Source organism: Nocardia sp. FDAARGOS_372, assembly GCF_002554515.1.
In the GTDB taxonomy this organism is placed as follows: domain Bacteria; phylum Actinomycetota; class Actinomycetes; order Mycobacteriales; family Mycobacteriaceae; genus Nocardia; species Nocardia farcinica.
Window position 1 is genome coordinate 4352026 of the sequence record NZ_PDDW01000001.1, and the last position, 114277, is coordinate 4466302.

General features: G+C 71.0%; 100 protein-coding genes, 1 tRNA gene and 1 riboswitch (2 of these 102 running past the window's edge). Of the genes, 40 read left to right on the forward strand and 61 right to left on the reverse strand.

The window, feature by feature from the left end:
* The 3 genes in view from CRM89_RS20540 to thiO are tightly spaced (each overlapping or abutting the next) and all read right to left on the reverse strand, a layout consistent with a single transcriptional unit that may run on beyond the window.
* Positions 1–184 carry the 5' portion of a thiazole synthase gene (locus CRM89_RS20540; RefSeq protein ID WP_011211871.1) on the reverse strand. 587 nt of this gene lie to the left of the window's left edge, so only the first 184 of its 771 coding nucleotides appear in the window; it begins with the start codon at positions 182–184; the stop codon falls past the left edge of the window.
* Positions 177–395, reverse strand: coding sequence for a sulfur carrier protein ThiS (thiS, locus tag CRM89_RS20545; protein WP_011211872.1), 219 nt, complete (start codon positions 393–395; stop codon positions 177–179). Before thiS ends, CRM89_RS20540 begins: the two co-directional genes overlap by 8 nt.
* Entirely contained in the window at positions 392–1486 is a 1095-nt protein-coding gene (thiO, locus tag CRM89_RS20550; protein ID WP_098085669.1) for a glycine oxidase ThiO, read from the reverse strand. The genes thiS and thiO overlap by 4 nt, the downstream gene beginning before the upstream one ends.
* Before the next feature lie 76 nt (positions 1487–1562).
* On the opposite strand from thiO, the gene thiE reads away from it, so the two are divergent.
* Positions 1563–2261 (forward strand): thiamine phosphate synthase, encoded by a 699-nt coding sequence (thiE, locus tag CRM89_RS20555; RefSeq protein ID WP_011211874.1) that lies wholly within the window; start codon positions 1563–1565, stop codon positions 2259–2261.
* A gap of 35 nt (positions 2262–2296) precedes the next feature.
* Here thiE and CRM89_RS20560 read toward each other — a convergent pair whose 3' ends face one another.
* The gene (locus tag CRM89_RS20560) at positions 2297–3013 is read right to left on the reverse strand and encodes an NUDIX hydrolase (RefSeq protein WP_086844105.1); all 717 of its coding nucleotides are present in this window, start codon (positions 3011–3013) and stop codon (positions 2297–2299) included.
* Positions 3014–3153: 140 nt separating this feature from the next.
* Between CRM89_RS20560 and CRM89_RS20565 the strand changes: the two genes are divergently transcribed.
* From CRM89_RS20565 to CRM89_RS20575, 3 genes are read left to right on the forward strand one after another with little or no spacing between them, the layout of a single operon-like run.
* Positions 3154–4533, forward strand: a complete 1380-nt coding sequence (locus CRM89_RS20565; RefSeq protein WP_062954223.1) for a hypothetical protein — start codon at positions 3154–3156, stop codon at positions 4531–4533.
* Entirely contained in the window at positions 4530–5501 is a 972-nt protein-coding gene (locus CRM89_RS20570) for a glutamate ABC transporter substrate-binding protein (RefSeq protein ID WP_098085671.1), read from the forward strand. The genes CRM89_RS20565 and CRM89_RS20570 overlap by 4 nt, the downstream gene beginning before the upstream one ends.
* A 6-nt stretch (positions 5502–5507) precedes the next feature.
* Complete coding sequence (locus tag CRM89_RS20575) at positions 5508–8150, forward strand: serine/threonine-protein kinase (protein WP_228821799.1); 2643 nt, start codon at positions 5508–5510, stop codon at positions 8148–8150.
* A 19-nt stretch (positions 8151–8169) separates the two neighbouring features.
* On the opposite strand, the gene CRM89_RS20580 is transcribed toward CRM89_RS20575, so the two are convergent.
* Positions 8170–9378, reverse strand: a complete 1209-nt coding sequence (locus CRM89_RS20580; RefSeq protein ID WP_098085673.1) for an acetate kinase — start codon at positions 9376–9378, stop codon at positions 8170–8172.
* Positions 9378–11465: a phosphate acetyltransferase gene (pta, locus tag CRM89_RS20585; protein ID WP_060594092.1), complete on the reverse strand. Its 2088-nt coding sequence runs from the start codon at positions 11463–11465 to the stop codon at positions 9378–9380. The genes CRM89_RS20580 and pta overlap by 1 nt, the downstream gene beginning before the upstream one ends.
* Positions 11466–11556: 91 nt before the next feature.
* Between pta and CRM89_RS20590 the strand changes: the two genes are divergently transcribed.
* A complete protein-coding gene (locus CRM89_RS20590; protein WP_011211881.1) occupies positions 11557–12183 on the forward strand; it encodes a type 1 glutamine amidotransferase family protein in 627 nt (208 codons plus the stop codon).
* Positions 12180–12632 (forward strand): MarR family winged helix-turn-helix transcriptional regulator, encoded by a 453-nt coding sequence (locus tag CRM89_RS20595; protein WP_011211882.1) that lies wholly within the window; start codon positions 12180–12182, stop codon positions 12630–12632. Before CRM89_RS20590 ends, CRM89_RS20595 begins: the two co-directional genes overlap by 4 nt.
* A gap of 80 nt (positions 12633–12712) precedes the next feature.
* Here CRM89_RS20595 and CRM89_RS20600 read toward each other — a convergent pair whose 3' ends face one another.
* Positions 12713–13468 (reverse strand): HAD-IIA family hydrolase, encoded by a 756-nt coding sequence (locus CRM89_RS20600; RefSeq protein WP_371392069.1) that lies wholly within the window; start codon positions 13466–13468, stop codon positions 12713–12715.
* A gap of 63 nt (positions 13469–13531) precedes the next feature.
* Here CRM89_RS20600 and CRM89_RS20605 point away from each other — a divergent pair, with 63 nt between their 5' ends.
* Complete coding sequence (locus CRM89_RS20605; protein WP_098087067.1) at positions 13532–14302, forward strand: helix-turn-helix domain-containing protein; 771 nt, start codon at positions 13532–13534, stop codon at positions 14300–14302.
* Here CRM89_RS20605 and CRM89_RS20610 read toward each other — a convergent pair.
* From CRM89_RS20610 to CRM89_RS20625, 4 genes are all read right to left on the reverse strand, one after another.
* A complete protein-coding gene (locus tag CRM89_RS20610) occupies positions 14234–14809 on the reverse strand; it encodes a dihydrofolate reductase family protein (protein ID WP_098087068.1) in 576 nt (191 codons plus the stop codon). The two genes, CRM89_RS20605 and CRM89_RS20610, sit on opposite strands and share 69 nt — an antisense overlap.
* A gap of 141 nt (positions 14810–14950) precedes the next feature.
* The gene (locus tag CRM89_RS20615) at positions 14951–15565 is read right to left on the reverse strand and encodes an ABC transporter permease (protein WP_098085676.1); all 615 of its coding nucleotides are present in this window, start codon (positions 15563–15565) and stop codon (positions 14951–14953) included.
* Between the two features lie 72 nt (positions 15566–15637).
* Entirely contained in the window at positions 15638–16669 is a 1032-nt protein-coding gene (locus CRM89_RS20620; RefSeq protein WP_098085678.1) for a medium chain dehydrogenase/reductase family protein, read from the reverse strand.
* Between the two features lie 78 nt (positions 16670–16747).
* On the reverse strand, positions 16748–17311 hold the full coding sequence (locus tag CRM89_RS20625) for a TetR/AcrR family transcriptional regulator (RefSeq protein WP_011211888.1): 564 nt from the start codon (positions 17309–17311) through the stop codon (positions 16748–16750).
* A gap of 152 nt (positions 17312–17463) precedes the next feature.
* On the opposite strand from CRM89_RS20625, the gene fgd reads away from it, so the two are divergent.
* The 4 genes from fgd to CRM89_RS20645 are packed head-to-tail and all read left to right on the forward strand — an operon-like array spanning position 17464 to position 20450.
* Positions 17464–18474 (forward strand): glucose-6-phosphate dehydrogenase (coenzyme-F420), encoded by a 1011-nt coding sequence (fgd, locus tag CRM89_RS20630; RefSeq protein ID WP_098085680.1) that lies wholly within the window; start codon positions 17464–17466, stop codon positions 18472–18474.
* Positions 18474–19202: an AraC family transcriptional regulator gene (locus CRM89_RS20635; protein WP_098085683.1), complete on the forward strand. Its 729-nt coding sequence runs from the start codon at positions 18474–18476 to the stop codon at positions 19200–19202. The genes fgd and CRM89_RS20635 overlap by 1 nt, the downstream gene beginning before the upstream one ends.
* A gap of 43 nt (positions 19203–19245) precedes the next feature.
* Entirely contained in the window at positions 19246–20103 is an 858-nt protein-coding gene (locus tag CRM89_RS20640) for a sterol desaturase family protein (RefSeq protein WP_060594086.1), read from the forward strand.
* Positions 20103–20450, forward strand: coding sequence for a DUF3703 domain-containing protein (locus CRM89_RS20645; protein WP_060594085.1), 348 nt, complete (start codon positions 20103–20105; stop codon positions 20448–20450). The genes CRM89_RS20640 and CRM89_RS20645 overlap by 1 nt, the downstream gene beginning before the upstream one ends.
* A 5-nt stretch (positions 20451–20455) precedes the next feature.
* Here the strand turns inward: CRM89_RS20645 and CRM89_RS20650 are convergent, their stop codons facing one another.
* From CRM89_RS20650 to CRM89_RS20660, 3 genes are all read right to left on the reverse strand, one after another.
* Positions 20456–21670: an O-succinylhomoserine sulfhydrylase gene (locus CRM89_RS20650; RefSeq protein ID WP_086841359.1), complete on the reverse strand. Its 1215-nt coding sequence runs from the start codon at positions 21668–21670 to the stop codon at positions 20456–20458.
* Entirely contained in the window at positions 21667–22083 is a 417-nt protein-coding gene (locus CRM89_RS20655; protein WP_011211894.1) for a rhodanese-like domain-containing protein, read from the reverse strand. The genes CRM89_RS20650 and CRM89_RS20655 overlap by 4 nt, the downstream gene beginning before the upstream one ends.
* Positions 22084–22097: 14 nt before the next feature.
* Positions 22098–22210, reverse strand: a riboswitch (SAM riboswitch).
* Between the two features lie 46 nt (positions 22211–22256).
* A complete protein-coding gene (locus CRM89_RS20660) occupies positions 22257–22706 on the reverse strand; it encodes a hypothetical protein (protein ID WP_041561446.1) in 450 nt (149 codons plus the stop codon).
* Positions 22707–23061: 355 nt separating this feature from the next.
* Here CRM89_RS20660 and CRM89_RS20665 point away from each other — a divergent pair, with 355 nt between their 5' ends.
* Positions 23062–24465, forward strand: coding sequence for an FAD-dependent oxidoreductase (locus CRM89_RS20665; RefSeq protein WP_060594082.1), 1404 nt, complete (start codon positions 23062–23064; stop codon positions 24463–24465).
* 111 nt (positions 24466–24576) lie between these two features.
* A complete protein-coding gene (locus CRM89_RS20670) occupies positions 24577–25437 on the forward strand; it encodes an amidohydrolase (RefSeq protein ID WP_060594081.1) in 861 nt (286 codons plus the stop codon).
* 36 nt (positions 25438–25473) lie between these two features.
* Here the strand turns inward: CRM89_RS20670 and CRM89_RS20675 are convergent, their stop codons facing one another.
* Entirely contained in the window at positions 25474–25956 is a 483-nt protein-coding gene (locus tag CRM89_RS20675; RefSeq protein ID WP_060594080.1) for a DUF456 domain-containing protein, read from the reverse strand.
* A 191-nt stretch (positions 25957–26147) separates the two neighbouring features.
* Between CRM89_RS20675 and CRM89_RS20680 the strand changes: the two genes are divergently transcribed.
* Entirely contained in the window at positions 26148–27248 is a 1101-nt protein-coding gene (locus tag CRM89_RS20680) for a CaiB/BaiF CoA-transferase family protein (RefSeq protein WP_060594079.1), read from the forward strand.
* 61 nt (positions 27249–27309) lie between these two features.
* Here the strand turns inward: CRM89_RS20680 and CRM89_RS20685 are convergent, their stop codons facing one another.
* The gene (locus CRM89_RS20685; RefSeq protein WP_098085688.1) at positions 27310–28809 is read right to left on the reverse strand and encodes a PLP-dependent aminotransferase family protein; all 1500 of its coding nucleotides are present in this window, start codon (positions 28807–28809) and stop codon (positions 27310–27312) included.
* A gap of 62 nt (positions 28810–28871) precedes the next feature.
* Between CRM89_RS20685 and CRM89_RS20690 the strand changes: the two genes are divergently transcribed.
* From CRM89_RS20690 to CRM89_RS20700, 3 genes are all read left to right on the forward strand, one after another.
* Positions 28872–29084, forward strand: a complete 213-nt coding sequence (locus CRM89_RS20690) for a hypothetical protein (protein ID WP_011211901.1) — start codon at positions 28872–28874, stop codon at positions 29082–29084.
* Positions 29085–29220: 136 nt separating this feature from the next.
* Positions 29221–29766, forward strand: a complete 546-nt coding sequence (locus CRM89_RS20695; protein ID WP_011211902.1) for a methylated-DNA--[protein]-cysteine S-methyltransferase — start codon at positions 29221–29223, stop codon at positions 29764–29766.
* Between the two features lie 87 nt (positions 29767–29853).
* Positions 29854–30681, forward strand: coding sequence for an alpha/beta hydrolase (locus CRM89_RS20700; protein ID WP_098085691.1), 828 nt, complete (start codon positions 29854–29856; stop codon positions 30679–30681).
* 2 nt (positions 30682–30683) lie between these two features.
* On the opposite strand, the gene CRM89_RS20705 is transcribed toward CRM89_RS20700, so the two are convergent.
* From CRM89_RS20705 to CRM89_RS20720, 4 genes are all read right to left on the reverse strand, one after another.
* Positions 30684–31502: a MerR family transcriptional regulator gene (locus CRM89_RS20705; protein ID WP_098085693.1), complete on the reverse strand. Its 819-nt coding sequence runs from the start codon at positions 31500–31502 to the stop codon at positions 30684–30686.
* Positions 31503–31547: 45 nt separating this feature from the next.
* Positions 31548–31820: a hypothetical protein gene (locus CRM89_RS20710; RefSeq protein WP_011211905.1), complete on the reverse strand. Its 273-nt coding sequence runs from the start codon at positions 31818–31820 to the stop codon at positions 31548–31550.
* 66 nt (positions 31821–31886) lie between these two features.
* Positions 31887–34490 carry a LuxR family transcriptional regulator gene (locus CRM89_RS20715; RefSeq protein WP_098085695.1) on the reverse strand — a complete coding sequence of 868 codons (2604 nt, stop codon included), beginning with the start codon at positions 34488–34490 and terminating at the stop codon, positions 31887–31889.
* 71 nt (positions 34491–34561) lie between these two features.
* On the reverse strand, positions 34562–35851 hold the full coding sequence (locus CRM89_RS20720; RefSeq protein ID WP_011211907.1) for an adenylosuccinate synthase: 1290 nt from the start codon (positions 35849–35851) through the stop codon (positions 34562–34564).
* A gap of 264 nt (positions 35852–36115) precedes the next feature.
* On the opposite strand from CRM89_RS20720, the gene CRM89_RS20725 reads away from it, so the two are divergent.
* Both CRM89_RS20725 and CRM89_RS20730 read left to right on the forward strand, forming a co-directional pair.
* Complete coding sequence (locus CRM89_RS20725) at positions 36116–36778, forward strand: hypothetical protein (RefSeq protein WP_041561448.1); 663 nt, start codon at positions 36116–36118, stop codon at positions 36776–36778.
* On the forward strand, positions 36775–37563 hold the full coding sequence (locus tag CRM89_RS20730) for a site-2 protease family protein (protein ID WP_098085697.1): 789 nt from the start codon (positions 36775–36777) through the stop codon (positions 37561–37563). The genes CRM89_RS20725 and CRM89_RS20730 overlap by 4 nt, the downstream gene beginning before the upstream one ends.
* 71 nt (positions 37564–37634) lie before the next feature.
* On the opposite strand, the gene CRM89_RS20735 is transcribed toward CRM89_RS20730, so the two are convergent.
* Positions 37635–38783 (reverse strand): aromatic acid exporter family protein, encoded by a 1149-nt coding sequence (locus CRM89_RS20735; RefSeq protein ID WP_170916148.1) that lies wholly within the window; start codon positions 38781–38783, stop codon positions 37635–37637.
* A 7-nt stretch (positions 38784–38790) separates the two neighbouring features.
* Positions 38791–39246 carry a DUF3151 domain-containing protein gene (locus CRM89_RS20740; RefSeq protein ID WP_041561450.1) on the reverse strand — a complete coding sequence of 152 codons (456 nt, stop codon included), beginning with the start codon at positions 39244–39246 and terminating at the stop codon, positions 38791–38793.
* Between the two features lie 2690 nt (positions 39247–41936).
* On the opposite strand from CRM89_RS20740, the gene CRM89_RS20745 reads away from it, so the two are divergent.
* Together CRM89_RS20745 and CRM89_RS20750 are read left to right on the forward strand one after the other, a co-directional pair.
* Entirely contained in the window at positions 41937–42743 is an 807-nt protein-coding gene (locus tag CRM89_RS20745) for a hypothetical protein (RefSeq protein WP_060595090.1), read from the forward strand.
* 69 nt (positions 42744–42812) lie between these two features.
* Positions 42813–43874, forward strand: a complete 1062-nt coding sequence (locus tag CRM89_RS20750) for a fused (3R)-hydroxyacyl-ACP dehydratase subunits HadA/HadB (protein ID WP_098085700.1) — start codon at positions 42813–42815, stop codon at positions 43872–43874.
* Positions 43875–43880: 6 nt separating this feature from the next.
* On the opposite strand, the gene CRM89_RS20755 is transcribed toward CRM89_RS20750, so the two are convergent.
* The 3 genes from CRM89_RS20755 to fbaA all read right to left on the reverse strand — a co-directional run bounded on the left by CRM89_RS20755 (position 43881) and on the right by fbaA (position 47652).
* Entirely contained in the window at positions 43881–45338 is a 1458-nt protein-coding gene (locus CRM89_RS20755; protein ID WP_098087069.1) for a DUF4185 domain-containing protein, read from the reverse strand.
* Between the two features lie 137 nt (positions 45339–45475).
* Positions 45476–46591 carry a BTAD domain-containing putative transcriptional regulator gene (locus tag CRM89_RS20760; protein WP_011211915.1) on the reverse strand — a complete coding sequence of 372 codons (1116 nt, stop codon included), beginning with the start codon at positions 46589–46591 and terminating at the stop codon, positions 45476–45478.
* A gap of 26 nt (positions 46592–46617) precedes the next feature.
* On the reverse strand, positions 46618–47652 hold the full coding sequence (gene fbaA, locus CRM89_RS20765) for a class II fructose-bisphosphate aldolase (protein ID WP_098085702.1): 1035 nt from the start codon (positions 47650–47652) through the stop codon (positions 46618–46620).
* Between the two features lie 176 nt (positions 47653–47828).
* Here fbaA and CRM89_RS20770 point away from each other — a divergent pair, with 176 nt between their 5' ends.
* The gene (locus CRM89_RS20770; protein WP_011211918.1) at positions 47829–48554 is read left to right on the forward strand and encodes a VTT domain-containing protein; all 726 of its coding nucleotides are present in this window, start codon (positions 47829–47831) and stop codon (positions 48552–48554) included.
* Positions 48555–48559: 5 nt separating this feature from the next.
* Entirely contained in the window at positions 48560–49258 is a 699-nt protein-coding gene (locus CRM89_RS20775) for a DedA family protein (protein WP_011211919.1), read from the forward strand.
* Between the two features lie 16 nt (positions 49259–49274).
* Here the strand turns inward: CRM89_RS20775 and CRM89_RS20780 are convergent, their stop codons facing one another.
* The 16 genes from CRM89_RS20780 to clpB form a co-directional block, all read right to left on the reverse strand.
* On the reverse strand, positions 49275–50363 hold the full coding sequence (locus CRM89_RS20780; RefSeq protein WP_098087070.1) for a glycoside hydrolase family 76 protein: 1089 nt from the start codon (positions 50361–50363) through the stop codon (positions 49275–49277).
* A 150-nt stretch (positions 50364–50513) separates the two neighbouring features.
* Entirely contained in the window at positions 50514–51197 is a 684-nt protein-coding gene (locus tag CRM89_RS20785; RefSeq protein ID WP_086841370.1) for a TrmH family RNA methyltransferase, read from the reverse strand.
* Positions 51198–51286: 89 nt separating this feature from the next.
* Positions 51287–51616 (reverse strand): hypothetical protein, encoded by a 330-nt coding sequence (locus CRM89_RS20790; RefSeq protein ID WP_011211922.1) that lies wholly within the window; start codon positions 51614–51616, stop codon positions 51287–51289.
* Between the two features lie 57 nt (positions 51617–51673).
* A complete protein-coding gene (locus CRM89_RS20795) occupies positions 51674–52447 on the reverse strand; it encodes an ESX secretion-associated protein EspG (protein ID WP_098085705.1) in 774 nt (257 codons plus the stop codon).
* Positions 52444–53772 (reverse strand): hypothetical protein, encoded by a 1329-nt coding sequence (locus CRM89_RS31080; protein ID WP_172964551.1) that lies wholly within the window; start codon positions 53770–53772, stop codon positions 52444–52446. Before CRM89_RS31080 ends, CRM89_RS20795 begins: the two co-directional genes overlap by 4 nt.
* 11 nt (positions 53773–53783) lie before the next feature.
* Positions 53784–54176, reverse strand: a complete 393-nt coding sequence (locus CRM89_RS30510; protein ID WP_127516275.1) for a hypothetical protein — start codon at positions 54174–54176, stop codon at positions 53784–53786.
* Positions 54177–54196: 20 nt separating this feature from the next.
* Positions 54197–54721 (reverse strand): DUF3558 domain-containing protein, encoded by a 525-nt coding sequence (locus tag CRM89_RS20810; RefSeq protein WP_076574286.1) that lies wholly within the window; start codon positions 54719–54721, stop codon positions 54197–54199.
* A gap of 462 nt (positions 54722–55183) precedes the next feature.
* On the reverse strand, positions 55184–55576 hold the full coding sequence (locus tag CRM89_RS20815) for a hypothetical protein (RefSeq protein WP_098085708.1): 393 nt from the start codon (positions 55574–55576) through the stop codon (positions 55184–55186).
* Positions 55577–55590: 14 nt separating this feature from the next.
* Positions 55591–56115, reverse strand: a complete 525-nt coding sequence (locus tag CRM89_RS20820; protein ID WP_098085710.1) for a DUF3558 domain-containing protein — start codon at positions 56113–56115, stop codon at positions 55591–55593.
* Positions 56116–56193: 78 nt separating this feature from the next.
* Entirely contained in the window at positions 56194–56916 is a 723-nt protein-coding gene (locus tag CRM89_RS20825) for a lysoplasmalogenase (protein WP_011211930.1), read from the reverse strand.
* A complete protein-coding gene (locus CRM89_RS20830) occupies positions 56909–57973 on the reverse strand; it encodes a beta-ketoacyl-ACP synthase 3 (RefSeq protein ID WP_011211931.1) in 1065 nt (354 codons plus the stop codon). The genes CRM89_RS20825 and CRM89_RS20830 overlap by 8 nt, the downstream gene beginning before the upstream one ends.
* A 52-nt stretch (positions 57974–58025) precedes the next feature.
* Entirely contained in the window at positions 58026–58598 is a 573-nt protein-coding gene (gene pyrE / locus CRM89_RS20835; RefSeq protein ID WP_011211932.1) for an orotate phosphoribosyltransferase, read from the reverse strand.
* Between the two features lie 7 nt (positions 58599–58605).
* A complete protein-coding gene (locus CRM89_RS20840) occupies positions 58606–59418 on the reverse strand; it encodes an SDR family oxidoreductase (RefSeq protein ID WP_060594062.1) in 813 nt (270 codons plus the stop codon).
* A 33-nt stretch (positions 59419–59451) separates the two neighbouring features.
* On the reverse strand, positions 59452–60513 hold the full coding sequence (locus tag CRM89_RS20845; protein ID WP_371392012.1) for a hypothetical protein: 1062 nt from the start codon (positions 60511–60513) through the stop codon (positions 59452–59454).
* Between the two features lie 23 nt (positions 60514–60536).
* Entirely contained in the window at positions 60537–61331 is a 795-nt protein-coding gene (locus tag CRM89_RS20850; RefSeq protein ID WP_098085716.1) for a DUF5666 domain-containing protein, read from the reverse strand.
* Positions 61332–61447: 116 nt separating this feature from the next.
* Complete coding sequence (clpB, locus tag CRM89_RS20855) at positions 61448–64009, reverse strand: ATP-dependent chaperone ClpB (RefSeq protein WP_098085719.1); 2562 nt, start codon at positions 64007–64009, stop codon at positions 61448–61450.
* 211 nt (positions 64010–64220) lie between these two features.
* Here clpB and CRM89_RS32040 point away from each other — a divergent pair, with 211 nt between their 5' ends.
* From CRM89_RS32040 to CRM89_RS20865, 3 genes are all read left to right on the forward strand, one after another.
* Positions 64221–64355: a hypothetical protein gene (locus CRM89_RS32040; RefSeq protein ID WP_256385948.1), complete on the forward strand. Its 135-nt coding sequence runs from the start codon at positions 64221–64223 to the stop codon at positions 64353–64355.
* Between the two features lie 234 nt (positions 64356–64589).
* A complete protein-coding gene (locus tag CRM89_RS20860; protein WP_011211937.1) occupies positions 64590–65747 on the forward strand; it encodes an FAD-binding oxidoreductase in 1158 nt (385 codons plus the stop codon).
* Positions 65748–65790: 43 nt separating this feature from the next.
* Positions 65791–66567, forward strand: coding sequence for an FAD-binding oxidoreductase (locus CRM89_RS20865; protein WP_011211938.1), 777 nt, complete (start codon positions 65791–65793; stop codon positions 66565–66567).
* A 4-nt stretch (positions 66568–66571) separates the two neighbouring features.
* Here the strand turns inward: CRM89_RS20865 and CRM89_RS20870 are convergent, their stop codons facing one another.
* The 8 genes from CRM89_RS20870 to CRM89_RS32130 all read right to left on the reverse strand — a co-directional run bounded on the left by CRM89_RS20870 (position 66572) and on the right by CRM89_RS32130 (position 79075).
* Complete coding sequence (locus tag CRM89_RS20870; protein ID WP_098085721.1) at positions 66572–67744, reverse strand: FAD-binding oxidoreductase; 1173 nt, start codon at positions 67742–67744, stop codon at positions 66572–66574.
* Between the two features lie 477 nt (positions 67745–68221).
* Entirely contained in the window at positions 68222–68620 is a 399-nt protein-coding gene (locus CRM89_RS20875) for a heat shock protein transcriptional repressor HspR (RefSeq protein WP_041560478.1), read from the reverse strand.
* Positions 68620–69777 (reverse strand): molecular chaperone DnaJ, encoded by a 1158-nt coding sequence (gene dnaJ / locus CRM89_RS20880; protein WP_011211941.1) that lies wholly within the window; start codon positions 69775–69777, stop codon positions 68620–68622. The genes CRM89_RS20875 and dnaJ overlap by 1 nt, the downstream gene beginning before the upstream one ends.
* Before the next feature lie 39 nt (positions 69778–69816).
* Entirely contained in the window at positions 69817–70500 is a 684-nt protein-coding gene (gene grpE, locus CRM89_RS20885) for a nucleotide exchange factor GrpE (RefSeq protein ID WP_011211942.1), read from the reverse strand.
* A complete protein-coding gene (dnaK, locus tag CRM89_RS20890) occupies positions 70497–72344 on the reverse strand; it encodes a molecular chaperone DnaK (RefSeq protein ID WP_060594056.1) in 1848 nt (615 codons plus the stop codon). Before dnaK ends, grpE begins: the two co-directional genes overlap by 4 nt.
* A 242-nt stretch (positions 72345–72586) precedes the next feature.
* The gene (locus tag CRM89_RS20895; protein WP_041560479.1) at positions 72587–74107 is read right to left on the reverse strand and encodes a dynamin family protein; all 1521 of its coding nucleotides are present in this window, start codon (positions 74105–74107) and stop codon (positions 72587–72589) included.
* Positions 74108–74121: 14 nt separating this feature from the next.
* Positions 74122–76017: a dynamin family protein gene (locus CRM89_RS20900; protein ID WP_098085724.1), complete on the reverse strand. Its 1896-nt coding sequence runs from the start codon at positions 76015–76017 to the stop codon at positions 74122–74124.
* A gap of 43 nt (positions 76018–76060) precedes the next feature.
* Complete coding sequence (locus tag CRM89_RS32130; RefSeq protein WP_098085727.1) at positions 76061–79075, reverse strand: IniB N-terminal domain-containing protein; 3015 nt, start codon at positions 79073–79075, stop codon at positions 76061–76063.
* Between the two features lie 293 nt (positions 79076–79368).
* Between CRM89_RS32130 and CRM89_RS20910 the strand changes: the two genes are divergently transcribed.
* The 5 genes from CRM89_RS20910 to CRM89_RS20940 all read left to right on the forward strand — a co-directional run bounded on the left by CRM89_RS20910 (position 79369) and on the right by CRM89_RS20940 (position 88813).
* Positions 79369–81057 carry an Hsp70 family protein gene (locus CRM89_RS20910; protein WP_098085730.1) on the forward strand — a complete coding sequence of 563 codons (1689 nt, stop codon included), beginning with the start codon at positions 79369–79371 and terminating at the stop codon, positions 81055–81057.
* Positions 81058–83538: 2481 nt separating this feature from the next.
* Positions 83539–83715 carry a response regulator transcription factor gene (locus CRM89_RS31825; protein ID WP_231087181.1) on the forward strand — a complete coding sequence of 59 codons (177 nt, stop codon included), beginning with the start codon at positions 83539–83541 and terminating at the stop codon, positions 83713–83715.
* Between the two features lie 1329 nt (positions 83716–85044).
* Positions 85045–86400: a S1 family peptidase gene (locus tag CRM89_RS20930; RefSeq protein ID WP_011211950.1), complete on the forward strand. Its 1356-nt coding sequence runs from the start codon at positions 85045–85047 to the stop codon at positions 86398–86400.
* A gap of 55 nt (positions 86401–86455) precedes the next feature.
* A complete protein-coding gene (locus CRM89_RS20935) occupies positions 86456–87784 on the forward strand; it encodes a S1 family peptidase (protein ID WP_011211951.1) in 1329 nt (442 codons plus the stop codon).
* Positions 87785–87931: 147 nt separating this feature from the next.
* Complete coding sequence (locus CRM89_RS20940) at positions 87932–88813, forward strand: NRDE family protein (protein WP_098085736.1); 882 nt, start codon at positions 87932–87934, stop codon at positions 88811–88813.
* 62 nt (positions 88814–88875) lie between these two features.
* Here CRM89_RS20940 and CRM89_RS20945 read toward each other — a convergent pair whose 3' ends face one another.
* Positions 88876–89616, reverse strand: a complete 741-nt coding sequence (locus CRM89_RS20945; protein ID WP_324188826.1) for a hypothetical protein — start codon at positions 89614–89616, stop codon at positions 88876–88878.
* A 447-nt stretch (positions 89617–90063) separates the two neighbouring features.
* Between CRM89_RS20945 and CRM89_RS20950 the strand changes: the two genes are divergently transcribed.
* Entirely contained in the window at positions 90064–93318 is a 3255-nt protein-coding gene (locus tag CRM89_RS20950) for a (Fe-S)-binding protein (RefSeq protein ID WP_098085739.1), read from the forward strand.
* 270 nt (positions 93319–93588) lie between these two features.
* Here CRM89_RS20950 and CRM89_RS20955 read toward each other — a convergent pair whose 3' ends face one another.
* From CRM89_RS20955 to CRM89_RS20965, 3 genes are all read right to left on the reverse strand, one after another.
* A complete protein-coding gene (locus tag CRM89_RS20955) occupies positions 93589–94731 on the reverse strand; it encodes an acyl-CoA dehydrogenase family protein (RefSeq protein WP_098085742.1) in 1143 nt (380 codons plus the stop codon).
* Entirely contained in the window at positions 94731–95960 is a 1230-nt protein-coding gene (locus tag CRM89_RS20960; protein WP_011211956.1) for an acyl-CoA dehydrogenase family protein, read from the reverse strand. Before CRM89_RS20960 ends, CRM89_RS20955 begins: the two co-directional genes overlap by 1 nt.
* Positions 95961–96101: 141 nt before the next feature.
* On the reverse strand, positions 96102–96638 hold the full coding sequence (locus CRM89_RS20965) for a YdcF family protein (protein WP_011211957.1): 537 nt from the start codon (positions 96636–96638) through the stop codon (positions 96102–96104).
* A 153-nt stretch (positions 96639–96791) separates the two neighbouring features.
* Here CRM89_RS20965 and CRM89_RS20970 point away from each other — a divergent pair, with 153 nt between their 5' ends.
* Together CRM89_RS20970 and CRM89_RS20975 are read left to right on the forward strand one after the other, a co-directional pair.
* Entirely contained in the window at positions 96792–98114 is a 1323-nt protein-coding gene (locus tag CRM89_RS20970) for a UDP-glucose/GDP-mannose dehydrogenase family protein (protein WP_060594045.1), read from the forward strand.
* 147 nt (positions 98115–98261) lie between these two features.
* Entirely contained in the window at positions 98262–99653 is a 1392-nt protein-coding gene (locus CRM89_RS20975; protein ID WP_172964552.1) for an Hsp70 family protein, read from the forward strand.
* A gap of 36 nt (positions 99654–99689) precedes the next feature.
* On the opposite strand, the gene CRM89_RS20980 is transcribed toward CRM89_RS20975, so the two are convergent.
* The 4 genes from CRM89_RS20980 to dcd all read right to left on the reverse strand — a co-directional run bounded on the left by CRM89_RS20980 (position 99690) and on the right by dcd (position 105391).
* Complete coding sequence (locus tag CRM89_RS20980; RefSeq protein ID WP_098085745.1) at positions 99690–100973, reverse strand: YibE/F family protein; 1284 nt, start codon at positions 100971–100973, stop codon at positions 99690–99692.
* A gap of 418 nt (positions 100974–101391) precedes the next feature.
* Positions 101392–102645, reverse strand: a complete 1254-nt coding sequence (locus tag CRM89_RS20985) for a pyridoxal phosphate-dependent aminotransferase (protein WP_011211961.1) — start codon at positions 102643–102645, stop codon at positions 101392–101394.
* A gap of 54 nt (positions 102646–102699) precedes the next feature.
* Positions 102700–104046, reverse strand: coding sequence for an XRE family transcriptional regulator (locus CRM89_RS20990; RefSeq protein ID WP_172964553.1), 1347 nt, complete (start codon positions 104044–104046; stop codon positions 102700–102702).
* A 745-nt stretch (positions 104047–104791) separates the two neighbouring features.
* Positions 104792–105391 carry a dCTP deaminase gene (gene dcd, locus CRM89_RS20995; RefSeq protein ID WP_011211963.1) on the reverse strand — a complete coding sequence of 200 codons (600 nt, stop codon included), beginning with the start codon at positions 105389–105391 and terminating at the stop codon, positions 104792–104794.
* A gap of 178 nt (positions 105392–105569) precedes the next feature.
* Here dcd and CRM89_RS21000 point away from each other — a divergent pair, with 178 nt between their 5' ends.
* The 5 genes from CRM89_RS21000 to CRM89_RS21020 all read left to right on the forward strand — a co-directional run bounded on the left by CRM89_RS21000 (position 105570) and on the right by CRM89_RS21020 (position 109718).
* Positions 105570–106343 (forward strand): SDR family NAD(P)-dependent oxidoreductase, encoded by a 774-nt coding sequence (locus CRM89_RS21000; protein WP_011211964.1) that lies wholly within the window; start codon positions 105570–105572, stop codon positions 106341–106343.
* Between the two features lie 22 nt (positions 106344–106365).
* Positions 106366–107082, forward strand: coding sequence for a phosphatase PAP2 family protein (locus CRM89_RS21005; RefSeq protein ID WP_011211965.1), 717 nt, complete (start codon positions 106366–106368; stop codon positions 107080–107082).
* A 99-nt stretch (positions 107083–107181) separates the two neighbouring features.
* Positions 107182–107255, forward strand: a tRNA-Gly gene (locus CRM89_RS21010).
* 377 nt (positions 107256–107632) lie between these two features.
* The gene (locus tag CRM89_RS21015) at positions 107633–109150 is read left to right on the forward strand and encodes an MFS transporter (RefSeq protein WP_229434799.1); all 1518 of its coding nucleotides are present in this window, start codon (positions 107633–107635) and stop codon (positions 109148–109150) included.
* Positions 109143–109718, forward strand: coding sequence for a TetR/AcrR family transcriptional regulator (locus CRM89_RS21020; protein ID WP_098085753.1), 576 nt, complete (start codon positions 109143–109145; stop codon positions 109716–109718). The genes CRM89_RS21015 and CRM89_RS21020 overlap by 8 nt, the downstream gene beginning before the upstream one ends.
* Positions 109719–109761: 43 nt before the next feature.
* Here the strand turns inward: CRM89_RS21020 and CRM89_RS21025 are convergent, their stop codons facing one another.
* The 4 genes from CRM89_RS21025 to CRM89_RS21040 all read right to left on the reverse strand — a co-directional run bounded on the left by CRM89_RS21025 (position 109762) and on the right by CRM89_RS21040 (position 113387).
* On the reverse strand, positions 109762–110109 hold the full coding sequence (locus CRM89_RS21025) for a hypothetical protein (RefSeq protein ID WP_127516277.1): 348 nt from the start codon (positions 110107–110109) through the stop codon (positions 109762–109764).
* A gap of 115 nt (positions 110110–110224) precedes the next feature.
* A complete protein-coding gene (locus CRM89_RS21030; RefSeq protein ID WP_098085757.1) occupies positions 110225–110740 on the reverse strand; it encodes an NADPH-dependent FMN reductase in 516 nt (171 codons plus the stop codon).
* A gap of 13 nt (positions 110741–110753) precedes the next feature.
* On the reverse strand, positions 110754–111869 hold the full coding sequence (gene sfnG / locus CRM89_RS21035; protein WP_098085760.1) for a dimethylsulfone monooxygenase SfnG: 1116 nt from the start codon (positions 111867–111869) through the stop codon (positions 110754–110756).
* 126 nt (positions 111870–111995) lie between these two features.
* Complete coding sequence (locus CRM89_RS21040) at positions 111996–113387, reverse strand: styrene monooxygenase/indole monooxygenase family protein (RefSeq protein ID WP_098085763.1); 1392 nt, start codon at positions 113385–113387, stop codon at positions 111996–111998.
* 531 nt (positions 113388–113918) lie between these two features.
* Here CRM89_RS21040 and CRM89_RS21045 point away from each other — a divergent pair.
* Positions 113919–114277: the start of a class I SAM-dependent methyltransferase gene (locus CRM89_RS21045; protein WP_098085765.1), read on the forward strand. The gene runs 403 nt beyond the window's last position; the window shows 359 of its 762 coding nt (coding positions 1–359); its start codon is at positions 113919–113921; its stop codon lies beyond the right edge, outside the window.

Consider the following 114277-nt stretch of genomic DNA (forward strand, 5'->3'; position numbering starts at 1 on the left):
GCACGCCCGTGCCGCCCGCGGCGTCGACGCGGCGCATGGCGACCGTGGTGAGTTCGGTGCCGGAGGCGACCAGGGCCTCCTCCAGCACGGCCAGGTTCTCGGCACCGCCGGTGCCCATGATGAGACGGGAACCGAACTCCCGGTCGGCGATGCGCAGCGGCGGCAGGTCGGGATGCTCAGCCACCTTGGACCGCCGTCAGCACCTCGATGGACCAGCCGCGCCCGACCTGTTCGTCCCAGCGCGACTTCGGGAACACCGCGCCGTCCACGGCCACCGCGACGCCCTGGCAGGGCAGCGCGAGCCGGTCCAGCAGTTCCCGCACGGTGAGCGGCTCGGCGAACTCGTGGTCCTCGCCGTTCACCGTGACACCGATGGGGATGGATGGTGCGGTCATCGAATTCCTCCTGACGCGGACAGCGACGCCGGGGCGGGCGCCGGGGTGAAGCGGTGCGGGTCGGCGGCCGCGGCCTCGGGCAGCGGCGCGTCACCGAGCGCGGCCATCGTCGCGTCGACGGTGAGCGGCACGGCCAGCATGCCGTTGCGGCCGTGGCCGGTGGCGGCCACGACCCGCTCGGACAGCCTGCCGATGAGAGGCAGGTTGTCCGGGGTGCCGGGGCGGGAGCCCGCGCTCGCCTCGGCCAGCTCGTATTCACCGATGCCGGGCAGCACCGCCTCGGCGTCGGCAATCAGATCACGGACACCGCCGACGGTGACGGTGGTGTCGAACCCGGCTTCGTACTGGGTGGCGCCGACGACGATGCCGTCCGCGCGCGGCACCAGGTAGACCGGGCGGCCGTGCACCCGGGCACGCACCACCCGGCGGGGTGCGGGCGCCGCGCCCGGCCGGTGCCGCAGGCGCAGGATCTCGCCCTTCACAGGCCGCACCGGCAGGCCCGGCCACAACCCGGCGGACGCGGCGCCCGCGGCCAGCACCACCTGGTCGAAGGACAGGGCCGTCAGGTCGGTGACGGACTCGGCGCGCACGTCCACCCCGGCCGCCGTGGCCGCGGCGTGCAGTGCCCGGAACAGCTGCCGATTGTCGATGGCGGGTTCGGCGGAGAGCATCCCCGCGCGCACGGTCCGGGCGAGGGCGGGTTCGATCGCGCGGACGCCCGCCCGATCCAGCACGCGCAGGTCGTGGCCGCGTTCGCCGACCCAGTCGGCGACGGTGCGCAGGTCGGCCGCGTCGGCGGCGTCGAGCGCGACGGTCAGGGTCGCGTCGGCGACGAAGACATCGATGCCGGTGGCGCTGCGCAGCCGAGCGGCGAAATCGGGCCAGCGCGCCAGCGAGGCGGCGCCGAACTCGAGGACCCGGTCCTCCCCCGGCCAGCCCTCCGACAGCGGCGCGAGCATGCCACCCGCGACCCGGGAGGCGCCGGACCCGGCGGCGGCGTCGAACAGCGTGACCCGCCATCCCGCTTCGGCGGCCCGCCAGGCCACCGCGAAACCGATGGCGCCGCCGCCGACGACGGCCAGAGTCCGCATGTCTGCCACCTTCCTGGATAGCGCTCGGGTCCCCCTCTGCTCGCTTCCCCACCGTAGCGCGGCTACCGTCGACGACGTGCATCCCTCCCACCCGAAGCGACCGCTGCCACCCCGGGACCGACTCGCCACGGCACGGCTGTATCTGTGCACCGACGCGCGCCGGGAGAAGGGCGATCTGGCCAAGTTCGCCGAAGCCGCCTTCGCGGGCGGTGTCGACATCATTCAGCTCAGGGACAAGGGCTCGCCCGGCGAGGCCAAGTTCGGGCCGCTCGAGGCGAAGGCCGAGCTCGGCGCGCTGGCCGAACTCAAGGCCGTCGCGCGCCGCCACGGCGGCCTGGTCGCGGTGAACGACCGCGCCGACATCGCGCTGGCCGCGGGCGCCGACGTGCTGCACCTCGGCCAGGGCGATCTGCCGCCCTGGTACGCGCGCCGCATCGTCGGCCCCGACGTGGTGATCGGCCGTTCGACCCACAACCGGGCCCAAGCCGGGCTCGCCGCCATCGATGAGCACATCGATTACTTCTGCACCGGCCCGGTCTGGTCGACGCCGACCAAGCCCGGCAGGCAGGCCGCGGGCCTGGACCTGGTGCGTTCCACCGCCGATTCGCACCCGACGCGGCCGTGGTTCGCCATCGGCGGCATCGACCTGGAACGGCTGCCGGAACTGCTGGCCGCCGGCGCGGACCGGATCGTGGTGGTGCGCGCGATCACCGAGGCGCGTGATCCCGAGGCGGCGGCGCGAGCGCTGAAATCAGCCCTGCTCGCCGCCTCCTGAGCAGGTCGGCGGCCGGAGGCGGCGGCACGCTGTGCTCAGGCGAGGATCTGCCGCACCGTGAGCGACACCGTGCGCACCAGCGCGCCCGTCTGCGCCTCCGGCGCACCGCCGGACTCGGCGGTGTCGGCGGTGTCGGCAGGGTCGGCCGTGTCTGCGACGATGCGGGCGTAGCCGCCGGGTCCGTCGGGGTCGGAGTGCAACCAGAGGAAGCCCTGGTCGGCGAGGTCGACGGTGCGGGGCAGGGCCGCGGCCACGGTGTCGGCGTCGTCCAGCTCGCTCAGGCAGGCGCGAGCCGGGGTGGCGCGCAGGGCGGGCCAGGCGGCGGCGAAGCCGGGGTGCAGGGGGCGGTCGGTGACCTCGTCCTCGGGGACCCACGCCAGTTCGAGGCTCTCCCGGTCGCGGCTGGTGCGCAGGGTCTGGTCGGTGTCGGCGACGACGGTGGTGTAGGTCCAGCCGCTCAACGCCGACGCGGTCACCCGTTCGGCGCGCACTCGCACGGCGGTGGGGTCGATGCCCGCTTCCTCCCACGCCTCGCGCACGGCGGCGTGCACGGAGGACTCGTGGCTGTCCTTGGCGCCACCCGGCAGCGCCCAGGTGCCGCCCTGGTGGCTCCACGGCGCCCGATGCTGCAACAGCACCGCCGAGCCGCCGCCCGCCAACGGCGCCCGCAGCAACAACCCGGCAGCGCCGTACTTGCCCCAGTGCCGTAGCCCGTCCGGGCCCTCCGACCACCCGTCACCGTCACCACGCATCACAAACCATCCTCGTTGCGCCGCGGCGGCGTTCCCCCGTCGCACCCGCCCCGGGGTGATCGACGCACCGCGGCATCGGTAGGACCACAATAAACTGCGACGCAGGCGCACAGGTGAGGCGCGGACCGCGGAGGTGGGACATGACACGGGCGGGATCAGGGCGGGTCGCCGCGCCGCCCGGCCGGCCGGGGGGCGAGCATCGCGCCGCGGCCGACCCGGCGCGCAAACCGCTCGCGGGCGCGTCGGCGGTGGTGGTCCGCGACCAGCTGAGCCCGGCCAATGTGCGCGCCTTCGCCGCCTCCTCGCCCGGCTGGCTGATTGCGGTCGGATTGCTGTTGATGCTGTTGTGCGGGGCCGCCGCGGTGGTGACCGCGTCCACGGTGGGCGAGCGGCAGGAGGCGCTCGACATCCTGCTCGTCGACACCGAGCCGAACGCCCACTCCGCGCACCGGCTCTACACGTCGCTGTCGATCGCCGACGCCGCCGCGAGCACCGCCTTCATCGCGGGCGGCCTGGAACCGCAAGCCGTGCGCGACCGCTACACGCAGGCCGTCGGCGAGGCGGCGGCGGAACTGGTGATCGGTTCCGGCGGCCACGATGCCGACACCCGACTGCGCACCGGCATCGCCACCGGTCTGCCCGTCTACACCGGCCTGATCGAGACCGCGCGGACGAACAACCGCAGCGGCTACCCGGTCGGCGCGGCCTATCTCAGCGAGGCATCGCACCAGATGCAGGCCACCCTGTTGCCGATGGCCGAGGAACTCGAGGACCATCGGGCCGCGGCGGTCGAGGCCGCCGGACGCCACCATGTGCGTCCGCCGTGGCCCGCGATCGGGCTGTTGCTCCTGGCCTTGGCGGCGCTTGTGTGGGTGCAGGCGATGCTGGCGCGGCGCTGGCGGCGCACCCTGAACGCCGGTCTGCTGTCGGCCTCGGCCGCGGTGCTGGTGTTGCTGGCCTGGACGGTGCTCGCCGGCTCGATCTCGGCGCTGGCCATGATCGACGGGCGCGACGAGGGCGCGGTGCCGGGTTCGCGGCTCACCGAGAGCCGCATCCTCACCCAGCAGGCCCGGTCTGCGGAGATGTTGAAGCTGGTGCGCCGGGACGCTTCCGGGGACTACGACCGCGTGTACGACGAGGGCATCGCGCGCCTCGCCGATCTGCTCGACGGCTACCCGGCCGAGGCGCCCGCGACCGACCGGCTCGCCGAAGCGCGTGCCGCGCTGGACCATTGGCGGGCCGCGCACCAGCGGATGAACGAGGCCCTGGCCAACGGCGACTACACCGGCGCCGCCGTGGTGGCCACCGGGCCGGGCGCGCAGGAGTCGGCCGCGGCCGTCGCCGCGCTGGACCGGGCCCTCGACAGCGGGCTGGCCGAGACCAGGAACGCGCTGCGCGGCGAGATTTCGCGTGCCGCCCGCGCGCTGGATTTCCTCGCTCCCGGCGCGTTGGTGCTCGGCATGGTGGCGATCGGCTGTGTCGGCGTGGGCATCTGGCCGCGACTGCGGGAGTACCGATGAGAGCCCGGCGCGGCCTGCCCGCCGCCCTGCTGGTCGCGCTGGCCGCGCTGACCGGCTGCGCCGACGGCCCGGCCCCGGTCGCGCGGCCACCGGCAGGCACCTACACCGAGACACCGTTGCCCGCGGGCGCGACGGTGCTGCCCCCGGAATCGCCACTGCCCGCTCAGCCGGAGGCCGACTGCGGTGATCCCACCGCCAGCCTGCGGCCGACCGGCGCCACCACCGGGCCCACCCTCGACGCGATCCGCCGTCGCGGCCGGTTGCTGGTCGGTCTGGACACCGGCAGCAATCTGTTCAGCTTCCGCGATCCCATCACCGGGGCGGTGGTGGGCTTCGACGCCGACATCGCCCGCGAGATCGCCCGCGATCTGCTCGGCAGTCCCGATCAGATCGAATTCCGGTCCATGGGTTCGGCCGACCGCGAGCAGGCGTTGCAGGACCGCACCGTGGATCTGGTCGCCAAGACCATGACGATCACTTGCGAGCGACGGCGCAAGGTGGCGTTCTCGACGGTGTACCTGCGGGCCGACCAGCGGGTGTTGGCGATGAAGGACTCCGGGATCCGCGGGCTGGCCGACCTGGCGGGCAAGCGGGTGTGCGTGGTGCGCGGCACCACCTCGCTCGAGCACGTGCGCCGCGAGCAGCCCGCCGCGACCGTGCTGACCGTGCCCAGCTGGGCGGACTGCCTGGTGGTGCTGCAACAACGCCAGGTCGACGCGGTGAGCACCGACGACGCGATCCTGGCCGGCCTGGCCGCGCAGGACCCCTACACCGAGGTGGTCGGGGAGAGCATCAGCGTCGAGCCCTACGGCATCGGCATCCCGCGCGAGGCCGACGACCTGGTGCGCTTCGTCAACCGCACGCTGGAACGCCTGCGCTCCGACGGCACCTGGACCCGCCTGTACCGGCAGTGGCTGTCGGTCCTCGGCCCCGCGCCCGCCCCGCCTGCCGCGACCTATCAGGACTGATCCGCGATGACCGAACCCGACCAGCCCGCGGACGCCGCGCCTCCCCCGGTCCCGCACCGCTCCGGCACCGGCGGCCGTCACCGCCTCGACGAACCGCACCGCTCCGAGGATTCACACCGCGCCATCGATCCACACCGCTCCGACGAGCCGCACCACGCCGTCGAACCGCACCACGCCGAGGATCCACACCGCGCCGAGGATCCGGCCGCACCGACCGAACCGGTGCACGCGGAACCGGCCGCTCGACTCGGCGCGGCACCGGCCGCACCACCGTCGCCGACCGGACTCGACCCGGGTGTGACCGCGCTCGCCGCCCGGCCCGTCGCGTCGCGCGATACGCCCGAGCCGCCTGCCGTGCCCATCGATCCGGCCGCGACCGGCTGGACGCCCAGCCCCGCGGACGATTCGCACACCCCGCACCCGTTCGAGGACGACGACGGCCCCGGCACCCGGGCCGTGGCGCCGACGGGCGCGATGGACCGCCCCGATTCCGGCGGTGCCCGGACGACATCGGGCCGCAGCGTGCGAACGTCCCGGTCCCGGCCCACGGTGCGCAGGCTCGGCGGCGGTCTGGTGCCGGTGCCGCCGGTGCCGCCCGCCGACCCGCTGGCGGCCGTGCTCACCGATCCGGTCGTCGCCGAGAGCAGGCGCTACTGCGGGCGCTGCACCAATCCGGTCGGCCGCGCGACGGCCGCGCACGCGGCGAGCACCACCGGTTTCTGCGAACGCTGCGGCGCGCCCTACGATTTCCGCCCCTCGCTGCACGCCGGTGACATGGTTGCCGGCCAGTACGAGATCCAGGGCTGTCTGGCGCACGGCGGGCTCGGCTGGATCTATCTGGCGATCGACCGGAACGTTAGCGACCGCTGGGTGGTGCTCAAGGGTCTGCTGCACGCCGGTGACGCGGAGGCGCAGGCGGTCGCGGTGGCCGAGCGGCAGTTCCTGGCCGAGGTCGCGCACCCGAGCATCGTCAAGATCCACAACTTCGTCGAGCACCCGGGCCGGGACGGCGTGCCGATCGGCTACATCGTGATGGAGTACGTGGGCGGCCGGTCGCTGCGCGCGCTGCTCGACGACTACCGGCGGCCGCAGCGGATGCCGGTCACCGAGGCCATCGCCTACCTGCTGGAGATCCTGCCCGCGCTGGAATACCTGCATTCGATCGGGCTGGCCTACAACGACCTCAAGCCGGACAACATCATGGTCACCGAGGACCAGGTGAAGCTCATCGACCTGGGTGCCGTCACTCCGCTGGAAGCGTACGGGAACCTGTACGGCACCAAGGGCTTCCAAGCGCCGGAGATCGCGACCACCGGTCCCACGGTCGCCACCGACATCTACACCGTCGGCCGCACGCTGGCGGTGCTCACCCTCGACCTGCCGATGGAGCACGGCCGCTACCGCGACGGCATCCCCGATCCCGACCAGCACCAGGTGCTGCGCCGCTACGAGTTCTTCCACCGGCTGCTGCTGTGCGCGACCGACCCCGATCCGGCCCGCCGCTTCCCGTCCGCCCGTGCGATGTCGGCCCAGCTGGCCGGGGTGCTGCGGGAAATCCTCGCGCTGGACACCGGCGCCGAACATCCACAGCTGTCCACAGTGTTCAGTCCACAGCGCGCCGGATTCGGCACCGAGGAGCTGATCAGCCAGACCGACGCCTACGCCGATGGTGCCGGGCGGGATCCGCGCCTGTCCGCGGCCGACGTGGCCGCCGCGCTGCCCATCCCGTTGATCGATCCGGGCGAGCCCGCCGCGGCGCTGCTGGCCGCCGCCATGCAACCCGATCCGGCCCGGGCGCTCGACGCGCTGGGCGAGGCCCGCGCCCGCGCCGAGGCCGACCCGGACACCGCCCCGGACACCCTGGGCGTCGAGCTGACGCTGGCCGAGGTCCGCATCCGGCTGGACATGGGCGATGCCGCCGCCGCGCTGCGGCTGCTGGCCCGGCTCGGCGCCGGTGACTGGCGGGTGCACTGGTACACCGGGCTCGCCGAACTGCGCGAGCAGCACTACGAGTCGGCCTTCGCCGCGTTCGAGGACGTGCTGCGGGTACTGCCCGGCGAGATCGCGCCCAAGCTCGCCCTCGCCGCCACCGCCGAACTGGTCCTGCAGCACTGGGAGACGGCCGATCCGGAGCAGTGGCGCAGTTACGCGGAGAAGTACTACGAAACCGTCTGGCGCACCGACCGTGCGGTGGTGAGCGCGGCGTTCGGCCTGGCGCGGCAACTGGCCGCCGCGGGCCGGGTGGACGCGGCCGTGCGCGCCCTCGACGAGGTGCCCGCCGCCTCCCGCGCCTACACCACGGCCCGCCTCACCGCCGTGTGGTTGCTGCTCACCGCGGCGCCGATCGACGAACTGCCCGAGTCGACCCTGCATGTCGCCGCGGCCCGGGTGCAGACCCTGCCGGCCGGGGAGGCCAGGGCGCTCCAGCTGCGCGTGCTGGTGCTCGGCGCCGCGCTGGCCTGGCTCGGCGCGGGCCACGAACCCGAACGCGCCGACGCCACGTTCTTCGGCGCCCCGTTCACCGAACGGGACCTGCGCGCGGGCACCGAGGCGGGCCTGCGCGCCCTGGCCCGCGCCGCCCCGGGGCGCGACCATCGCTACGCGCTGGTCGACCTGGCCAACTCCATCCGGGCGAAGACCTGGTTCTGATCCGCCGGGCGGGCCCGCCTCAGCCCGCGGCGACCAGGCGGTCGGCCGCGCGGGCGATGGCCAGCTCCTCGTTGGTCGGCACCACCAACACCGTCACCGGGGCCGCCGGCGGCGAAATGACCTTGGCGCCGCGGTCTTTCGCGGTGTTGCGGGCGGGATCGACGGCGATGCCGAAGTTCTCCAGTCCGGCCAGGGCGTCGGCGCGCACGTCGGCGCTGTTCTCCCCGACACCGGCGGTGAAGGTGATGGCGTCGACGCCGCCGAGCGCGATCAGGTAGGCGCCGAGGTAGCGGCGCAGCCGGTGCACGTAGACGTCGTAGGCGAGCTTCGCCGCGGCGTCGCCCTCGTCGATCAGGCGGCGCAGTTCCCGGAAGTCGTTGACGCCCGCCATGCCTTTGAGGCCGGCCTCGCGGTTGAGCAGCTTGTCGATGCGGTCGACGTCGAAGCCGGCCGCGCGGGCCAGGTGCCCGAGGATGCCGGGATCGAGGTCACCGCCCCTGGTGCCCATCACCAGGCCCTCCAGCGGGGTCAGGCCCATCGAGGTGTCGATCGGGCTGCCGCCGCGCACGGCCGACGCCGAGGCGCCGTTGCCCAGGTGGAAGACGATCTGGCGCAGCCGCGCCGGGTCGCGGTCGAGTACCTCGGCGACCCGGCCGGACACGTACTCGTGCGAGATGCCGTGGAAGCCGTAGCGGCGGATGCCGTACTCCGCGGCGATCTTGGCGTCGATGGCGTAGGTCTTGGCGGCGTCGGGCAGGCCGTGGAAGAAGGCGGTGTCGAACACCGCGACCTGCGGGACGCCCGGAAGCAGGCGACGCGCGTTCTCGATGCCGGTGACATTGGCGGGGTTGTGCAGCGGCGCGAGTTCGGCGAAATCGGCGATGGCGGCGACCACCTCGTCGGTCACCAGCGTGGGCTCGTGGAACATCTCCCCGCCGTGCACCACCCGGTGCCCGACCGCGCGCAGGCCGGCGCCCGCCAGGTCGAACCCGGTCTCGGCGAACATCTCGAACACCCGCTCGAGGCCCGCGCGGTGGTCGGGGATGCGGCCCTCGTGACCGATGGTGCGCGCACCGCAGCGATGCTCGATCGCGCTGTCGTCCTCACCGATCCGCTCGACCAGCCCGGCGGCGGACACCTCGCCCGTCTCGGGGTCGACCAGCTGGTACTTGATCGAGGACGACCCCGAATTGAGCACGAGGACGAGGTGTTCGGATGCGGCGGTCATCAGCCCTCCTGTTCCGCGATGCCCTGCGCCTGGATGGCGGTGATGGCCACGGTGTTGACGATGTCGGCGACCAGCGCGCCACGGGAGAGATCGTTGACCGGCTTACGCAGGCCCTGCAACACCGGGCCGATCGCGATGGCGCCCGCGCTGCGCTGCACGGCCTTGTAGGTGTTGTTGCCGGTGTTGAGATCGGGGAAGACGAACACGGTGGCGCGCCCGGCGACCTCGGAGTCGGGCAGTTTGGCGTCGGCGACGGTGGGCTCGATCGCCGCGTCGTACTGGATCGGACCCTCCACCAGCAATTCCGGCGCGCGCTCGCGCACCAGATCGGTGGCCACCCGCACCTTCTCCACGTCCGCGCCGCTGCCGGACTCGCCGGTCGAATACGACAGCATCGCCACCCGCGGGTCGATGCCGAAGCGCTGGGCGGTGCGGGCGGAGGAGATGGCGATGTCGGCGAGCTGCTCGGAGGTGGGATCGGGCACCACGGCACAGTCGCCGTAGGCGAGTACCCGGTCGGCCAGGCACATGAGGAACACACTGGAGACCGTCTGCACGCCCGGCACGGTCTTGATGATCTCGAAGGAGGGCCGGATGGTGTGGGCGGTGGTGTGCGCGGCGCCGGAAACCATGCCGTCGGCGATGCCCTCGTACACCATCATGGTGCCGAAATAGGAGATGTCGGCGACGGTTTCGCGCGCGCGTTCCAGCGTCATGCCCTTGTGCTTGCGCAGTTCGGTGTAGGTGGCGGCGAACGACTCCAGGTGCCCGGAGGTGCGCGGATCGAGCACCTCGGCCTCGGCGATGTCGACGCCGAGTTCGGCGGCGCGCGCCCGGATCGCGGTCTCGTCGCCGAGGATGACCAGGTCGGCGATCTTGCGCTGGAGCACCCGGCCCGCGGCGCGCAGGATGCGGTCGTCGTCGCCCTCGGGCAGCACGATGCGCTTGCGGTCGGCCCTGGCCCGCTCGATGAGCTGGTATTCGAACATCTGCGGGGTCACCACGTCGCTGCGGCGAACGCGGATGCGGCTCAGCAGTTCCGGCGCGTCGACGTGCTGTTCCATCAGCGCCAGCGCGGTGTTGACCTTGCGGGGGTTGCCCGCCGACATCCGTCCCCTGGTGCGGTAGGCGGCGCTGGCGGTGTCGTAGGTGCCCAGGTCGGTGGTGAGGATCGGCAGCCGGGGCTTGAGACCGGCCATCAGCCGGGCGACCGCGGGGTGCGGGCGCATCCCGCCGTTCATGATGATGCCCGACAGCGACGGGAAGCCCTCGGCCTCATGGGCGTTCACCACGCTGAGCAGCACGTCGGACCGGTCGCCCGGTGCGATCACGACCACGCCGTCGACCAGCCGCTCCAGAATGTGCTCGGCGGTCATGCCACCGACCATGATCTTCAGCGCCTCGCGCTGCAACAGTTCCGGGTCGCCGCTGTACATCTCGCCGCCCACCGCCTCGCACAGCTCGGCCATCGTCGGCGCGATCAGCAACGGCACCTCCGGGAGCGCCCAGGACGGGACGTCGAACGCGCCGAGGACCGAACACACTTCGTCGAGCTGGTCGGGATCGCAACGGTTGGCGATCACCGCGACGGCGGCGGCGTGCTCGGCGTGCAACTCGCTCATGCACAGTTCGACCAGCTGCTTGACCTCCACCGGGGTGCGGCCGGAGCCGCGCACCACCAGCAGCACCGGCGCGCCGAGGTTCACCGCGATCCTGGCGTTGAAGCGCAGCTCGCTCGGGCTGGCGACATCGGTGTAGTCGCTGCCGATCACCACCACCGCGTCGCAGGCGTCGGCGACCTCGTGGAAGCGCATGACGATCTCGCTGATCGCGGCGTCGGGGTCGGCGTGCACCTGTTCGTAGGTGACGCCGATGGACTGGGCGTAGTCCAGGTCGGCGGTGCTGTGCTCGAGCAGCAGTTCGAGGATGTAGTCGGGTTCGGTGGTCGAGCGCGCGATCGGCCGGAACACCCCGACTCGCGCCGTGGTAGCGCACAGCATCTGCAGGACGCCGAGCGCGACCGTCGACTTCCCGGTGTCTCCTTCCGGGGAGGCGATGTACACGGTGGACGGAGCGGATTCGACCATGGCCCCGAGCTTAGTGAGCCCGCGGCGCGCCGCCGGGTGAACCTCCCCGCAGCTATTGACAGCATCCTGTCAAGGATGACAGGATGCTGTCATGGAAACGAGGACCGTCCACACCGCCGTCTACGACACGCTCGCCGACTGGGAGGTCGGCGCGGCCATCGCGCACATCAACAACCCCGAGTGGCAGCGCAACCCGGGCAGCTTCGAGGTCCGCACCGTCGGACTCACCCGCGATCCCATCCGCACCAAGGGCGGCGTCCGCATCGTGCCCGACCTCGCGCTCGGCGAGCTCACCCCCGAGCAGAGCGCCGGGCTGATCCTGCCGGGCGCCGACACCTGGGTGCCCGGCGATTTGGCGCCCTTCGCGGCGGCCGCGGCCGGCTTCCTCGACGCGGGCGTGCCGGTGGCGGCGATCTGCGGCGCCACCTACGGCCTGGCCGCGGCCGGGTTGCTCGACACCAGGAAGCACACCAGCAACGCGCCGCAGTTCCTCGCGGCCAGCGGGTACGCCGGAGCCGACCACTACGTCGAGCAGCCCGCGGTGTCCGACGGCGTGCTCGTCACCGCGACGGGCACCGCGCCGTTCGAGTTCGCCCGCGAAGTGTTGCGCGTGCTCGACGTCTACGAGCCGCATGTGCTCGACGCCTGGTATCGCCTGTTCGCGCACAACGACGTGAGCGCGTTCCTCGCGCTGCAGGACCACGCGGCGGCCGAATGAGCGAACCGCTCTCGGCCCAGCAGCTGTTCAGCACGGCCGCCATCACCTCGTTCCGCCTGAACGGCCAATTCCTCGCCGTCGCCGAGGAATTGGCCCGCCCGGCCGGGCTCACCGCGGCCTGGTGGCAGGTGCTCGGGGCGGTTCTGCGCGAGCCGTTGCCGGTGTCCGGCATCGCCCGCGCGATGGGCATCACCCGCCAGAGCGTGCAGCGCATCGCCGATCTGCTCGTGGACAAGGGCCTGGCCGAATACCGACCCAACCCCGCACACCGGCGCGCCAAACTCGTCGCCCCCACCGAGGCGGGCCGCGCCGCCGTCGCCCGCATCGACCCCGGGCACGCCGCCCGCGCCGCCGCCCTCGCCGCGCACCTCGGGCCCACCCGTCTCACCGAAATAGTGTCCGCCCTCACCGACCTGACCCGTGCCCTGGAGGCCCTGGAGAAGGAGTGACGGTCAGGGTGCCGGCCTTCCCGCTGATCCGGCGCTGCTCGGCGGGCCCGGCATCGAGATCGGGAGGGGATGGGGCGGGCTCAGCCGAAGGGGTTCTTCGTGCGTCCCACCAGGTCGGCGACCGAGTCGATGACCATGGTCGGGCGGTAGGGGTACTGCTCGACGGCGGCGCGGGTGGAGATGCCCGAGGTGACCAGGATCGTGCGCATGCCCGCCTCCAGACCGGAGATGACGTCGGTGTCCATGCGGTCGCCGATCATCACCGTCGACTGGGAATGGGCGCCGAGGCGGCGCAGCGCCGAGCGCATCATCAGCGGGTTGGGTTTGCCGACGTAGTACGGGTCGCGTCCGGTGGCGCGGGTGATCAGGGCGGCGACCGAGCCGGTCGCAGGCAGTACCCCCTCGCGCGACGGGCCGGTGGCGTCCGGATTGGTGGCGATGAAACGGGCGCCGCGTTCGACCAGGCGGATGGCGGTGGTGATGGCCTCGAACGAGTAGGTGCGGGTCTCGCCGAGCACGACGTAGTCGGGGTCGCTGTCGGTGAGCACGTAACCGATCTCGTGCAGCGCCGTGGTGAGGCCGGACTCCCCCACCACGTACGCGGTGCCGTTCGGGCGCTGGTCGTTGAGGAAGGTCGCGGTGGCCAGCGCGGAGGTCCAGATGGACTCCTCCGGGATGTCCAGGCCGGTGGTGCGCAGCCGGGCCTGCAGGTCGCGCGGGGTGCGGATGGAGTTGTTGGTGAGCACGAGGAACGGCGTCTCGTTCGCGCGCAATTCGGCGAGGAACTCGTCGGCGCCCGGCACCAGATGGTCCTCGCTCACCAGCACGCCGTCCATATCGGTCAGGTAGGACAGGATCGGCTCGTCATCGATGGTCACCCGGCAATTGTCCGTCATATGATGCCGCGGGTGGGATTGCTGTTCCAGACGCGCGCGTCGGAGTCGCCGTGGATCGACTCGGTGTGGACGTGCCGCAGCGAGCACGTCGCCCGGATGACCTCCGTCGCGAGCGAGACCTGGGGGCTGGTGTTCTGGCAGCGGGAGGGCCGGGCGTACGCGGCGGTCACCGGCCCGGAGAGCCGCACCGGCACGGCCCCGGTCCCCGAGGACGCGACCTTCGTGGGCATCCAGTTCGCGGTCGGCACCTCGCTGCGTACGGTGGCCGCGCCGTTCCTGGTGGACAGCGGCATCGTCCTGCCCGATGTCACCGAACGCGGTTTCTGGCTCGACGGCGCGCGCTGGGAGACCCCGCACCCCGACGACGCCGAAGCGCTGGTCGCGCGGCTGGTCCGCGAGGGCGTCGTCGGTCGTGACCCGCTGGTCACCGCGGCCCTGCGCGGCGAGGCTACCGACGTCTCCGACCGCACGATGGAGCGCCGGTTCCGGGCGGCGACCGGCCTCACCCGCGGCGCTGTCCGTCAGATCGCGCGGGCCCGCGCCGCCGCGGTGCTGCTGTCTTCGGGCACCGCCGAGAGCGACGTCGTCACCGGGCTCGGGTACTACGACGGGCCGCACCTCGCCCGGGCCCTGCGCCGCTATGTCGGACGCACGGCCCGGCAGTTGCGCGAGGGCTCGGGCGGTGCGCTCGCGCTCGACCCGGCCTCAGTGCACCACGTCGTAGACGAGTTTGGTGACCCCGTTGGCGTAGCTCGCGGATTCGCGCAGGCGTAGCTGCTGCTTGTCGCGGTCCGCCCGGCTGAACAGGCTCTTGCCCGCCCCGAGCAACACCGGGAACACCAGCAGGTTGTACCGGTCGATCAGATCGGCCTCGGACAGGCGGCGGGCCAGCTCGGCGCTGCCGTGGATGAAGATGGCCCCGCCCTCGGTCTGCTTCAGTTCGGCCACCTGCTCGGTCGAGCGCAGGATCGTGATCGGACCCCAGTCCTCGACCAGCGCGTCGTCGGCGAGGCCGGTCGAGACGACGTACTTGGGCAGCTCCTTGTACGCGGCGTGATCCTCCGAACCCGGCCAGATCGGGGCGAACGCCTCGTAGCTGCGACGGCCGAACATCAACGCCGTGGTCTCGGCCAGTTCCTCGCCCTTGAGCGCGAACGCCTCGGGCAGGAACTCGGTGTCCATCACCCAGCCGCCGCTGCGATGCCCCTCGACCTGACCGCCCGGCGAATCCACCACGCCGTCCAGCGTCATGAAACCCGTGTAGACCAATTCGCGTGCCAACGAATCCTCCAGAAGACGCACGGCGGAAACCGCCGGTGACCGGTTGATACCGCTCGGCAGCCTACGTCGGGAACGCGTCCGCGTCGTGGACGAAACCGACAACCCCGCCCGGTGCCGGGCGGGGTTGTCGGGGGTCAGCGGTCAGGCGAGCGCGGCGGCGCGGCGGCGGGGTTCGAGCGCGGCGGCGAGCAGGTAGCTGCCGCCGCCCGCGACCGCGAGCACCCAGTACGGGCTCGCCCCGTCGAGGAGGAGGGCGGCGGTGGAGGTGAGCGCGAGCCAGGCGCCAAGGGTGTACTGCAACACGTCACGGTAGGCGGCGCCGCCCGCGAGGTAGAGCAGTCCGACGATGAGGCCGGAGCCCGCGGGCCACAGCAGCGTCGTGAGGTCGCCGTGGGGCAGCACCGAGCTCACCGCCGTGATGACGAAGAACAGCGCACCGAAGCCGACCAGCCAGGAGGCGGCCAGCAGTTTGCCGACGACCGCCTCGCTCCCGGTGGCCGTGCGCTGTGCCCGCATGGAGACGACGCTCGTGACGATCAGCGCCGCGACCAGGCCGGTGATGAGCAGGATGCTCGGCACCGCCGCGGGCAGGCGCAGGACGGGATCGCTGCCGTGCGAGAGGGCGTAGGCGCCGTGCCCGAGCAACCAGGCGGCGCCGAATCCGAGGTAGGACGGTCGGTTGTCGAGCAGGGTGCGCATCGCGGACGGGTGCGGGGCAGCGGTGTGCGGGACAGCGGTCGGAAGATGCTGGGTCATGGGAGTTCTCCTGGGACGAAGATGGCGGAGGGCAGGGATCGGCGGGCGGTAGCGCGAGCGGGTGGGACGGGTTCAGCTTTCGTCGGCGACGAGGACGACTTTGCCGACGACGGAACCGGATTCGGCGAGCTCGACCGCGCGGGCCGCCGCGCTCAACGGAACCCGGGCCGCGACCTGGGCGCGCAGTACCCCCTGTGCCGCGAGGTCGAAGACGGCGCCGAGGTCCGCGGCGATCCGGGCGCGGAAGCGCGACAGGTTGCGCTTACCCGCCCACAGATTGAAGAAGTGCGCATTCCGCTTGTTGGGCAGGGCGTTCCACAGCACCAACCGCGCCAGCAGCTTCAACACCGGCAGCCGGGAATTGCCCTCCTGGTCCTTGGTCGCGGCGGTGCCGTAGGAGACCAGGGTGCCGTGCGGGGCGAGCAGGCGGAACGACTCGACGATGCCGGGACCGCCGATGTGGTCGAACACCGCGTCCACCCCGCCCGGCGCCAGCTCCCGTACCTGCCGTGCCACGTCGGTGCGATAGTCGATCCAGGTCGCGCCGAGTTCCTCGACGGCGCGGCGGTGGCGCGCCGAGGCCGTGCCGATGACATGGATGCCGTGGGCGCGCGCCAGCTGGACGAGGGTCGATCCGACCCCGCCGTTCGCGCCGTGCACCAGGATGGTCTGTCCGGCACGGACTTTCGCGGTGCGGAACAGCATCTGCCACGCGGTGATCCCGTTGACGACGAAGGTCTCGGCCGCGGCGGCGTCGAGTGGCTCCGGCACGGGCACCAGGTCGGCGGCGTCCAGCAGGGCGGCGCTGGTCCAGCCGCCGATCTTGGTCAGCGCCGCCACCCGGCGTCCCACCAGCGCGGCATCGACGTCCTGGCCCACCGCGGTGACGATGCCGACCAGGTCGTAGCCGGGCACGAACGGGAACGGTGGCTGGTCGTAGTACTTGCCGCGTCGCATCTGCTGCTCGGCGAAGGAGACGCCGCTCGCCTCGACCCGCACGAGCGCCTGGCCGGGGCCCGGCGCGGGCAGCTCGCGCCGGGTGACGAGCAGGCCGTCCGGCTCGACGCGGCCGGGCAGCACGATTTCGGTGGCTGTGGTGATCATGATTCTCTCCTAGTGTGTGACTGGTCAATCACTCGATGGGTCGAAGAAAAGCCCCCGAAGGGGCATGGTCGGAACGGGTCAGCCGGGGTGCCGGATGCCCTCGGTGAGGATCGCCGCCCAGGGACTGGCGTCCCCGTCGAGCCCGAGGGTGGTGATCAGGTGACAGAGCTGCCCGAAGGCGATGAAGCGTTGCACCGCGGCGTCCTCGGCGCCGGATCGCTGTTTGGCCAGTTCGGTCACCCGGGCGATACCGCGCCGCATCGCCTCCCCGATCTCCGGGACGTCGACGACGGACTGGGCATGCACCTGGAGCATGAGCAGATTCCGGTCGCCGATGAGTTCGGCGTAGGCGCCGCCCATCTCGTACAGGATCTCGTCGGGCTTCGCACCGGGCACCCGGGCCGCGCCGGCCGCGAGCGCACTCTCGATCCGCTCGAAACAGCGGTCGAGCGCGGCGACGAACAGCGTGACCTTGCTCGGGAACAACTTGAAGACGTACGCGGGGGAGATCTGCGCCGCCGCCGCCACCGTGCTGATCGGCGTGCCGTGGTAGCCGGTGCGGGCGAACTCGGCGATGGCCGCGTCGACGACGGTGTCGCGCCGGGCGTCCGACCGGGAGAGGATGGCTCCGCTCTTGCTCATGTGAGTGACTGTACACTCACTCCCGATGGAATGACAACACCTCCCCGCGGGTTGCCTCACCCGGACGTGACCGCGCACACGCGGGCCGTCGGACCTGGTTATGGTCGAACCGGCCGTGCGAGAGCAGAGCGAAGCGACAGGAGTGACGCGCAATGGGTGATCTCGAGCTGGGATTCAAGGCGTCGGCGGAACAATTCGGCCCACGGGAACTGGTGGACATCGCGGTGCTCGCCGAGGAACACGGCATGGACAGCGCCACGGTGAGCGACCACTTCCAGCCCTGGCGGCACAAGGGCGGGCACGCGCCGTTCTCACTGGCCTGGATGGCCGCGGTGGGCGCGCGCACCGAGCGGATCAAACTGGGCACGTCGGTGCTCACGCCGACCTTCCGCTACAACCCGGCCGTGATCGCGCAGGCCTTCGCCACGATGGGCTGCCTGTACCCGGGGCGGGTCATGCTCGGTGTCGGCACCGGCGAGGCGCTCAACGAGATCGCCACCGGCTACCAGGGTGAGTGGCCGGAGTTCAAGGAGCGGTTCGCGCGGCTGCGCGAGGCGGTGGAGCTGATGCGGGCGCTGTGGACCGGCGACCGGGTCGATTTCGACGGCCAGTACTACCGCACCGTCGGCGCCTCGATCTACGACGTGCCCGAGGGCGGCGTGCCGATCTACATCGCCGCGGGCGGCCCGCTGGTGGCCCGCTACGCCGGGCGTGCGGGCGACGGGTTCATCTGCACCTCGGGCAAGGGCATGGAGCTCTACACCGACAAGCTCATGCCCGCGGTCGCCGAGGGCGCGGCCAAGGCCGGACGCAGCGTGGACAGCATCGACCGGATGATCGAGATCAAGATCTCCTACGACACCGATCCCGAGCTGGCACGGGAGAACACCCGGTTCTGGGCGCCGCTGTCGCTGACCGCCGAGCAGAAGCACAGCATCACCGACCCCATCGAAATGGAGGCCGCCGCCGACGCGCTGCCGATCGAGCAGATCGCCAAGCGCTGGATCGTGGCCAGCGACCCGGACCAGGCCGTCGAACAGATCAAGCCCTACCTCGACGCGGGCCTCAACCACCTGGTGTTCCACGCGCCGGGCCACGACCAGCGCCGGTTCCTCGACCTGTTCCAGCGCGATCTGGCACCCCGCCTGCGCGCACTGGCCTGATGGGTTCGGCGGCGTGGCGCGGCGGGGTGGTGTTCCGCCCCGGGCTGATGGCGTTCACCGGTGAGATCGGCGACGCCGACGCCCACGCGCACGCCGCCGTGCAGGTCCTGTTCGTGGCCCGCGGAGGGCTCACACTGACCGACGCGGGCGGGCGGACCGTCTCCGCCCAGGCCGCGATCATCCCGCCCGGCGTCGCACACCGGGTCCGCGCCGAAGCCGGCACCAGCGGCTTCCTCGCCTTCCTCGATCCCGACAGCACCACCGCGCACGCCGCCGTCGCCCGGCTGGGCGGGCTGCCCGCCGACGACGCCGCCAGCTGGGTCGCGGCCGCCGTGCCGCGCCCGGCCACCACCGCCGCCGACCCGACCGGTCGGCGCAGGCGCAACCATCCCGCGGTCGCCGCCGCGCTGCGGATGGCGGTCGACCGCCCCGGCGGACCGCCGCGGCTGGCGGAACTCGCGGCCCGCGTCGGCATTTCGGCCAGTCGCCTCTCGCACGTGTTCACCGAACAGGTCGGGTTGCCGTACGCGGCGTGGCGGCGCTGGGTCCGGCTCCAACTCGCGATGGACGTCGTCCGCGCGGGCGATTCGCTGACCGAGGCCGCGCACGCGGCCGGCTTCGCCGACAGCGCGCACCTGACCCGCACCTGCCGCGACCTGATCGGCATCAGCCCGACCGAAGCGCTCATCGCGACCGGCTGGCGCCCGCCGTCGGCGAAGGTCAGCTGATTTCTTCAAGCCGACGGCCGGGCACGGCGGCGACGCTGAACCCATGTCCATTGTGGTTCGCCCCCTTGTCCGATACGGCTACGTGCCGGTGATGCTGGTAGGCATCAACGGCGCGGGCATCGCCCTGGCCGCCGCTGGCGCCGCCAAGCTGTGGCTGGTGGCGCTGCTCGCCGCGGCCGTCGCGTTGTCGTTCGCCGCCGAACGTGTGCTGCCCTACCGGCCGGCCTGGAACCGCTCGCACGGCGACGCGGGCCGCGACACCGTCCACACCGTCGTCAACGAGACGCTGGTCCTCGGCTCGGTCGCCGCCATCCCCGCCCTCGCCGCGCTGCTACCGGGTACCGGAATATGGCCGCACAGCTGGCCTTTCGTCATCCAGGTGCTGGTGGCGATCCTGATCGCCGATCTGGGCATCACGCTCGCCCACTACGCCAGCCACCACATCGGGGTGCTGTGGCGATTCCACGCCGTGCACCACAGCGTCACCCGCTGCTACGGCCTCAACGGCCTGATGAAACACCCACTGCACCAGACGGTCGAGATGATCGCCGGGGTCACGCCCCTGCTGCTCGCCGGTATCCCGGTGCCGGTCGCCGCCGCGCTGGCACTGGCCGTGGCCGTGCAACTGCTGCTGCAGCACTCCAACGCCGACTACCGGGTCGGGCCGCTCAAACACGTGCTGGCGCTGAACGAGGGCCACCGCTTCCACCACCTCAAATGGGCGGGGGTGGGCGATGTCAACTTCGGCCTGTTCACCCTGATCTGGGACCACCTGCTCGGCACCTACAGCTACGACCCGCGACGGCGGTTCACCAGCGACGACCTCGGCATGGCCGCGAAACCCGACTATCCGGTGGGCTACCTGGCCCAACTGGCCGAACCGTTCCGGAAAGGACACTGATGCCCGCCCTCTCCCCCGCCGCCCGCGCCCGCTACCGCGCCGAGATGGCGGCCGCGAAGACCACCGCCGACCCGGCCCTGCGCTGGACGCACCTCGAACGCGCGCACATCCTGTCCCAGCCCGACCCGTGGCTGCACACCGGCAACCACGTCGCGATGTTCGCCCTGGCGGTACGGCAGCGCGACCGCCGCGAGGCCGTCGGCCAGCTCGTCCGCGTCCTCGTCGCCGCGCCCGGCTCGCTGACCGGGCGCTATCCGGAAGGCAACACCGGGCGCGCGAATGTCGGTCTGCGCCGGCCGATGCCGATCCCGGCCGACCTCGCGGAACTGCTGCGGCCGGCCGGATGAGCCGGTCAGCTCAGCGCGTGCTCGAGATCGCCGAGCAGGTCGTCGACGTCCTCCAGCCCCACCGAGATGCGCACCACCCCGTCGGTCAGGCCGATACCGGCCCGGCCCTCGGGACCCATCGCGCGATGGGTGGTGGTGGCGGGGTGGGTGATGAGGGTCTTGGCATCTCCGAGGTTGTTGGAGATGTCGATGATCCGCAGCCGGTCGAGCACCTCGAACGCGCGCTTCTTGGCCTCGCCCTCGGCCGCCTTCAGCTCGAAGGTGACCACGGTGCCGCCACCGGACATCTGAGCCCGGGCCAGGTCGTACTGCGGATGTGATTCGAGGAACGGGTATTTCACCCAGCTCACCGCCGGGTTCGACTCGAGGAAGCGGGCGATCCGCAGCGCCGACTCGGTGGAGTGCCGCACGCGCAGCGGCATCGTCTCGAGGCCCTTGAGCAGCGTCCAGGCGTTGAACGGGCTCAGCGCCGGGCCGGTGTGGCGCATCAGGGTCTTCACCGGGCCGTCGATGTACTCGCGGTCGCCGAGGATCGCACCGCCGAGCACCCGGCCCTGGCCGTCGATGTGCTTGGTGCCGGAGTAGACGACCACGTCGGCGCCGAGATCGAAGCCCTTCTGCAGCAGCGGTGTGGCGAACACGTTGTCCAGCACCACTTTCGCGCCCGCGGCGTGCGCGAGCTCGGTGACCCGGCGCACGTCGACCAGGGTCTGCATCGGGTTGGCCGGCGTCTCGAAGAACACCGCGGCGGTGGGCACCGACAGTGCCCGCTCCCACTGGTCGAGGTCCTCGCCGTCGACGAACACCGTCTCCACGCCCCAGCGCGGCAGGATCTCGTTGCAGACCACGAAACACGACCCGAACAGGCTGCGGGCCGCGACCAGCCGGTCGCCCGCGCCGAGCAGCGCGCCGAGCGCGGTGAACACCGCCGACATACCGCTGGCGGTCGCGAACGCGGCCTCCGCGCCGTCCATCAGGCGGATGCGTTCCTCGAACATCGCCACGGTCGGGTTGCCGTACCGGGAGTAGACGAAGTGCTCCACCTCGCCGGTGAACGCGGCCTCGGCGGCCTCGGCGCTCTCGTAGACGAAACCGGAGGTCAGGTAGAGCGCCTCGGCGGTCTCCTCGAAGCCGGACCGGCGCAGCCCGCCGCGCACTCCGAGGGTCGCGGGACCGACGCCCTCGGGCAGCGGCTTGTCGAACGCGCCGCCGGTGATCACGACTGCCTCCAGGGCAGCCCCTCGGCCCGCCAACCGGTGCCGCCGCGGTGCCCGTTGGCATCCAGCGAACCCTCGAAGCCCTCGATCACGTTGTAGGACGGGGTGATTCCCAGCTCGGTCGCGACGTCGGCGGCGTGCGCCGAACGCTGCCCCGACCGACACAGGAACACCACGGGCGCCTCCGGCGCGCGGTCGGCCAGTGCCTTGCCGAGCTGCTCGGCGAAGCGCGGGTTCGGCGAGCCGGTGCCGTCCACCCACTCGATCAGCAGGGTGGGCCGGTCGATGGAGCTGGTGTCGGGCACGCCGACGAAGCGCCACTCGGCTTCGGTACGCACGTCGACGAGGACGGCCGCGGGGTTCTCACGCAGCAGTTCCCAGGCCTGGCGGGGGGTGATGTCCCCGGCGTAACTCATTCGAACCTCCTGTGAATCCGCACTTGCCGCACCGTCTTCGGTACGGCCAGGTCGTCACCCGGAGCACCCCGCCGCGGAGGAGGGTTGCCGACCAGCGAGCCGGGGCTTGGCGCTGGTGCTCATGACCTTCGGTCACTGAGATTGCCTGGACCGAAGTCACCGTGTCAACCGGATCAGGCGGTGCAGACCACCCACGTGCCGTCGGCACGGACCAGGTTCCAGGTCGCGGTCTGTTCGGCCCCGTCGACCCGCACCGTGACGGTGGCCTTGGCCCGATTGCCGTTGACGCTCTGATCGGTGACCGACGCCAGTTCGATTGTCTTGCCGGTGCCTTCCTGCGCGGCCAGCGGTGAGCGCGCCGGGTCGAAATCCGCGCAGGCGGCACCGGGCGGCGGCACCTCGTCGGTGGCGTTGGTGCCCTCGACGAAGTTCTGCACGGCGGCGGTGATCCGGTCGGCTTCTGTGACATTTTTCTCAGCGGGGGAGAGCAGGCCGCCGAGCACGATGGCCACCAGCACGATCACCGCGATCACCGCGGCCGCGATGAACGGGGTCATCGAGCGGTGATCGGTCTGATCGACGGGGATCGGTTCGTCCTGCCCGGCGGGCTGCTTGTCGGCCATGACCTCGATGATCCCCGGTGCGCCGTGGTGCGCGGGCGGCGGCCCCCGACCGCGACGCAGCACACATCCGGCGCCGCGCACGCGCGGGTACCGTGGACGGCGGCGGCAGGCGCGCAGCGCGCGGATCCGGGTCCGCCGCGGCACCGCCCCGGCGGCGGCTGTCGGCCGGACGATAGAATCGCGAATCTGCGGCCCGCTGTCCTGGCAAAAGACAGCGAACGTCGTGACCTGGGACGTGACAGGGGGCCCGATCGGCGTCCGCATCGCCAGGGGCAACCAGATCGGTGCGTCAACTTAGCCTAAGCTAAGAAGGACGCCAGTGAACGTATTCGACCAATAAGGGTGCGCGTAACAGATGACCGAACAGAGTGCAGCGCCGACCAGCGGCGCCCGCCCGCTCCGCATCGCGATCGTCGGCGCGGGGCCGGCCGGAATCTACGCCGCCGACGCGTTGATGAAGTCCGATGCCGACGTGAGCATCGACCTCTACGAGCGCATGCCCGCACCGTTCGGGCTGATCCGCTACGGCGTCGCGCCCGATCATCCGCGCATCAAGGGCATCATCACCGCCCTGCACAAGGTGCTCGACAAGGAGCAGGTGCGCCTGCTCGGCAACATCGACTACGGCACCGACATCACCCTCGATGACCTGCGCCGCTTCTACGACGCGGTGATCTTCTCCACCGGCGCCAACGCCGACCGCGCGCTGAACATCCCCGGCATCGACCTGGACGGCTCCTACGGCGCGGCCGACTTCGTCTCCTGGTACGACGGTCACCCGGACGTGCCCCGCACCTGGCCGCTGGACGCGGAGAAGGTCGCGGTGCTCGGCGTCGGCAACGTCGCGCTGGACGTGGCGCGCGTGCTCGCCAAGACCGGTGACGAACTGCTGCCCACCGAGATCCCCCCGAACGTCTACGCGGGCCTGAAGGCCAACAAGGCCGTCGAGGTGCACGTGTTCGGCCGCCGCGGCCCGGCCCAGGCCAAGTTCACCCCGCTGGAGCTGCGCGAGCTCGACCACTCGCCCACCATCGAGGTGATCGTCGATCCCGAGGACATCGACTACGACGAGGGCTCGGAGGCCGCGCGCCGCCACTCCAAGCAGGTCGACATGGTCGCCAACACCCTCGAGCAGTGGGCGATCCGCGACCAGGGCGACCGTCCGCACAAGCTCTACCTGCACTTCTTCGAGTCCCCGGCGGAGATCCTCGGCGACGAGAACGGCAAGGTCGTCGGCCTGCGCACCGAGCGCACCCAGCTCGACGGCACCGGCAACGTCAAGGGCACCGGCGTGTTCAAGGACTGGGACGTCCAGGCCGTCTACCGCGCTGTCGGCTACCTGTCGCAGAACATCAGCAACCTGCCGTTCGACGACCAGGCAGGCACCGTGCCGAACGAGGCCGGTCGCGTGCTGATCGACGAGAACGCCGACGGCCCGGCGCGCTACATGCCCGCCACCTACGTCACCGGCTGGATCAAGCGCGGCCCGGTCGGCCTGATCGGCCACACCAAGGGCGACGCCAACGAGACCATCGCCTGCCTGCTCGACGACGCCCCCTCGTTCACCCCGGCGGAGAACCCGGACCCGGACGCGGTCATCGAGTTCCTGGAGAGCAAGGGCCTGCCGTTCACGACCTGGGCGGGCTGGTACCGCCTGGACGCGCACGAGCGCTCGCTCGGCGAGCCGGAGGGCCGCGAGCGCGTCAAGGTCGTCGAGCGCGAGGACATGCTGCGCGCCAGCGAGCCGCACAAGGTCTGAGCGGCCGGAGGCGGTAGCGCGGCGTCACCACGCGGGCTGTGGCAGCAGCGCCGGTGTCACCACGCGGGCGGCAGGTGCGACAGCCCGGCGATCTCGAGGCATTCTGTACACGTGTTCGATGCCCATGTCCACATCATCGATCCGCGGTTCCCGCTGACCGAGAACGAGGGCTACCTGCCGGAGCCCTACACCATCGCCGACTATCGGAAACGTATGGCGCGCTTCGACGTCCAGGGCGGCGCGGTGGTGAGCGCGTCGTTCCAGGGCACCGACCAGACGTATCTGAAGGCGGCGCTGGCCGAACTCGGTGCGGGCTGGGTCGGGGTGACGCGGCTGGACCTGGACGCGGGTGACGAGGAGATCATCGAACTCGACCGGGTGGGCGTGCGGGCACTGCGCTTCAACCTCAAGCGGGCCGCCGCCGACATCACCCGCATGACCGTGCAGGCGCTGCGCGCGCACGAGCTGGTGGGCTGGCATGTCGAGGTCTACATGGACGGCCAGATGCTGGCGTCGTTGCAGCCGGTGATCTCCAAGCTGCCCGCCCTGTCGGTGGACCATCTCGGCATGTCCGAGGAGGGTCTGCCGTTCCTGCTCGACCTCGTCGACCGGGGCGCGCGGGTCAAGGCGACCGGATTCGGCCGGGTGTCGATGAACGTGGCCGACACGTTGCGCCGCATCCACGCGGTGAACCCGCAGGCGTTGATGTTCGGCACCGATCTGCCCGGCACCCGGGCGGGACGCCCGTTCCGCGACTCCGACGTGGACCTGCTGTGCGATGTGGTGGGCACCGATATGCACGCCGTGCTGGAGGACAACGCGCGGGCGTTCTACCGGTTGCCCGCCCGCGAGCGTCCCGAGTTCACCGATCCCGACCCGACCCTGCCGTTACCGCAGGACCCGACCCTGCCGCTGCGGCGCCCCGCGCCGCTGGAGCCCGCCGACACCATCCCGTTCCGCGCGATCGACTGACCGTCCCGGCCTGCCGACGGCCGCGCCTGACCGCGCTCAGGCCAGGATCGCGCCGATCACCCAGACGCCGGTGGCCAGCAGGGCGCCCAGCAGTTCGATCACGATCGACAGGCCCACGCCCTCGAGCGCGTGCGTGGTCGCGGTCCAGGCCTGCTTGGTGTCGGAGAAGCGCTGCAGCTCGCTGAGGTAGACGCCGAGCACGAATCCGACGAACAAGCCGACCACCGGGATCACGAAGAACCCCACGATCCCGAGCACCGCGCCGAGGAACAGCGCCCGGTTGGCCACCCCCGCGTCCTTCATCTTCCGGCCTGGCCAGGCGTATTTGACGACGCCGGAGATCACCAGCAGCACCGTCGCGATCGCGAACACCGTCCAGGCGGTCGCCCCGCCGGTCATGATCGCCCACACCAGGATCGCCCCGAAGACGAGGATCACGCCCGGCAGTATCGGCACCACGATGCCGACGAGCCCGACCAGGATCACCAGCCCGACGACGACCTCACCCCACACGCTCACGCCCGCATCCTCTCCTCCGCCGATCGCCGCCGCACGGATTCTCGCCCATCCGTCCCCCGGCCGCACCCGGGGCTGCCCTGGATGACCCCCGGCTTGTTGTCATACTGTCAATACACCCGCCGGAACCGTGGGTATCGGACGGGAGGCACCGGCAGCCGGTGACCTGGATCAACGACGAACCGAGGTAGGGCGTGAGCACAGAATCCACCGCCACCAAGCAGGGCCCGCTCGCGGGCATCCGAGTTGTCGAGCTGGCCGGTATCGGCCCCGGTCCGCACGCCGCGCTGCTGCTGGCCGATCTGGGCGCCGACGTGGTGCGTGTCCAGCGACCGAACCTGTTCCCCGGCGTGATGGAGCGCCCGCAGTGGCGTGGCCGCACCATCGTCGAGGCCAACCTCAAGGACCCCGCCGACATCGAGAAGGTCCTCGGCCTGATCGACAAGGCCGACGTGCTGATCGAGGGCTTCCGCCCGGGCGTCACCGAGCGGATGGGCCTCGGCCCGGAGGAGACGCTGGCCCGCAACCCGCGCCTGGTCTACGGCCGGATGACCGGCTGGGGCCAGTACGGACCGCTGGCCGACCGCGCCGGGCACGACATCAACTACATCTCGCTGACCGGTGTGTTGAACGCGATCGGCCGCAAGGGCGAGCGGCCGGTGCCGCCGCTGAACATGGTCGGCGACTTCGGCGGCGGTTCGATGTTCCTGGTGTTCGGCATCCTGGCCGCGTTGGTGGAGCGGCAGAGCTCGGGCAAGGGCCAGGTCATCGATGCGGCGATGATCGACGGCGCGCTGGCCCTGTCGCACATGATCTGGGGCATGCGCGGCATGGGCCTGTGGTCCGACGAGCGCGGCACCAACCTGCTCGACACCGGCATGGCCTTCTACGACACCTACGAGACCGCCGACGGCAAGTACATGGCGGTGGGCGCGATCGAGCCGCAGTTCTACGCCGAGCTGTTGAAGGGGCTCGAGATCGATCCCGAGGGCCTGCCGATGCAGATCGATCCCAACGGCCAGGACCAGCTGCGCAAGCTGTTCGCCGAGAAGTTCAAGACCAAGACCCGCGACGAGTGGGCGGCGATCTTCGAAGGCACCGACGCCTGCACCACCCCGGTGCTGACGCTGACCGAGGCCACCGAGAACGAGCACATCGCCGCCCGCAACGGCCTGGTCGAGATCGAGGGTGTGGTGCAGCACGCGCCCGCGCCGCGCTTCTCGCGCACGCCGGCCGCCGTGCCGACGCCGCCGCCGACCGAGGCGACGCCGATCGAGAACGTCTGGGCGGACTGACTTCTCGCCCCGAACCCCCCGTGGGGTGCCACGGGGCGTTCGCGTTCGCCGGGCGCGGCCCTCAGCGGATCGACATGTTCAACGGGTTGAGCGGATCGGCCGCCCGCGGGGTGAGCGCGGCGGTGGCGGCCGCGATTCCCTTGACCGCCAACCGCAATTCCGGCTCGCCGTGGGTATAGGGCAACCGCAGGAACCGCTCGAAGGCGCCCTGCACGCCGAACCGCGGCCCGGCGGCCAGCAGCACGCCGTGGTTGGGCGCGGTGGCGGCCAGTGCCGTCGACACCGGCGCGGGCAGCTGCGCCCACACCGACATGCCCCCGGCCCCGGGCTGCACCCGCCAGTCCGGCAGTTCCTCGGCGATCGCGTCGAGCAGGGCCGCGCGTTGGGAGCGCAGCTGCGCGCGGCGGCGCTCCAGAATCGCCTCGGCGTGTTCGAGCAGGTGCACGGTGGCGAGCTGATCCATCACCGGCGTGCCGAGGTCGACGGTGGAGCGGATGCCGAGCAACTTGGTGATGAGGCTCTGGTTGGTGCGGATCCAGCCGACCCGCAGGCCACCCCAGAACGACTTCGAGGCCGAACCGATCGTGATGATCTCCGCGCCCTTGCCGAACGCGGCCACCGGCGGGGGCATGGTGTCGACGTCGAGGCCGAGATCCACCATCGATTCGTCGACCACGACGGTCATCCTGGTGTCACGGGCGATGGCGGCCAGTTCGGCACGGCCCTCGGCGTCGAGCAGCATCCCGGTCGGATTGTTGAAGTCGGGCACCAGGTAGGCCAGGGTGGCCGCGGTCTGCCGGGCGGCGCTGCGCAACCCGTCCAGATCCCAACCGGCCGAAGGGTTCTCCAGCAGGAGCGGCACGGGGATGGGCCGGGCGCCGACATCACGGATCGCCTCGATGGCGTTGGGGTAGGTGGGGTGCTCGATCAGCACCCTGGCCGCCGGCGCGGTGAGCACGTTGAGCAGCAGGCGCAGGCCGTGCTGGGCGCCGAGGGTGACCAGGATCTGGTCGGGATCGGTGGGCAGGCCGCGGGCGGTGTAGCGGCGCGCGAGCGCCTCCCGCAGCGCACGCATGCCCACCGGGTCCATGCCGTGGGTGCCCAGATACGCGGGCAGCGCCTGTAGCGCCGTCGCGTACGCCTCGTGCATCTCCTCGGGCGCGGTCATGGCCGCATAGGTGAGGTCGACGGTGGTGAGCTCGGCCGGGACCATCGTCGCGAGGATGCCGCGGGCGGCACGGCTGCCGTCGTTCGGGACCGCGGGCGGCAGCGCGACGGTGCTGCGCGAACCCTGGCGGCTGATCAGGTAGCCGTGCTCGCGCAGCAGCGCGTAGGTGGAGGTGATGGTGGTGCGGCTGACGCCGAGGGTGGCGGCCAGATCGCGCTCGCTGGGCAGCGCGACGCCGAGCGGGGCGCGGCCGTCGTGGATGAGCAGCCGGATGCCTTCGGCCAGGGCCAGGTAGGCCGGTCTGCTGCGGCGGCCGTGCTCGTCCTCGCCCGCGCTGCGCCAGTTGCCCAGGTCGCGCGCCAGCCCGGCCGCGCCGATCACTCGTGTCGCCATGAAGTCCAGTATTCGCGGATTGGCTATTTGAAAGCAAGGCCAGTCGGCGGAATCTGAAGAACATGACCACGCTGCTGTCCCTCCTCATCGCCGCCGCCGTCTTCGCCTTCGCCTACCGGCTGGTCCGCCGTGAGCCGGTGTCCTCGCTCCTGCTCGAGCAGTTCCGGCCCAGTGACCTGCTCCGGGATTCGGATCCCGGCTACTACGACGACCAGCGGCAATACCGCGACATCGCCGCCGCGCGCAGCGTCGAGGACGAACAAAGGGCCGCCTGAGCCGATCGGCGGCGGCGCCGGCACCGACGCCCCCTGCCGCGCACGGGAGCACCGGACGACAGCCAGTCCAGTCCAGTTCCGAAAAACTGGACTGGACTGGTTTCCGGATGTCGTACCCTCGGTGCACACTGACGGCATGAGTGCGCCCGCGCCGCCCACCCTCGCCGCGCTGTTCGAGACCCCGCTGGGGGTCTGTGCGATCAGCTGGCGCGACGACGCCGTGGTCGGCTTCCGGCTGCCCGAACCCGATCCGGCGGCGCTGCGGGCCGGGTTCGAACGCCGAGGCGTCCGGGAAGACGAGCCGACGGGCGCGATCGCCACGGCCGTCGCGGGCATCCGCGCCCACCTGTCCGGCGAGCTCGACGACCTGCGCTGGATCCCCGTTGACCTCGGTGCAGTGCCGGACTTCCACCGCGCGGTCTACGAGGTCACCCGCGCCATCGACCCCGGCCGCACCCTGACCTACGGGCAGGTGGCCCACCGGGTGGGCCTGCCGGGTGCGGCACAGGCGGTGGGACAGGCCTTGGGCCGCAACCCCGTTCCGCTGATCGTGCCGTGCCACCGGGTGCTCGCCGCCGACCACGCGCTGCACGGCTTCTCCGCACCGGGCGGCATCGGCACCAAGGCGCGCCTGCTCGAGATCGAGCGCACACCCGGATTCGGGGAGCCGACGCTGTTCTGAGGCGGTGACGGCAGCCGGGGCACGGCACCGGATGATGGACACCGGACCGGCTCGGCGACGGGCCCCGAGAGGAAGGCGAGCACAGGCATGCACACGGTGACCTCCGCGGACGGGACCGCGATCGCGTACGAGCAGATCGGCGCCGGGACGGCGGGCACGGTGATCCTCGTCGGCGGAGCGCTCGAGGACCGCCGCTCGCCCAAGCTGACCGATCTGGCCGCGGCGCTGGCCGCCCTCGATCTCACCGTGCTCGTCTACGACCGGCGTGGCCGCGGCGACAGCGGCGACACCCCGGGTGTGTACCAGGCCGGGCACGAAATCGACGACCTGGCGGCGCTGGTCGCGGCGGCGGGCGGCGCGGCGGCGCTGTTCGGGTGGTCGGCGGGTGCGGTGCTGGCCCTGCGGGCGGCCGCCTCCGGCCGGATTCCCGGCCTCGCCCGGGTGGTCGCGTTCGAACCGCCGTTCGTCGTCGACCGCACCGGGCACGTGCCGCCGCAGGACGCGGGCACGCGCCTGGAGCAGCTGCTGGCCGAGGGCAAGACCGGCAAGGCCGCCGCCTACTACCTGCGCAAGGTGATGGGCGTGCCGTGGACGATGGTCACCACCATGCGCCTGACCCCCTACTGGCGCACGATGAAGAACCTGGCGACCTCGACCGCCCACGACTGGGCGGTGATCGGCCCCTATACCCGGGGTGAGGCACTGCGGCCCGCCGACTGGGCCGAACTCACCGTGCCCGTGCTGGTGCTGGCCGGCACCGACAGCGCGGCGAGCGTCAAGACCGCCGCCGCGGCCACCGCCGCCGCGCTGCCGCTGGCCCATCACCGGGAACTGCCACGGCTGGGCCACAACCAGAACGTCGAGCTCATCGCCGCACCCACCGCCGATTTCCTCACCGGCAAGGGCGCGATCTGAGTTCACGCGAGCGCGATCGGCTCCTGGAGCTCGGTCACCCACTTCGCGCTGTCCTCGGAGTACTCGAGGGTGACCTCCCGGCTCGGCCCGATCGTGCGGTAGCCGTTGTCGGCGATCCAGCGGCCCAGCCCCTGCCAGGGTTCGAGCACCTCGTTCATGTCCCCGCGATACACCATCGTGGCCGCCTGTTCCATCGCAGGCAGGTCCACCACCGCGAAGTCGTAGCGCTCGTCGGGCTCGACGTTCACCGGCATCCCGGCGTGCGCCAGCACCGAACCGTCGCCGCGTTCCTCGTAGTAGCAGATCGCCGGTCCCACGATCGCCACCCCGGCGCGCTCGAGCCGCGGACAGAGTTCGTCGAACAGCTTGCCCACCACCGGACCGATGGACGACGGCTCGAAATCGGCCGCGACCTCGCTCAGCTCTGCCACCCGCACCGCGGGCACCGACCTGATCACCACTTCCTCGACGGGCATGACACCCTCCCTTTCGATGATGCGGAGCCTCGTCTCGATCTGGGCGAGCCGCGCGCGGTCCGCGGCGATGCGCTGCTCGAGTTCGGCGCGGCGCAGCATCAGCATGCCGCGCAGTTCCGCGCCGCCGACCCGGGCGTCCAGAATCCGGCCGACCTGGTCCAGGGTGAACCCGAGATCCTTCAGCGCGACGATCCGGTTCAGCCGCGCCAGCTGCCCGATCCCGTAGGACCGGTAGCCGGTGGCCGGGTCGACCCGGTCGGGGCGCAGCAGACCGAGGGCGTCGTAGTGGCGCAACATCCGCACCGACACCCGCCCGTGCCTGGCGAAGTCTCCGATGCTCAACATGACGGCTCCCGGTGTAGGGGCTGACACGGTGTGAGGGTCAAGCGCTCACAGGGGATGCCTGCGGTAGAACTCGCAGGCATCGCCGGTGAGGTAGCCGTCCTTGCACGCGAAGTAGGTCTGGATGCAGCTGTTGGTGGTGCAGCCCAGTTCGGCCAGCCGCTCGACGATCCTGCGGTTGTTCTCCTGCTCGGGGTTCAGGGTGACGCCCGGCGAGGTGGTCACGGCCGCGCTGCCCGGCGTCGGGGTACCGGTTTCGGTACAGCCCGACGCGGCCAGTGCGACGGCCACCGCACCGAGCAGAACCGCCCGTCTCAGCATCGCGACCCCTCCCGAAGAGCACCGCTGGGGTCCGCCCAGCCTAGTGGCGGGCGCGGCCGAGCGGAATCAGCGGCCCGCGTTCTCGCCGCGGATGAGGGCGCCGAGGGATTCCCGATCGGTGACGTCCATCTTCATGCAGGCGCGGTAGAGGTGGCCCTCGACGGTGCGCACCGAGACGGTGAGCCGGTCGGCGATCTGCCGATTGGACATGCCCGCGGCCACCAGGTTGGCGATCTCCCGTTCCCGGACGGTGAGCGGGAGCGGCTGGGCCGCCTCCCGGAGGGCGGGGGTGCTCGCGCCGCCGCAGGCCGCCGCCAGCCGGTTGGCGGTGGCCGCGGATTCCAGCACGTTACGACGGTCACCGGCGCGTTCGTGCGCGGAGGCGGCTTGCGCGGCGGCGTCGGCGGCCGAGAGCAGCGCGCCGATCTGTTCGAAACCCGCTGCGGCCGAATCCAATCCGGGACCGTCGTGGGCGGCGAGGGCACGGGCGTGGGCGGCCTGCAACGACACAAGGCGGCCGTCCACGCGCCCGGCCAACTCGGTGAGCCGGTCGGCCACCGCCGGATCACCGAATCGCGCGGCCACGTGCAGGGCGGTGGCCTCGATGGCGTACTGGTGCGCGCGGGCCGCGGCATCGGCGGCCGCCATCGCGAGCCGCACCGCCGTGCTGACCGTGCCTTCGGCGGCGGCCACGCACGCCCGGGCGATCGCCAGCTGCGGTTCGTACACGGCGCTGTGCCTGCCGCCGCGCCTGCTCGCCTCGGCGATCGACTCGGCCGCCTCCCCCGCCCGGCCCAGCGCGGCGTAGGCCTCGGCCAACCGGATCCGCGCCGGAAACGTCCATGCGGCAGCGCCTTCGGCGGTCAACGCGGCCAGCGCCTGCTCGAGATGCTCGATACCGTCGGGAAACCGGCCCTGCGCGACGTCGACGGTGCCCTGCAGGATCTTCGACATGCCCCACGCCAGGTACTGGCCCGGCTCGGAATAGCTGAAACGCGGTGCCGCGCACTGCCGCGCGGCCGCCAACTCGCCGGTGTAGATCAGCGCGAGCACCTCCGCGTGCGTGGACATGAAACGGTTGAGTCCGTCGATGGCCTTGTCCACCTCGTGCCCGCGCGCCGCGTAGCGTTTCGCCTCGGCGCCGCGGCCCATCAGCGCCAGCGCCAGCCCGCCGCCGAAGGCCGCCCACCACACCGCCCACGGCGGCGCGCCCGGATCACCCATCACCGTCTCGGCCTCGGCGATCGCGTCGTCGAGGCGGTTCTCGTTCACCGCACACGCCGAGGCCAGCCCGGCCAGCGTGGCGACGATCTTGGGATGGCGGACCTTGGCCCGCACCAGCGCGAGCACCTCGTCGGCCCGGTCGGCATCGCCCATGGCCCACAACAGGTTCGACACCCGCGTGCCGCCCCAGTTGGCCAATTGCACCTCGGTGAGCTGCTCGGGATCGAACCCGGCCAGCGTCCGCTCGGCCTCGATCCGATGCCCTTGCCACAGCAGCGCCCTGGCCAGCAGATCGGCCGCCTCCACCCCGCCGCGCCGCTCCACCGCCGCCCGCGCGAACCGCTCGCCCAGCGGCAGGTCGGCCAGCGCGATGGCGTCGGCGGCGGCGGCCTCGAACAGCTCCAGATCAGCGGATTTGTCCGAGTCCAACGCCAATTCGGCCAGCCGGATGCGTTCGGCGGCGGACTTGATCGGCCGCTGCTGCAACGCCGAGAACAACCGCCCCCGCAGCCTGCGCGCCGAGGCGATACCCAGCCTGCGCCGGATCACCTCGCCGAAGAGCGGGTGGTTGTAGCGCACGGTGAGCTCGTGGCCGTGCTCGACAACCCGGATGACACCACGGGTTTCGGCCGCCTCCACCGCGTCCTCACCGGCCAGCTCGGCCAGCACGTCCAGATCCATCGGCTCACAGAAGGTGAGCAGCTCGAGCACCCGCAGCACCGGTTCGGGCAGCTGCTCGACCCGATCCTCGAGCAACGCGGCCAGCTCCGAGGTGACCGCGGCACGCCCGCGCAGCTGCCACACGCCGTTGACCTGCCGCAGCGTGCCCGCTTCCAGCGCGCCTTCCACCAGATGCCGTAGGAACAGGGCGTTTCCGCCGGAGGACTCCCACATCAGATTGGCGGTGAAGCCCTCGAGCTGCCCGCCCAGCATCGACTCGACCAGCTCGACGCTCTGGTGCTGGGTGAACGGTTTCAGGTCCACCCGCAGCAGGTGCCCGTCCTTCCACAGCGAGGTGATCGCGTCCGGCACCGGCACGCCGCTGCGCACGGTCGCGACCACGTGCGCGGCCTTGTCGATGGCCAACTGCAGCAACAGGGTGGCCGAGAGCTGGTCCAGCAGATGGGCGTCGTCGACACCGATGATGGTGGCCCCGTCGGCGAGCAACGCCTCGCGCGCCGCCGACATGAAGGTGACCGGATCGTGCGCGGTGTACACCCCCACCATGTGCGCGAACACCCCGAGCGGGATGCCGCGCGCGGATTCGGTGCCCGCCACCCAGCGGATGCGCCCGCCCACCGCCGCGGCGGCCTGCCGCGCCAGTGTCGTCTTGCCCACCCCCGCGTCGCCGGTGAGCACGGCGCCGACGTAGTCGGGGCCCGTGAGCGCCGCGCGGATGGTCTCGAACTCGGTCTCGCGCTCGATCATCGGCCAATTCCGAGCCATGTACCAACTGTAGTTCGGCACCGCCCCGCGCGCGCGGAACTCGGCGCAGGCCGGGCCGAGCCCGTCGTGGCTCAGCCGAGCACGTCGTGGCGCACGATCGTCTGATCGCGGCCCGGACCCACCCCGATGCAGGAGATCCTGGCACCGGACAGCTCCTCGAGCCTGCGCACGTAGGCCTGCGCGTTGGCGGGCAGTTCCTCGAAGGTGCGGGCCGCGGAGATGTCCTCCCACCAGCCCGGCATCTCCTCGTAGATCGGCTTGGCGTGGTGGAATTCGGTCTGCGTGGTCGGCATCTGCTCCACCCGCTGCCCGTCGATCTCGTAGGCCACGCAGATCGGCACCCGCTCCAGGCTGGAGAGCACGTCGAGCTTGGTGAGGAAGTAGTCGGTGATGCCGTTGACGCGGGTGGCGTAGCGCGCGATCACCGCGTCGAACCAGCCGCAGCGGCGAGCGCGCCCGGTGGTGACGCCGACCTCGCCGCCCTGCTTGGCGAGGAACTCGCCGTACTGGTCGAACAACTCGGTCGGGAACGGGCCGGAGCCGACCCGGGTGGTGTAGCACTTGAGGATGCCCAGCACCGTGCTGATCTTGTTCGGCCCGATGCCGGAACCGACCGCCGCGCCGCCCGAGGTCGGGTTCGACGACGTCACATAGGGATAGGTGCCGTGGTCGACGTCGAGCAGGGTGCCCTGCGAGCCTTCCAGCAGCACGGTCTCGCCGCGCTCGAGCGCCTCGTTGAGCTGCAACCGGGTGTCGGCGATGCGGTGGGCGAAGCTTTCGGCCTGCCCGAGCACTTCGTCGACCACCTGCTGCGGGTCCAGCGCGCGGCGGTTGTAGATCTTCACCAGCACCTGGTTCTTGAACTCCAGGGCGGCCTCGACCTTCTGGGTGAGGATCTTCTCGTCCAGCACGTCGGCCACCCGCACGCCGACCCGCGCCACCTTGTCCTGGTAGCAGGGGCCGATGCCGCGGCCGGTGGTGCCGATCTTCTTGTTGCCGAGGAAGCGTTCGGTGACCTTATCGATGGCCACGTGGTACGGCATGATCAGGTGCGCGTCGGCGGAGAGCAGCAGGCCCGAGGTGTCGACGTCGCGGGCCTCGAGGCCGGCGAGTTCGTCGAGCAGCACGCCCGGGTCGACCACGACACCGTTGCCGATGACGTTGCGCACGCCGGGGGTCAGGATGCCGGACGGGATGAGGTGCAGGGCGAACTTGTCGCCATTGGGCAGCACGACGGTGTGTCCGGCGTTGTTGCCGCCCTGGTACCGCACCACCCATTGCAACCGGCCACCGAGCAGATCGGTCGCTTTGCCCTTACCCTCGTCGCCCCATTGGGCGCCGATGAGGACGATTGCCGGCATTGTGGAGTCTCCTACGGATCGACACGCAGCACTCCTGTGCTGCGGCTACCTGCCGTACTGAGGCGGTGGCCGGAAGCACAGCTTACCCAATGGCCCCGCGCACCCCGGGAAGCAGGCACCCGACAGCCCGGTCACAATGCCGACTCGGCCCGGGCGCGGCCGTCCGAACGCGACTATGGTTGCTGCGGGGCGGGCCGGGCAACGGTTCGCCGCACGCGTGTGGGGTCGACCCGATCGGCCGGATCTAGGAGGGTGTACGGCAGTTTGAGTACCCACGTTCTCCGCTGCGACGGTGCTCCCGTCCCGATCGCCCTCGCCGCGCTGCCCACCACTCAGACGGCCGCCATCCCGGACCCGGCCGTGGTCGACGAACTGCTTCCCGTGCTGGCCGCCGACAGCCTGCCGCGACTGATCGTGCTCGGCGAGGACGCCGCGCTGGCCGCCGTGCTCACCCACCTGATGAAGACCGAGCGGCTGCACGTGGAGATCGGCTACGTGCCCATCGACCGCACCTACGGCGCCCGCGCCTACGAGATCGGCAGCGGCAACTCCGCGGCCAAACGCGCCATCGAGGGCAAGGCCACCGCGACCCCGCTGATCCGCGACGACACCGGCAAGGTGCTCGTCGGCCGCGCCACCATCACCGGCCCGGAGGGCGCCAAGCTCGACGGCGAGGCCTACGTCGACGACACCCTGCTGTTCACCGGCCGGGTCACGGCCATGCACATCTCCCCCACCCTGCACATGCCCGGCGTGCGCGCCGCCGCCCAGCGCGGCGTGCTGCGCAAGCGCCGCTGGGTGGAGGGCAGGGCGGCCCAGCTCGGCACGCCCGGTGCGGTGGTGACCCGTGACGGCATCCGCACCACCCGGCCGGTGCCGCGCTCCACCTTCTACCGCCACCACGAACCCTGGCTGCTGGTCCGATGAGCCTGCCGTTCTCCCGTGACCGGCGGCTCGGTCGCGGCGCGGTGCGGCCCAGTCCGGTGTTCCTGCTGGTCGTCGCGGTCACCGTGGCGGGCGCCGTGCTGGCGTGGATCTCCGACTACGGCGAGACCGCCGCGGGTGTCGGGGTGTTCGTCCTGGTGGTGGCGGGCTGGATCGTCACGCTGTGCCTGCACGAGTTCGCGCACGCCTACCTGGCCTGGCGGGCCGGGGACCGCGAGGTGGAGCTGCGCGGGTACCTCACGCTGAACCCGCTGAAGTACTCGCACCCGCTGCTGTCGATCGTGCTGCCGGTGGTGTTCATCGCGCTCGGCGGGTTCGGCCTGCCCGGCGGCGCCGTGTACGTGCACCCGCACGCGGTGAGCCCGGCCCGGCAGCGGATGATCAGCGGCGCGGGCCCGGCGGTCAACGCGGTCTGCGGTGTCGTGCTGCTGCTGGTGGTCGTGGTGTTCGGCAGCACGACCGGTCACGCGGCCTTCTGGTACGGCCTGGCGTTCCTCGGCTTCCTGCAGATCACCGCGACCCTGCTGAATCTGCTGCCGATCCCCGGCCTGGACGGCTACGGGATCCTCGAGCCCTCGCTGAGCTACCGGACCCGCCGGTCGCTGGATCAGCTCAAGCCGCTGGGGATGCTGCTGCTGTTCGCGCTGATCCTCACGCCCACGGTGAACCGGCCGTTCTTCGACGCCATCTACACCATCTGCGAACTGTTCGGCGTGCCCGACGTGTGGGTCGCGCGCGGCGCCGGACTGGTGCGGTTCTGGACCTAGTGCCGTTCCGGACTCGGTGCCGTTCCTGAGCTGGTGCCGTTCCTGAGCTGGTGCCGTTCCTGACCTGGTGCTCAGTCCTCGGGACGCACATAGGGATTGGGCACGGTCGGGGGCAGCAGCGCGATCGCCGAGATCCGCTTCACCCCGCACACCTGCATCAAATCCACCAGGATCGACCGGACCTGCGCGAACACCACGTGCGCCGAGAGCCCGGCGCCGGCAACGAGTTCCGGGCGCGCCTCCTTGGCCACCGACCGCAGCACCCGGGCCGCCTCGGCCTGGTCGGGCTGCTCGCCGGGGTCGGCCAGCATCATCCGGCGCACCACGTCCACCGCGTCGGCCAGCCGCTCCACCTCGTCGATCAGGCGCGGATCGAGGATCTCGTCGTCGCGGACCAGCGTCAGCGAACGGCGCAACAGCACACGGGTGTTGCGGATGGCGTTGTCCAGCGGGTCGGCGGCCTGCCGGATCCGCTCCAGCCGCTGGCGGGAATTCCAGTACAGCGGGGAGATGCGGCTGATCTCCTTGCCGCCCTCCAGGCTGGAGCGCAGCGAATCGATGGTCTGCTGGGTGTTGCGGGCCGACTCCAGCGCGGTGCTGATCTTCTGCGGATCCTGTTCGAGCAGGCCTTCCGAGCAGGCGGCCAGCGACTCACCCATCACCTTCAGGACGTTGGCGGCGTGTTCGCGGGCCCGGCGCACCGGATGCAGCGGGATCGCGGCCACCACCACGACGCCGACCAGGCCGCCGACGAGCGCGTCGATCATCCGGGAAAAGCTGGCGTTCGACGAGGGCGGCATGAGCGTGGCGACCAGCACCGCCGAGGTGGCGGCCTGGATGCTGATGATCGAGCCGCCGTCCACGAACACCGCCAGCGCCATCGCCACCACGACCACCAGCGCGATCTGCCAGACGCCGGTGCCGACCCCGGAGATGAACAGATCGCCGATGCCGATCCCGACCGCGACACCGACCACCAACTCCACCGACCGGCGGATCTTCGCGCCGAAGGAGACGCCGATCGACACGACCGCCGCGGTGGGGGCGAAGAACGGGTTGGCGTGCCCGACGACGTTGTGCGCGATGAACCACGCCAGCGCGGCACCCAGCGCGCACTGCACGATCGGCAACGCGGACAACCGCAACCGCGCCCAGGACGCACGCACCTGCTCGGCCGTGCTCGCCCTGGCCGCGCCGATACGCGACTCCGGATCGATCAAGTCCGGCTCAGTCGAGGCCGAGCTCGCCCGCGGCGCGCGGGTCGCAGTCCTCGAGCAGATCGAGGCAGCGGGCGTACTCCTCGGTCTCGCCGATCGCCTTGGCGGCCCTGGCCAGCGCGCCGACACTGCGCAGGAAACCCCGGTTGGGTTCGTGGCTCCACGGCACCGGGCCGAAGCCCTTCCAGCCGTTGCGGCGCAGCAGGTCCAGTCCGCGGTGGTAGCCGGTGCGGGCGAAGGCATAGGCGGCCACGATGTCGTGGTTGACCGCGCCGTCCGCACCCGCCGCCTCGGCCTCGCCGCGCGCGAGCGCCGCCTCGGCCAGATGGGCCCAGGCGATGGAGGCGGCCGGGTGCGCCGCGGCCACCTGCACCGGGTCGACCTTGTCGAGCAAGGCCTCCTCGGCGTCGGTGTTTTCGGGAAGCAGTACCGGTTGCGGTCCGAGCAGGTCACCGAAGGAGGTCATGCGGTTCATTGTGCACCGGTCCCGGCCGTGCGGCAGCGACGGGGGAATCGGCACCCGCACTCGATTCGGTCGATAGGCTGGCCGTCGAGCTCACATCAGATCCGCCTGACCGAGGGGTAGTGGTGTCCGACCCGAACGACGAGAAGAAGCCTGCGCAGGCCGCCGCCGGTGCCACCGAGCCGAAAGACACCGACTCGGGCGACGCCACCCGCCCCATGCCCGCAGACTCTCCCGCTTCGGGGAATCCTCCCGCGCGGCAGGCGGGTTCGGGCGCGGGCCGCCCCGCCGACAGCGGTGCCGAGGACGGCTGGGAACGGCCCGCGACATCCGGTGCGAATCCGGCCGACGCGCGTCCCCAGGCGGTGCCGTTCACCAGGACGACGGTGGTCGGCCCCAATCGGACGGGCAACCCCGGCGCCGGCCGGCCCGCGGGCCCTGCCGCACGCGCGGGGGACGAGCCGAGCCGTTCCGGGAACGAGCCGACGGAGCAGATCAACAGGTCCGCCGCACCCGCCGACCGGCCCGCGGGCGGACACCCGGCGCGTCCCGAAAACGCCGGAGCACCAGGGCGAAACAGTGGTGCCGATGCCGCCGGTGGGCGGTCGGACGCCACCGCGCCGATGGCGGCCGGTTCCGGACAGCGCGCGGACGCCGGGCGGGAACCCGCGGGCGGGGCAACCGGCTCCCGTCTCGGCGACTCGGGCGGAGCGGCATCCTCCGTCGCGGAGGGTTCCGGGCAGGGAGCCGGGAAGCCCTCGGGTTCGGGTGCCGACCAGACGACCGTGCAGCACCGGACCGTGCAGGGTGCGCAAGCGCAGGGCGGTCCGGCGGGCAACCGACCCGGAAGCACTCCGAGCACCCCCGCGGACCAACCCGGCCGATCTGCCGCCGACGCGCGGCCGACAGGTGCGGCAGCGACGAGCGCGTCGGGGTCCGCCGCGCAGTCACACACCGCTCCCGGCGCGCCGTCGGCAGCAGACGCCGCCGGTTCCCGTACTTCCGGTGCCGCCGGTGGCACCACCGGCCGCCCCGGACGGGACGCGTCCGCCGGCCAGCAGGGTCCTTCCGGCGCCGACCGAGGACAGACCACCACGGGTGCAGGGGCTGCTGGGGCAGCAGGAAGCGCGGTTCCGGGCCGCGACGCTGCGCCGAGCGCCGGCACCGACCCCTCGGTCAACCGAGGGAACAACGCGAATACCGGCCCCGGCGCGGACGCAGGCACCGGTGCCGCTGAGGGGGCAGACACCAACACTGGCGCCGGCACGAATCCCGGTGCCCGCGCCGGCACCAGCGCGGGCACGAACATCGACGCCGACACCGGGCCGGGCAGCGGTGGCGACCGCACCAGCACGGCCGCCGCTCCCGACGCGGGCGCCAACACCGGCGCAGGCACGGGTGGCAGCCCCAAGGCAGACGTCAGCACCAGCGCCGACCCGAACAGCGGCACCGGCACACGCATGGACGCAGGCGCGGGCACCGGTACCGGCGAAGCCGCGGGCACCGGCGAGGACGCGGGCACCGGCCAGGGCGCACGCACCGACACCGGCGCGGGCACCGGCCAAGGCGCACGCACCGACACGGGCGCGGGCACCGGCCAAGGCGCACGCACCGACACGGGCGCGGGCACCGGCCAAGGCGCACGCACCGACACGAACGCGGGAAGCCGGGCGGGCGCGGGCAACGACCCGCGCGCGGGTACCGACGCGGGTGCGCGTACCGACCCGCGCGCGGGTACCGACGCAGATGCGGGAACCCACGCGGGCGCTGGCAACGACCCGCGCGCGGGTAGCGGCGAGGGCACCAGCGCGGGAGCGAACGCAGGTTCAGGCCCACGCCCGGAGGCGGGGGCCAGTCCGGGCACTGGCACTGGCACTGGCACTGGCACTGGCGAGAGGGGAACTCCGCCGACTGCGGCGGGCAAGGACACCACCTCGGAGGCGGCGGGTGCCGGAGATGAGAATGTTCCGACGGCGCCCGGCGCCGATGCGCCGACGATGGTGTTCCGCCGGGAGGACGTCGCAGCGGCGGCGCAGGCGGCGGGGGCAGCGGCGACGGGTGGCGACGACAAGACGGGTGGCGACGACAAGACGATGGTGATGCGTCGCGTCGACCTGCCCGCGCAACCCGGCAGCGCGGACAAGACCGGACGGCCGGGCGCACCGGCCTCCACCTCCGACGACCCCGGAAACCGAGCCGGAGCGCCCGGCGCCGCCGCCTCCGGGACCTCGGCCGCGGCCGCAGCCGCCGGACGAACCGCACCTGCCGGACCGACCGCACCCGCCGGAGCGACCGGACCCGCCGGACAAACCGCACCTCCCGGACCGACCGCACCCGCCCGACCGACCGGACCCACCGGACAAACCGCACCTCCCGGACCGACCGCACCCGCCGGACAAACCGCACCCCCCGGACCGACCGCACCCGCCGGACCGACCGGACCCGCCGGAGGTACCGCGCCCGCCGCATCCGGCGCACCGACTGCATCCGGCGGACCGACCGCGCCCGCGGCGCCCGGCGCTCCCGCCGGACCGACCGATGGGCAGGGTCGAAGCAAGTCGGGCTCCGAGAGCACCGAACAGAACCCGCCCGAGCCACCGGCCGCACCCGGCCGGACGCCCCCCGGCCGACCGGCCGAAGGCGAATCCGCCACGCAACCCATCGACGCCGACGCCGACGCCGAAACCGTCGCCATGCCGCTTGTCGCGCCCGTCGGCGAGGACGACCAGAAGACGATGGCGCTGCCGATCCAGCGTCCCGAGCCGACCGATCGGGTGGCGGGTCGTCCGCCGCTGAGCAAACCGCCGACGACTCCGCGGCCCGCGCCCGGTCCGCGGCAGCCGGGTCCGCAGGGGCCCTCGGGACCGCCCTCGGGCGTGCCGAACGCCCCTGGCCAGGCCGGTCCGCCGCCGGCCCGCGCCGGTTCGGCCCCCTCGCCTGCCGATCAGAACGCCACGCGCCCGGCCGAACAGGTGAGTGCGGGACCGCGGGCGATCGCGCAGCCGCAGCGGGTTCCGCCCGCCGCCGAAGAGCCCGCGGGTGCGGCGGAGCCGACGGGCGCGAAGCGGTCCCGACGGTGGTTGCTGGCGGTCGGTGCCGCGGCGGTGGTGCTGGTGCTCGTGCTGGCCGGTATCGCGATGGCGCTGCTGCGCGGCGATTCGCCCGAGGACCAGGTGCGCGCGGCGATCGGCGACTACACCTCGGCGTTGCACGACGGTGATCTGGCCGCGCTGCGGGAGAGCACCTGCGGGCCGTTGCACGAGTTCTACCGCAACATCACGCCCGAGCAGTTCGCCAGCGTGCACCAGCAGTCGCGGGAACGGCGCAGCATCCCGGTGGTGGACGGGGTGGACGCCATCAAGATCACCGACAACACCGCCCTGGCCCAGGCGACCGTGTACACCGAGGCCGACCCGGGTAACCGTTCGGCACGAACGTTCGATCTGGAAAAGACCGACAGCGGCTGGAAGGTGTGCGACCGCCCCACTGAGGCGGAGTGACTACTCGGCGGTAGCGGTCGTCACATCACCTGGTCAAGCGACCGGCCGGGCCACTAGCATGGCCCGGTCATGGGCAGTGAGCAGACGATGATGGAACCGGACGCCGACATCCTGGCGACGAAGAGCCTGGCGGGGCGCCGGTTTCTGGTGCGCGACCGCTACGAGGTCGGCCGCGAGAAGGTGCGCGAATTCGCCCGCGCCGTGCAAAACCGGCACGGCGCGCACCACCGCGAGGCCGACGCCGCCCGCCTCGGCTACGACCACGTCGTCGCCCCGCCCACCTTCTCCTCGGTGATCGGCATGGCGGCGACCAACGCGCTGCTGGATTCGGTGCTCACCGAATACGACCTGACCCAGGTGCTGCAGACCGATCAGATCTTCGAGCTGCGCCGCCCGTTCCTGGCCGGCGACGCCATCCACACCCGGGTACTGATCGAGTCGATTCGCAGCTTCGGCGACAACGATTTCGTCACCGTCCGCGCCGAGATGCTCAACCAGCACGACGAGATCGCGCAGATCGCGTCGACCACGATCGTCGCGCGCCGCGGCGCCGAGGTCGATCCGAACTTTGCGGAGGTGGTGCGCAGCATCTTCATGCACACCCGGCCCGTCGAGCCGACCGCAGATCTCGCACAGACGGGAGTCCTGATCCCGATCGACGAGGCCGACCTGCCGCCGGCACGCGCCGCCGTCCCCGGCCCGGTGCACACCATCCCCTCGTTCGACCGCCTCGCGAAGGGGGACGAACTCCCGGCCGGCACCGCCCGCCTGACCCGCGGCGACCTGGTCAACTACGCGGGCGTCGCGGGCGATCCCAACCCGATCCACTTCAGCGAACGCGCCGCCCAGCTCGTCGGCCTGCCCACCGTCGTCGCCCACGGCATGCTGACGATGGGCTTGACCGCCGACTACCTCACCGGGTGGCTCGGCGACCCCACCGCCCTGACGAAGTTCAGCGTCCGATTCGCGGGCTTCGTCCCGGTGACCGTCGAGGAGCCGAGCACCATCGAGTTCACCGGCAAGATCAAATCCCTCGATCCCGACCGCCGCGCGGCCACCGTGGTGCTGGGTGCCACCTCCGGCGGCCGCAAACTCTTCGGCCGCGCCATCGCCGAGGTCCGGCTCTCCTGACCGGACTCACTGCGCCAGTTCGGCGTGCATGAGATACACGTTGTAGTCGCTCCAGGTCGTGATGTTGAAGTAGAGATCGCGTCCACTCGACCAGGGATGGATGAAGCCGCCGTACAGCTCGGGATAGTCGAGCACCGAGACCGTCGGCGTCGGGGCCGACCAGGCGCCCTGGGGCGTGGTCGCCTCCCGGACGACGATGGCGGCGCGCGCGGTGTCGAGGTAGCTCATCTGCCACACCCCCCGGCTCGCGTCGAAGCGCACCGACAGTTCGCCCGCGGGGGCGTCGACGACGGGTGTGGCGCTGGCGGCCCCGCCGACCGGCGTCCACTGCCCGTCCCGCCAGTACTGGTAGGCGGTCTTGTTGAGCAGTTGGTCGGCCGGGACGCGGGCGAGGCCGACCGCGCCGAGGCGGGTGTTGGGGGTGCCGAACATGTAGACGTGGTCGCCGTGCGGGACCATCGCGCTCACCTGGAAGTTGGCGAGGCCGAAGATGTTGTCCCAGCGGGCGTGCGGGTCCTTGGTCCAGGTCTGGCCGCGGTCGTCGGAGTAGGCGATCCCGCCGTAGTTGGTGTAGAAGGTGCCGGGCCCGCTGTTCCAGGTGCGAATCGACATGTAGCTCAGGTACTGCCGGTCGCCGAGGGCGAAGCCGGAGGTGGGGATGGTGGTGATCTCCACGTTGTCGAGTTTGCGGCTCGACAGCACCTCCGCGGCATGGCAGCGACTGTCGGTGACCATGCGGTCGTAGGTCATCCCGTCGCTCAGGTCACGGTCGGTACTGAAGGCCAGCACGTTGCTGCGCCAGTCCCCGCCCATGCCGCCGGGCGGATGGAACCCGCGCCCGACGGTGTCACCGAAGGCCACCGCGACCTCCCCGGGCCCGCTCTCCCACATGATCCCCAGGTCGGTGCCGTCCACCTGCCACCGCTTGTCGGTGCGGTTCACCGAGTTGGCGCCGGTCTGCTTGGCGACTTCGCGCACCTGCACCACGCGCGGCGCGGCGGGCGCCGCCTCGCGCGGCGCGGCCTCGGTGGGTGGGGTGACCGGTTCGGGTGGGGGCGGCACCTCGCCGGGATCGGGGCTCGGACCGGGCAGCGCGAAATAGAAGGGCTTGGGGTTCACGAGGATCTCGGGAATGCCGAGCCGGTTCGCCAGGCTCGGCGGTGGTTCCGGCAGGTCGGTGAGGTCCGGGCAGGGGTTGACGCACGGGTCGCTCGGCAACGTCATCTCGGTGCGCACCGGCTCCGGCTCGGGTGGCTCCGGCGGCAGCACCGTGACCACCGGGTACGGAACGGGCACCTCGAGCGTCTCCGGAATCAGATCCTCGTGCACCGGTTTCGGATCGGTGAGACACGGCCCGGCGCCGGGCACCGCGACCGCGCCGCCGGGCTCGGCCGAGCCCACCGCCCCCTGCGCAGCGACCAGCAATCCCGCGGCACCGATCACCGCCGCCATGCGCACCGCCATCAGCACCCCTCACCTCGCGCCACGAATCCGACCAGCGCCCGACCCTACCGCGCCCGTGGGCGGGTATGCGCGAGTTCCCGGCGCGGCCTGGGGAGGCAGCCCACCATCCACAGCCGTGTCGATCCGGGATTGCGGACCTACTGCAACGCTTGGAAAATCAGCACGGTCGCGCCGATGCGGATCATGTCGCCGTCGCCGAGCAACGCGCTCTCGATCGGTTCCTCGTTGATGTACACCCCGTTGGCCGAATGCAGGTCCTTGATGAGCAGGCCGGCGCGGCTGGGCAGGATGTGGGCGTGGTAGCGGCTGGCCTTCGGGTCGTCGAGGACCAGGTCGTTGTCGATCATGCGGCCGATGCGCATACCCGCGTGCGAGATCGGCAGCGCCCGGCCGTCCGGCAGGCGCAGCTGCCCGCTGCGCACCGCGCGCGGCCCCTCGGTGACCGTCTCGGTCATCGCCGCGGCCATCCGCTCGACGCGCTTGAACTCCTTGGTGCTCAACGGTTCCTGCCGCAGCACCCGCTGCTCGAGCTCGACCAGGGCGGGACCGGGATCGATGCCGAGTTCGTCGGCGAGCACGGTGCGCACCCGGCGGCAGGCGTCCAGCGCGTCGGCCTGGCGGCCGGACAGGTACAGGGCGGTGATCAGCTGCCCCCACAGCGGTTCGCGCAACGGGTGTTCGGTGGTCATGGTGACCAGTTCGCCGATCACCGAGGAGGCGCGCCCGCAGGCGATCTCGGCGTCGATACGAGCGGAGGCGGCCAGCAGTCGCTCCTCCTCCATCGCGGTCGCGAAGCCGTCGGCGAACTGCAGACCCGCCAGATCCGACATCGCGCGCCCACTCCACTCGTCGAGCGCCTTGCCGTACAGCTGCGCGGCACGCACCTGGTCGCCGAGGTCGGCGGCCTTGGCGCCGGCCGCGCAGGCGGCTTCGAAACGGCCGATGTCGCAGGCGTCCTCGGGGATCTCGAGCCGGTACCCGGAGGACTCGGTGCGCAGCACCTGGGCCGGGTCGACGCCGGAATTGCGCAACGCCTTACGGATGTTGGAGACGAACACCTGCAGGCTGGCCGCATACGAATCCGGCGGATCCTCGTTCCAGACCATGTCGGCCAGTGCGGACGAGGCGACCGCGCGGCGCCGGTTGACGGTGAGCGCGGCCAGCAGGGCTCGCGGCTTGGGCCCGCCGACCGCCACCGGCTCACCACCGACGAACAACCGGACGGGCCCGAGCACACGCACATCCAGACTCATGAGCTCGGGCCCTCGAACGTTGTGGGTCAGGCGCTGATCGACCGTCCCGCGGACTTCAGATCATTGCACGCCTCCACGACGCGCTCCGACATCGACGCCTCGGCCTTCTTGAGGTAGCTGCGCGGGTCGTAGGTCTTCTTGTTGCCGACCTCGCCGTCGATCTTGAGCACACCGTCGTAGTTGGTGAACATGTGCCCGGCGACGGGACGGGTGAAGGCGTACTGGGTGTCGGTGTCGACGTTCATCTTCACCACGCCGTAGCGCAGCGCGTCGTCGATCTCGGTCTTCAGCGAGCCCGAACCGCCGTGGAAGACGAAGTCGAACGGCTGCGCGTCGGCGCCGAGGCCGAGCTTGGCCGCGGCCACCCGCTGGCCCTCGGCGAGCACCTCGGGGCGGAGCTTGACGTTGCCCGGCTTGTACACGCCGTGCACGTTGCCGAAGGTGGCGGCGAGCAGGTACTTGCCGTTCTCGCCGGTGCCCAGCGCGTCGACGGTCTTCTCGAAGTCCTCGGGGGAGGTGTAGAGCTTCTCGTTGATCTCGGCCTCGACACCGTCCTCTTCACCGCCGACGACGCCGATCTCGACCTCGAGGATGATGTTGGCCGCCGAGGTGGCCTTCAGCAGCTCCTTGGCGATCTCGAGGTTCTCGTCGATCGGGATGGCCGAGCCGTCCCACATGTGCGACTGGAACAGCGGGTTCTTGCCCGCGTTCACCCGCTCCTGCGAGATGGCGATCAGCGGCCGGACGAAGCCGTCCAGCTTGTCCTTCGGGCAGTGGTCGGTGTGCAGGGCGATGGTCACGTCGTACTTCGCCGCCACCACGTGCGCGAACTCGGCCAGCGCGACCGCGCCGGTGACCATGTCCTTCACGCCGAGCCCGGAACCGAACTCCGCGCCGCCGGTCGAGAACTGGATGATGCCGTCGCTGCCGGCATCGGCGAAGCCCTTGATGGCCGCGTTGATGGTCTCCGACGAGGTGCAGTTGATCGCCGGGAACGCGAAGGAGTTCTGCTTGGCGCGAGCCAGCATCTCGGCGTAGACCTCGGGGGTTGCGATGGGCACTGACAGACCTCCATGTACGACGCTCGCCGCCCGCAGGCGCGAAGGGTGCTGATCCTGCTGATCAGCCTAAGGGAGACGCCGACCCACCCGACAGGGGACCCGACGACGGCCGCCCGCCCCGCCGAGATCCTCGCCACAATTAGGCACGGTCCCGCCACGCCGGTACCCTGGGCGGCGTGATTGCGCAGGCCGGCTCGGAAACCCTGACGACGAATCTCGCCCTCTTGCCGGGCTTCCTGGATCCGGTGAATCTGCTCAACTCCTTCGGTAGCTGGGTGCTCGCGGGATTGTTGCTCGTCGTCTTCATCGAGTCCGGACTGCTGTTCCCGCTGCTGCCCGGCGACTCGCTGCTGTTCACCGCGGGCCTGATCGCGGCGTCGAAGTCGGCCGAGATCCCGCCGTTCGCGCCGATCGGCGTGCTGCTGGTGCTCATCCCCATCGCCGCGTTCGCCGGTGACCAGGTCGGATACATGATCGGCAAGGGCGGCGGCACGGCGCTGTTCAAGTCCGACGACGCCCGGATCTTCAAGAAGAAGTACATCGACGAGTCGCACGCCTTCTTCGAGAAGCACGGCCCGATCACCATCATCCTGGCCCGCTTCGTGCCGATCGTGCGCACCTACGCGCCCGTGGTCGCGGGTGCCTCGGCGATGAGCTACCGCGTCTTCGTCACCTACAACGCCATCGGCGCGGTGCTGTGGGGCACCGGTGTGACGGTGCTCGGCTACCTGCTGGGCCAGATCGCGTTCATCCGCGACAACATCGACCTGATCTTCCTGCTGATCGTGTTCGTCTCGGTGCTGCCGATCCTCGTCGAGATCGTCAAGCGGATGCGCGCCGCGCGCTCCGCGAACGCCGCCGCCGACACCGAGACGGTGAAGTCCACGCCCGGTCAGAGCTGAGCCACATGGTCGCCGCGTCGGGCGGATTGAACTTTCTCGAATCCGCTGGTCCCACCCTGGTCTGGGTGGTGGTCATCAGCTTCGTGTTCCTGGAATGCGCGGTGATCGTCGGCCTGTTCCTGCCCGGCGATTCCATGCTGCTGACCGCCGGTGTGGTGCTGGCCGGTCACCACGCCGGGGAGAAGCAGATCTGGGCGCTGGCGCTGGGCGCGATGGTGGCGGCCATCGCGGGCAACCAGGTGGGGTACGTGATCGGGCATCGCACCGGTACCGGGTTCGTCGCCAGACGCAACGGCAGATACGTCAATGCCGAGAACCTGCGCCGGGTGACCCTGATGCTGGACAAACACGGGTTCTGGGCGGTGCTGCTGGCCCGCTGGATCCCGTGGGTGCGCACCCTGTGCCCGCTGGTCGCGGGCGCGGCACGGATGGATCACCGCCGCTACACCATCGCCAGCACGCTCGGCGCGATCGCGTGGGCGCCGGTGCTGCTGTTGATCGGCTTCTACGCGGGCAACCACCTGAAGCGGGTGCCGTGGCTGATGCACGGCGTCACGGCCGCGCTGGTGCTCGGCCTGATCGTGGGCACCATCGTGGGGATCAGGCACTACCGCCAGGAGATGAACGCCCGCGTCGACGAGTTCGACATGGACGCGCCGACCGTGGTGCTGCCCCGCTGGGAGCCCGACGCCGAGCGCCGCTGACGCGCCCGCTCGCCGCTCACAGCCCGGCCGCGCTCACCTGGTACGCCGCCTCCATCAACATCCAGCCCGACAGTTGCACCGAGAGATCGCGCTCGGGCACCTTCGAGGCTGTCACGGAACCGCCCGCGGTGAAGTACCCGGCGCCGGCCGTGCTGCCCGGCAACCGCGCGGGTTTGCTCCAGTCGGCCCCGAACAGCGGCTCGCCCTCGACCTCGAGCCGGTTCGACCACGCCGCCTGTGCCGAAGCACGCACGATCGCGGCGGCGTCGCGGCGGTCGGCCGCCTGGGTGCGTCCGTCGCCGGGCAGCATCAGCGCGACCACCGCCAGATAGCGGGCCAGGATCCCGTTGAACAGGCCGCCGTCGCCGCCACCGCCGCCGTTGATCACGCCGTGCGTGGTCATGTGCTCCTCGACCGCGCCGAGCAGCCGGTGCACCCGGTCGAGATGTCGCGGCTCGTCGGTGTGGACGGCGAGCTCGGCTTCCAGGCCGAGCACCACACCCTGGCAATAGGTGAAGGTGGGCCGCTCGATCTCGCCGGACGGCAGGTGAATGCCGTCGAGGATCAACCCGCTGCCGGGGTCGCGCAGGGTGGCGTCGATCCAATCGGCCATCTCCTGTGCGCGCGCGTGCCTACCGAGGCGGCTCAGCGCGATCGCGGCAGGCCCGTTGGCGGGAGCGTTGAAGTAGTCCGACCGCACCCGCCACGGGATGCCGCCGCCGACGTCCGGCTGCCACGCCGTGTAGAGCTTCTTCTCCAACGCGGTCAGCGCGCCGCGGGCGGCGGACACCCCGTGCGTGCGTTCGGCGCGCTCCAGCGCGATCGCCAACCACGCCATGTCGTCGTAGTAGTTGTTGGTCCACCCGGTGATGTTGCGGATTCGATGCGAACGCACCAGCTCGGCGAGCCGTTTGCGGCGAGTCGGCGTCGGCGCGCGATTGGCGGCGTCGACGGCGCAATCGATCAGATGCGCCTGCCACCAGTAGTGCCAGGACGCGAACATCCGCTCGCGCCGGGTCGCGGGCCAGCCGACCACCCCCAATTCCGTTCCCGGGACGGCCCAGAGCGCGCGCAGGTGCCGGGAGACGATCGCGGATTCGGCCATGTCGGCCCGCTCGGACCACAGCGCGGGCGTCGGCGCAGCATCCTGCCCGGTCTTCGGGCTCCGCGAGGTCATAGGACAATGGTGCCAGTTCTGTCCCGATTCATGCCGCTGAATTGTTACCCAACGGCGTCCGAATTGTGCATGCTCGCCTCACCAGCTCTGGCTGAGGTCGGCGTGGGTGCGGATCCAGGCGTGCATGGCGATGCCTGCCGCCACCCCGGCGTTGATACTGCGCGTCGAGCCGAACTGTGCGATCGAGACGGTCATGGCCGCGGCCTGCTTCGCGGGCTCGGTCACGCCGGGGCCCTCCTGCCCGAACAGCAGCAGGCACTCCCGCGGCAACTCCACGGTTTCCAGTGGCACCGCACCCGGCACGTTGTCCACCGCGACGACCGTCAGGCCCGTCCGGTCGGCGAAGTCGCGCAGTTCCGCCACGTCGGCGTGATGCCGGATGTGCTGATAGCGGTCGGTGACCATGGCGCCGCGGCGGTTCCATCGCCGCCTGCCGACGATGTGCACCGCGGCCGCGGCGAACGCGTTGGCAGTGCGCACCACCGTGCCGATGTTGGCGTCGTGGGCGAAGTTCTCGATCGCGACGTGAAAGGGATGCCTGCGCCGGTCGATGTCGGCGACGATCGCCTCACGCGTCCAATACCGGTAGGCGTCCACCACGTTGCGGCGGTCGCCGTGCGCGAGCAGCTCCGGGTCCAGGCGGGGATCGTCGGGCGGCGGGGTGCCGAACTCCGCCGGCCACGGGCCGACCCCGTGCGGGTGTTCGCCCCACTCGGTCGGCCCGGCCTGCGACTCCTCGGCGATCTGCGACTGCTGCTCCACGCCGCCGATGCTAGATCCGCGCACCGCGCACGAGGTCGCGGGGCTGCGCTCGGCCCGGGCCCGGTGGGGCGGCCCGGGACAGGAAGGGCTCAGTAGGACGAGGACGACGAGGCGATACCGCCGATGATCGCGATCACGATCACCACGACCAGCGCCAGCAGATACAGCGCCAGGATGATGGTGCCGATGATTCCGCAGATGTAGCCCGCTTTGACGTTGCCCTGTCCGCCGATGGTGCCGCCGGAGGACTCGATCTCGTTCAACGCCCGGCGTCCCATGATCCAGGCGAACGGCGCGCAGAGCTGGCACAACACCAGGCCGAGGATGCCGAGCACCAGGATCGTCGTCGCCTGCGGGTGGTCCGGCGGCGGCGGACCGTAGGACGCGTACGGGTTCCCGTACTGCGGAGGTTGAGTCATGGCGATGATGCTATCCGGGCCCGGCCTGGTCAGCGGGGGTATCGGCGGAGGTGTCGGTCACCGCGCGGCGTAGCGGCCGTCGCGGACCGCCCGCACCGTTTGTTCGATGCGCTGGGCGAGAGTATGCACGAGGGCCTGTTCGGGGGCGGGTTTGGCGACGACCACGTCCTCGCCGAAACTGATGTAGCGCCCGTCCTCGAAATCGTTGATCTGGAAGTCCTTTCGCCCTTCGGTGTGCCGGTTGTCGACACTGCCGTGCGGGTAGACCGCCACGTGCGCCAGGCACGTGGTCGGCCGGGCGAAGAACTCGTCGAACACCTCGCGCGGGCCGCGCCGCCACGGATCGGTGTGCACGCCCGCCCGTGGCGCCAGATCGCGGACGTCCACGCGCAGCGAATCGCCTTTCCCGGGTGGGCATTTCGGCAGCGTCCCGATGACGGCGGCAGGCACCTGCTCGGCGGGCAGGAACGTCAACCGCACGTCGCCGCCGTGCTCGTGGTCGATGCCCGGCTCCTGCACCGCGATGGCCCCGTGCTGGTAATGCACGCCCGCGTGCGCGCGGATGCGCTGGTCCCGGCCACGGCCGCGGAACCCGGCGACCTCGACCCTGGCTTCCGGCCGCAGCAGCACATCCACCGCGCGCATCAGGTTGTCGTCGAGCCGGTCGCGGACCGAACGCGCGGCCGCCTGCCAGGCCAGCCGGAAATCGTTCGGCTCACCGGTGTCGACCCAGCGGTGCCGCAACGGATAGGGCAGCACGTCGCGGCCGGTCGACTCCCACAGCACCCGGAACTCGAGCGCGGTGAACTGCCAGCGGGCGACCGCGCTCATTCCCCGATCACCGGCGGGACCGCCTTCGGCCGCGTCGCGGTGCCGATCAGTTCCTCCCCGTTCTCCTGGTTGATCAGGTAGTCGGGGACGCCCTTGGTGTGCTCCTCGTCGCTCTGCGCACCGCGACCGGCCATACCGGGCATGCCCATCATCCCCGCCCGCCCGTTGGCGGCGGCACGACCGGCCGCCGAACTCATCGCGGCCTGGGCGGCGGCGGGCGCGCCCGGCACACTCGAACCCGCACCCGGCACCGCGCCCGGCGAACCCGGGTAGCCCGAACCGGGCGAGCCGGAACCCGGCGAACCAAGGCCGGGGGAACCGGGTGTCGTCGGGGAGCCGGGGCTGCCCGGCAGGGTCGGGGTGGCCGAAGCCGGTGTCGTGCCCGCGGGATTGGTCGAGTCGCCCGCGCCCGCCGGATCGGTCGACTGCTGCGTCTGGTCGCCGGGCGTCTGGCTCGACGGCCGGCCCGTGTCCTGCTGATCCGGGGCGGCCTGGTCCTCGCCCGGCCCGGGATCGCCCGGCTGCTGCGACGCGGGCCCGGTGCTGCCCGACGGTGTCGACGTGCCGTTCCACCCCGGCGTGCCCGGATTCGTCGAAGAGCCAGGATCGGAACCGCCCGGCTCGGAGGTCGGGTTGTAGGGTTTGGGGATCACCGGCACGTTGTCGGTCTCGCGCAACACCGGGGCGTAGACGGTCCGCAGCACCCGGCGCGCCTCGGCCAGCGCCGTCTCGTACGCCTCCTCGTTGTCACGCCAGCCACGCCCCGCGATCCAACGGCGAGTGTTCTCCCAATTCGTATTGTGTTCGGGTACCTGCGGAACCAGTTCCTTGGTCGGAGCGAGCCCGGTGGCCAGTTCCTCGGTCTTCTTCGCCATCAACCGGGCGGCCTGGGACGCCTTGGTCGCCGACTCCAGGAACTGGGCCACCCCCTGAGCAACGGCACGCGCGGACTCGCCGCGCCACACACTCTCGTCGGTCGCGCGCTGCATCCGTGTACTGAACTGCGCCTGCGCGGTTTCGGCCCGCTTGCCGATCTCGTCCCACGCCGCGCGCAGGTCATCCACCGCGGTGAGATCGATCTTGTCGACCTTGGCGCGCAACACCTCGAGCGGCTCCTCGAAGAACTCCTGGCTGCGGATACCGGACCGGAAATCCCCGACGAAACCGATCTGCCCGGCCTCGTTCCGCACCGCCTCCCGCTGATTGTTGTAGCGGCCCTGCACATCACCCGGCCGGGTACCCGGCTCGAGTTCCTCACCGGCAATCCAATTCGTGAGATTGCGGAGCGTGGCCGCACCGAAAGTGTAGTTCTCGAAGAAACTCATGCCGGGCAAGCTCATCGCGGCGCCCCCAGATCCGCCGCCGTGGAGGTGATCTGGTTCGAATTCACCGCGTCCTGCTCGGTCAGGCGGTCGATGGAGAGCTGCATGATCTCGCGCATATCCTTGACGACGGCGATCGTGTCGAGGATGACCTGATCGATGGAGTCGGGTTCGCCGGTGGCCTGTTTGTGGAACAGGTCCGCCAGTTCGTCGGCGATATTGAAGCCGCCGAAGCCGGAGACACGTTGGGCGCGTTGCGCGGCCACCAGAAGATCTGCATATGCCTGAGCGAACTCGTCGCAGGCATCAAGACACGCTTGTGCTGCGGCCGCATCATCGAGAAACAGTTCACCGGCCCTCGCCTGGTCTCTGAACTGCTGCCATTGCGATATCGTGTGCTCACTCATCGGCTACCCCCTCGGATGATCTACTGCGGAAAAAGCGGCACCAGTTGGGCTGCCGAACGCTGCGCGATCTGACAGGGATCCTCAGGACTATCGGCGACAGGGTTGTTGCTGATCATCACCGAGATGGACCCCTGGGCGGCAGCAAAAGCGATATCGCAGGTGAGCTTCTTCGATGCCCCCTCGACTCGATACCGGACTCCCGCTCGCCCACCGACCGATACCTCGGTGAAATCGACGTTGCCCGGCTTCTCGCGAATTTCCTGAACCGTTCTGCCCGTGGAGAAGACGGTCAAGTAGTGCGTTGCACCCTTCCATCCGCAGATCTCCCACCCGGACTGATGCTGGCCCGCTACGCCGATCTCCTCGGTTGCCGGATCGACACCCAGTTGCCGCAACAGATCATCAGGGATCTGCGTGCAGGGATTCCAGATGGCAGCTTGCGGGCTGCTGGTCGACGTGGTGGCCGTCCCGCTGGTCGTCCCCCCGCACGCCCCCAGAACCGGCACGACCGCTGCCGCGGCAACGATCACCAGTACACGCCGCATCCGCTCCCCCTCCATGATCCGGGCCGATCAGATCTCGTCCGAGCCTAACCAACCCGCTCGACAGCCCACAACAGTGGCGCACCCTCCGTGCGCAGGCCTCAGCCCAGCTGCTTCCGCTGCCACACCACGCCTTTTCATGTCACATCATCTCATCGGCGCCGTCAGGCCGGAAACAACGGTACGGGTACAGCGGCTGACCGGGTGGCTGTCTCGCACGGATCTGCCGGCATGTCCTGAACTGCGCTGTAGGCGTTCCGGTTCGGCCGCCGATCGTGAATTCGGAGAAGTCGGTGTACCCGACTTGCTGCGGATCTCCTCCACCGTCCGGCTCGTGCAGAAGACCGTCAGGCAGTGGATCGAACTCCCCGCAGCCCCCGGCTCCCACCGAAGCCAGCGGGATCAGCAATGCGGAGGAGGCCAACCGCACCCGGTACTACCACCACCCTCGCATGAAAGGGTCGTTCACGACGTAGACCCTAAATCCACTGCGGCCGAAGAGACCTGACCTGCGTTCAAGCTGTCCTGCTCGGTCAGGCGGTCGATGGAGAGCTGCATGATCTCGCGCATGTCCTTGACGACGGCGATCGTGTCGAGGATGACCTGATCGATGGAGTCGGGTTCGCCGGTAGCTTGTTTGTGGAACAGGTCCGCCAGTTCGTCGGCGATCTTGAAGTCGCCGAAGCCGGAGACACGTTGGGCGTTGGCTGCGACCTGTCGGAGGCCGTCGTAGGCGAGCAAGAATTCATCGCAGGCAGCCAGACACTCCCGCGCTACTTGCTCGCTGTCGAGAAACAGCTCGCCGGCCCGAGCACTCGCGGCGAACCCTTCCCATTGGTTGCGACTGTGCTCACTCATGATCCCCCGATCGTTCACGCAGGCAGAACCGGAACCAGGATCTCTGCGGCCTTGTTCACGAGGCGGCACGGATCCTGGGGATTGTCGACAAGGGCGCTGTTTCCGATCCGTATCGAAACCATGCCCTGCGATGCCGGGAAAACAATGTCACAGTCGAGATCCCGCGACGCGCCAGCCACGCGGTATTCCACCCCTTGCCGCCCGCCGATCTGGACATCTCGAAAGTCGGTGTTCCCTGGCTTCTCGCGGATCTCCTGCACGGACCGGGTCGAAGAGTACACCGCCATCGAGTACGTAGGCCCGCGCCAAGTGCAGATTTCCCAACCGGACTGGTGAACTCCGGCGACACCGCTCTCGACTACAGCTGGGTCTACCCCAGCCTGCCGCAACAGATCATCCGGAATCTCCGTGCACGGGTTCCACAGCGCAACCTCCACCGCGCTGGTCGACGTCGTGGCCGTCCCGCTGGTCGTCCCCCCACACGCCCCCAGAACCGGCACCACCGCTGCCGCGGCAACGACCACCAGTACACGCCGCATCCGCTCCCCCTCCGTGATCCGGGCCGATCAGGTCTCTCCGAGCCTAACCAACCCGTTCGGCGGGGGACAACGGTGGGTTCAGGGGCGGGTGTGGGCTCGGGGGTCGGCGAGGAGGTATTGGGCGGCGGCGTAGGTGGTGAGGATGACGGCTTCGGTGGTGCGGCGGGATCGGGTGCTGCGGGCGAAGATTCGGCGCAGGACGATGAGGCCGTCGGAGAGGGTGAACAGCAGGGAGCCGAGGGCGAGGCGGCTGCGGGGGTCGGAGTCGGGGAGGTTGAGGCCGCCGACGGTCAGGGCCGCGGGGGCGAGTTCGGGGTCCGACGCCAGGACGCCCGCGGTGCCGAGGGTGGCGCCGTAGGCGGTGAGGGGGAGGGCGACGGTGGGGGCCTTCGCACGCAGGAGGGCGGCGGCGCCGAGCCAGGCGGCCAGCCGTTGCACGGTGACGGGGCGGGTGGGGCGGGCGCCGCGCCGCCACCACAGGGTGGCGTAACCGGTCTGCATGACGGCGAAGGCGGCGGCGCCCGCGACCAGGCGGCGGTCGTCGTCGGGGTCGATGAGCAGGACGTCGCCGACGGTGGCGGCGCCGAGGGCGGCGAGCAGCACGGTGCGCTCGCCCGGCTCGATGTCGGCGCCGCCGGTGGCCACGTCGGCGGCCAGCAGCGGCATCATCAGCGGTTTGGCCAGCCACTGGAGCGTGTCGCGGCCGGTGGCGGCGCCGTAGACGGTCACCGCGGCGGCCGCGAGGAAGCCCGCGCGCAACGGGCGCACCCGCCGATCGGATCGCACCCGCCGATCAGACACTGAAGCTGGCCTCTTTCGGGGCGGGCGGCAGGGTGACGACCTGGCCCGCGTAGCTCAGCCCGGCGCCGAAGCCGAGCAGCAGCGCGAGCTGACCGCCCTTGGCCTTGCCGGTGACCAGCATCTCCTCCATGGCCAGCGGGATGGAGGCGGCGGAGGTGTTGCCGGTGTTCTCGATGTCGTTGGCCATCGGGATGTCGTCGGCGAGCCCGAGGTTCTTCTTCATCAACTCGTTGATCCGGGCGTTGGCCTGGTGCGGGACGAAGACCTCGATGTCCTCCTTGGAGACACCGGAGACCTCGAGGGCGCTGGCCAGCGCGCGCGGCAGGGTGACGGCCGCCCACCGGAACACCCGCGGGCCCTCCATGCGCAGCGACATCCGGCCCACCGGCTCCACGGCCGGGTCGGTGCCCTGCAGCGCCTGCGCCTTGTTCATGAACTCGAGGAAGTCGACGTCCTGGGCGATGGCTTCGGCGTTCTCGCCGTCGCTGCCCCACACCGTCGGGGAGATGCCGTTCTCCTCGCTGGGGCCGACCACGACCGCGCCCGCACCGTCGCCGAAGATCATGGCGGTGCCGCGGTCGGTCGGGTCGAGGCCGACGGTCATCGTCTCGGCGCCGATCACCAGCACGTATTCGGCCGAGCCCGCGCGGATCAGATCGGCGGCCACCCCGAGGCCGTAGCCGAAGCCGCCGCAGCCGGAGGTGAGGTCGAAGGCGGCGATGCCGTTCATCCCCAGGTCGGAGGCCACGGTCGGGGCGCCGTGCGGGGTGAGCTTGAGCCAGCTCGAGGTGCACAGGATCAGCGCGCCGATCTTGGACCGGTCGATGCCGGTGTTGTTCAGCGCGCGCTCACCCGCGGCGGCGGCGATGGAGCGCAGCGTCTCGTCGCCGCTGATCCAGCGCCGGTTACGGATGCCGGTGCGCTCGTAGATCCACTGGTCGGTCGAGTCGAGGACCTCGCACACCTCGTCATTGCTGACGATGCGCTGCGGTCGGTAAGCCCCGATACCGAGCATCGCAACATTCTCGCGACCCTTATTCACTGCAATGCTCACCACAGGTGACTCACACGTCCTTCAAACCACACCGACACACTTGCCGACGTCCAGGCTAACCCAGCGCCAGATCCTTCAGTCCGAGGATCGACCGATACTCCAGCCCCTCGGCCGCGATCACCTGGTCGGCGCCGGTTTCCCGGTCCACCACCGTGGCCACGCCCACCACGGTCGCCCCGGCCTCGCGCAGCGCGCGCACGGCGGTGAGCGGGGAATTGCCGGTGGTGGTGGTGTCTTCGACGACCAGCACCCGCTTGCCGGTGACGTCGGGGCCTTCGATCTGCCGCTGCATGCCGTGGGTCTTGGCGGCCTTGCGCACCACGAACGCGTCGATCGGACGGCCCGGTGCGTGCAGCACGGCCAGCGCGACCGGGTCGGCGCCCATGGTGAGCCCGCCGACGGCGTCGAAATCCCAGTCGGCGACCAGCTCGCGCAGCAGTTTGCCGATCAACGGACCGGCCTCGTGGTGCAGGGTCGCCCGGCGCAGGTCGACGTAGTAGTCGGCCTCCTTGCCGGAGGAGAGCGTCACCTTGCCGTGCACGACGGCCAGCTCGCGCACCAGCGCGGCCAGCGCGTCGCGGTCGCCGCCGGTCAGCTCGGGCCGCGTGACCCTCGCCTGATCCATCATCTGTCGTCTATGTCCTTCCGCGTGAGTTGAACAGGCCCCGGTTCATTCGGACCTGCAGGGCCCGCGGGATGAGTCCGGCCGCGGTGGTGAGCACCTTGTACTGCACGCCGGGCACGCTGATCACGCGGTCGGCGTCCAGATCGCGCAGCGAGCCGCTGACGACCTGGTCGACCGAGAGCCACAACGGCTCGGGCAGCGAGGACATCTCGATGCCTGCCCGCCGATGGAACTCGGTGCGCACGAACCCCGGGCACAGCGCCTGGATCCGCACACCGGTTCCGGCGAGTCCGCCGGCCAACCCCTCGGTGAAGGATACGACGTAGGCCTTGGAGGCCGAATAGGTCGAGCCGCGGCCGGGGATCAGGCCCGCGACACTGGCGACGTTGACGATCGACCCCTTGGCGGCGGCGATCATGGCGGGTAGCGCGGCGTGGGTGAGTTGCAGCACGGCGGTGACGTTGACGTCGAGCTGGGCCTGGAGCTGCTCGTAGGGCAACGTCCAGAATTCGCCGGAGTGCGCGAATCCCGCGTTGTTGACGAGGAATTCGATGCCGTCGGCGGCACGCGCGGCGACCCGCTCACGGTCGTGCGCCACGGCCAGGTCGGCGGTGAGCACCTCCGAGCGGGTGGCGTATCGGCGTTCCAGCTCGGCGGCCAGGTCGTGCAGCCGATCGGCGTCACGGGCGACGAGCACCAGGTCGTAGCCGAGCGAGGCCAGTCGGGTGGCGTAGCCGTGGCCGATGCCGGAGGTGGGTCCGGTGATCAGGGCGACGGGCCGGGTGGCGCCGGGCAGGCGTGCGGGGGCGGGACTGTCGGTCATCGAGGCAATCCGATCAGCGGTGCGTCGGGGCGGTCACTGCGGGACAGGACCCTGGTAGGGGCGGAAGCCGGGGTGGAACGGGCCGCCCGGGCGCTCCCCGGAGCGCGGCGCGGCGGGCTCCGAGGGCTCGCGGGGTTCGCGGTCGTCGGGGCGGTCGGCGGCTTCGCGGTCCTCGGCGGGCTCGCGCCTGCGGGCGTCGGGGACGACGGCCAGCGAGGGACGGCGCGTGTCGGCGGGTTCGGCGCGGCGCTCCGGGCGGGGCGCGGCTTCGTCGGCGTCCGGTCCGCCGGCATCGAGCTCGTCGGGACCGAACTCGTCGGGATCGACTGCCCGGTCGTCGAACGTCCGGTCGGCCGGGCGGCGGTCGTCGAACCGGTCGTCGTCGGATTCCTCGTCGCGCCAATCGGTCTCGTCGTCGAACTCGGGTTCGCGGGAGCGGGCGGGCGGGCGGGGACGCCGACGGTCCTCGTCGTTCGGGCGCGGTTCGCTGACCGGCGGCAGCACGTGCAGCAGGCCGGACAGGCGCAACACCACGTCGATCGCGGTCTCCCAGTCGCGGGCCGACGTGCCGACGTTGAGCATGCCCAGGGTCCAGTTGCCCTCGCTCCAGAGCATCTGCACCGTGTCGGGCAGCGTCTCGATGAAGGCGACCATCCGCTGGTCCACCGCGTGCCGGGCGATCTCCGGGTTGGTCGCGAAGACCACCCGGTCGCCGATGGCGCCGAGCAGTTCCAGGTCGGCGTCCTTGGGCGGGGAGGCGGTCTTGAGCCGCATGTCGATGTCGATGTCGGAGCCGATCTGGCGGCGCACGGCCACCAGCGTCGCGGCGTCCTCGAGATCGAACAAAACGAACTTCTCGCCCTTGCGGATGCCGGTCACCACGTCGACCGCCGAGAGGTAGCCGAGCTTGGCCAGCGCGCCGCGCCGCCACGTCGAGGTGAGCGCGGGCTCCACCGACACGTAGGTGTATCCCTGGGCCTTGGCCCACACCTGTCGCGCGTGCCCGGAGCGCTGCCGCTGGACCCGATCGAAATAGAGCAGCACGATCGCACCCACCAGCGCGATCGCCGCCAATCCGAACCACATAGCCGTCATCGCGGTCTACCCTAATATCCCGGTCATCGTCCGCCGCCCGGCAACGCGGTACTGATGATGATCTTCGCCGTGATCGAGCCGTCCTGGCCCTTGTCGCCCTGCACCATCACCATGTCACCGACCGGCAGATCGCCGGGCGTCACCCCGGACAGCGAGATCACCTGGGTGCTCGCGTCGGTCCGCACCGTCACGGTGCCGCCCGCGACGGTGCTGAGGGTGAGGGTGCCGCCGTCGTTGGCGGTGATGGTGCCCATGGTCGCGCCGAGCCCGTCCATCTCGGGCAGGCCGGGCAGCCCGCTCGGCACGGGCAGACCGGGTAGTTCCCGGGTGGTGCTCGGCCCCGCCGTGGGGAACGGCAGGGTGTGCGTGGTGCTGGTGCCTGCGGCCGCGGTGTCCTCGTCGTCGCCGCCGAGCAGCATGCCCGCCGCGACGCCCACCACGGCGACCAACGCCACCACGCCCAGGCCGAGCGCGATCCACAGCCCGGTGTTGCGCTTGGGCGGTTCCTGCTGCGGCGGATACTGTCCGCCGGGCGGCTGCTGCCCCGGTGGTTGCTGCCCGGACGCGCCGACCCACTGGTTGCCGGTCCACTGGCCGGCCGGCTGCGCCCCGCTCTCGTAGGCGCCCCACTGCGTGTCCATCGGCGGGAACTCGCGGGTCGCGTTCGGCGGTGGCGGAGCCGACCACGGGTCGTAGTGCTCGGTCGGCGGATACTCCACGCCGCCGTGCTGGTACTGCTGACCGTACCCGGGCGGACCGAGGTGTTCGGTCGGCGCGTCCTCCGGCCGCTGCCCCCAGGGATCCTTCGGGTTGGTCATGCCTCCCAGACTAGGGGCGCGGGATGCGATTCGCCGCACCTTCGGCCCGGCTGTGTCCACCGTGCCGGGCACGCGGAACGTCCCCACCGGCGTGCGCCGATGGGGACGTTCGGTGATCAGGACGCCGGTTCGACGACCAGGTTGTCGCCGTCGGGGCTGACACCCACCTTGACGGTGTCGCCGTCGGTGACGGTGCCCGCCAGCAGTTCCTTGGCGAGGGTGTCGCCGATGGCCTGCTGGATCAGCCTGCGCAGCGGTCGCGCGCCGTAGACGGGGTCGTAGCCGCGCACCGCCAGCCAGAACCGCGCCGAGCCGGTGACATCGAGGGTGAGCCGCCGCTGCGCCAGGCGCTTCTGCAGCTGCTCGAGCTGGATGTCGACGATGTGCTCGAGCTGTTCCTCGTCGAGCGCGTGGAACATGACCACGTCGTCGAGCCGGTTGAGGAACTCCGGCTTGAAGGCGGCCCGCACCGCGTTCATGACGAACTCCTGGTCACCACCCGCGCCCAGGTTGGAGGTGAGGATGAGGATGGTGTTGCGGAAGTCGACCGTGCGGCCCTGGCCGTCGGTCAACCTGCCCTCGTCGAGCACCTGCAGCAGGATGTCGAAGACGTCCGGGTGCGCCTTCTCGATCTCGTCGAACAGCACCACCGTGTACGGCCTGCGCCGCACCGCCTCGGTGAGCTGGCCGCCCTGGTCGTAGCCGACGTAGCCGGGAGGCGCGCCGACCAGGCGAGCCACCGCGTGCTTCTCGCTGTACTCGCTCATATCGATACGCACCATCGCGCGCTCGTCGTCGAACAGGAAGTCGGCCAACGCCTTGGCCAGCTCGGTCTTGCCGACGCCGGTCGGTCCGACGAACATGAACGAGCCGGTCGGCCGGTTCGGGTCGGCGACTCCGGCCCGCGCCCGGCGCACCGCGTCCGACACCGCCTGCACGGCCTCCTTCTGTCCGACCACGCGACGGCCCAGCTCGTCCTCCATCCGCAGCAGCTTCTGGGTCTCACCCTCGAGCAGCCTGCCGACCGGGATGCCGGTCCACGAGGACACCACCTCGGCGATGTCGTCGGGGCCGACCTCCTCCTTGAGCATCACCTCGCCGTCGGCGGCCGCACCGGAGGCCTTCTCGGCCTCGGCCAGCTGCTTCTCCAGACTGGGGATGCGGCCGTAGCGCAGCTCGGCGGCCTTGCCCAGATCGCCGTCGCGCTCGGCCCGCTCGGACTCCCCGCGCAGCGCCTCGAGCTGTTCCTTGAGCGTGCGGACCTGGTCGATAGCGCTCTTCTCGTTCTGCCACCGGGTCATCAGCTGGTTCAGCTTCTCCCGGTCGTCGGCCAGTTCCTGGCGCAGCTTCTCCAGCCGCAACTTGGAGGCCTCGTCGGTCTCCTTGCTCAGCGCGACCTCTTCGATCTCCAGCCGCCGCACCGCGCGCTCGACCTCGTCGATCTCGACCGGGCGGGAGTCGATCTCCATGCGCAGCCGGGAAGCGGACTCGTCGACCAGGTCGATCGCCTTGTCCGGCAGGAAGCGCGAGGTGATGTAGCGGTCGGACAGCGCCGCCGCGGCCACCAGCGCCGAGTCGGTGATCCGCACGCCGTGGTGCACCTCGTAGCGCTCCTTGATGCCGCGCAGGATGCCGACGGTGTCCTCCACCGAGGGCTCACCGACCAGCACCTGCTGGAAGCGCCGCTCGAGCGCGGCGTCCTTCTCGATGTGCTGGCGGTACTCCTCCAGCGTGGTCGCGCCGACCAGCCGCAGCTCACCGCGCGCCAGCATCGGCTTGATCATGTTGCCCGCGTCCATCGCCGATTCGCCGGTCGCGCCCGCGCCGACGATGGTGTGCAGCTCGTCGATGAACGTGATGATCTGGCCCGCGCTGTTCTTGATGTCCTCGAGCACGGCCTTGAGCCGCTCCTCGAACTCGCCGCGGTACTTCGCACCCGCCACCATCGCGCCCAGATCCAGCGAGATCACCTTCTTGCCGCGCAGCGACTCCGGCACGTCACCGGCCACGATGCGCTGGGCGAGACCCTCCACGATCGCGGTCTTGCCGACGCCGGGCTCACCGATCAGCACCGGGTTGTTCTTGGTGCGCCGGCTCAGCACCTGCACGACGCGGCGGATCTCGGTGTCCCGGCCGATCACCGGATCGAGCTTGCCGGTGCGCGCGGCGTCGGTGAGATCGGTGGAGTACTTTTCCAGCGCCTGGTAGGTGGCCTCGGGGTCGGGCGTGGTGACGCGCGCGCTGCCGCGCACGGTCGTGAATGCCTCGCGCAGCGCGTCGGCGGTGGCGCCGTACTTCTTCAGCAGCATCGTGACGTCGGAATCGCCGTCGGCCAGCCCCACCAGGACGTGTTCGGTGGAGACGTACTCGTCACCGAGTTCGGTCGCCAGCCGCTGCGCGGCGGTGATGGCGGCCAGCGCCTCCCGGCCCAGCTGCGGCTGGGTGGTCGCGCCAGTGGCGCGGGGCAGCCGGTCGACGAGGTCCTGCGCCTCCCGCCGCACCGTCGCCGGGTCCACCCCGACGGCCTTGAGCAGCGGTGCGGCGATGCCGTCGGTCTGATCCAGCAACGCCACCAACAGGTGTGCGGGCCGGATCTCCGGGTTGCCCGCGGCCGAGGCGGCCTGCAAGGCCGCGGTCAGGGCCGCCTGGGTCTTGGTGGTGGGGTTGAACGAGTCCACGGGACACCTTCCTACTAGTCGCCTGTGCAGTAGGGCCGCGGCTCTACTGCTCCTACCGGATCCAACGTGGGATAGGTTGAGTCTGTTCCGCTCAAGTTTAGATTTTTCCCGCACCTCGACGCTACGCCGGGGTGGGGCCGGACGGCGGCCCGCGGAGCGAGGCAGAGCGGGGCGGGCGAACGGTTCGGCACGACCGCGAGCGCCCCTCCGGGTGATGCAGGAGGGTCTGACGCTGCCGACGGCCAGCGACCATCGCCGTGCCCTGCACAGCTACGTGACCAAGCGGGGACTGGCGGCGCAGTGGAGCCAGGACTGGTCGGAGCTCGCGTCGACGTACCGGGGCTGACCGCGACGTTCTCCTTCGACCGGTACGGGCGGGTGCAGCGGATCGACGGGAGCGTCGGCGCCGCGCCGTAGCCGTCCGCGCGGCCCCGTGGTATCGGCCACGTCCGGTTCTGATATCGGGTCACACGACCTCGGGTTTTTCGGGGATACTGGATCCGATGGACCGCACGGCCGGTCCCTGCGCACGACCCCAACGAATGCGCAGCTGTCGCGGGTAGAAAGGAAGCTCCTCGTCGTGGATGCGCGTTCGGCAGCGCTGGTCCGCGCCAATCTCCGTGAGGTGATCGACTCACCGCACGGACCCGAGCGGTTGATCAGTGCGTTCTATGGTCATCTGTTCGCCGAGAACCCCGGGCTTCGTGACCTCTTCCCACCGGCGATGGACATGCAGCCCAAGCGGCTGACCACGGCGATCCAGTTCGTACTCGATCACCTCGAGGACTGGGACCGGGCACAGAACTTTCTCGAACAATTGGCGCGCGATCACCGAAAATACGGCGTCGAGGCGGCGCATTACGATTTGGCGGGCCGGGCGCTGCTCGACGCCTTCCGTACCTACAACGGCCCGGCCTGGACGCGGGAACTCGAGGAGGGCTGGCGCGATGTCGGCATCCTCATCTCGGCGTCGATGGCGATCGGCGCCAATTCCGACACCTCGCAGCCGTATTGGGAAGCCACCGTCGTCGGGCACCGGCGGGTTCTCGACGACCTGGCGATCGTGCGCTTGCAGTCCGACACCCCGGTGCCCTACCAGGCCGGGCAATACGTACCGGTGGCGGTGCCACAGCGGCCGAAGATGTGGCGTTACTTCTCCCCCGCGATTCCCTCGAACCCGTACGGCGAGATCGAATTCCATGTGCGGAAGGTGCGCGGCGGCTGGGTGAGTCCGGCCATCGTCAACGAAACCCAGGTCGGGGACCGCTGGCTGATCGGCGGACCGTTGGGCGGGCTGCACGTGGATCGCAACAGCGGCAAGGACGTGCTGATGATCGGCGCGGGGACCGGTATCGCGCCGCTGCGCGCCCAGTTGATCGAGATGAGCCAGCGCGGGGTGAACCCGCGGGTGCATTTCTTCATCGGCGGCCGCTACCCGTGCGATCTCTACGACGTGGAAAACATGTGGCAGCTTTCGCAGAGCAATCCCTGGCTGACGATCGTGCCGGTGTGTGAGCAGAAGACCAATCCCTGGTGGTACCCGCATCCGGCGACCGACGCCCCCTACGGCATGCACCGCACGTTGATCGGCAATCTCGGCGCGGTGGTGGCCAGTTTCGGGGCGTGGGAGGACCGCCAGATCCAGATCGCCGGATCGGCGCCGATGATCGCCGACACCCGCCGCGCGCTGATCGCGGTCGGCACCCCCGAGCACATCATCACCAGCGACCCGATCTGATCGGTCATAATCGCCGGGCACACCGCGAGAACAAGGAGTTCGCATGACGGAGCCGGGCGCGCTCGACAACGGCGTCGCGCAGAGCGAATGGACCGCAACGGTCGTCGGGCACCATCGGCTGCGTCACGACGTCGCGGTGATCCGTCTCATCGGCGAGTTCGTGCCGTTCCGCGCCGGGCAGTCGGTCCAGGTGCGGGCACCGCAGCATCCGGAGGTCCGGCGCAGGCTGTCCCCGGCGCTGCCGCCCTCGCTGGACGGCAAGCTGGAGTTCCATGTGCGCACGGTGCCCGGCGGCTGGTTGAGTGGGTCGCTGGTCGCCGACACCAAGGTGGGCGACGAGTGGCGGATCGACGCGCCCGCGGGCACCTTCCACGTCGACCCGGACGGTGACGAGGTGGTCATGATCGCCGGTGGCACCGGGCTGGCGCCGATGCGCGCGCAGATTCTGGAGCTGGCCAGGGCGCCGGAGCCGCCGCGCACCTACCTGTTCGTCGGCGGGCACAGTCCGCGCGACCTGTATGCCTCGGACATGCTGGTGCTGCTGGCGGCGGAACTGCCGTGGCTGACGGTGATCCCGGTGGTGGACCGGCTCGACGATCCGAACTGGGCCGACGAGTGGTACGAGCACGCGCGCGTCGACATCGATTTCCCCGCCGACGACCTGCTCGAGGGCACCCTGGCCGACGTGGTCGGCTCGCACGGCGCCTTCGACCGGCACCAGGTGCTGGTCTGCGGCTCACCGGCCATGACGCGGGCGACGGTGGACCGGCTGATCGAGACCGGCACTCCCGCCGACCGCATCCAGTACGAAGGGGTTTGACGGCTCAGAACAGCGGGTCGTGCCGGATGTTCTTGGCCGGGATGCCCGCGGCCATCAGGCGGAACTTGGTGGTCTGCACCATCGAGGGCGAGCCGGCGATCTGCACGTCACGGTCGGCCCACGGCCCCGCCTCGGCGACGACCTTGCCGAGCTGACCGGTCAGCCGCGGTTCGAGCGCGGGGAACACCGGCTCCGGCTCGTCCGGAGCGCGGTAGAACCACCAGGGATTCTCCTCGTGCTCGGTGACCGGCGTGACCGTGAGCCACTTGTTCGTCACCGCCAGGGTGCTGAGCATCTCCAGATCGTAGAGATCGCACGGGTGGTGACCGCCGACGAACAGGTGCACCTTGGGATTACTGCGCCGCTGTGCCATTTCCAGCAATTGCGCGCGCAACGGCGCGATACCGGTACCGCAACCGATCATCAGCATCTTGCGTTTGGCATTGCGCGGGACGCCCAGCCCGCCCAGCGGTGAGCCGATCAGCCACTGGTCGCCGACGCGGGTCTGACTCACCACCGCGGGGCTCACCCAGCCACCGAGGATGCTGCGGACGTGGAATTCGATCTCGCCCTGCGGATTCGCCGGAACGGCGGGCGAGAGATACCGCCACATCCGTGGCCGGGAGGGAATCTGGACGCTCATGTACTGGCCTGCGGCGTATTCCATCGGCTGGTCCAGTTGCAGCCGGACGATCGTGAGATTGCGCAACATCTGGCGGGTTTCGACGACGCGCCCGGTCCACGCCGACGGCGAGGTCTCCTTCTCGGCCGCGCCGATCATGGCCTCGGAGATCAGCGCCAGACCCTCGTCCCAGGCGCGGTCCACCTCGTCGGTCCACATCTCGGTGCCCGCGCATCGTCGCACCGCGGCCTTGAGCGAGCCGGCGACGGCGGCGTAGTGCTCGCGGCGCACGCCGTATTTGCGGTGGTCACGGCCGAGTTGGGCGAGGAAGGGCAGCAGTTTGTCCGGCTCCTCCAGGCGGTCGAGCGCATAGGAGATGGCCTTCACCAGCCGGTCGCGCTGGACGTCCATCGCGGCGGGGAAGAAGTCGCGGATCTGTGGGTGGTCGGTGAACAGGATCGCGTAGAACGTCCTGGCCAGCTCGTCCGGTCCCGCATCGTCCGCGGCGACCGCCTTGAACGTCGTTCGGATCAGAGCGACGGACCGCGAATCCATGTGCCTCACAACCCCATTTCGCACTCGAAACACTGACCGCGCCGGCGAGTGAGGTGCTGCGGGACACTCGACAGCAGCCGATGGTTGGAGTGTAGGCGAGGGTTGCGGGCAACGGAACGGTAACAATGAACATCAGCGGTGTAATTCCGCGAAAACATGAACGGCAGGGCGAAATTCGACCCATAACAAACCGAAAACCCGGAATGGTGCGTAATTCCACGATATCCGATGCTCGGCATCGGCGCGTCGCGCCGCCGTCGCGACGACCCGCGTCGCCGACGAGCGACCGCCCGGCTATCCGGACCGCGCACCCGGGCAACCCGGCAGGCATACTCCCGGCATCGACCGTCCGCCCGAAACCGGAAGGGCGATGGCCGATTCGCCGGTACCGAACGGTCTCCTCGCGGATGCCCCGGCGAACTCCGAAAGAGACGACGAGGGCCGGATCGCCCGATGCGATCCGGCCCTCGACCGTGCTCAGCGCTGATGCCGTGGCTTCCACACCACCAGCGCCGTACTCCGTTGCGGCGGCGACAGATCCGGCCGGTAGCCGGACCGGACCCGGTCGAGCTCCGCCCGCAGCTCGGAGACCTCCTGCTGCAACCGCTCCACCTGATTGGTGAGCTCGATGATGCGCTTGATGCCCGCCAGGTTGACGCCCTCGTCCTGGGACAGCCGCTGCACCTCGCGCAACAGCTCGACATCCCGGGCCGAGTAGCGCCGCCCGCCGCCCGAAGTGCGTTGCGGCGTGACCAGTCCGAGCCGGTCGTAGGTGCGCAGTGTCTGCGCGTGCATACCTGCCAACTGGGCCGCGACCGAGATCATGAAGAACTCGCCGCGCGCCCCGCCGGACGCCTTCTTCGGATCAGTGGACATCACGCACCTGCCCATCCCGCACGCGGATCGAATCCGCTGGCCTTCTCCGCTTCCCGGTAGCGCTCGAGCGCTTCCAGAGCATCGTCGTCCAGTTTCTGCGGTACCGCCACCTTCACCGTGACCAGCAGGTCACCGGCGCCGCCCCCGCGCTTGGGGACGCCGCGGCCGCGCACCCGCAGGGTGCGTCCGTCGGCGGTGCCCGGCGGCACCTTCACCCCGACCCGGCCGTCCAGGGTCGGCACCGAGACCGTGGTACCGAGCACCAGTTCGGCGTAGCTCACCGGCAGCACCAGGGTCAGGTCGTCGCCGTTGCGGCCGAAGACCTTGTCCTGGCTGACGTGCACGGTGACGTACAGGTCGCCCGACGGCGCGCCGCGCAGGCCCGCCTCGCCCTGGCCCGCCAACCGGATCCGCTGGCCGTCGCTGACGCCCGGCGGAATCCGCACCGTGATGGTGCGGGTCCGGTTCTGGATGCCGCTGCCGTGGCAGTCGACACACGGGTCGTCGATGATCGAGCCGGTGCCCCGGCAGCCGTCGCAGGGCTCGCTGAAGCCGAACGCGCCCTGGTTGCGGCTGACCACGCCCGTGCCGTTGCAGATCGGGCAGACCCGGGGACTGGTCCCCGGCTTCGCGCCGCTGCCGTGACAGGTGGTACACGGCGACGGGCTGGTCATCCGCAGCGGCACCGTGACGCCCTGGGCGGCCTCGCGGAAGCCCAGGGTGGTCTCGGTCTCCACGTCCGCGCCGCGGCGGGGCCTGCTCGTGGTGCGGGTGCCGCCCCGGTTGAACAGGCCACCGAGGATGTCGCCGAGCCCGCCGTCCCCGGCGGCGGTGCCGCCGAAGATGTCGCCGATGTCGAAACCCTGCGAAAAGCCGCCCGCCCCACCGGGACCGAAGCCGCCGCGCGGGTAGCCGCCGCCGGCGAAGAGCCTGCGGGTCTCGTCGTACTCCTTGCGCTTGGCCGGATCGGAGAGCACCGCGTGCGCCTCGCTCACCGCCTTGAAGCGCTCCTCGGCCTTGCTGTCCCCCGGATTGGCGTCCGGGTGCAGGTCACGGGCCAGCTTGCGGTAGGCCTTCTTGATCTCGTCCTGCGAGGCGGTGGAGGAGACGCCCAGCTCCTTGTAGTAGTCCTTCTCGATCCACTCCCGTTGGCTCACCGGTCGTCTCCTCCTCTCCCACGCTCGTCGGGACCGTTGTCAGTTGTCGTCCGCGGCATCTTCATCCGATGCCTCTGTCTCGTCCGACGCGGCCGCGGCCGCGTCTGCCACGCCATCGGTCACCCCGACCAGCGCGTGCCGCAGCACCCGCTCGCCGAACCGATAGCCCTTGCGCATGACCACGCCGATCACCGGGTCGTGGCCCGAACCCTCGTGCTGCACGGCCTCGTGCAGGGTCGGGTCGAAGGGCTCACCCTCCGCGCCGAACTCCTCGAGGCCCTGCTTGCGCAGCGCGTCGGTGAGCTTGTCGGCCACCGACTTCAGGGGTCCGGACTCCAGATCACCGTGCGCCTTCGCGCGATCCAGGTCGTCGAGGACACCGAGCAGCTCGGTGACCACGGCGGCCTTGGCCGCGTCGACCGCGGCCTTGCGATCGCGCTCGACGCGTCGCCGGTAGTTGGCGTACTCGGCGGTCAGCCGCTGCAGGTCGGCGGTGCGCTCGGCGAGCTCACCGGCGACCCGATCCGAATCCGGGGCCGCGCCGTCACCGGAGGGCGCCGCGGGCTCGGCCTGGGCGGCGCCGTTCTCCGATTCCGGGGCGGGCGCGGACTGCTCGTCCGCGCCGCCCGTGCGCACCTCGCCGGTCTCCGGATCGATCTTGCGGTTGTCCACCACGGTGATCGGCTCCTTCTCGGCGTTGCGTTCGGTGTCCTGTTCGGTCACTTCTTCTCCGTGTCGACCGGCTCGTCCACGACCTCGGCATCCACGACCTGGTCATCGTTCGCGGAGCTCGCGGCACCGTTGCTGGACGCGGCGGCGTCGGCGCCCTGCGCCTCGTAGATCGCCTGGCCGAGGGCCTGCGACTCGGTGGCCAGCTTCTCCACGGCGGCCTTCACCGCGGCGATGTCGGTGCCCTCGAGGGCCTCGTTCGCCTCGGCGATGGCGGCCTCGACCTTGGACTTGACGTCCGCGGGCACCTTGTCCTCGTTGTCCTTGATGAACTTCTCGGTCTGGTGCACCAGGGTCTCGGCCTGGTTGCGGGTCTCGGCCTCCTCGCGCCGGGCCTTGTCCTCGGCCGCGTGCTGCTCGGCGTCCTTGATCATCCGGTCGATCTCTTCCTTGGACAGGCCGGAGCCGTCCTGGATCTTGATCGTGTTCTCCTTGCCGGTGCCCTTGTCCTTCGCGGTGACGTGCACGATGCCGTTGGCGTCGATGTCGAAGGTCACCTCGATCTGGGGCACGCCGCGCGGAGCCGGCGGGATGCCGGTGAGCTCGAAGGAACCCAGCAGCTTGTTGTGCGCGGCGATCTCGCGCTCGCCCTGGAAGACCTGGATCTGCACCGACGGCTGGTTGTCGTCGGCGGTGGTGAAGGTCTCCGAACGCTTGGTCGGGATCGTGGTGTTGCGCTCGATGAGCTTGGTCATCACGCCGCCCTTGGTCTCGATACCCAGCGACAGCGGGGTCACGTCGAGCAGTAGGACGTCCTTGACCTCACCCTTGAGCACACCGGCCTGCAGGGCCGCGCCGACGGCGACGACCTCGTCCGGGTTCACGCCCTTGTTGGGCTCCTTGCCACCGGTCAGCTCGCGCACCAGGTCGGAGACGGCGGGCATACGGGTCGAGCCACCGACGAGGACCACGTGGTCGATGTCGGAGACGCTGATCCCCGCGTCCTTGATGACCTGCTGGAACGGCGCACGGGTGCGGTCGAGCAGATCGGAGGTGATCTTCTGGAACTCCGCGCGCGAGAGCTGCTCGTCGAGGAACAGCGGGTTCTTGTCGGCGTCGACGGTGATGTAGGGCAGGTTGATCGAGGTGCTCTGCGAGGAGCTGAGCTCGATCTTGGCCTTCTCGGCGGCTTCCCGCAGCCGCTGCATGGCCATCTTGTCCTTGGTCAGGTCGATGCCCGAGCTGGCCTTGAACTTGTCGACCAGCCAGTTGACGATGCGCTGATCCCAGTCGTCACCACCGAGGTGGTTGTCACCGGAGGTGGCCCGGACCTCGACGACGCCCTCGCCGATCTCGAGCAGCGAGACGTCGAAGGTGCCACCACCGAGGTCGAAGACCAGGATGGTCTGTTCCTTGTCGCCCTTGTCCAGGCCGTAGGCCAGCGCGGCCGCGGTCGGCTCGTTGACGATGCGCAGCACGTTCAGGCCGGCGATCTGGCCGGCTTCCTTGGTGGCCTGGCGCTGGGCGTCCTCGAAGTAGGCGGGAACGGTGATCACCGCGTCGGTGATCTCCTCACCGAGGTAGGCTTCCGCGTCGCGCTTGAGCTTCATCAGCGTGCGCGCGCTGATCTCCTGGGGGGTGTACTTCTTGCCGTCGATCTCGACGGTCCAGTCGGTGCCGATGTGGCGCTTGACCGACCGGATGGTGCGATCGACGTTGGTGACCGCCTGGTTCTTGGCAGGCTGGCCGACCAGGACTTCACCGTTCTTGGCGAAGGCGACGATCGAGGGCGTGGTACGCGAACCTTCGGAGTTGGCGACGACGACCGGCTCACCACCTTCGAGAACGGCGACGACCGAGTTCGTGGTCCCGAGGTCGATTCCGACCGCACGAGCCATTGTGGTTCCTCCTCGTAGAAGTAGCTGTGTGAGTGCTTCGAGACCTTCGCCCCTAGCACGTCACGGAGCACGGTCCCAGCAACGCTGAGCGTGGTCGACTCAATCCTGCACCTGTCGCCGGTGGGCGTCAACCTCAAGTTGAGCCCGACACACTCAATGTTGTCGATCGACTCAACCACTGGCCTGGGGGGTTCTATTCCGGGATGCGGAAAAATTTTCCTCCGGGGTTCGCCGACCCCGGCTCAGCGGCCCGGCGGGAGCAGCGGCAGGACGCCCTCGGCGCTGCGGGCGGCGATCTGGCAGGCCGACCGGGTGAGCTGGTCGGCCAGCGGATGCCTGGCCCGCTCGCGCCACTTGCGCACGAGTTCCGCGGCGCGAGCGCGCGCCACCGGGGCAGGCGCGTCCGCAGGCAGGCCGAGGCGCAGGTGCGGAGCGACCCCGGCGCCGCCGATGAGGCGGTGCAGTTCGGCGAGGTCGTCGGGCGGTAGCGGCAGCTCGTCGGTGCGCAGGCGGCCGAGCAGGCGCAGTTCGGCGAAACCGTGCACGTCGGCGAGCAGGGTGCGCACCCGTGGCAGCAGCGCGTCAGCGCGGGTGCCGGGGTAGGTGGCGAGCACCCGCGCGAGCGCCGTCAGCGCGGAATGCGCCTTCAGCTGGTCGGCGCGCTGGGCGAACTGCACGTCCAGCACCGCGCGCAGTTCGTCGACACCGCTGCGCGCGGCCAGCTCGGCCGCCAGCGACGCCGAATCGCGCACGCCGAGGCGGATCAGCGTGACCGCCATCCTGATGCCGAACATGCCGAACCGCTCGGCCAGCTGGGCACGCAGTTCCGGCGGCACCGGCAACGCGATGTCGGGGCGGGCGAACCGGTCGGCCGACAGCATCGCCGCGCTCAATTCCTCCACCGGGATTCCGGCCAGTGCCTGGAAGGCGGCGAACTCCTGCTGCCGCAGCGTGGCCGCCGCGAAGGCCAGCAACCCCGCGACCGGGATCACCGCCTGGCACAGGCCGGTGCGCTCCAGTTCGGTGGCGAAGCGGGCGGCCACGTCGCGGGCCGAGTGCAGTGCGTCGATGCGGCCCGCACCGATCTCGTCCGCGCGCGAGACCACGCCCACCACGCCCAGCGGCCCGGCCGCGCCGCGGTCGCCCGCGCCCACCCGTTCCAGGAAATCGATGTCGGTGGCGTCGAGGCGGCGCAACAGGTAGACGACGGCGTCGGCGCCGGGGACGGACAGATCGTCGGCGCGCCCCTCGTCGGCGCCCGGCGTCAGCAACCGGGCGGTGCGGCGGGACACCTCACGGGAGAGCGAGGAGGTGCCGGGGGTGTCGATGATGGTGGTGCTCGCCAGCGCGGCGGCCGGCCACTCCACCTCGAGATGATCGACCTCGCGGGGGCCGGGCGCGTTCCAGGCCAGCCCCGACAGGTCGAAGGTGAGGCCGTGCGCGCCACCGCCGCGGCGGACCACCACGTTCGCGGTGGCGCCGTCGGCGGCGTAGGCGGTGACACTGGGGGTGGTGCCGTTGCGGTACCAGGTGACCACGCGGGTGCACTCGGTCGCGTCGGTCGGGGCGATGTCCTGGCCGACCAGTGAGTTCAACAGTGTCGACTTGCCCGCCTTCAGCGAACCCGCCAGCGCCACCCGCAACGGCTGATCCAGCCGGCGGGCGCAGTCGGCCAGCAGGGCGCGCGGGCGCGGCTGATCGGCGAAGGACTGCCGGGCGGCGCCGATCAGGCGATGTGCCTCGCCGACGATTCCCGGCGCCATCGGTGTGTCGGTTCTCACCCGGCAACCGTACCGGCGCCCTCCACGGCGGCGGGCGCTGTCCCGGCGGTGCTCGTGTTCTTCTGCTCGGTGGTCTTCTGCTCGGTGGTCAACTGTTCGGCGTAGCGGCGCAGCTGGGCGACCACGCGCAGTTGCCGTTCGAGCACCTCACAGCGTTCGGTGCGCCGGGCGGTGGCCATGGTGGCGGCCTCCTGGGCGGCGCGTAGCGAGTCGTCGATCGAGCGCAGGCTGCGTTCGGCGACCCCGCTGTAGTGGTCGCGCAGCGCCCGGTGGATGCGGTGCAGGCGGTCCTTGGACTCCTTGCCCGCGTGGAAGGCCACGTCGTCGACGAAGCGGCGGATCGCGGTCTTGGCCTCGGCGCGGCGGCGGGCCAGGCGCGCCTGCTTGTCGTCGCGGAACGCCTTGCCGCCCACCAGGACACCGGCGCCGAGCGAGAGCGGGTTGAACATGGCCAAACCGGCGAAGGTACTGGCCAGGCCGACCATCAGCACGCCACCGTAGGAGCCGCGCATGCCCACCAGCAGCTTGCTGCCCAGGCCGATGTCGGGCTCCAGCTCGCCGAGGGTGGCGACCGGTGCGCGGCTCTCCCCGTCCAAACCGGCACGCACGTCCGGCAATTCGACTGCACCGACGTGCGAGAAGTGCTCGGCCACCCGCTCGGCCAGCTCCACCGCCCGTTTGTGCGTCCACAGCAGGTTGTCGCCGAGCGCGCTGTCCACGGTCATGGTCAGCCACTCGGCGATGCGGTCCCAGTGCCTGCCGGGGTCGTGGTCGTCGATCCACTCCTCCCCTTCCCGGGTGATCCCGCGCAGCCGATCCCGCAGATCGTGGTCGACGTCGCCGGCCAGGTCGGTGATGCCGTCGGCCAGCGTCTGCTGCCAGGCGGCCGTGCGGCGGTGCAGGTCCTCCGCGGCCGTCTTGGCCGACTGGAGTTCCCGGATCGCCGTCGCGCCCTGATCGGGATCGCGCAGGGCGAGCAGCTCGCTGCCCAGCGCGAGCGCGAGATGTTCGGCGGCGGCGTGGATGTCGCGGGCCACCGCCTCGCGGACCGCGGCCTGATCGCGCGCCACCACCTGCTCGCGCAGGAAACGGAACAGCTCGCCGTAGCCGGATTCCAGGCCGAGCTGGGCGTCCTTGGTGCGCATGGCGTGTGCGCGCAGCAGCGCGGAGACCGGGAGGATCGGCACCGACAGCCCGGCCCGCTCCAGATGACCCAGATCCGCCCGGTGCACCTGACGCCAGTGCGGGTACAGGTCGGTCTTGGTGAGCATCAGCGCGACCGTCGGGCACAGCTCGCGCACCTGACGCAGGAAGCCCAGCTCGGGCTCGGTCAGCTCGGTGGAGGCGTCCGACACCACCAGCACGGCGTCCGCGGCGGGCACCATGCTCAGCACGGTCGCCGCGCCCGCGCTCGCCTGACCACCGACGCCCGGGGTGTCCACCAGCACGATGCCGTCGGCGAGCAGGGGATTCGGCAGTTCGATCTCCAGCCGCAGCACGCGGCGGCCCTCGGCGAGCGGAGTGCGCTCGTCCACGGCGGCCAGCTGGTCGAGCGGAACCGCCACCCGCGTCTCCGGGCCGCCGCCGCGCGGATCGGTCAGCACCAGTTCGGCTTTCGCCTGCGGACCGTGGGCGAGGACGGTCGCGACAGTGGTCGTGGTGTCGTCGCCGACCGGGCAGATCTCGGCGTTCATCAGCGCGTTGACGAAACGGCTCTTGCCCTGGCCGAGCAGGCCCGCCACCACGATGCGCCGCCGCGGGTCGCGGACCCGGGCGGCCGCCGCCTCCAGGCGGCCCACCAGGTCGGTGCGACCCGCGGCGCGTGCCACGGCGATGGTTTCACCCAGTACCGACAGCAGCGGTACGGCCGGAGTCTGTGCTGGTGTCACCATCGCGCGTGTCGACCTCGCTGATTCTGTTGCTCGTGCCGGGAAATCAGTTCAGGAATCCGTCGCCGGTCAGGTCGGTCGACCCGGCGGCCTCGGCGCCCGATTCTGCCGTGCCGAACAGCGAGGACTCGCCGGAACCGGTGATCCCGCTGTCCAGGCCCGACCCGAACGCGCTCGACACGTCCACCGTCGACCAGGTGTTCGCGGTGCTCGCGGCCGTGGAGCCGAAGCTGCCCCCCAGCTCGCCGGTGGTGCCCAGCGCCGAGCCCGCGGTGGACTCGAGGCCGGCGCCCACCGAGCCGGTGGTGTCGGCGGCGCCGGTGAGGCTGCCGTCGAGAGCGCCGGTGAGGCCCGAACCCGCCGCGAACCCGCCACCGAGTCCGGATTCCAGGCCGGAGCCGAATTCGCCCGCGCCGGAGAGGGTTCCATCGAGGGCGCCGGTGAGGCCGGTCTCCAGGCCCGTGGTGGTGTCGGTGACGCCGGACAGGCCGGTTTCCAGACCCGCCGTGGCGCCGGTGACACCCGACAGACCGGTTTCCAGACCCGCCGTAGCACCGGTGACACCCGACAGGCCCGCTGCCAACCCGCCGGTGAGACCGGCACCGGCATCGGTCGCGGCGCCCAGGCCGGATTCCAGGCCGCCGGTCAGGCCCGTGGTCAGTCCGGCGGCGGCATCGGCCGCACCACCCAGACCGGCTTCCAGGCCCGCCGCCGTTTCGGCGGTGCCGTCCAGAGCGCCGGTCAGACCGCCGCTCGCGTCGACCACGCCGCCGAGACCGGTCTCCAGACCCGCGCCTGCGTCTCCGCCGAGCACGCCGCCGATCGCGGCGGTCAGCCCACCGTCGACACCGGAGACCAGCTCACCGTCCACCAGGCCGTCCAACCCCGCCGCCAGGTCCGCGCCACCGTCGAGCGCACCACCCAGTTCGGTCGACAGTTCGCCGCCCGCACCGAGCGCCGCCCCCAGCCCGGCCGACAGGCTCGACTCCAACCCACCGACGGCCTGCCCACCGGCGTTCACAGCACCGGAAAGCCCGCCCGCGACACCGGAAGCCGCGTCCACCGCACCGTCGAGGCCACCGAACAACCCGCCTTCCAGCCCGGCGGCCACGTCACCACCGGCCGCCACGGCACCCTCGAGCCCGGCCGCCAGACCCGCGCCCGCCTCGACAGCACCACCCACAGCACCCCCGACACCGGCAGCCGCACCGGCCCCCGCGTCGACAGCACCCTCGAGGGCACCTTCCAGACCGGCACCGGCACCGACCGCACCATTGACCGCGCCCTCCAGGCCCGTGGTCAGGCCCGCACCCGCGTCGACCGCACCGCCGAGGGCTCCCTCGAGGCCGCTCGTGAGACCCGCGCCAGCACCGAGCGCACCGTCCACGGCGCCGTTCAGGCCGGAGGTCAGATCGGCGCCCGCTGCCAGCGCGCCGTCGAGAGCACCGCCCACGCCGGCACCGGCGCCCAGCGCACCGTCGACCGCACCGTCGAGGCCCGCGGCAAGATCCGTCCCGGCGTCGATGGCACCTGCCAGCCCGGCGGTGGCACCGCCGACCGCGCCGACCGCGCCGTCGAGTCCGGCCGCCAAGCCCGCGCCCGCCTCCGCGGCGCCGTCGAGGGCACCCTCGAGCGATCCACCGAGACCGGCGCCCGCACCCACGGCACCCTCGAGACCGCCGCCGACACCGGCGGCGGCGTCCACGGCGCCGTCGATCGCGCCGCCGATACCCGCCCCCAGGCCCGCGCCCGCGTCGACCGCGCCGTCGAGGGCACCGCCGATTCCGGCAACCGCGTCCACCGCACCGTCCACGGCGCCACCCAATCCCGCACCGGCATCCACACCGCCACCCACAGCACCACCGATTCCGGCCACCGCGCCGAGCGCACCATCGACCGCACCGCCGACGCCCGCACCCGCGTCGACCACACCGTCGAGCGCACCACCGATTCCGGTCACCGCGCCGAGAGCCCCGCCGACGCCCGCGTCCACAACACCGTTCAAGCCACCACCGACACCGGCGACAGCGTCCACGGCGCCACCCACAGCACCACCGAGACCCGCACCGGCTTCCACCGCCCCATCCAGAGCGCCACCGACGCCCGCGACAGCATCTACGGCGCCGCCCACGGCAGCCCCGAGCCCGGCACCGAGACCGGCACCGGCTTCGACCACACCGTCGAGCGCGCCGCCCAGACCAGCGCCCGCGTCCACCACGCCGTCCAGGCTGCCCGCGAGGCCACCGCCGAGGCCGGCGACGCCGCCGAGCGCCCCGCCCAGACCGGCCGTCACGTCCGTGACCCCTTCCAGCGCACCCTCGAGGCCCGCACCCAGCCCCGCACCCACACCGGCAACGGCATCCACCGCGCCCTCCAGCCCCGCACCGACCCCTGCACCCACACCGGCAACGGCATCCAGCGCGCCCTCCAGCCCCGCGCCGACGCCCGCGCCCACACCGGCGACCGCATCGACGGCGCCACCGATCCCGGCACCCAGCCCGGCACCGACACCGGCGACCGCGTCGATCGCGCCTTCCAGTCCGGCGCCGACGCCTCCGACGACACCGAGGCCCGCGCCGAGCCCGGCGCCCAGTCCGGCACCGAGGTCCACCCCGGCGTCGATGGCGCCTTCGAGTCCGGCGCCGATGCCCGCGGCGAGGTCGATGCCCGCGTCGATGGCGGTGTCGATGCCGAGGTCGATGTCACCGCCCAGGCCGAGGTCGATGCTGCCTCCGGCCCCGGCGCCGAGATCGAGTCCGAGATCGGCGGCCACGTCGGCGGCGGCGTCGATGCCGGCGCTCGCGGCGGCACCGATGACGGCGGCGGCCGCGGCACCCGCGGTGGCCGAACCGCCGGCCGCGACGATCGCCGACAGCTGGGAGCCACCGGTCACCAGGGCCGACTCGGCGACCATCGGTGCGACGGCCGCGATGTCCTCGGGGGTGACCTCGCACAGGCCTGCGGCGGCCAGCGCGCCCTGCGGGTTGGCGCAGTACCCCGCCGCGGCTTCGCGGTCGCGCAGCAGGCTGAGGATGAACTCGAGAATCGCGTTGGGGGTCATCGAGAATCGTCTCCTGAGGATGGGCGGACCTCAGTGATCCGCACTCGTTGGAATGCATTTCACGCTAGGTAGCCAGGCTGTTACTCCGAAACGGGGACGCCCCCCAACATCCCCCGCGCCGTCCCGTTAGGGGACGGGTGGGCATTAGGGGAATTTCCCCACGAACGCCCCGAGGGGGTAACGGCGGCTATCCGGCAACCGACAGAGGTGTCAGGTCGGCCGGGCCCCTCGGTTCCGCACCATCGGTCAGCACAGCGGTCCCACGGACCACACAGTTTCCGAAGAGGTTCCCCATGACAGAGCTTCTGGCGCTCGGCATCACCGTCGGCGCGTCCAATGCGGTCGCGGTCGCCACGGCGGGGGAGGTCGCCGATGTCGACGCAGGCCCCGTGTCGGGCGGTGCGGTCACGGCGCATCCCAGCGCGCTGCGCCTGAGCCGGGAAGCGGCCCCCGCCTTCGCGGGTTCGAGCCGCGGTCGGCATTCCGACGACGTGGTGCTCGAGGGCTTTCTACCCCGCGTCGGCGATCCGGTGGACATCCTGGCCGAGGACGGTTCGGCGCACGCGGCACAGGATCTGGTGGCCACCGCGATCGGCTGCCTGATCGACGAGGTGAGCGCCGCCACCGGCGCCCGCCCGGGCGCCGTGGTGGCCTGCCATCCCGCGTGGTGGTCGTTGCACACCGTCGAGGTGCAGCGTGCGGCGCTGGAGGCGGCCGGGCTGGGCGAGGTCACGCTGGTGCCCGAGCCCGCGGCGGCCGCCCGCTGGCTGGAGGCCGCGCAGGGACCGCTGGGCGAGGGCGCGATCGTGGTGTTGGATCTGGGCGCCACCGGCGCGACCGCCTCGGTGGTCCGCACCGGCGCCCACACCGCGGTGCTGGCATCGCTGCGCTCGACCGAGATCGGCGGCGACGAATTCGATCTGCTGACCATGCGTTACGTGCTGGCAAACGCGCTCGGCGGCGCGGACTTCGATCCGTTCGATCCGGTCACCGAGCGGAGGCTGGCAATTTTGCGGGAGAGTTGCCGAGAAGCGAAGGAATCGCTTTCCAGAAATACGGCGACGGTCGTTCCGGTCGCTCTCGACGGCCCGCAGGACCAGGTGCGGCTGGTGCGCGACGAGCTCGAGGACCTGCTGCGCGGCCCCTTGCTCTCCTGCCTCGACCTGATCCGCGACGCGGTGCACCGGGCGGGCATCGACCTGCACGATGTGGGCCGGGTCCTGCTGACCGGTGGCGGCGGTGCGATCCCCCTGGTCGCCGAACTGGTCTCCACCGAGTTCGGGCTGCCGGTGCCCGCGGCGCCCGAGCCCGCGCACACCAGCGCCCGCGGCGCCGCGGCGCTGGCCGCCGATCTGCTCGCCAGCGAGGTCGACACGGTGCCCGCCGCGATCGCGGAGGCGGACACCCCGACCGAGGAGTTCAGCGTGGTGGACCGGGCCGCCGCGACCGGTCTCGCCGCCGATGCGCCGGTACTACCCCGTGCCGACAAGCCGCGCAGGCTCAGCGGCAGGCAGCGCGGCGCCGTCATCGGCAGCGCGGTCGCGGTGCTGGCCCTGCTGGCCACCGGCACTCTCGCCTACACCACGATGCCCACCGGCACCGATTCCCCGGCCTCCACCCAGCAGTCCACCACGGTGGCGGGCACCGGCGGTGCCGCGCCCGCGGGCAGCGGCGGGACCGGAGCCGCGAACGTGCCCGCGGCGGACCCGGGGGCCGCGACCGCCGGCGGGTCGAATCCCGCTCCGGGACAGCCCGGTTCGTCCCCCACCGGTGGCGTGCCCGCACCCGGCACCGCCGCGGCGAACGGCGCCCCGACCGCCGGGGCACCGGCACCGGGCGACACCGCCGTCCAGCCACAGCCGGGCCAACCCGCACCCGCGCCCGCACCGGCCCCGCGCCGGCTCCGGCCCCGCCCCGTCGCCCGGCGGCGGCTACACCCCGCCGCCCGCACCCGCCCCACCGACCGGTGGCGGTGTCGGTGACACCCTCGGCGGCGTCGGCGAGGGCGTCGGCGGCGTGGTCGGTGGCGTCGGCGAGGGCGTGGGCGGGGTCGTCGGCGGCGTCGGGGAGGGCGTCGGCGGTGTGGTGGGCGGCCTGGGCGAGGGCGTCGGCGGGGTCCTCGGAGGCCTCGGTGGTTGAGATCGCCTTCGACACGCTGCCGTGCGCGCGCGACCTGCTGCGTGAGCTCGACACCGTCGACCAGGAGCCGATCATCTACCTGATCCGGGGCCGATCCGGCACCGGCAAGTCGACGATGCTGACCCTGATCCGGTCGCGGCTGAAAGCCAGGGGCATCCCCTTCCGCGACCACGCCCCCGCCACGGCCACCGACGACACGTCCGCGGCCCTGATCGTCGACAACGCCACCACCCTGTCCGCCACCGAACTCGATGCTCTCTGCGCCGCCGTCGACAGTGGCGCGCGCACCGTGGTGGTGGCGACCCAACCGCGCCCGCACGATCAGCGGCTACGCGCGCTCACCGACGCGGTCGCGCGCCGCGGCCGGGTCCTCGACCTGCGCCCGCTCGGCACCGCCGACATCCTGCCGTTCGCCCGCGAACTGGGGATGATGGTGCCGCGCCCGGTGGCCCAGCACATCCATCAGCAGACCGGCGGCATCCGCGGCGGTGTGGTCGCCGCGCTCACCGCCGCCTGCTCGGCCCGCCTCGACGCGGGCATCCGTGCCGTCGACGAGGCCGTCGCGGGCTGGGCGCGCGCCCAGTTGGAGGATTTGGACCCGGACCTGCTGGAGACGCTGGCCGTCGCCACCACCGGCACCGGTCTGGACGCCAGCGAACTCACCGACGTGCTCGGCGTCGAACCCGACGCCGCCCACTCCCTCATCGACCGGGCCCGCGCGAGCGCCCTGATCACCGACGCCGACCTGCTGCTCGAACCGGCCGTCGCGCCGTTGCGGACCATGCTCGGCGATCGCCGGTTCGTGGCCGTGCAGCGCCGTCTGCTCAACGCCCGGCTCGAGGCCGGGCTGCTGCGCGACCACACCGCGCTGATGCTGGCCGAATCCGGCGTCCGCGACACCCGGCTGGCCGAATTCCTCGCGGCGGCAGCCGAACACAACGGCACCGACGCCGTGCGCTACTACGCCGCCGCGGCCGCGGCCGGCGCGCAGGTCGACACCATCGGCCTGCGCTGGGCCGAGGCCGCCGCCCGCGCGGGTGACGGCGACACCGCCATGCGGCTGGCCGAACCGGTGCTCGCGCGTCCCGGCGTCGGCGTCGGTGAGCTCGCCACGGCCGTGCGGATCTGCGCGGGCGTGCTGACCCGGCGCGGACTCGTCGGACGGGCCGCGCAGTTGTACCGCTGGCTGGGCGCGCATCGCGTCGGCGCGGACTGGTCCGTGGGCGCGACCGTGCTGGCGCTGGCGGGCGACCTCGACGGCGCGCGGGAACTCTCGGCCACCGCCGAGCAATGGCCGCCCACGGAAGCAGGCGAGCACACCAGGGCGATCGCGTGCGCTCTCGAAGACAGCTTGCGCGGCACCGAATCCGGCACCGCCGCCGCGGTCGCCGCACTGATCCAGACGGCCCACGGCGACGCCACCATCGACCGCTTCCTGCCCTGCACCGCTGTGGGCCCCGCGACGCTGCTGTGCCTGAGCACCGGGCAGCCGCGCCGCGCGGGCGATGCCATCCGCCGCGCGAACGCCGCAGGCCTGCGCTCGCCGCACCTGTCGGTGCTCACCGCGTGGACCGCCATGCTCGGCGGCGACGAGCAGGCCGCGGCGACCACCCTCGCCGCCCTCGACCTGGCGACCCTGGACCGGCGCGATCGGCTGCTCGCCCACGGCGCCGCGGTCGGCCTGGCCCGGCGCGGCGGCGACCACGCGGCGCTCACGAAGGCCTGGCAGGCGGCCTATCCGATCTTCGACGAGGTCGACGCCGATCTGCTGACCGCGCTGCCGATCGGCGAGCTGTGGCTGGCGGGCATCCGGCTGCGCGACGAACGCCGCGTCCAGCCGCTGGTGGACGCGACCCTGGCGCTGCTGCGCCGCCTCGGCCAGCCGCCCGCCTGGGCCAACGCCTTCCATTGGTACGGGGTGCAGGCCGCCATCGCCCACGAGAGCCCCGACGAACTGCTGCCACCCGCCCGGCTGCTCAAGGACGCCGCCGAGGCGGGCGACCGGCACGCCGCCGTCCTCGCCGACGCGGGCCGCACCTGGGTGCTGGTGCTGCGCGGCGAGGTGGCCGCGCAACCGGTGACCACCGCCGTGGCGGGCCTGCGCGAACTCGGCCTGGTCTGGGACGCCGCGCGGCTGGCCAGCGAGGCCGCTCTGGCCGCCGCCGACTCGGCCACCGCGACCGCCCTGCTCAAGCTGGCCCGCACGGTCCGCGCCGAGGCGCGCCCGCCCGAGCCCGGCACCCCGCCCCGCCCCGCGCGCGCAGGCGCCGGACACCGCGCCCGCCGCGGAGCCGACCGCGGTCCTCAGCGATCGCGAGCGCGAGGTGGCCGAGTTGGTCCTGCTCGGCCTGACCTATCGCGAGATCGGCGCCCGGCTCTACATCTCGGCGAAGACGGTCGAGCACCACGTGGCCCGGATCCGGCGTCGGATCGGTGCCGGGTCCCGCTCGGAGTTATTGTCGATGCTCCGCGCCATGGGACACGGCTCACTGCTCGTGTGATCGCTCGGCGCGCGCCGATCTATGCCGAAGCGAGGAATGTGATGGCCACAGGGGTGGGCCTGCGAATCGCCGACGACGGCTGCACCGCCGCGGTCGTCACCGACGGTGGCGACCTGCACTACGTCGAGCGCGACTGTGTGCTGCACATGTCCGACGACGGCGACACCGTGCTGGGCAGCGAGGCTCCCGAAGGCCATTCGCACTCGATCACCGGCTTCGTCGCGAAGGTCGGCGACCCGGCCGGCATCCCGGTCGACGACGGCGAGGCCTACCGCGCCGAGGACCTGGTCGCCACCGCGCTGTTCTGCCTGATCAACCTCACCACCGAGCACCTCAGCGGGGCCGCCGAGTTCTACGCCACCCATCCGGGCACCTGGCCCGCACCGCTGGTGCAGGCCCTGCGCGAGGCGCTGGACTATCTCGGGTTGCGGTCGGTGGTGCTGGTCAGCGAGGCCGATCTGCCCGCGGTCGACACCGCCGAACCGGGCAAGGCCTTCGCCTACGACGCCGCCCGCGCGGCACTGGCCGCGGTGCTGTCCACGCCCGCGGGCGCCGCACCGCCCGATCCGGGATCGGCGGAGAACTCCACGGTGGTCACCGACGTGATCCCCGCGGTGCCCGCCCCGCAACCCACACCGCAGGCGTATTCGGCCGCGATGCCCGCCGCCGACGCGGCACCGCCCGCCCCCGCCGCCACCGAGGTGATGGCCGGACCGCAGACCGTCGCGGCGCCGCCGACCGCCGCCACCGCCGCGCCCACCCCGAGCAGACGGATCCCGATACTGATCGCCGCGGCGGCGTTGATCGGGTTGGCACTCGGCGGTGTCGGCGTCGCGCTGCTGTTCCGGGGCGAGGACTCCCCCGCCCCGCCGACCCTGCCCGACGCCAGGTCCGACACCTCGACGACCGTGGTGGCCCCGCCACCCCCACCGACCACGCAGCCGCCGGTCACCCTCGTGCCCGCCCCGGCGCCCGCACCGCCTCCGGAACCGGAACCGGAACCGGCGACACCCGAACCGACCCCGGAGCCGACCACCGCGCCGCCGGTCACCACCACCCCGGAACCGACCACCACGACCCGGAGCAAGCCGACCACGACCACCCGGCGCAACCCCTTCGTGCCGTTCGACCCCGAGGACTGGCGGCAGGACCGCTGAGACAGTTCACTGAACACCGATCGGGGTTCGTGCCTTAGAGTGTGTCGCTGACCGTTGTAGTCGCCGTCACGCCGACTCCCGGTCGAGCTGGACCACGACTGTGCGCCAACGGATTCGCCGCCGCTGGGGCACGGATTCACCTGGCACGCCCGCGTGCCGACGAAGGGACTTCATGCGCAAGTTGGTGGCGCGTCGCGCCGCGGTCAGGGCAGCTTCCCTCGGAGTCGCCGCGACCGTTCTCCTGGCCCCCTTGTCCGGCACCGCGACCGCGGACCCCGTTCCGGGGCAGCTCAGCGCCGACAGCCTGCCCGCCGAACTCGTCGAAGCCATCGCGCGGGATCTGAAGATGACCCCGACCGAGTACCTCGATCGCGCCGCCCGCGCCCAGCAGTTGCGCGACTACGCCCAGGACTTCCGCGCCGAACGGCCGGACGACTTCGCCGGGGCGTGGATGGGTGCCGACGGCAAGCCGGTCGTCGCGGTCACCTCGGCCGACGCCGCCCGGATCGCGGCCGCCGACGGCTACCAGACCCACCTGGCGCCGGTCTCGGCCGACAGCCTGGAGAGCTCGCTGACCCAGCTCGCCCACTGGATGAACTCGCTGCCGCGCGAACTGTCGCAGGCGGTCAACTCGGTGGCCATCGACTTCTTGAACAGCCAGCTGATCGTCAGCGTCGCCAACACCCCGGCCGGGCACATGCTGAACCTGCCGACCCTGATCGCCAACATCAAGGTCATCCTCTCCCCCGACAGCGGCGGCCCGGTGGAACGGCGGCCGATGGGCGGCGACACCTACATCAGCGCACCCACCAGCCTGCAGGACGAGTCGCTGCGCGGCGTCGACGTCTGCTCGTTCGGGTTCAACAGCGTCGACGCGGCGGGCAACGCGCTCAACATCAGTGCGGGCCACTGCGACCCCAACATCGACAAATCCGACGAGCGGGCCTCGGTGTACCTGCCCAACGTCCAGGACATCGCGAACAGCCCGGAGCTGGGCTCCTTCGTGCGCGCGGAGCTCGGCGGGCCGAGCGCGCTGGACTACTCGGTCATCCAGCTGAACGAGCGGGCCGTGCGCGGCGGCATGGACCGGCCGATCGTGCGCGGCGCCAACGGCACCACCCTCACCATCACCGGTGTCGCCGACCCGATCACCGGGGCGCCCGTCTGCAAGTCCGGCCAGTCCTCCACCTTCACCTGCGGCTTCGTGGTCGCCGACCGGGTGGAGACCCAGCTGTACACGGCCAACGGCGAGAGCCGGACCATCCGCGGTTTCGCCAGCTCGGCCTGCACCCTCGGCGGTGACAGCGGCGGCGCGATCGTGTCGGGCACGCTGGCGCTCGGCATCACCAGCGGCTCCAACGCCGCCGACGCCCCCAACTGCAACGAGGCCAATGTCGCGCTCGCACCCTACGGCGGCACGGCCACCCTCGGCATCCCGATCCGCGCCATCCTCGCCGATATCGACGCGACCTCGGGCGGCGGTGTCGGCAGCGGAATCCAGGTGCGCACGGGCGGGCACGCCGGCTGAATGCAGACCATCCGGTTGAGTGGGAATACCGGCCCGAACCCCATATAGTCTGGTCATGCTCCTGCCACGGATAGGTCGATCCAGACCAGCTGCGCGACAGACCCGGTTCCGCAAGTCGGTGATCGCCGCCTCGGCGGCGATTCTGCTGTTCGGCCCGACAGCGGCCGTGGCGAACGCCGAGCCCGCGCCCGCCACCGATCTGCCCGCGCAGCTGGTGGAGGCGCTGAACCGGGACCTGAAGCTCTCGCCCGAGGAATACCTGCGCCGCGCCGACCTGGCCCAGCAGGTCGCGGCCTTCGCGACCACCGCGCAGCGGCAGTACCCGCAGGTGTTCGGTGGGTCGTGGCTGGACGACGCGGGCAAGGCGATCGTCGCGCTGGCGCAGGGCCCCGGCGCCGAGGAGGCCCGTGCGGCCGCCGAATCCGCCGGGTTCGAGGTTCGCAACGTCGCCAAGAGCGAGGCGACCCTGCGCGGGGAGAAGACCGCGTTCGAGCGCTGGCTGGAGACCCAGCCCGAAGCGGTGTCGGCGCTGATCCGTGGCGTGGTGATCGACACCGTCAACAACAGCATCGCCGTGCGGGTCGACCAGCCCGGCGTGCCGATGCCCAGCTTCGTCGACCCCTCGCGGGTCATCGTGATGACGCCGCCCGCGGCGGGCGAGCCGGTGCCCCAGGCGGGCGCGATCGCCGACGAACTCGCCCGCGGCGAACTCGCGGGTGGCGACGGCTACACCTCCGTCGGTGGCGAGGGTCAGCTGCGCTGCTCCTTCGGCTTCAACGGCACCGACCGTTCCGGCGCGGTGGTGAACATCTCCGCCGGTCACTGCAACCCCGACGTCGCCTCGGCGGGCACTCCGAACGCCGCGGCCGTGCACGAGCTGCTGTCCGGCGAGCGCAACGGCGGCCGCCTCGGCGTGTTCCAGAAGTCGGTGCTCGGCTCGCAGGACTACTCGATCATCAAGATCGACGACGCGGTGACCGGCCGCTTCGCCAACAACGGCGTGCGGGTGCCCGGCGCGGCGCCGGTGCGCATCGAGGGCGTGGCCACCCCGGTGGTCGGCGCCCCGGTCTGCAAGTCCGGCTCGCGCACCGGGTTCAGCTGCGGCATCGTCAACGCCGTCGACCAGACCGTGCAGGTCGGCGAGCGGGAACTCACCCAGAGCTTCTCCGCCAACATCTGCGCGCTGCCCGGCGACAGCGGTGGCCCGATCGTGACCGGCCGGATGGCGCTGGGCATCTCCAGCGCCTCGTCGGTGGCCGACTACCCGATGTGCGCGATCCCCAACCTGATCGGCGCCCTCACCGGCAACGCGCCGCAGCTGTTCGCGCAGCCGGTCAGCGTGGTGCTCTCGGACAACCCGGGGCTGCGCATCCGCACCACCTAGGAGTCCGGCCGCCAGGAGCCCGGAAAGGCCGCCCACGTTCGCGCGGGCGGCCTTTCCGCTGTCCCGGGCCGCCCATGCACTGCCACTGGCCCCGCGGCCGGGGTGGAACCGATTCCGGGGCCGCGGGCGGTCCGGCATCCTGGGAGCATGTGTTTGGTGTTGCTCGGTTGGCGTGCCCATCCGGACTATCGGTTGATCGTGGCGGCCAACCGCGACGAGTTCTACACCCGTCCCGCCGAACCCGCCCGCTGGTGGCCGGAGGTGCCCGGCCTCCTCGCCGGGCGCGATCTGGGCGCCGAGCGCCGCGAGCCCGGCGCTCCCCCCGGCACCTGGCTCGGCCTGGCCGCGATCGGCCCGCACAGCCGCTTCGCCGCCGTCACCAATGTGCGCAACCCCGACGACCAGCGGGCCGATGCCCGCTCCCGCGGCGCGCTGCTGATGGACTTCCTGCGCGGCGCGAGCGACCGTGCGCCCGAACCCGACTTCCCCGGCCCCGCCCGCTATCTGGCCGAGGTCGCCGCCGCCCCCGACGACTACAACGGCTACAACGTGCTCGTCTCCGACCTGAGCACGCTGTGGTGGCACTCCAACCGCAGCACCCGGCCACCGCACGAGTTGACACCCGGCTTCCACGGCCTGTCCAACGGCACCTTCGTCACCTCGGCAGGCCCCGGCCCGGACGCCGAACTCGTTGCGCCGCAGCCCGTCTGGCCCAAGGTCGGCAACGGTCTCACCGAACTGCGCAAGGTGGTCGAATCCGATCCGGGCGCCGTCGACCGCTACTTCGACATCCTCGCCGACCGCACCGAGGCGCCCGACGACCTGCTGCCGCACACCGGCGTCCCGCTGTCGATGGAACGGGCGCTCTCGGCCCGTTTCATCGCCAACGACCAGCACGGCACCCGCGCGAGCACCGTCCTGCTCGTCCGCGAGGACGGCAGCTTCGACATGGTCGAGCGATCCTTCACCACCTTCGGCCGCCCACTCGGCGCGGTGTCGTTCACCAGCCGAATGGTCTTGGCCGACTGAGGAATCCCGAAACGACGAACGGCCCGCTCCGAAGAGCGGGCCGTTCGCGGGAATCCGGGCGACTACTTGGTCGCCTGCGCCTCCTTGGGCTTGTCGGCCCACTGCGTGGTGCCCTCGGGCGCCTGCAGGGTGTTGATCAGCTCGATGCCCGCGGCGACCAGGGTCGGTCCGCCGACGGCGACGGTGCCGAGAATGCCACCGACGCTCGCGCCGGTGATCAGGCCCGGCAGGCAGCCCGCCGGAATGGTCACTACGCAACCGATCACGGCGCCGATCGCGGTCCCGACGAAGCCGCCGATCGCGGTGCCGATGCCGAACTTGCTGGCGAAGTCGTTCTGCGCACGCTGGTTTTCGACGGCCGAAGCGACGGGCTTCACTGCGACCGGCTTGTCCAGGTTCAGGCCGGCGGGCTTCTCGGGAGTGATCTCGAGAACGGTGCCGTCGTTCTTCAGCTCCGGCTTCACCGGAATCTCGGTGCCGAGCACGTTGAACACGAGCGGCAGCTCGAGCACCGTGTTACCGCTGGCGTCCTTGATCTCGGCGACATCGATCGCCTCGGGCTTGGCGGCCTGGTCGGTTGCCGCGTCGACGGCCGCGCTGTCCTCTTCCTTCTCGACCAGCGAGAAGGTCCCCCCACGCAGCGTCGTGACGATCGTCTTGTCGACCAGCTTGACCGAGTAGTCGATGGGCTCGGGAGCCGCGGGCGCCGGTTCGGCGTGCACAGCGCCCGCACCCACAGTCATCGCGCCGATGACCAACGCAGCGGCAATGGCGCTTCTGCGGAGATTCAATTCAGTGTCCAATCCATCCTCGGGCTGTGTTCGCAATGGCCGTCGTCCCGCGCGAGAGCTCACTCGATCCGAAAGGTGGTCGGGCCCTTCGGATTCTCCCCGAGCAGCGTGAAGCCGGCACAGCAAACAGATCGCACGTGAGCGTAGCCGAACGCACGCGCGAATGCGATATTCCCCACGAAATCCCCGAGTAAGCCTGTCCTTACCACATGGTCCGCCAGCTCGCTGTTTTACGGTGAACAGCGTCCGAACTCGCAGCTGGAACAGCTCACAATGTGACATTCATCACAGGTCATTTCAGGGTCAAGTGCCTGCACGCGGGGTTTCGAGTCAACAACAGATCGTACGATGGACCGTACAAGTTACCGGTGGGTAACTTACCGGCGGTTACGATACGAGCCAACCGGTCGGCGCACGTCGGCCAGCTCGCTCGTGTTGCCTCTAAAGAAAGGTCGCGACATGAATGCCCTGACAGTGACGCTGGGCACGATTGGGGCGGCGCTCAGCCTCCTGTGTTGGGCGTCGTTCTTCGGCGGCGTCCGCGATATCGCCCGCACCATCATGGTGGGCCAACCGGCGCCGGACCGCTGGCGACCGATCGTCCCCCGTTTCAAGCAGATGGTCGTGGAGTTCCTCGCGCATACGCGGATGAACAAATTCCGGACCGTCGGCTGGGCCCACTGGCTGGTGATGATCGGCTTCATGGGCGGCGCGATCCTCTGGTTCGAGGCCTACGGCCAGACCTTCGATCCGGCCTTCCACTGGCCGATCATCGGCAACACGGCCGCCTACCACCTCTGGGACGAGATCCTCGGCATCGGCACCGTCGTCGGCATCCTGACGCTGATCTTCATCCGGCAGCGCAATCACCCGCGCGATCCCGAGCGCCTGTCCCGCTTCAGCGGATCGAAGTTCGGCCCGGCCTACGTCATCGAGACCATCGTGCTGCTCGAGGGTCTCGGCATGATCTTCGTCAAGGCGGGCAAGATCGCGACCTACGGTCACGCCAACGCGGCCACCGACTTCTTCACCATGCAGGTGGCCAAGCTGCTGCCCGCCAGCCCCACCCTGGTGTCGATCTTCGCCTTCATCAAGCTGATGTCCGGCATGGTGTTCCTGTACCTGGTCGGTCGCAACATCACCTGGGGTGTCGCCTGGCACCGTTTCTCGGCGTTCCCGAACATCTATTTCAAGCGGGAAGAGGACGGTGGAGTCGCGTTGGGCGCGGCGCGTCCGATGATGTCGAAGGGCAAGCCCGTCGACATGGAGACCGCCGATCCGGACACCGACACCTTCGGTGCGGGCAAGTTCGAGGACTTCACCTGGAAGGGCATTCTGGATTTCACGACCTGCACCGAGTGCGGTCGTTGCCAGTCGCAGTGCCCGGCCTGGAACACCGGTAAGCCGCTCTCGCCCAAGCTGTTGATCATGTCGCTGCGTGATCACGGCTACGCCAAGGCGCCCTATCTGCTCGCCGGTGGCCGCAAGGACATGGGTGGCGACGAGATCGGCCTGGTCGACGCCGAGGGCAATCCCGACGAGGCCAAGCTGGCCAAGATCCCCGCGTCGGCGCGGGCGGAGGCCGAGCGGCCGCTGGTCGGTGACGCCGAGGCCAACGGCATCATCGATCCCGAGGTGTTGTGGAGCTGCACCACCTGTGGTGCGTGTGTGGAGCAGTGCCCGGTCGATATCGAGCACGTCGATCACATCATCGACATGCGCCGCTACCAGGTGCTGATCGAATCGGAGTTCCCCTCCGAGCTGGCTGGTCTGTTCAAGAACCTCGAGAACAAGGGCAACCCCTGGGGCCAGAACGCCAAGGACCGGCTGAACTGGATCAACGAGGTCGACTTCGACATCCCCGTCTACGGCCGGGACGCCGATTCCTTCGACGGCTACGAGTACCTGTTCTGGGTCGGCTGCGCCGGCGCCTACGAGGACCGCGCCAAGAAGACCACCAAGGCCGTGGCCGAACTGCTGGCCACCGCCGGGGTGAAGTTCATGGTGCTCGGCCAGGAGGAGACCTGCACCGGTGACTCCGCGCGCCGGGCGGGTAACGAATTCCTGTTCCAGCAGCTGGCCCAGCAGAACATCGAACTGCTGAACACGGTGTTCGAGGGCGTCGACGACCGCAAGAAGAAGATCGTGGTCACCTGCGCGCACTGCTTCAACGCGCTCAACAACGAGTACCCGCAGGTCGGTGGCACCTACGAGGTGGTGCACCACACCCAGCTGCTCAACCGGCTGGTGCGGCAGAAGAAGCTGGTGCCGGTCGCGCCGGTGTCGCAGAACGTCACCTACCACGACCCCTGCTACCTGGGCCGGCACAACAAGGTCTACAACGCCCCGCGCGAACTGATGGCCGCCTCCGGCTCCACCCTGGTCGAGATGCCCCGCCACGGCGAGCGCTCGATGTGCTGTGGCGCCGGTGGTGCCCGCATGTGGATGGAAGAGCAGCTCGGCAAGCGGATCAACATCGACCGCGTGGACGAGGCGCTGTCGACCTCGCCGGCGAAGATCGCCACCGGCTGCCCGTTCTGCCGCGTCATGCTCAACGACGGCGTCACGGCTCGGCAGGAGAACGGCGAGGGTGAAGGCGTCGAGGTCGTCGACGTCGCTCAGCTGATGCTCGACGCCATCGAACGTGTGGAGCCGGCCAAGCTCAGCGAGAACCTGGTCGTCATCCAGGAACCCAAGACCGAGGCCGAACCCGAACCCGAGCCGGTCGCGCAGGCACCGGCCGCCGAGGCGGCGGCTCCGGCCGCGAAGGCCGCGCCGGCCGGTGGTGGCCTGGCGATGAAGGGTGGCGGCAAGGCACCCGGTGGCGGCGGTCTGGCCATGAAGGGCCCGGCCAAGGCACCCGGTGGCAAGGCGCCCGCGGCCGACGGCGAGGCCGCACCGGCCAAGGGTCTGGGCATGAAGGGCGGCGCCAAGGCGCCCGGCGGCGGTCTGGGCATGAAGGGCGGGGCGAAGGCACCCGGTGCCAAGACCTCCGAGCAGCCCGCCGAGTCGCCCGCGGAGGCGTCGACCGCGTCCGAGGCCGCGCCCGTCAAGGGCCTGGCCATGAAGGGCCCGGCCAAGGCACCGGGCGGGAAGGGTCTCGCGATGAAGGGCGCCGCCAAGGCGCCCGGCGCCAAGGCCGAATCGGCGCCCACCGCCGACACCGCCGCAGCCGAGGCGGCCGAGGCTCCGGCCGCGCCTCCGGTCAAGGGGCTCGGCATGAAGGGCGGGGCGAAAGCCCCCGGTGGCAAGGGCCTGGCGATGAAGGGCGCGGCGAAGGCGCCCGGTGCGAAGGCGTCGGCTCCGGCCGCCGAATCCGCCCCGGCCGCCGAGAGCGCTCCGGAATCGACCACGGAGGCCGCCGCTGCCGAAACGGCGTCGGCACCCGTCGAGACCAAGCCCTCCATCCCGGCCAAGGGCCTGGCGATGAAGTCCGGCTTCAAGCGCCCCGGCGCGAAGGCACCGGGCGCCAAGCCCGCCACGGCCCCGGCGGAAGCAGCTTCCGCCGAACCCGCCGAACCGGACCTGGCCGAGGAATCCGCTGCGCCGGAATCGCCGGCCGCCGACGCACCGGCCACCACGTCGGCCACGGAGTCGAACGGCAAGCCCGCCGAGTCCACCGACAACGGCGCCGACCGCCCGGCCCCGCCGACCGCCAAGCCCGGCGGCCTCGGCTTCAAGGCAGGCGCCAAGGCCCCCGGCCGCAAGAACTGACCCCAGCGGTCCACACGACGGCCCCGGATCGACCTTCCGGTCCGGGGCCGTTGCCCTTCTCTCACACCACTGTTCGGTCTCCTTCGGATGCCCCGGCATACACCGCTCGAGCAACACCCGCCCCGCCGTCCGGCGACCCTTCGGCGCGTGGTCCACGAAGTACCACAAAGGCCGCCGCCGTACCGGGGCAGCCGAGGGCAAGGCGCGTGCCGGACAGGGATGCGCCTGTAGCCCGGAACCTGGACGGTTCCGGGCTACAGGCGCGGGGTGCTACGGCCGGGTCAGGGCCGCGTATCGGGCGCGGTGGTGGTCCACGGTGCCGAATTCCCTTTCCAGCACGGTCAAGCGCTTGAAGTAGTGGCCGATGGCCAGCTCCTCGGTCATGCCCATGGCGCCGTGCAGCTGGACGGCGTTCTGGCCGATGAAACGGGCCGCGCGGCCGACGGTGACCTTGGCGGCGGCGATGGCGCGGCTGCGTTCGGCGGGGGCGGCGGACAGGGCCGCGCCCGCGAGTTGGGCCGCGGCGGCGGCCTGTTCGAGTTCCATGTACATGTCGACCATGCGGTGTTGCAGGGCCTGGAAACTGCCGATCGGGACGCCGAACTGCTGGCGCTGCTTGCTGTAGGCGACGGTGTCGGTGAACACCTTGCGCAGGCAGCCGACGGCCTCGGCGCAGATCGCGGCCACGGCGGTGTCGACGGTGGGTTCGATCGCCGCCCAGGCATCGCCCTCGGCGCCGAGCAGGGCGGCGGCGGGCACCCGGTAGCCGGTGAAGACCAGATCCGCGGCCTGGCGGTCGTCGATGGTGCGGTACGGGTGGTATTCGACACCCGCGGGCGGGTGCTGCGGATCGAACGGCACACAGAACAGCGAGATGCCGTCCCGGTCGCGGTGCTCGCCCGCGGTGCGCGCGGTGATGATCAGGTGCGTGGCCAGCGGCGCGCTGGTGACGACCACCTTCGTGCCGTCGAGCACCCAGCCGTCACCGTCGCGGCGGGCGGTGGTGCGCACATCGCAGAGGCTGTGCCCGGAGCTCGGTTCGGTGGCGGCGAAGGCGGTGCGCACCTCGCCCGCGACGATGCCGCGCAACAGATCCTCCGAACCGCCCGCCCGGTCGAGCAGGCCGGCGCCGATCACCACGGTGTCGACGAACGGTTCCACGACCAGGGCCCGGCCCAATTCCTCGGCGATGACGAGCAGTTCGGCCGCGCCGCCGCCCATGCCGTCGACCCGCTCCGGCAGGGTGGCGCCGAGAATGCCGAGTTCTTCGGCGAACCCGCGCCACACGGCGGGCTGCCAGCCCTCACCCGACTTCACCGCGGCGCGGCTCTTCTCGAGGTCGTACCGGGCGGCGAGGAAGCCGGCGACGGTGTCGCGCAGGAGCTGCTGCTCCTCGGTGAGTGTGAAGTCCATCAGAGTCCCAATGCTGCCTTGGCGAGGATGTTTCGCTGAATTTCGTTGCTGCCCGCGTAGATCGAGCCCGCGCGGTCGTTGAAGTAGCGCAGCGGCGCGACCGCCTGCCACTCCGCGCCGCTGCGGTAACCGTCGGCGGGCGGGGTGTAGTGCGCGACGGGGCCGCCCGGCGCGGTGGCGTGCGGCTGATAGACCCGCCCCTGCGGGCCCGCCGCCTCGAGCACGAGCTCGGTGAGCTGCTGGCTCAGTTCGGTGGACAGGATCTTCAGCATCGAGGACGCGGGCCCGGGGTTCTTGCCCTGCGCCATCGCCGAGATGGTCCGGTACTCGAGCACCTCGAGCACCTCGGTCCGGATGCGCACATCGGCCAGGCGGGCGGCGAAGGCGGGGTCGTCGATGAGCGCACCGCCGTCCGGACCGGGCTGGCCGGCCGCGGACTGCGCGAGTTCCTGCGCCATGACCTGCAGCATCGGTGCCGCGGCACCGCCGCGTTCGTGCACCAGCAGATATTTGGCGACGGTCCAGCCCTCGTCGATCGTGCCGAGCACATTGCTCTTGGGCACGCGCACGTTGTCGAAGAAGACCTGGTTCTGCACCTCCTCGCCGGAGGTCATCACCAGCGGGCGGATCTCGATGCCCGGGCTCGTCATGTCGATGAGCAGGAAGGTGATGCCCTCCTGCTTCTTGCCGGTGCGCGCGGTGCGCACCAGGCAGAAGATCCAGTTGGCCTCGGTGGCGTGGGTGGTCCAGATCTTGCTGCCGGTGCAGAGGAAGTCCTCGCCGTCGTCGACGGCGGCCATCGACAGCGAGGCCAGGTCCGAGCCCGCCTCCGGTTCGGAGTAGCCCTGGCAGAAGAAGATCTCGCCGGTGAGGATGCGCGGCAGGTAGTAGGCCTTCTGCTCGGGGGTGCCGTAGGCGATGATCGCGGGCGCGACCATCCTGATGCCCATCGGCGAGAGCGCCGGGGCACCGGCCAGGGTGCATTCGCGGCTGAAGATGTAGTGCTGGGTCAGGCTCCAGTCGCAGCCGCCGTACTCGACCGGCCAGTGCGGCGCGGCCCAGCCCCGCTCGTGCAGGATCCGCTGCCAGGCCATGCTGGCCTCGTGGTCGGGGTAGACGCTGGTCATCAGGCGCCCGGCCCGGCGGATCTCCGGGGTCAATTTCTCGTCGAGGAAGGCCCGCACCTCGTCCCGAAAGGCCAGGTCGGCCGCTGACCAGTTGAAATCCATCTGTCCTCCCGGCATGAGCCCTATTGGCCGACGGCCAACACGAGCCCAATCTAAGCCCCCGGCCAGCCGAAATCAAACTGATGCCACACGCCAGCAGTTAGGCGCGCACGCGCCCGCCGCCGGGGCGCACCACACGGCCGCTCAGCAGTCTTCGAAGAAGGCTTCCAGGTAGGCGGCGGATTGGTAGAGGTAGTCGTAGGCCCAGCGGGGAATCGAGAGGGCGGGGCGGGGATCGACGAAGAGGAGTTCGCCGTCCCAGCATTTGCCGATGATGTAGCGGGCACGGGAGATGTGCGGGGTGAAGGTGACGACGATGACGCGCTGCCAGCCCTCGGCGCGGGCGCGGCGCGCCAGTTCCCGGCCCTCCCCGCGGGTGGTGCGCGGGTCGGGGTCGAAGCAGATCACCTCGAAGCGGTAGCCGCCGTGACAGATGCGGTTCATCCGGGCGCTGTACTCGTACGGGTCGGAGAACAGCACGCGCGGTGCGTACCCGTCGCGGGCCAGCCGCAGGCCCAGTTCCTCGCGCCCGTCGTGGGCGCCGCCGAGCACCAGGATCGCGTCGGCGGGCGCGGGCGCGTCGGTCCGCGGCCGCACGTACACCGGCCACAGCGCCGCCACCGCGACGGCGAGCACGACCAGCACACCACCGAGCACCACGACGAAACGACGATTCCGCATCGCTGCGATGCTAAGCCGCGCCGTCCCCCGAGTATCGGCCTTCGCCGGGGCGACACCGCCCTGAACTGGTTGTTTCCGCCTGTACATCCAATGTTGCCGTGACCCTTGCCTCGCTGACGTGGCGTGTCCACCGCGGCGGCTTACCAATCGATCATGCGATGCACAGTCTTCGGAACCGGGTATCTCGGGGCGACCCACGCGGCGTGCATGGCCGAACTGGGGCACGACGTGGTCGGGGTGGACATCGATCCCGGCAAGGTCGCCAAGCTCTCCGACGGCGTGGTGCCGTTCTACGAACCGGGCCTGGAGGCGGTGCTACGCCGCAACCTGGACGCGGGCCGGCTGCGTTTCACCACCTCCTATGCCGAGGCCGCCGACCACGGGCGGGTGCATTTCCTCGGCGTCGGCACCCCGCAGAAGAAGGGCGAGTACGCCGCGGACCTGAAGTACGTGCACGCGGTGGTGGATTCGCTGGCGCCGCTGCTGAGCGAACCGTCGGTGATCATCGGCAAGTCGACCGTGCCGGTGGGCACCGCGGCCGCGCTGGGCGAACGCGCGCGGGCGCTGGCGAGTACCGAGGTGGAGGTGGCCTGGAATCCGGAATTCCTGCGCGAGGGTTTCGCGGTGCAGGACACCTTGCACCCGGACCGGTTGGTGCTCGGCGTGGACCGCGAGCGCGCCAACGCCGACTGGGTGGAGGACCTCGTGCGCGAGCTCTACGCCCAGCTGCTCGACGAGCAGGTGCCGTTCCTGTCGACCGACCTGGCGACCGCGGAGCTGGTGAAGGTCTCGGCCAACGCCTTCCTGGCCACGAAGATCTCCTTCATCAACGCGGTCTCGGAGGTGTGCGAGGCGACCGGCGCGGACGTGACGGTGCTGGCCGACGCCCTCGGCTACGACGCGCGCATCGGCCGCCGCTTCCTCAACGCCGGTCTGGGTTTCGGCGGCGGCTGCCTGCCCAAGGACATCCGCGCGTTCATGGCCAGGGCGGGGGAACTCGGCGCCGATCACGCGGTGGCGTTTCTTCGCGAGGTGGACAACATCAACATGCGCCGCCGCGCGAAGGTGGTCGACATGGCCGCCGCGGCCTGCGGCGGCTCGCTGCTCGGCGCGAACGTGGCGGTGCTCGGCGCGGCCTTCAAGCCGGAATCCGACGACGTGCGCGACTCCCCGGCGTTGAACGTGGCGGGCATGATCCAGCTGCACGGCGCCGTGGTCACGGTGTACGACCCGAAGGCGCTGGAGAACTCGCGCCGGGTGTTCCCCACGCTCAACTACGCGACTTCGGTGGCCGAGGCCTGCGACCGCGCCGACGTGGTGCTGGTTCTCACCGAATGGGACGAATTCACCGCCCTGGTTCCCGGCGACCTGGACGGAATCGTGCGCGCGCGCTCGATCATCGACGGTCGCAACTGCCTCGACCGCGACCGGTGGCGGGCGGCGGGATGGGTGTACGCCGGACTCGGCACCCCGTAGAGTTGCCTGGCGAGGTGTGCCGGTACTCCCCGGTTCCGGCGGCCTCGGATGCGGCCGAGCGCCGCCGGTAGGGTCGCCGGCAGCGGATCGTGTCGACGGTCGCGCGAGTTCGCGATGACGTGAGGCGTGAAACGAGATGGGCAACGAATGAGTTCGGTACTGGGAGTGTCGGTGGGGGCCAGCGCTGTTCGTCTCGCGCGCCCGCACGCCGGGAATTCCGCCGGGCACGTCGCCCCGCACGCCTTCGATCTCCAGTCGATTCCGGTGGCGCAGCACGGCGCCGAAGAACTGGCCGCCGAAGCGGTGGGCGTCTCGCTGGCCACCACCCCCGACATCGCCGCCACCGCCATCGCCTACCGCAGCGAACAGCAGGCCCGCGCGGTCCGCGCCGCGATGGCCCGCCAGCAGCTGACCAACTACGAGCTGATTCCCGAGGTCTACGCGGCGGTCGAGTTCGCCCAGGCCACCGGTGACATTCGCGGCATCTCCTCGCTGGTCGTCTACGACCTGGGCAGTTCGGGTCTGACCGTGAGCGTGGTGGACACCCAGACCAGGCAGGTCCGCCACAGCGAGCGCACCAGCGATATCAGCGGCGACTACCTCGATTCGCTGATCCGCGAACAGCAGATCGCCTCCGGCCGCATCGCGCATCCGCAGGATCCCGCCGGGCTGGCGGCGCTGGACGCGCTGTGCCGGGAGGCCAAGGAACAGCTGTCGTCCAACACCGCCGTCGCGCTGCCCAGCGAACAGGGGCTGGTGTTGCTGGCGCAGGAGAACTTCGAATCGCTGATCATGCTGGCCATCGAGTCCTCGGCCCGGATGGCGCGAGACGTGATCGTGCGCTCGGACCGCCCGGTGCACGGCGTGCTCGCCATCGGTGGCTGCGCGCGGATCCCCTTGCTGGGCAAGGTGCTCGAACGGTGGATGGGCGTGCCGGTGATCGTGCCGGAGAGCCCGGAGACGGTGATCACCCGCGGTGCCGCGCTGCTGGCCCGGCCGGTGCAGTCCGCCCCCGCACCGACGCGGGCGGTGCCGTCCGGCGCACCCGCGGGCCAGATCGGCGGTTTCGACGAGGAACTGTCCCCCGCCTGGCTCTCGGCGGCGCCGAAACGCAAAGCCAAGCGCACCAAGCTGGATGCGAGCATGCCGGATTGGCTGGCGCCCGCGGCAGGCACCGAGCGCAAGCCCGAACTCAACGGCGCGGTGCTGACGGTGAGCGCGCTGGTGGTCGTCGCCGCCATCGGTCTCGGCCTGGGTTACGGCCCGCAGGTGCTCGAACGCGATCGCAGCAGCGACGGCCCCACCACCGTGCCCACCACCACCCCGGCGCGCACCACCACCCTCGATCCACAGATCGCGGTCGCTCCCGCCACCACCGAGGTCCAGGAGTCGATCGCGGCGCCGCCCCCGCGTCCCACCACGCAGGAACCGCCGCCGCCCACGCCGGGCCCGAACACCTTCGTGGTCCCCGGCCTGCCGCCGATCGTGATTCCGACCATCCCGCCGGAAGCCTTCCCCTTCCCGCCGCCACCGCGCTGATCGGCGGCGGCGGGCACCGCCGATCCGCGCATCCGGTCAGGCTCCGCGCGCGTGGCGTCCGTGGCGCGGCGCGGGTGCGGGTTCGCGCCGGCTGCCGAAGGGCCGGGCGAGCAGCACGGCGATACCGGTGGTCAAGGGCACCGAGAGGGTCAGCGCGATACCGCCGACCGCGGAGCGGGCGATCTCGATGGCCACCGCGTCGCCGACGAGCACGTCCCGGATGGAGCGGCCCGCCACGCTGAACAGCAGCAGCAGCGGCAGGGCGCCACCGGCGTAGGCGAGCACGAGGGTGTAGACGGTGCTGGCGATGTGGTCACGCCCGACTCGCATGGCGGCGGCGAAAACCTCACGGCGGGAAGCCCCTTCGTCCAAGGCGGCGAGTTCGAAGGCCGCCGAGGCCTGGGTGATGGTGACGTCGTTGAGCACACCGAGCGAGCCGATGATGAACCCGGCCAGCAGCAATCCGGTGATCGAGACGTGCTGGATGTAGGTGGCGACGTTGGTGTTCTGCTCCTCCGACAGGCCGGTGAGCTTGGTGGCCTCGATCGCCACCCAGGACAGCACCGCGGCGAGCACCATCGAGGTCAGCGTGCCGAGCAACGCCGAGGAGGTGCGCAGGTTCACCCCGTGCGCGAGATAGAGCACGGCATAGAGGATCAGCGAGCCCGAGACCAGCGCGACCGGGATCGCCGGTTTCCCGTCGAGCAGCGCGGGCAGCAGGAAGATCACCAGGACGCCGAAGGCGAAGATCAGCCCGAGCAGCGCCCGCACCCCGCGCCAGCGCGCGACGACCACGACCACGATCACGAACGCCAACGCGATCAACGTCAACGGCAGGCCGCGGGCGTAGTCGTCGAAGGAGTACATCGGGGTGCCGTAGGGGTCGGTCTGGCGCACGATGCGGATCTCGTCGCCCTCGGCGAGCGAGGGTTGCCCTGGGCCGGGGGCGATTTCGAGCAAGGTGCGGTTGCCCTCGTGCGGCCCCGACTCGATGGCGATGAGACTGCGTTCGCAGGAGTAGGCGTCGTTGCGGGGCGCCTCGGGCTTGTCGGCGAAGACCCGGCCGATGGACGGGCTGCCGCACGGCCCGACGTCGTGCGCGAGCACCGTGCCCGCCTCGGTTTCCACCGCCCCACCGCCGGCGTTCTGCATGGGCAGCGGAATGTCGATCTGCTGGCGCTGCGGCCACAACAGCACGGTGGCGAGCAGGGTGACGAAGCCGATGACCGTCAGTAGCCCGATCACCACGCGGGCGGCGGTGGCGCCGATCGCGAGCGGTTCGGAATGGTCGTGGTGGTGATGGTGGTGGTGGTCGCTCACCGGGCTCCTACCTGTCCGTGGTGTCCCGGGAGCCGTTCGTGCCGGTGGGCAGGATGCGGACGTCGTCCCGGGAAGCTGCGCGGTGCCGAGCTTAAAGGATGTGATTGTCAGCACCGGTTCCGCGGACGGCATCCACAGCGGAGCTTGGCGACGAGCGAGAAAAGGAGAGTCGGGAGGGGGCGGCGGAGAGCAGGGGGATGTCTCCGCCGCCCGCGGGGTCGGCGGCCCAGGGGGGTAGGCGGCCGGAACCCGAGGCCAGGTTGCCCAGGGGGGGTAGGCAACGTGACCGGGCACTCGAAGTGCCGAGAGCCACTGTACACAAAACTTCCCGTTTTGCGCTAGGCCATCTGTAAAACTCGCAGGTATTCGTACACGCGGTATGTTTCAGGTCCGGAACCGGGGCGATTCCGGACCTCACTCACTGCCGATAGCTGGCCAGGAAGTTGCCGAACCGTTCGATCGCCACCGCCAGATCGCGCGCCCAGGGCAGCGTCACGATGCGCAGGTGATCGTGGGCGGGCCAGTTGAACCCGGTGCCCTGCACCATCAGGATCTTCTCCTGCAGCAGCAGATCCAGGATCAGCTTCGAGTCGTCGTGGATCTCGTAGACCTCGGGGTCCAACCGCGGGAAGGCGTAGAGCGCGCCCTTGGGCTTCACACAGGACACTCCGGGAATCATGTTCAGCCGCTCCCACGCGACATCGCGCTGCTCGAGCAACCGGCCGCCGGGCAGGATCAGGTCCTCGATGCTCTGATGGCCGCCGAGCGCGACCTGAATCGCGTGCTGCGCGGGCACATTCGGGCACAGCCGGGAGGTGGCGAGCAGGTCGATGCCCTCCAGGAACCCCGTCGCGTGCTCCTTCGGACCGGTGATGACCATCCAGCCGGAGCGGTAGCCCGCCACCCGGTAGGCCTTGGACAGCCCGTTGAAGGTCAGGCACAGCAGGTCGGGGGCCAGCGTGGCCAGCGAGATGTGCTTGGCGTCGTCGTAGAGGATCTTGTCGTAGATCTCGTCGGCCAGCAGCAGCAGCTGATGCTTACGGGCGAGGTCGACGATCTGCTGCAACACCTCCGCCGAGTACACCGCCCCGGTCGGGTTGTTCGGGTTGATCACCAGCAGGGCCTTGGTCTTGTCGGTGATCTTGGCTTCGATGTCGGCGATGTCGGGCTGCCAGCCGTTGGACTCGTCGCACAGGTAGTGCACGGGCGTGCCACCAGCGAGGCTGGTCATCGCGGTCCAGAGCGGATAGTCCGGCGCGGGGATGAGCACCTCGTCACCGTTGTCGAGCAGCGCCTGCATGGTGAGCGTGATCAGCTCGGAGACGCCGTTACCGAGGTAGACGTCGTCGACGTCGAACTCGGGGAAGCCCGGCACCAGCTCGTAGCGGGTGACGATGGCCCGCCGCGCCGACAGGATGCCCTTGGACTCCGAGTAGCCCTGCGCATACGGCAGCGCGGCGATGATGTCGCGCATGATCACATCGGGCGCCTCGAAGCCGAACGGCGCGGGATTGCCGATGTTGAGTTTGAGGATGCGATGCCCCTCCGCCTCCAGCCGTGCCGCGTGCGCGTGTACCGGTCCACGAATTTCGTAGACGACGTTCTGGAGCTTCGTGGACTGCTCCAGAACGCGCGGCGGGCGATGCGGAAGATGAGGACTCACGTGTCCCATGGTGCCATCTTCGGCAAGCCGATTATTTGCCGAGGTCGACGGCAGTGTCGGTACTCACGCGCGGATCGAGGCGCCGCCCGTGGGCATGCCCTTGGCCGCCGTCGCGGCACAGAACTCCTCGATGCGTTCGTCGAGGGCGCGGGCCTGCGCCGAATCACGGTAGCGGGGGTCGGCGATGCGCCCGCGCACCCCGCTCAGCCGCTCCTCGAGCTGGGCGATGCGCTTGTCCTCGTCGAGGGCGAGCACCGGGTCCAGCGCCTCCGCCGCGCCGTCGAGACTGCCGTTGATCAGGTGCGCGGTCGCGCTGTCGACCCTGGCCAGCGCCTCGGCGCCGTAGGACCGCTTCTCCAGCGGCCCGTTCGCATACAGCTCGATGGCCCGCCGGGTCGCGGCCAGCGCCTGCTCGGCCTGGCCGAGGTGGATGTAGGTGGCGCCCGCGTAGTACTGGGCCTTGGCGTCGGGGAAGCCGAACACCCCGCCGATCTCGTCGTGCAGGTCGTCGGTGGCACCGTGTTCGCGGGCCGCGTCGGCGGCGCGCACGCAGCGGTCGGTGTCGGCCGCGCTGCCCAGCGTCGACCACACCCTGGCCTCGATGTTGAGCAGCCGCACCCGCGCGGTGGCGGACTCGGCGTACTCCTGCCCGCTCTGGGCGAGCAGCAGCGCCCGGCGCGGCCGCCGCGAACGATATTCGATCAGCGCGTGCATGCCGCGGGTCCAGGCGCGCAGCCCGTTGTGCCCGCACAGTTCGGCATACGCCCAGGCCGCCCTGACCTGCTCAGCGGCGGCGTCGAGATAGCCGAGGTCGGTGCTGGCGTTGGCGAGCAACCCGGTGAGCGTGCCCGCCAGCAGATACAGGTGGCTGGTGTCGGCGGGCCGCTGGTGGCCTTCGAGCAGGCGGTAGACCCGGCGACGCACCCGCAACATCTCCACCGTCATCGGCACCGGCGGAATATGCACGTAGTCGTTGGCGATGCGCACGACATCGGCATCGAGCTGCTCCAAGGTGCTGGCACCGACGTTGGTGCTCTCGGCCCGGCCGACGTGATCGCTGGCCTCGTGGGCAGCCGCCATGATCAGATCCCTCTCCGAAATCGACGCCAACGCATCACCTCTGATCGCACCGGCGTCGATGAGAGCCAGCAGGTCCGCGTCGCTGGAAACACCGGAGGGCACCGGCGCCGCCGGGCCCGTCCGCACTTCGGCCACGGATGGGCGATCCAGCAGGGGCTGGTCGACCAACGCCGCGAACCGCGCCCGCACAACCTCGTCGGACCTGGCCAGGGAGGTGTCCAGGGCGGCCTGGTTGACCGGACGCGGATGCACCCGGCTACCCCCCGCCTCCCATTTGGACACCAGCCGTTCGTGCACACCCAGGTGTGCCGCGAACTCCCGGATGCTCATCCGCTTGGCATCGCGAAGGGCCCGGGTCTCTCTCCCTGACCACTGCCGGACCACGATGTCATCCCTTCCCCGACCGAACTCCCTTCTCAGAGTACGGTTTCGAGTGTGTCCTCGGCCACACTCGACGCGAGTCGGCGGCCGGGGGCGGCGCAAGGGCAGGGAAAGGCGGGCGTGGCGCCCTCCCCCGCGCCCGGCGTGCCGCGCGACCCTGGACGGAGTGCGGCGAAGTCGCCGCCGGATCCCCCGACGGCCGCCGGGCCCGGGTGCTCCCGGAGGGCCGAGGACGGATCGCGGCGACACACTCCCGCCGGACGACAGGGAAGCGGCGGGAGTGCGGTGGTGGGGACCGGTCGTGCGTCGCCGGTCCCCGGCACCGATCACCGCGCGCCGTTCCCGCCCGGCCGGTCGACGGGCGGGAACACCGGCGCGCCGGAGCGATTCGGCGGTCAGCGGGGATTCGAGGCGTCAGCCGGGATTCGAGGGCGACAGCGGGATCGACGGTGTCAGCCGGATCGAGGGCGACAGCGGGGATCGAGGGCGACAGCGAGGTTTCGACAGCGACAACGGGTGTCGCCGGCGACAGCAGAGAGCCGACAGCGTCGACGAGGACCCGACGCGTCAGCCAGACCCGACGGCATCAGCCAGACCCGACGGCATCAGCCAGACCCGACGGCGTCCCAGACCCGACGGCGTCCCAGACCCGACGGCGTCCCAGACCCGACGGCGTCAGCGGGATACGACGGCGTCAGCGGGATTCGACGGCGTCGACGGCGTCGGAGGGCAGCGGGAAGTTGAGGTAGGAGCGCGAGGGCGTCGGCCCGCGCTGGCCCTGGTACTTCGATCCGGCCGCGGCACTGCCGTAGGGGTGCTCCGCGGGGCTGCTCAGCCGGAACAGGCACAGCTGGCCGATCTTCATCCCCGGCCACAACGTGATCGGCAGGTTCGCCACGTTGGACAGCTCGAGCGTGATGTGCCCGCTGAACCCCGGGTCGATGAACCCGGCCGTGGAGTGCGTGAGCAGCCCGAGCCTGCCCAGGCTGGACTTGCCTTCCAAGCGCCCGGCCAGGTCGTCGGGCAGTGTGCAGACCTCGAGGGTGGAGCCCAGCACGAACTCGCCGGGATGCAGGACGAAGGGTTCGCCCTCGCCCGGCTCGACCAGGCTGGTGAGTTCGTCCTGGCGCTGCGCCGGATCGATGTGGGTGTAGCGCGAGTTGTCGAAGACGCGGAACATCCGGTCCAGTCGCACGTCGATGCTGGACGGCTGGATGAGGTTCTCCAGCAGCGGCTCGACCCCGAGACGCCCAGCGGCGATCTCCGCACGGATGTCGCGATCGGAAAGCAGCACGCCACGAGCGTAGCGTCCGCCCTGATCCGCGCGACGCCCGCACAGCCTGAGCGGGTCAGCGACCGGAGGCGGCAGCGCAGCATCACCACGCAGGCCGCCCCGCTCAGGCAAAGACAGCACAGTGATACAGCGCGAGATATACCCTCTCGTCGACTCGCCACGGAAGGACAGCACCACCATGACCGACGCCTCCCCGTTCGACCTCACCGGCCACGTCTCCGTCGTCACCGGCGGCAACTCCGGCATCGGCCTCGCCTACGCGCGCGGCCTCGCCCGAGCGGGCGCCGACGTGTGCGTGGTCGGCCGCAACACCGAACGCAACGAGGCCGCGGCCGCCGAACTCCGCGCGTTCGGCCATCGCGTGCTGCCGCTGACCTGCGACGTCGCCGAGGAACAGCAGGTCGTCGACACCATCGCCCGGGCCGCGAGCGAGCTCGGCCGCATCGACTCCTGTTTCGTCAACGCGGGCGTACCCCAGGGCACCACCCCGTTCCTGGAGACCGACCTCGCCGAATTCCGCCGGGTGACCTCGGTCAACCTCGACGCCGCCTTCGCCACTCTGCGCGAAGCCGCCAAGGTGATGGTCGCCCAGGGCGAAGGCGGCAGCCTGGTCGCCACCGCGAGCCTCGTGGCCAAGCAGGGCGCGCCGCGCGGCCAGTCCTACGCCGCCAGCAAGGCGGGCATCATCGCGGTGATGAACTCGATCGCCGTCGAGCTGGCCAAGCACGGCATCCGCGCGAACTCGGTGCTGCCCGGCTGGGTGGAGACCCCGATGACCGACGGCATCTTCGCCTGGGACCGCTTCCGGGAACGGGTACTGCCGCGCATGCCCGTCGGTCGCTGGGGCCGCCCGGAGGACTTCGAGTCGGTCGCGGTGTACCTGGCCGGCCCCGCCAGCGCCTTCCACACCGGCGACTCCCTGCTCATCGACGGCGGTTACAGCAAGTTCTGAGCGATTCCGGCATCGTGGAACGGTGACCTCCCCGCCGCGCCCGACCACCGTGCCCACGCTCGCCGGCCTGACCGTGCTGTTCGCGGTCGCCTTCGGTGTGCTCACCCACAACGTGGTCGACCGCAGCGGCCTGACCGTCATCGATCCGGAGGTCTCCGGCTGGGCGGTCACCCAGCGCAACGCCGTCCTCACCCCGCTCGCCCACTTCCTGAGCGCGATCGGCGGCACCCTCCCGATGACGGTCGTGGCCACGGCCGTCACGCTGCTGCTGTACCGCGCGGGCGACCGCGCCCACGCCACCCTGGTCGCGGTCGCCGGGCTCGGCGCGGCACTGATCGTGTTCGGCGGCAAACGCATCATCGGCCGGGAGCGGCCCCCGGTGGTCGACCGGCTGGCGGTGGAGAACAGCCTGGCGTATCCGTCCGGGCACAGCGTCGGCACCTTCGTCGTGATCGGGATCGTCGCCGTCGTACTGATCCCGAAGCTGACCGGGACCCTCGCCCGGATCGCCACCGGCACCGCGGCCGCCCTGTTCGTGGTCGCCGTCGGGTGCTCGCGCGTCTACCTCGGGGTGCACTGGCCCACCGATGTCCTGGGCGCCTGGTGCGTCAGCGCGGCATGGATCCTGTTCTGCCTGACGGTGTTCCACTACCGGCGCGAGGTGCCCGACGAACCCGTCCCGGATGCCGAGTCACCCACCCGGACCGACCCGCGAACGGTCCCCGACGACGACCTCTGACCGCGCGGGGCACTTGCCCACCCCCGCCCCGGATCTGATAGAGTCTCGAACGCGTCGACGCCGTGTCGGTCCGAGGGGTCGATACCGGCGATACGCAGCGCCGATGTAGTTCAATGGTAGAACTTCTGCTTCCCAAGCAGACAGCGCGGGTTCGATTCCCGTCATCGGCTCCACCTCCGAAATGCCTGCCCCCGAGCAGGCCTTTTCCATTTCCGGCCGCGCTCGGTGAGCGTGAGACCGACCGCATACAGTCGCGATCCGGCGCGCTACCGAAGGATGCCGACCCGCGTCGCCTCGCCCGATTCGTCGCCACCACCCTCCAAGGCATGAGCCGGCGGGCCCGCGTCGGCGCGCGCGGCGCTGCTGCGCGCGGTGGCGAAAACAGCATGACGGGTGATCTGACGCGCACTGGAACCCGACGCTCAGGTCCGCCTTCTCATAAATATTGAACGATGGTACAACTAGTACGTATGTTCAACTAGATGGGAGAGCGCGAATGCCCGTAGTACATGCGCCCCGTGCCGGGGCACGCGAGTGGGCTGGTCTCGCGGTGCTGGCGTTGCCGACCGCACTGCTCGGCCTCGATGTCACGGCGCTTTACCTGGTCGTGCCTAGCCTGGCCGCTGACCTGCATCCCACGGCGACCGAGACGTTGTGGATCATGGACACCTACGGCTTCCTCATCGCCGGGTTACTGATCACGATGGGCACGCTGGGCGACCGGATCGGACGCAGGCGCCTGCTGATGATCGGCATGACCGCTTTCGGGGCGGCCTCGGTGCTCGCGGCGTTCGCGCCCAGCGCCCTCTGGCTCATCGTGGCGCGGGCACTACTGGGGGTGGCCGGGGCGACGTTGATGCCCTCCACCCTCGCTCTGATCGGCAACATGTTCACCGATGCCAGGCAGCGAGCGTCGGCCATCGGCGTGTGGGCCACGATGTTCGCGCTCGGGATGGCGGCGGGGCCGGTCGCGGGCGGTCTCCTCGTCGACCATTTCTGGTGGGGCGCAGTCTTCTTGATCGCGGTACCGATCAGCCTGGCGGTGGTGATCGCGGCGCCCGCACTGCTGCCGGAATACCGCAGCGACGCACCGCGGCTCGACCTGCGTAGTGTGGCGCTGTCGCTCGCGGCGATGCTGCCGGTCGTCTACGCGATCAAGCACGTCGCTGCCCACGGCATCGATGCGCAAGCCGTGGTGGCCGTTCTGATCGGCGGCAGCTCGACAGTCGCCTTCGTCCGTCGACAGCTCCGCCTGGACGCACCTCTGCTGGACATCCGGCTCTTTCGCGGCCGGGCGTTCTCCGCCGCCTTGGCGGTCTTGTTGGTCGGCCTGGTCGGTTTCGGCGGGATGATGTACCTGGTCACGCAGTATCTGCAGTTCGTCGCGGGCTTCTCCCCGCTGGTGGCGGGCCTGTGGATGGGGCCACCGGCGCTGGCCATGCTGATCGGCGGCATCGGTGCACCGGTTCTGGCCGCGCGTAATCGGCCGGGCACCGTCATGGCGGGCACCCTGGCCCTGTCCTCGGTCGGATACGGATTGCTCGCCGTCGCCGGGACCGACAGTACGGCGGTCATCGTCACCGGCTTCGCGTTTCTGTATCTCGGGCTTGGCGTGATCGCGGCGCTGGGCACCGATATCGTCGTGAGCGCGGCGCCGCCGACGCGGTCGGGATCGGCGGCAGCGTTGTCGGAGACGGTGCAGGAGCTGGGTATCGCGGCGGGCGTCGCGCTGTTGGGCAGTCTCACGACGGTGATCTACCGGACCAGGGTCGAGGTGCCCGCCGAGCTTCCCCCTCCCGCGCGCGAGCTGTTCCGGGACAGCCTCTCCGGCGCGGTCCTCGTGTCGGACCAGCTGCCCGCGTTGGCCGTGCAGCGCGCGCAGGCCGCATTCGCCGACGGCCTCAACGTCGCCGCGATCGTCGCGGGAATCGGCATCGTGGCAGTGACGATCGCGTGCTTCACCGTGCTGCGCCATCTACGCCCCATCGGCGCCACCGCCCCGGCGGTGCAGCCGCTAGCCTCGACGCACAGCAGCGGCGACGATCGGCGAGAGGACCACGGTGGGTGAGAACGACACCGACGACGGGCGCAGAGTCCGCGGCCAGCGCCGCCGCGCCCAGATCATCGAGGCGACACTGCGAATCGTGCACCGCGACGGCGCTGCCGGCGTCACCCACCGCACCGTCGCCAAGGAAGCAGGGATCACCACCAGCCTGACGCTGTATTACTTCGCTACCCTCGACGACCTGCTCGTGGCGGCACTCACCAGCGTGACGGACGCCTACACCGCACGAATCCGCCAGCTCATCGACACCGCCGAAGACCCACTCGACGGTCTCGCCCACCTCATCGCCGAATCCGCCGGCCCCGGCCGTGAGCGCGCCCTCGCCGAACGAGAACTCTCCACCCTCGCCGCGCGGCGCCCCGCCCTGCGCCCCGCCGCGCGGAGTTGGCGCGACAGTGTCGCCGAACTGGCCCGCACCCGAACCGACGACCCCGACACGGTCGAAGCGTTCGTCGCCCTCTGCGACGGGCTCTGCGCGGCAATCCTTCTCGGCGAGCGGGACGCCGACCCGGTGCACATTCGGGCCCTCCTCGGCTCAGCTCTGGTTCGCGCGCAGCAGCGGCGCACGTGAGGAACTGCCCGCGCATACGACCGTCGGCACGACAGCCCACTGCTCAGATCTCGGGGTCGGGTCGGCGCAGTTGCTCACCGGCCTCGGCGATCCGACGCTCATACTCACCCGCACCGATCTCGTTCACCTCGAAACCCGGGGTGCTCTCGAGTCCGTCACGATGCCGCTTGGTGCGCTCCCAGTGCTGCGCCACATACTCCGGATCGTTCATTCGCCGATCGAACTCCGCATGCAGCAGCCTGATCGCATCCTGCCGGTCACTGCCGACCACAAACCAGTCGTCGCCGGGATAGTAGGCGCGCACCGTGCCGTCGGGCTGGTTGACGAACTGCGGGGTCTGCTTGACGTGAACGACCGGATCAGGGCCGCGCTGCGGGTCCGGGGGCACCACCCATCTCGCCTTTCCCATGTTGCTCCCCCTCGTGGACCGGAATTGGTCGAACATGAGGTTGGACGCATGCGAGCTCCGCGCGGTTCCACGAATCCGCTGTGGACTTGCGGGCGCGTCATCGGGTCGGGTGCGGAACCCTCGCTTCGGTCAGTGTCGTCACCACCGGGCGCCAGCGCTCCACATACGTCTCCAGCACTCCGTCGTCGCCGAATGTGCTGTCGGACAGATAAAGACCGGGCAGAGCCGTCGTCGCGCCCAATTCCACCAGCACCGGCTCGAGATGTACCACCGGTGCCAGCGAGTGGGCCGGGCTGCCGCCGAGCATCAACGGGACCGCGAGCACACCGGCCAATCCCGTCCCGCCGGCGAACTGATCGAGGAACAGTTTCAGCAACCCGGTGTAGGTCGCTTTGAAGGTGGGGCTGGCGAACACCACCAGGTCGGATTCGGCGACCGCCCGCACCGCCGCCGCGACCTCCTCGTCTCCCCAGGTCAGCAGCTTGGGGGCGAGTGCGACGAGGTCGAACACCCGGGGTTCGCCGCCGGGCGCCAGCCCTTCGGCGAGCCTGGTCGCGGCGGTCAGGGTGCGGGAGGCCGGTCTGGGATTGCCGACGACGACGGAAACGGTCACGACGCAGCTTCTTTCACGCGCGGGCGGCGGCGGGTTCGCGGGCGGCTTCCAGTTCGCGCACCAGCGGGAGGACCTTTTCGCCGAAGTACTCCACTTCCTCCTGGAAGTGCAGGAATCCGGCGAGGATCAGGTCGACGCCGAGGTCGCGGTAGGCGACGATGCGTTCGGCGACCTGTTCCGGGGTGCCGATGAGCTTGGTGCGGAAGCCGTCGTTGTACTGCACGAGGTCGTCGAAGGTGGAGTCGGCCCACATGCCCTTGCCGTCGCGGGTGGCGGGGCCGGCCTGCTGCACGGCGTCCCGGAAACCCTCCACGGCGGGCTTGTTCGCCTTCTCGATGATCTCACGCAGGGTGTCGTGGGCTTCCTTCTCGGTGTCGCGGGCGATGATGAAGCCGTTGAGGCCGAATTTCACCTCGCGGTCGTGGGCACGGGCGACGGCGCGCAGGTCGTCGAGTTGTTCGGTGACGCCGTCGAAATCCTTGCCGTTGGAGAAGTACCAGTCGGCGTAGCGGCCGCCGTTGCGGCGGGCGGCGGTGGAGTTGCCGCCTTGGAACAGTTCGGGATTGGGGCGTTCGGGGGTGTGCAGCGGCTTGGGCTTGAGGGTGAAATCGCGGATGCGGTAGAAGTCGCCGCCGTAGTTCACGTTGTCCTCGGTCCAGATCTTGCGGATCACCTCGAGGAATTCGGCGCTGCGCCGGTACCGTTCGTCGTGTTCGAGCCACGGCTCGCCGAGTGCGGTGAATTCGCCCGCGAACCAGCCGGAAACGACGTTGATGGCGAAGCGGCCGTTGGACAGATGGTCGGCGGTCGCCCCGAACTTCGCCAGCACCGCCGGATGCCACAGCCCGGGATGCACGGCCGCGATGACCTTCAACCGCTCGGTGGCCCCCAGCAGGGCGAGGCTGAACGAGGTCGACTCGTGCTGGTATTCCGCGCCGTAGGAGGCGGTGTAGCGGACCTGGGAGAGCGCGTAGTCGAATCCGTTGTTCTCGGCGGTGCGGGCCAGCTTCTTGTTGTATTCGAAATCCCAGCTGGTGCGCTGCTCGATATCGCTGGTCACCAGGCCGCCGCTGACATTGGGCACCCAGTAGGCGAATTTCAGCTGATCGGCGATCCGCTCGGTGGTCATGGTCGCTCCGTTGGTTCGGGTGACAACTCGTCGTCGGTCATGCAACACGCGACGGCGAGGAGAAGGGAGGGTTTGAATCCATGCGATCCGATCGGGCGCCCGCTGCGCGGCGGGCGCCCGTCGGGCTCAGCTCGTGGCGAGCGCGTCCGCCAAGGCCGACCGGGTGAACCGGCCCGCGGGAGCGAATCGGGCCAGCAGTTCGCCGGCCTCGACGCCGGTCACCTGGGTGATGTAGGCGTCGGCGGCCTCGGCGGAATCGATCCCGAGGAACGGTTGCGGACGGTGCAGCAGACCCACCAGCGCCGAGGCGAAGCGCGGCTCGACGGCCGCGGCGGCGAAGAACTTGTTGCCGATCTCGCCGAACTCCGGGTCGCTGAGGAACAGCCTGGTCACCTTGCTCGCGGCGTCGCTGCGAGCGGTCAGGAACTCGGTGTAGCGGTCACGCAGCCACTGCTCGTCGAACGGGCCGTCATGCACGGCCGCCGCCGCGACCAGCCGCTGCGCCTGGATGAGCCCGCTCTGCGCGCCCTGCCCGGCGATCGGGTCGTAGGCCACCGCGGTGTCGCCAAGGGCGGCGACCGCGTGCCCCTGCGCGGTGCGGCCAACACCGACCCGCACCACCGGGCGGACCGCGCCCTTCAACCACGAATGCGGGTCCTCCGCAATGGTGCGGGCGGCCAGCACCTCGGGCAGATCCCAGTCGATGTAGTCGCGGTAGAGCTCACGCACCACCCCGAGGGCCGACTCCGCCGAATCGGCCGTCGCGAACCGCTGCTCCCACTCGCTACCCGGCCGCGCCCAGCCCAGGAACGCCCAACTCGGGCCCGCGTCCTTGTGCAGGTAGGGGCCCCACCAGCCCTCGCCCTGGTCGGCCAGGATCGAGAAGCCGCTGTGCGCACCACCCGCCTTGCTGCGGTGGGCGAAGACGTGCTCGTCGTGGCCGAGACCGGTCACGGTGACCGTGAGCAGTGAGCGCTGCGGTGCGTCGTAGACGGTGCGGGACTCGTCGATCGGGAACAGTTCCGACAGCCCGCCGCGGCCGGTGGCCACCAGGGTGAGATCGGCGTCGGCCGCGATCTTGTCGATGGTCTCCAGCGTCACCTGTTCGACGACGAAGCGGCCGCCGCGCTCCTGGAAGGCCGTCAGCCGCTCGTCGGCCTTGAGCCGGGTGTCCACCGCGACGCCGACGTAACCGTCGAAATGCCCGTCGAATTGGATGAGTTCGGGCCGCTCGGGCCCAGGCCCGGCGATACGGACGCTCAATCCGGTGTGCCGGGGCGCGCGGGCGGTGTAGGTGTCGAGGCCGAGCGCGGCCTCGGCCTGCTGGGTCTCACCGAATTCGAGCGCCGTGCCGGTGGCGGGCACGTCGTCGCGCAGCGCGCGCTGATCGCGCTCACTGTAGAGGGTCACCTCGAATCCTGCGTCGAGGAGGCCCAGCGCCGCGGTGACGCCGGTCTGGCCGGCACCGATCACCGCCGCCTTACGGGTGGAACGGGAAACGGGATTCGTGGATGTCATGCAGGGATGGTGCGATGCGCGCCGCCGCGATCGGAGTATTGCGATCAACGAGAACCTATGGTCGCGGGGGCGGCGCGCCAGGTCCTACCATCCCGGCCCGGCTTGCCCGCCGCCCCGCGACAGGCCGTCTGCTCCCCGTCTGCCACCACGGCCGGCCGACCACGGCCTGCGCGGCAAAGTGCGGGAAAACCGGTTGCTGACCGATCGCCGGTGAACATACCGTTCGCTCGCACCGCGAACCGACATCGATGAAGGATGATGCCCCTGCTGAGACTCAGCGAAATTCTCGCTCTGGACCGCACCACCGACGAGGCAGGGCGCAGCCCGATCGCCGACCTCGCCGCTGCCCGTTGGGAGATCTGGCACGGGTGCGGCGCGCTTCTGACGCTCGAGTGCCAGTCACGTCTTCTGCCTCGGCCCGGTCGAAGCGCCGACGCATTTCCTCGCCTGGACCGGTCACCGTCGGTGGGCGAATCCGGTGGGCAGAAAAGGGCTCGATCAATCGTGACGGTGCAGGCAGAGTGCGACGGTATGAGGAATTTCGAGGACTTGGTCACGGAGGCGGAGGCGGCGCCGGTCGAGGGCTGGGACTTCTCCTGGCTCGCCGGCCGGGCCACCGAGGCGCGGCCGTCCTGGGGGTATCAGCGGTTGCTCGGTGCTCGACTGAAAGCGGCCACGGCGGCCTTGGATATCCAGACGGGCGGCGGTGAGGTCCTCGCGGGAGTCGGAGCCTTTCCACCCACGATGGTCGCTACCGAATCGTGGCCGCCGAACGTCGCGAAGGCAACCGCGCTGCTGCATCCGCGCGGTGTGGTGGTCGTCGCCGACTCCGGCGCGGCTCCGCTGCCGTTCGCCGATGCCGCGTTCGACCTGGTCGTCAGCCGTCACCC

Excerpts from the sequence above, each read along its gene's own strand:
- thiS (WP_011211872.1), bottom strand. The coding sequence starts at position 395 with ATGACCGCACCATCCATCCCCATCGGTGTCACGGTGAACGGCGAGGAC.
- thiO (WP_098085669.1), bottom strand. The coding sequence starts at position 1,486 with ATGCGGACTCTGGCCGTCGTCGGCGGCGGCGCCATCGGTTTCGCGGTG.
- CRM89_RS20560 (WP_086844105.1), bottom strand. The coding sequence starts at position 3,013 with ATGCGTGGTGACGGTGACGGGTGGTCGGAGGGCCCGGACGGGCTACGG.
- CRM89_RS20565 (WP_062954223.1), top strand. The coding sequence starts at position 3,154 with ATGACACGGGCGGGATCAGGGCGGGTCGCCGCGCCGCCCGGCCGGCCG.
- CRM89_RS20570 (WP_098085671.1), top strand. The coding sequence starts at position 4,530 with ATGAGAGCCCGGCGCGGCCTGCCCGCCGCCCTGCTGGTCGCGCTGGCC.
- CRM89_RS20575 (WP_228821799.1), top strand. The coding sequence starts at position 5,508 with ATGACCGAACCCGACCAGCCCGCGGACGCCGCGCCTCCCCCGGTCCCG.
- CRM89_RS20580 (WP_098085673.1), bottom strand. The coding sequence starts at position 9,378 with ATGACCGCCGCATCCGAACACCTCGTCCTCGTGCTCAATTCGGGGTCG.
- pta (WP_060594092.1), bottom strand. The coding sequence starts at position 11,465 with ATGGTCGAATCCGCTCCGTCCACCGTGTACATCGCCTCCCCGGAAGGA.
- CRM89_RS20590 (WP_011211881.1), top strand. The coding sequence starts at position 11,557 with ATGGAAACGAGGACCGTCCACACCGCCGTCTACGACACGCTCGCCGAC.
- CRM89_RS20595 (WP_011211882.1), top strand. The coding sequence starts at position 12,180 with ATGAGCGAACCGCTCTCGGCCCAGCAGCTGTTCAGCACGGCCGCCATC.
- CRM89_RS20600 (WP_371392069.1), bottom strand. The coding sequence starts at position 13,468 with ATGGACGGCGTGCTGGTGAGCGAGGACCATCTGGTGCCGGGCGCCGAC.
- CRM89_RS20605 (WP_098087067.1), top strand. The coding sequence starts at position 13,532 with ATGCCGCGGGTGGGATTGCTGTTCCAGACGCGCGCGTCGGAGTCGCCG.
- CRM89_RS20615 (WP_098085676.1), bottom strand. The coding sequence starts at position 15,565 with ATGACCCAGCATCTTCCGACCGCTGTCCCGCACACCGCTGCCCCGCAC.
- CRM89_RS20620 (WP_098085678.1), bottom strand. The coding sequence starts at position 16,669 with ATGATCACCACAGCCACCGAAATCGTGCTGCCCGGCCGCGTCGAGCCG.
- CRM89_RS20625 (WP_011211888.1), bottom strand. The coding sequence starts at position 17,311 with ATGAGCAAGAGCGGAGCCATCCTCTCCCGGTCGGACGCCCGGCGCGAC.
- fgd (WP_098085680.1), top strand. The coding sequence starts at position 17,464 with ATGGGTGATCTCGAGCTGGGATTCAAGGCGTCGGCGGAACAATTCGGC.
- CRM89_RS20635 (WP_098085683.1), top strand. The coding sequence starts at position 18,474 with ATGGGTTCGGCGGCGTGGCGCGGCGGGGTGGTGTTCCGCCCCGGGCTG.
- CRM89_RS20640 (WP_060594086.1), top strand. The coding sequence starts at position 19,246 with ATGTCCATTGTGGTTCGCCCCCTTGTCCGATACGGCTACGTGCCGGTG.
- CRM89_RS20645 (WP_060594085.1), top strand. The coding sequence starts at position 20,103 with ATGCCCGCCCTCTCCCCCGCCGCCCGCGCCCGCTACCGCGCCGAGATG.
- CRM89_RS20655 (WP_011211894.1), bottom strand. The coding sequence starts at position 22,083 with ATGAGTTACGCCGGGGACATCACCCCCCGCCAGGCCTGGGAACTGCTG.
- CRM89_RS20660 (WP_041561446.1), bottom strand. The coding sequence starts at position 22,706 with ATGGCCGACAAGCAGCCCGCCGGGCAGGACGAACCGATCCCCGTCGAT.
- CRM89_RS20665 (WP_060594082.1), top strand. The coding sequence starts at position 23,062 with ATGACCGAACAGAGTGCAGCGCCGACCAGCGGCGCCCGCCCGCTCCGC.
- CRM89_RS20685 (WP_098085688.1), bottom strand. The coding sequence starts at position 28,809 with ATGGCGACACGAGTGATCGGCGCGGCCGGGCTGGCGCGCGACCTGGGC.
- CRM89_RS20690 (WP_011211901.1), top strand. The coding sequence starts at position 28,872 with ATGACCACGCTGCTGTCCCTCCTCATCGCCGCCGCCGTCTTCGCCTTC.
- CRM89_RS20695 (WP_011211902.1), top strand. The coding sequence starts at position 29,221 with ATGAGTGCGCCCGCGCCGCCCACCCTCGCCGCGCTGTTCGAGACCCCG.
- CRM89_RS20700 (WP_098085691.1), top strand. The coding sequence starts at position 29,854 with ATGCACACGGTGACCTCCGCGGACGGGACCGCGATCGCGTACGAGCAG.
- CRM89_RS20705 (WP_098085693.1), bottom strand. The coding sequence starts at position 31,502 with ATGTTGAGCATCGGAGACTTCGCCAGGCACGGGCGGGTGTCGGTGCGG.
- CRM89_RS20710 (WP_011211905.1), bottom strand. The coding sequence starts at position 31,820 with ATGCTGAGACGGGCGGTTCTGCTCGGTGCGGTGGCCGTCGCACTGGCC.
- CRM89_RS20715 (WP_098085695.1), bottom strand. The coding sequence starts at position 34,490 with ATGGCTCGGAATTGGCCGATGATCGAGCGCGAGACCGAGTTCGAGACC.
- CRM89_RS20720 (WP_011211907.1), bottom strand. The coding sequence starts at position 35,851 with ATGCCGGCAATCGTCCTCATCGGCGCCCAATGGGGCGACGAGGGTAAG.
- CRM89_RS20730 (WP_098085697.1), top strand. The coding sequence starts at position 36,775 with ATGAGCCTGCCGTTCTCCCGTGACCGGCGGCTCGGTCGCGGCGCGGTG.
- CRM89_RS20740 (WP_041561450.1), bottom strand. The coding sequence starts at position 39,246 with ATGACCTCCTTCGGTGACCTGCTCGGACCGCAACCGGTACTGCTTCCC.
- CRM89_RS20745 (WP_060595090.1), top strand. The coding sequence starts at position 41,937 with ATGCCGCTTGTCGCGCCCGTCGGCGAGGACGACCAGAAGACGATGGCG.
- CRM89_RS20750 (WP_098085700.1), top strand. The coding sequence starts at position 42,813 with ATGGGCAGTGAGCAGACGATGATGGAACCGGACGCCGACATCCTGGCG.
- CRM89_RS20755 (WP_098087069.1), bottom strand. The coding sequence starts at position 45,338 with ATGGCGGTGCGCATGGCGGCGGTGATCGGTGCCGCGGGATTGCTGGTC.
- CRM89_RS20760 (WP_011211915.1), bottom strand. The coding sequence starts at position 46,591 with ATGAGTCTGGATGTGCGTGTGCTCGGGCCCGTCCGGTTGTTCGTCGGT.
- CRM89_RS20775 (WP_011211919.1), top strand. The coding sequence starts at position 48,560 with ATGGTCGCCGCGTCGGGCGGATTGAACTTTCTCGAATCCGCTGGTCCC.
- CRM89_RS20780 (WP_098087070.1), bottom strand. The coding sequence starts at position 50,363 with ATGGCCGAATCCGCGATCGTCTCCCGGCACCTGCGCGCGCTCTGGGCC.
- CRM89_RS20790 (WP_011211922.1), bottom strand. The coding sequence starts at position 51,616 with ATGACTCAACCTCCGCAGTACGGGAACCCGTACGCGTCCTACGGTCCG.
- CRM89_RS20795 (WP_098085705.1), bottom strand. The coding sequence starts at position 52,447 with ATGAGCGCGGTCGCCCGCTGGCAGTTCACCGCGCTCGAGTTCCGGGTG.
- CRM89_RS31080 (WP_172964551.1), bottom strand. The coding sequence starts at position 53,772 with ATGAGTTTCTTCGAGAACTACACTTTCGGTGCGGCCACGCTCCGCAAT.
- CRM89_RS30510 (WP_127516275.1), bottom strand. The coding sequence starts at position 54,176 with ATGAGTGAGCACACGATATCGCAATGGCAGCAGTTCAGAGACCAGGCG.
- CRM89_RS20810 (WP_076574286.1), bottom strand. The coding sequence starts at position 54,721 with ATGCGGCGTGTACTGGTGATCGTTGCCGCGGCAGCGGTCGTGCCGGTT.
- CRM89_RS20815 (WP_098085708.1), bottom strand. The coding sequence starts at position 55,576 with ATGAGTGAGCACAGTCGCAACCAATGGGAAGGGTTCGCCGCGAGTGCT.
- CRM89_RS20820 (WP_098085710.1), bottom strand. The coding sequence starts at position 56,115 with ATGCGGCGTGTACTGGTGGTCGTTGCCGCGGCAGCGGTGGTGCCGGTT.
- pyrE (WP_011211932.1), bottom strand. The coding sequence starts at position 58,598 with ATGATGGATCAGGCGAGGGTCACGCGGCCCGAGCTGACCGGCGGCGAC.
- CRM89_RS20840 (WP_060594062.1), bottom strand. The coding sequence starts at position 59,418 with ATGACCGACAGTCCCGCCCCCGCACGCCTGCCCGGCGCCACCCGGCCC.
- CRM89_RS20845 (WP_371392012.1), bottom strand. The coding sequence starts at position 60,513 with ATGACGGCTATGTGGTTCGGATTGGCGGCGATCGCGCTGGTGGGTGCG.
- CRM89_RS20850 (WP_098085716.1), bottom strand. The coding sequence starts at position 61,331 with ATGACCAACCCGAAGGATCCCTGGGGGCAGCGGCCGGAGGACGCGCCG.
- CRM89_RS20865 (WP_011211938.1), top strand. The coding sequence starts at position 65,791 with ATGACGGAGCCGGGCGCGCTCGACAACGGCGTCGCGCAGAGCGAATGG.
- CRM89_RS20870 (WP_098085721.1), bottom strand. The coding sequence starts at position 67,744 with ATGGATTCGCGGTCCGTCGCTCTGATCCGAACGACGTTCAAGGCGGTC.
- CRM89_RS20875 (WP_041560478.1), bottom strand. The coding sequence starts at position 68,620 with ATGTCCACTGATCCGAAGAAGGCGTCCGGCGGGGCGCGCGGCGAGTTC.
- dnaK (WP_060594056.1), bottom strand. The coding sequence starts at position 72,344 with ATGGCTCGTGCGGTCGGAATCGACCTCGGGACCACGAACTCGGTCGTC.
- CRM89_RS20895 (WP_041560479.1), bottom strand. The coding sequence starts at position 74,107 with ATGGCGCCGGGAATCGTCGGCGAGGCACATCGCCTGATCGGCGCCGCC.
- CRM89_RS20900 (WP_098085724.1), bottom strand. The coding sequence starts at position 76,017 with ATGGTGACACCAGCACAGACTCCGGCCGTACCGCTGCTGTCGGTACTG.
- CRM89_RS32130 (WP_098085727.1), bottom strand. The coding sequence starts at position 79,075 with ATGACCCCCAACGCGATTCTCGAGTTCATCCTCAGCCTGCTGCGCGAC.
- CRM89_RS20910 (WP_098085730.1), top strand. The coding sequence starts at position 79,369 with ATGACAGAGCTTCTGGCGCTCGGCATCACCGTCGGCGCGTCCAATGCG.
- CRM89_RS20930 (WP_011211950.1), top strand. The coding sequence starts at position 85,045 with ATGCGCAAGTTGGTGGCGCGTCGCGCCGCGGTCAGGGCAGCTTCCCTC.
- CRM89_RS20935 (WP_011211951.1), top strand. The coding sequence starts at position 86,456 with ATGCTCCTGCCACGGATAGGTCGATCCAGACCAGCTGCGCGACAGACC.
- CRM89_RS20940 (WP_098085736.1), top strand. The coding sequence starts at position 87,932 with ATGTGTTTGGTGTTGCTCGGTTGGCGTGCCCATCCGGACTATCGGTTG.
- CRM89_RS20950 (WP_098085739.1), top strand. The coding sequence starts at position 90,064 with ATGAATGCCCTGACAGTGACGCTGGGCACGATTGGGGCGGCGCTCAGC.
- CRM89_RS20955 (WP_098085742.1), bottom strand. The coding sequence starts at position 94,731 with ATGGACTTCACACTCACCGAGGAGCAGCAGCTCCTGCGCGACACCGTC.
- CRM89_RS20960 (WP_011211956.1), bottom strand. The coding sequence starts at position 95,960 with ATGGATTTCAACTGGTCAGCGGCCGACCTGGCCTTTCGGGACGAGGTG.
- CRM89_RS20965 (WP_011211957.1), bottom strand. The coding sequence starts at position 96,638 with ATGCGGAATCGTCGTTTCGTCGTGGTGCTCGGTGGTGTGCTGGTCGTG.
- CRM89_RS20970 (WP_060594045.1), top strand. The coding sequence starts at position 96,792 with ATGCGATGCACAGTCTTCGGAACCGGGTATCTCGGGGCGACCCACGCG.
- CRM89_RS20975 (WP_172964552.1), top strand. The coding sequence starts at position 98,262 with ATGAGTTCGGTACTGGGAGTGTCGGTGGGGGCCAGCGCTGTTCGTCTC.
- CRM89_RS20985 (WP_011211961.1), bottom strand. The coding sequence starts at position 102,645 with ATGGGACACGTGAGTCCTCATCTTCCGCATCGCCCGCCGCGCGTTCTG.
- CRM89_RS20990 (WP_172964553.1), bottom strand. The coding sequence starts at position 104,046 with ATGAGCATCCGGGAGTTCGCGGCACACCTGGGTGTGCACGAACGGCTG.
- CRM89_RS21000 (WP_011211964.1), top strand. The coding sequence starts at position 105,570 with ATGACCGACGCCTCCCCGTTCGACCTCACCGGCCACGTCTCCGTCGTC.
- sfnG (WP_098085760.1), bottom strand. The coding sequence starts at position 111,869 with ATGACCACCGAGCGGATCGCCGATCAGCTGAAATTCGCCTACTGGGTG.
- CRM89_RS21040 (WP_098085763.1), bottom strand. The coding sequence starts at position 113,387 with ATGACATCCACGAATCCCGTTTCCCGTTCCACCCGTAAGGCGGCGGTG.